Annotated in this window: 106 protein-coding genes and 2 pseudogenes (1 of these 108 cut by a window edge); 54 read left to right on the forward strand and 54 right to left on the reverse strand. The window is 56.9% G+C overall.

Annotation, left to right across the window (positions count from 1 at the left end; genetic code table 11):
• From BLU89_RS14165 to hslO, 7 genes are all read right to left on the reverse strand, one after another.
• Positions 1-153, reverse strand: the start of a protein-coding gene (locus tag BLU89_RS14165; RefSeq protein WP_074737491.1) for an ion transporter. 633 nt of this gene lie to the left of the window's left edge; 153 of the gene's 786 nt are visible here — the first part of the coding sequence; the start codon lies at positions 151-153; the stop codon falls past the left edge of the window.
• Positions 154-169: 16 nt separating this feature from the next.
• Positions 170-1,399 carry a class I SAM-dependent RNA methyltransferase gene (locus tag BLU89_RS14170; protein WP_074737492.1) on the reverse strand — a complete coding sequence of 410 codons (1,230 nt, stop codon included), beginning with the start codon at positions 1,397-1,399 and terminating at the stop codon, positions 170-172.
• Between the two features lie 39 nt (positions 1,400-1,438).
• Complete coding sequence (locus BLU89_RS14175; protein ID WP_074737493.1) at positions 1,439-3,271, reverse strand: ABC transporter ATP-binding protein; 1,833 nt, start codon at positions 3,269-3,271, stop codon at positions 1,439-1,441.
• On the reverse strand, positions 3,268-5,106 hold the full coding sequence (locus tag BLU89_RS14180) for an ABC transporter ATP-binding protein (RefSeq protein ID WP_074737494.1): 1,839 nt from the start codon (positions 5,104-5,106) through the stop codon (positions 3,268-3,270). Before BLU89_RS14180 ends, BLU89_RS14175 begins: the two co-directional genes overlap by 4 nt.
• Positions 5,107-5,300: 194 nt before the next feature.
• Positions 5,301-6,455 carry a CCA tRNA nucleotidyltransferase gene (locus tag BLU89_RS14185; RefSeq protein ID WP_074737495.1) on the reverse strand — a complete coding sequence of 385 codons (1,155 nt, stop codon included), beginning with the start codon at positions 6,453-6,455 and terminating at the stop codon, positions 5,301-5,303.
• Positions 6,452-7,051: a CoA pyrophosphatase gene (locus BLU89_RS14190; protein WP_074737496.1), complete on the reverse strand. Its 600-nt coding sequence runs from the start codon at positions 7,049-7,051 to the stop codon at positions 6,452-6,454. The genes BLU89_RS14185 and BLU89_RS14190 overlap by 4 nt, the downstream gene beginning before the upstream one ends.
• Positions 7,041-8,027 carry an Hsp33 family molecular chaperone HslO gene (gene hslO / locus BLU89_RS14195; RefSeq protein WP_074737497.1) on the reverse strand — a complete coding sequence of 329 codons (987 nt, stop codon included), beginning with the start codon at positions 8,025-8,027 and terminating at the stop codon, positions 7,041-7,043. Before hslO ends, BLU89_RS14190 begins: the two co-directional genes overlap by 11 nt.
• 76 nt (positions 8,028-8,103) lie before the next feature.
• Between hslO and BLU89_RS14200 the strand changes: the two genes are divergently transcribed.
• Positions 8,104-8,547 (forward strand): NUDIX hydrolase, encoded by a 444-nt coding sequence (locus BLU89_RS14200; RefSeq protein WP_074737498.1) that lies wholly within the window; start codon positions 8,104-8,106, stop codon positions 8,545-8,547.
• On the opposite strand, the gene BLU89_RS14205 is transcribed toward BLU89_RS14200, so the two are convergent.
• Positions 8,544-9,818, reverse strand: coding sequence for a PP2C family protein-serine/threonine phosphatase (locus BLU89_RS14205; RefSeq protein WP_074737499.1), 1,275 nt, complete (start codon positions 9,816-9,818; stop codon positions 8,544-8,546). The genes BLU89_RS14200 and BLU89_RS14205 overlap by 4 nt on opposite strands.
• A gap of 142 nt (positions 9,819-9,960) precedes the next feature.
• Between BLU89_RS14205 and BLU89_RS14210 the strand changes: the two genes are divergently transcribed.
• Complete coding sequence (locus BLU89_RS14210; protein ID WP_074737500.1) at positions 9,961-10,290, forward strand: Hpt domain-containing protein; 330 nt, start codon at positions 9,961-9,963, stop codon at positions 10,288-10,290.
• Here the strand turns inward: BLU89_RS14210 and ilvA are convergent.
• Together ilvA and BLU89_RS14220 are read right to left on the reverse strand one after the other, a co-directional pair.
• Complete coding sequence (ilvA, locus tag BLU89_RS14215; protein WP_074737501.1) at positions 10,287-11,513, reverse strand: threonine ammonia-lyase IlvA; 1,227 nt, start codon at positions 11,511-11,513, stop codon at positions 10,287-10,289. The two genes, BLU89_RS14210 and ilvA, sit on opposite strands and share 4 nt — an antisense overlap.
• 58 nt (positions 11,514-11,571) lie before the next feature.
• Positions 11,572-12,339, reverse strand: a complete 768-nt coding sequence (locus BLU89_RS14220) for a hypothetical protein (RefSeq protein ID WP_074737502.1) — start codon at positions 12,337-12,339, stop codon at positions 11,572-11,574.
• A gap of 141 nt (positions 12,340-12,480) precedes the next feature.
• On the opposite strand from BLU89_RS14220, the gene BLU89_RS14225 reads away from it, so the two are divergent.
• The 5 genes from BLU89_RS14225 (at position 12,481) to msrA (ending at position 17,069) form a co-directional block, all read left to right on the forward strand.
• The gene (locus tag BLU89_RS14225; RefSeq protein WP_074737503.1) at positions 12,481-13,707 is read left to right on the forward strand and encodes an argininosuccinate synthase; all 1,227 of its coding nucleotides are present in this window, start codon (positions 12,481-12,483) and stop codon (positions 13,705-13,707) included.
• Positions 13,708-13,837: 130 nt separating this feature from the next.
• On the forward strand, positions 13,838-14,905 hold the full coding sequence (locus BLU89_RS14230) for a YjgN family protein (RefSeq protein ID WP_074737504.1): 1,068 nt from the start codon (positions 13,838-13,840) through the stop codon (positions 14,903-14,905).
• Between the two features lie 4 nt (positions 14,906-14,909).
• Complete coding sequence (locus BLU89_RS14235) at positions 14,910-15,953, forward strand: M48 family metallopeptidase (RefSeq protein ID WP_074737505.1); 1,044 nt, start codon at positions 14,910-14,912, stop codon at positions 15,951-15,953.
• Positions 15,954-16,017: 64 nt separating this feature from the next.
• Positions 16,018-16,302 (forward strand): SCP2 sterol-binding domain-containing protein, encoded by a 285-nt coding sequence (locus BLU89_RS14240; RefSeq protein ID WP_074737506.1) that lies wholly within the window; start codon positions 16,018-16,020, stop codon positions 16,300-16,302.
• A gap of 95 nt (positions 16,303-16,397) precedes the next feature.
• Positions 16,398-17,069, forward strand: a complete 672-nt coding sequence (gene msrA / locus BLU89_RS14245; protein WP_074737507.1) for a peptide-methionine (S)-S-oxide reductase MsrA — start codon at positions 16,398-16,400, stop codon at positions 17,067-17,069.
• On the opposite strand, the gene BLU89_RS14250 is transcribed toward msrA, so the two are convergent.
• A complete protein-coding gene (locus BLU89_RS14250; RefSeq protein ID WP_074737508.1) occupies positions 17,066-17,938 on the reverse strand; it encodes a ribokinase in 873 nt (290 codons plus the stop codon). The genes msrA and BLU89_RS14250 overlap by 4 nt on opposite strands.
• Positions 17,939-17,941: 3 nt before the next feature.
• Positions 17,942-20,197, reverse strand: a complete 2,256-nt coding sequence (locus BLU89_RS14255; RefSeq protein ID WP_074737599.1) for an NADP-dependent malic enzyme — start codon at positions 20,195-20,197, stop codon at positions 17,942-17,944.
• 160 nt (positions 20,198-20,357) lie between these two features.
• Here BLU89_RS14255 and mutS point away from each other — a divergent pair, with 160 nt between their 5' ends.
• Entirely contained in the window at positions 20,358-22,973 is a 2,616-nt protein-coding gene (gene mutS / locus BLU89_RS14260; protein WP_074737509.1) for a DNA mismatch repair protein MutS, read from the forward strand.
• Between the two features lie 58 nt (positions 22,974-23,031).
• Here the strand turns inward: mutS and BLU89_RS14265 are convergent, their stop codons facing one another.
• A complete protein-coding gene (locus BLU89_RS14265; protein ID WP_074737510.1) occupies positions 23,032-23,595 on the reverse strand; it encodes a nucleotide exchange factor GrpE in 564 nt (187 codons plus the stop codon).
• Positions 23,596-23,605: 10 nt separating this feature from the next.
• A complete protein-coding gene (hrcA, locus tag BLU89_RS14270) occupies positions 23,606-24,670 on the reverse strand; it encodes a heat-inducible transcriptional repressor HrcA (RefSeq protein WP_074737511.1) in 1,065 nt (354 codons plus the stop codon).
• A gap of 112 nt (positions 24,671-24,782) precedes the next feature.
• On the opposite strand from hrcA, the gene rph reads away from it, so the two are divergent.
• The 4 genes from rph to BLU89_RS14290 are packed head-to-tail and all read left to right on the forward strand — an operon-like array spanning position 24,783 to position 27,608.
• Positions 24,783-25,496 (forward strand): ribonuclease PH, encoded by a 714-nt coding sequence (rph, locus tag BLU89_RS14275; protein ID WP_074737600.1) that lies wholly within the window; start codon positions 24,783-24,785, stop codon positions 25,494-25,496.
• Positions 25,493-26,107: an RdgB/HAM1 family non-canonical purine NTP pyrophosphatase gene (rdgB, locus tag BLU89_RS14280; protein ID WP_074737512.1), complete on the forward strand. Its 615-nt coding sequence runs from the start codon at positions 25,493-25,495 to the stop codon at positions 26,105-26,107. Before rph ends, rdgB begins: the two co-directional genes overlap by 4 nt.
• Positions 26,100-27,251, forward strand: a complete 1,152-nt coding sequence (gene hemW, locus BLU89_RS14285; protein ID WP_074737513.1) for a radical SAM family heme chaperone HemW — start codon at positions 26,100-26,102, stop codon at positions 27,249-27,251. Before rdgB ends, hemW begins: the two co-directional genes overlap by 8 nt.
• 3 nt (positions 27,252-27,254) lie before the next feature.
• The gene (locus BLU89_RS14290) at positions 27,255-27,608 is read left to right on the forward strand and encodes a YbaN family protein (protein WP_074737514.1); all 354 of its coding nucleotides are present in this window, start codon (positions 27,255-27,257) and stop codon (positions 27,606-27,608) included.
• On the opposite strand, the gene BLU89_RS14295 is transcribed toward BLU89_RS14290, so the two are convergent.
• From BLU89_RS14295 to BLU89_RS14325, 7 genes are all read right to left on the reverse strand, one after another.
• Positions 27,598-28,491, reverse strand: a complete 894-nt coding sequence (locus BLU89_RS14295) for a ParB/RepB/Spo0J family partition protein (protein ID WP_074737515.1) — start codon at positions 28,489-28,491, stop codon at positions 27,598-27,600. The genes BLU89_RS14290 and BLU89_RS14295 overlap by 11 nt on opposite strands.
• Before the next feature lie 20 nt (positions 28,492-28,511).
• A complete protein-coding gene (locus BLU89_RS14300) occupies positions 28,512-29,315 on the reverse strand; it encodes a ParA family protein (RefSeq protein WP_074737516.1) in 804 nt (267 codons plus the stop codon).
• Positions 29,308-29,931, reverse strand: coding sequence for a 16S rRNA (guanine(527)-N(7))-methyltransferase RsmG (gene rsmG, locus BLU89_RS14305; RefSeq protein ID WP_074737517.1), 624 nt, complete (start codon positions 29,929-29,931; stop codon positions 29,308-29,310). Before rsmG ends, BLU89_RS14300 begins: the two co-directional genes overlap by 8 nt.
• Positions 29,928-31,796 carry a tRNA uridine-5-carboxymethylaminomethyl(34) synthesis enzyme MnmG gene (gene mnmG / locus BLU89_RS14310; protein WP_074737601.1) on the reverse strand — a complete coding sequence of 623 codons (1,869 nt, stop codon included), beginning with the start codon at positions 31,794-31,796 and terminating at the stop codon, positions 29,928-29,930. The genes rsmG and mnmG overlap by 4 nt, the downstream gene beginning before the upstream one ends.
• 12 nt (positions 31,797-31,808) lie before the next feature.
• A complete protein-coding gene (gene mnmE / locus BLU89_RS14315; protein ID WP_074737518.1) occupies positions 31,809-33,095 on the reverse strand; it encodes a tRNA uridine-5-carboxymethylaminomethyl(34) synthesis GTPase MnmE in 1,287 nt (428 codons plus the stop codon).
• A 31-nt stretch (positions 33,096-33,126) separates the two neighbouring features.
• Entirely contained in the window at positions 33,127-34,398 is a 1,272-nt protein-coding gene (gene rho, locus BLU89_RS14320; RefSeq protein WP_074737519.1) for a transcription termination factor Rho, read from the reverse strand.
• Between the two features lie 126 nt (positions 34,399-34,524).
• A complete protein-coding gene (locus tag BLU89_RS14325) occupies positions 34,525-34,974 on the reverse strand; it encodes a CopD family protein (RefSeq protein WP_074737520.1) in 450 nt (149 codons plus the stop codon).
• A 404-nt stretch (positions 34,975-35,378) separates the two neighbouring features.
• On the opposite strand from BLU89_RS14325, the gene BLU89_RS14330 reads away from it, so the two are divergent.
• From BLU89_RS14330 to dnaQ, 4 genes are read left to right on the forward strand one after another with little or no spacing between them, the layout of a single operon-like run.
• Positions 35,379-35,978 (forward strand): Maf family protein, encoded by a 600-nt coding sequence (locus tag BLU89_RS14330; protein ID WP_074737521.1) that lies wholly within the window; start codon positions 35,379-35,381, stop codon positions 35,976-35,978.
• The gene (locus tag BLU89_RS14335) at positions 35,975-36,808 is read left to right on the forward strand and encodes a shikimate dehydrogenase (RefSeq protein ID WP_074737522.1); all 834 of its coding nucleotides are present in this window, start codon (positions 35,975-35,977) and stop codon (positions 36,806-36,808) included. Before BLU89_RS14330 ends, BLU89_RS14335 begins: the two co-directional genes overlap by 4 nt.
• Positions 36,805-37,398 (forward strand): dephospho-CoA kinase, encoded by a 594-nt coding sequence (gene coaE / locus BLU89_RS14340; protein WP_074737523.1) that lies wholly within the window; start codon positions 36,805-36,807, stop codon positions 37,396-37,398. The genes BLU89_RS14335 and coaE overlap by 4 nt, the downstream gene beginning before the upstream one ends.
• Positions 37,391-38,113 carry a DNA polymerase III subunit epsilon gene (gene dnaQ / locus BLU89_RS14345; protein ID WP_074737524.1) on the forward strand — a complete coding sequence of 241 codons (723 nt, stop codon included), beginning with the start codon at positions 37,391-37,393 and terminating at the stop codon, positions 38,111-38,113. The genes coaE and dnaQ overlap by 8 nt, the downstream gene beginning before the upstream one ends.
• 25 nt (positions 38,114-38,138) lie before the next feature.
• On the opposite strand, the gene secB is transcribed toward dnaQ, so the two are convergent.
• Complete coding sequence (gene secB, locus BLU89_RS14350) at positions 38,139-38,642, reverse strand: protein-export chaperone SecB (RefSeq protein WP_074737525.1); 504 nt, start codon at positions 38,640-38,642, stop codon at positions 38,139-38,141.
• 54 nt (positions 38,643-38,696) lie between these two features.
• The gene (locus tag BLU89_RS14355) at positions 38,697-39,197 is read right to left on the reverse strand and encodes an FxsA family protein (protein ID WP_074737526.1); all 501 of its coding nucleotides are present in this window, start codon (positions 39,195-39,197) and stop codon (positions 38,697-38,699) included.
• Positions 39,198-39,305: 108 nt separating this feature from the next.
• On the opposite strand from BLU89_RS14355, the gene BLU89_RS14360 reads away from it, so the two are divergent.
• The 3 genes from BLU89_RS14360 to BLU89_RS14370 are packed head-to-tail and all read left to right on the forward strand — an operon-like array spanning position 39,306 to position 41,589.
• Entirely contained in the window at positions 39,306-39,965 is a 660-nt protein-coding gene (locus BLU89_RS14360; RefSeq protein WP_074737527.1) for a Tim44/TimA family putative adaptor protein, read from the forward strand.
• Positions 39,962-41,002, forward strand: coding sequence for a murein transglycosylase A (mltA, locus tag BLU89_RS14365; protein WP_074737528.1), 1,041 nt, complete (start codon positions 39,962-39,964; stop codon positions 41,000-41,002). The genes BLU89_RS14360 and mltA overlap by 4 nt, the downstream gene beginning before the upstream one ends.
• The gene (locus BLU89_RS14370; RefSeq protein WP_074737529.1) at positions 41,002-41,589 is read left to right on the forward strand and encodes a Smr/MutS family protein; all 588 of its coding nucleotides are present in this window, start codon (positions 41,002-41,004) and stop codon (positions 41,587-41,589) included. Before mltA ends, BLU89_RS14370 begins: the two co-directional genes overlap by 1 nt.
• 84 nt (positions 41,590-41,673) lie before the next feature.
• Here BLU89_RS14370 and BLU89_RS14375 read toward each other — a convergent pair whose 3' ends face one another.
• Genes BLU89_RS14375 through BLU89_RS14385 form a run of 3 tightly spaced genes read right to left on the reverse strand, consistent with a single transcriptional unit; the run spans position 41,674 to position 44,351 of the window.
• The gene (locus BLU89_RS14375) at positions 41,674-42,504 is read right to left on the reverse strand and encodes an amidohydrolase family protein (protein ID WP_074737530.1); all 831 of its coding nucleotides are present in this window, start codon (positions 42,502-42,504) and stop codon (positions 41,674-41,676) included.
• A 3-nt stretch (positions 42,505-42,507) separates the two neighbouring features.
• Positions 42,508-43,533 (reverse strand): aldo/keto reductase, encoded by a 1,026-nt coding sequence (locus BLU89_RS14380; protein WP_074737531.1) that lies wholly within the window; start codon positions 43,531-43,533, stop codon positions 42,508-42,510.
• Complete coding sequence (locus tag BLU89_RS14385) at positions 43,530-44,351, reverse strand: IclR family transcriptional regulator (protein WP_074737532.1); 822 nt, start codon at positions 44,349-44,351, stop codon at positions 43,530-43,532. The genes BLU89_RS14380 and BLU89_RS14385 overlap by 4 nt, the downstream gene beginning before the upstream one ends.
• Before the next feature lie 127 nt (positions 44,352-44,478).
• On the opposite strand from BLU89_RS14385, the gene BLU89_RS14390 reads away from it, so the two are divergent.
• From BLU89_RS14390 to BLU89_RS14435, 10 genes are all read left to right on the forward strand, one after another.
• Positions 44,479-45,798, forward strand: coding sequence for a type 2 periplasmic-binding domain-containing protein (locus BLU89_RS14390; RefSeq protein WP_074737533.1), 1,320 nt, complete (start codon positions 44,479-44,481; stop codon positions 45,796-45,798).
• A gap of 77 nt (positions 45,799-45,875) precedes the next feature.
• On the forward strand, positions 45,876-46,766 hold the full coding sequence (locus tag BLU89_RS14395) for a carbohydrate ABC transporter permease (protein WP_074737534.1): 891 nt from the start codon (positions 45,876-45,878) through the stop codon (positions 46,764-46,766).
• A gap of 3 nt (positions 46,767-46,769) precedes the next feature.
• Entirely contained in the window at positions 46,770-47,633 is an 864-nt protein-coding gene (locus BLU89_RS14400) for a carbohydrate ABC transporter permease (protein WP_074737535.1), read from the forward strand.
• Between the two features lie 4 nt (positions 47,634-47,637).
• The gene (locus tag BLU89_RS14405) at positions 47,638-48,735 is read left to right on the forward strand and encodes an ABC transporter ATP-binding protein (protein ID WP_074737536.1); all 1,098 of its coding nucleotides are present in this window, start codon (positions 47,638-47,640) and stop codon (positions 48,733-48,735) included.
• 1 nt (position 48,736) lies between these two features.
• On the forward strand, positions 48,737-49,849 hold the full coding sequence (locus tag BLU89_RS14410) for a mandelate racemase/muconate lactonizing enzyme family protein (RefSeq protein ID WP_074737537.1): 1,113 nt from the start codon (positions 48,737-48,739) through the stop codon (positions 49,847-49,849).
• Between the two features lie 183 nt (positions 49,850-50,032).
• Complete coding sequence (locus BLU89_RS14415; protein ID WP_074737538.1) at positions 50,033-50,362, forward strand: L-rhamnose mutarotase; 330 nt, start codon at positions 50,033-50,035, stop codon at positions 50,360-50,362.
• A gap of 3 nt (positions 50,363-50,365) precedes the next feature.
• Complete coding sequence (locus BLU89_RS14420; protein ID WP_074737539.1) at positions 50,366-51,121, forward strand: SDR family oxidoreductase; 756 nt, start codon at positions 50,366-50,368, stop codon at positions 51,119-51,121.
• Positions 51,122-51,138: 17 nt separating this feature from the next.
• The gene (locus BLU89_RS14425) at positions 51,139-51,981 is read left to right on the forward strand and encodes a fumarylacetoacetate hydrolase family protein (protein WP_074737540.1); all 843 of its coding nucleotides are present in this window, start codon (positions 51,139-51,141) and stop codon (positions 51,979-51,981) included.
• A gap of 18 nt (positions 51,982-51,999) precedes the next feature.
• Positions 52,000-53,154 (forward strand): fumarylacetoacetate hydrolase family protein, encoded by a 1,155-nt coding sequence (locus BLU89_RS14430; RefSeq protein ID WP_074737541.1) that lies wholly within the window; start codon positions 52,000-52,002, stop codon positions 53,152-53,154.
• A gap of 10 nt (positions 53,155-53,164) precedes the next feature.
• Positions 53,165-54,676: an aldehyde dehydrogenase (NADP(+)) gene (locus BLU89_RS14435; RefSeq protein WP_074737542.1), complete on the forward strand. Its 1,512-nt coding sequence runs from the start codon at positions 53,165-53,167 to the stop codon at positions 54,674-54,676.
• A 7-nt stretch (positions 54,677-54,683) separates the two neighbouring features.
• Here the strand turns inward: BLU89_RS14435 and BLU89_RS14440 are convergent, their stop codons facing one another.
• Positions 54,684-56,216, reverse strand: a complete 1,533-nt coding sequence (locus BLU89_RS14440; RefSeq protein WP_074737543.1) for a sulfatase-like hydrolase/transferase — start codon at positions 56,214-56,216, stop codon at positions 54,684-54,686.
• Positions 56,217-56,589: 373 nt separating this feature from the next.
• On the opposite strand from BLU89_RS14440, the gene BLU89_RS14445 reads away from it, so the two are divergent.
• The 10 genes and pseudogenes from BLU89_RS14445 to BLU89_RS14485 all read left to right on the forward strand — a co-directional run.
• Positions 56,590-57,393, forward strand: coding sequence for an inositol monophosphatase family protein (locus BLU89_RS14445; protein ID WP_074737544.1), 804 nt, complete (start codon positions 56,590-56,592; stop codon positions 57,391-57,393).
• 4 nt (positions 57,394-57,397) lie between these two features.
• Positions 57,398-59,098: a Na/Pi cotransporter family protein gene (locus BLU89_RS14450; RefSeq protein ID WP_074737545.1), complete on the forward strand. Its 1,701-nt coding sequence runs from the start codon at positions 57,398-57,400 to the stop codon at positions 59,096-59,098.
• Entirely contained in the window at positions 59,095-59,235 is a 141-nt protein-coding gene (locus tag BLU89_RS21570; RefSeq protein WP_176797710.1) for a hypothetical protein, read from the forward strand. Before BLU89_RS14450 ends, BLU89_RS21570 begins: the two co-directional genes overlap by 4 nt.
• A 2-nt stretch (positions 59,236-59,237) precedes the next feature.
• Positions 59,238-60,077 (forward strand): EamA family transporter, encoded by an 840-nt coding sequence (locus BLU89_RS14455; protein ID WP_074737546.1) that lies wholly within the window; start codon positions 59,238-59,240, stop codon positions 60,075-60,077.
• Positions 60,078-60,255: 178 nt separating this feature from the next.
• Positions 60,256-61,170 carry a DeoR/GlpR family DNA-binding transcription regulator gene (locus BLU89_RS14460; RefSeq protein ID WP_083347764.1) on the forward strand — a complete coding sequence of 305 codons (915 nt, stop codon included), beginning with the start codon at positions 60,256-60,258 and terminating at the stop codon, positions 61,168-61,170.
• Between the two features lie 18 nt (positions 61,171-61,188).
• A complete protein-coding gene (locus BLU89_RS14465; RefSeq protein WP_074737547.1) occupies positions 61,189-63,228 on the forward strand; it encodes an ABC transporter substrate-binding protein in 2,040 nt (679 codons plus the stop codon).
• 61 nt (positions 63,229-63,289) lie between these two features.
• Positions 63,290-64,294 carry an ABC transporter permease gene (locus BLU89_RS14470; protein WP_074737548.1) on the forward strand — a complete coding sequence of 335 codons (1,005 nt, stop codon included), beginning with the start codon at positions 63,290-63,292 and terminating at the stop codon, positions 64,292-64,294.
• Between the two features lie 4 nt (positions 64,295-64,298).
• Positions 64,299-65,429 carry an ABC transporter permease gene (locus tag BLU89_RS14475; protein ID WP_074737549.1) on the forward strand — a complete coding sequence of 377 codons (1,131 nt, stop codon included), beginning with the start codon at positions 64,299-64,301 and terminating at the stop codon, positions 65,427-65,429.
• Positions 65,426-66,424, forward strand: coding sequence for an ABC transporter ATP-binding protein (locus BLU89_RS14480; protein WP_074737550.1), 999 nt, complete (start codon positions 65,426-65,428; stop codon positions 66,422-66,424). The genes BLU89_RS14475 and BLU89_RS14480 overlap by 4 nt, the downstream gene beginning before the upstream one ends.
• Positions 66,421-67,230, forward strand: a pseudogene (locus tag BLU89_RS14485) (ATP-binding cassette domain-containing protein); the annotation flags it as partial. The gene BLU89_RS14480 and the pseudogene BLU89_RS14485, both read left to right, overlap by 4 nt.
• A gap of 66 nt (positions 67,231-67,296) precedes the next feature.
• On the opposite strand, the gene BLU89_RS14490 reads toward BLU89_RS14485, so the two are convergent.
• Both BLU89_RS14490 and hslU read right to left on the reverse strand, forming a co-directional pair.
• Positions 67,297-68,394, reverse strand: a complete 1,098-nt coding sequence (locus tag BLU89_RS14490) for an alpha/beta hydrolase (protein ID WP_074737552.1) — start codon at positions 68,392-68,394, stop codon at positions 67,297-67,299.
• 97 nt (positions 68,395-68,491) lie between these two features.
• A complete protein-coding gene (hslU, locus tag BLU89_RS14495; RefSeq protein ID WP_074737553.1) occupies positions 68,492-69,799 on the reverse strand; it encodes an ATP-dependent protease ATPase subunit HslU in 1,308 nt (435 codons plus the stop codon).
• Between the two features lie 191 nt (positions 69,800-69,990).
• Between hslU and BLU89_RS14500 the strand changes: the two genes are divergently transcribed.
• Positions 69,991-71,232, forward strand: coding sequence for an MFS transporter (locus BLU89_RS14500; protein WP_074737554.1), 1,242 nt, complete (start codon positions 69,991-69,993; stop codon positions 71,230-71,232).
• Between the two features lie 97 nt (positions 71,233-71,329).
• Here BLU89_RS14500 and hslV read toward each other — a convergent pair whose 3' ends face one another.
• On the reverse strand, positions 71,330-71,881 hold the full coding sequence (gene hslV / locus BLU89_RS14505; RefSeq protein ID WP_074737555.1) for an ATP-dependent protease subunit HslV: 552 nt from the start codon (positions 71,879-71,881) through the stop codon (positions 71,330-71,332).
• Between the two features lie 197 nt (positions 71,882-72,078).
• Here hslV and BLU89_RS14510 point away from each other — a divergent pair, with 197 nt between their 5' ends.
• Positions 72,079-72,276, forward strand: coding sequence for a DUF1127 domain-containing protein (locus BLU89_RS14510; protein ID WP_074737602.1), 198 nt, complete (start codon positions 72,079-72,081; stop codon positions 72,274-72,276).
• 56 nt (positions 72,277-72,332) lie between these two features.
• Here BLU89_RS14510 and BLU89_RS14515 read toward each other — a convergent pair whose 3' ends face one another.
• From BLU89_RS14515 to regB, 10 genes and pseudogenes are all read right to left on the reverse strand, one after another.
• Positions 72,333-72,695, reverse strand: coding sequence for a Lin0512 family protein (locus BLU89_RS14515; protein WP_074737556.1), 363 nt, complete (start codon positions 72,693-72,695; stop codon positions 72,333-72,335).
• Positions 72,692-73,042, reverse strand: a pseudogene (locus tag BLU89_RS14520) (Lin0512 family protein). The gene BLU89_RS14515 and the pseudogene BLU89_RS14520 overlap by 4 nt, the downstream one beginning before the upstream one ends.
• Before the next feature lie 83 nt (positions 73,043-73,125).
• Positions 73,126-73,446 carry a thioredoxin gene (trxA, locus tag BLU89_RS14525; RefSeq protein WP_074737557.1) on the reverse strand — a complete coding sequence of 107 codons (321 nt, stop codon included), beginning with the start codon at positions 73,444-73,446 and terminating at the stop codon, positions 73,126-73,128.
• A gap of 59 nt (positions 73,447-73,505) precedes the next feature.
• Positions 73,506-76,865 carry a double-strand break repair helicase AddA gene (addA, locus tag BLU89_RS14530; protein ID WP_074737558.1) on the reverse strand — a complete coding sequence of 1,120 codons (3,360 nt, stop codon included), beginning with the start codon at positions 76,863-76,865 and terminating at the stop codon, positions 73,506-73,508.
• A complete protein-coding gene (gene addB, locus BLU89_RS14535; protein WP_074737559.1) occupies positions 76,862-79,789 on the reverse strand; it encodes a double-strand break repair protein AddB in 2,928 nt (975 codons plus the stop codon). The genes addA and addB overlap by 4 nt, the downstream gene beginning before the upstream one ends.
• Complete coding sequence (locus tag BLU89_RS14540; protein WP_074737560.1) at positions 79,782-80,468, reverse strand: nucleotidyltransferase family protein; 687 nt, start codon at positions 80,466-80,468, stop codon at positions 79,782-79,784. Before BLU89_RS14540 ends, addB begins: the two co-directional genes overlap by 8 nt.
• Positions 80,465-81,469 carry an aminoglycoside phosphotransferase family protein gene (locus tag BLU89_RS14545; RefSeq protein ID WP_074737561.1) on the reverse strand — a complete coding sequence of 335 codons (1,005 nt, stop codon included), beginning with the start codon at positions 81,467-81,469 and terminating at the stop codon, positions 80,465-80,467. Before BLU89_RS14545 ends, BLU89_RS14540 begins: the two co-directional genes overlap by 4 nt.
• Positions 81,466-81,936 carry a tRNA (adenosine(37)-N6)-threonylcarbamoyltransferase complex ATPase subunit type 1 TsaE gene (tsaE, locus tag BLU89_RS14550; protein WP_074737562.1) on the reverse strand — a complete coding sequence of 157 codons (471 nt, stop codon included), beginning with the start codon at positions 81,934-81,936 and terminating at the stop codon, positions 81,466-81,468. Before tsaE ends, BLU89_RS14545 begins: the two co-directional genes overlap by 4 nt.
• A gap of 41 nt (positions 81,937-81,977) precedes the next feature.
• Positions 81,978-83,486 carry a PAS-domain containing protein gene (locus BLU89_RS14555; RefSeq protein ID WP_074737563.1) on the reverse strand — a complete coding sequence of 503 codons (1,509 nt, stop codon included), beginning with the start codon at positions 83,484-83,486 and terminating at the stop codon, positions 81,978-81,980.
• Positions 83,487-83,552: 66 nt separating this feature from the next.
• On the reverse strand, positions 83,553-84,944 hold the full coding sequence (gene regB, locus BLU89_RS14560) for a sensor histidine kinase RegB (protein WP_074737564.1): 1,392 nt from the start codon (positions 84,942-84,944) through the stop codon (positions 83,553-83,555).
• Positions 84,945-85,036: 92 nt separating this feature from the next.
• Between regB and BLU89_RS14565 the strand changes: the two genes are divergently transcribed.
• The 3 genes from BLU89_RS14565 to BLU89_RS14575 all read left to right on the forward strand — a co-directional run bounded on the left by BLU89_RS14565 (position 85,037) and on the right by BLU89_RS14575 (position 87,229).
• Positions 85,037-85,654, forward strand: a complete 618-nt coding sequence (locus BLU89_RS14565; RefSeq protein WP_074737565.1) for an SCO family protein — start codon at positions 85,037-85,039, stop codon at positions 85,652-85,654.
• Between the two features lie 86 nt (positions 85,655-85,740).
• Entirely contained in the window at positions 85,741-86,295 is a 555-nt protein-coding gene (locus tag BLU89_RS14570) for an ActR/PrrA/RegA family redox response regulator transcription factor (protein ID WP_074737566.1), read from the forward strand.
• A 79-nt stretch (positions 86,296-86,374) separates the two neighbouring features.
• Complete coding sequence (locus BLU89_RS14575) at positions 86,375-87,229, forward strand: glycosyltransferase family 32 protein (RefSeq protein WP_143030588.1); 855 nt, start codon at positions 86,375-86,377, stop codon at positions 87,227-87,229.
• 45 nt (positions 87,230-87,274) lie between these two features.
• On the opposite strand, the gene BLU89_RS14580 is transcribed toward BLU89_RS14575, so the two are convergent.
• The 3 genes from BLU89_RS14580 to BLU89_RS14590 all read right to left on the reverse strand — a co-directional run bounded on the left by BLU89_RS14580 (position 87,275) and on the right by BLU89_RS14590 (position 89,759).
• Positions 87,275-88,231, reverse strand: coding sequence for a glycosyltransferase family 2 protein (locus tag BLU89_RS14580; RefSeq protein ID WP_074737568.1), 957 nt, complete (start codon positions 88,229-88,231; stop codon positions 87,275-87,277).
• Positions 88,232-88,266: 35 nt separating this feature from the next.
• Positions 88,267-89,091: an FkbM family methyltransferase gene (locus BLU89_RS14585; RefSeq protein ID WP_074737569.1), complete on the reverse strand. Its 825-nt coding sequence runs from the start codon at positions 89,089-89,091 to the stop codon at positions 88,267-88,269.
• 74 nt (positions 89,092-89,165) lie between these two features.
• Positions 89,166-89,759 carry an HD domain-containing protein gene (locus BLU89_RS14590; protein WP_074737570.1) on the reverse strand — a complete coding sequence of 198 codons (594 nt, stop codon included), beginning with the start codon at positions 89,757-89,759 and terminating at the stop codon, positions 89,166-89,168.
• A gap of 207 nt (positions 89,760-89,966) precedes the next feature.
• On the opposite strand from BLU89_RS14590, the gene BLU89_RS14595 reads away from it, so the two are divergent.
• Entirely contained in the window at positions 89,967-90,281 is a 315-nt protein-coding gene (locus BLU89_RS14595; RefSeq protein WP_074737571.1) for a hypothetical protein, read from the forward strand.
• A gap of 103 nt (positions 90,282-90,384) precedes the next feature.
• Positions 90,385-91,773 carry an adenosylhomocysteinase gene (gene ahcY, locus BLU89_RS14600; protein WP_074737572.1) on the forward strand — a complete coding sequence of 463 codons (1,389 nt, stop codon included), beginning with the start codon at positions 90,385-90,387 and terminating at the stop codon, positions 91,771-91,773.
• 50 nt (positions 91,774-91,823) lie between these two features.
• Here ahcY and BLU89_RS14605 read toward each other — a convergent pair whose 3' ends face one another.
• Entirely contained in the window at positions 91,824-92,471 is a 648-nt protein-coding gene (locus BLU89_RS14605) for a DUF899 family protein (protein ID WP_074737573.1), read from the reverse strand.
• 185 nt (positions 92,472-92,656) lie between these two features.
• Between BLU89_RS14605 and BLU89_RS14610 the strand changes: the two genes are divergently transcribed.
• Positions 92,657-92,998, forward strand: a complete 342-nt coding sequence (locus BLU89_RS14610) for a DUF2853 family protein (protein WP_074737574.1) — start codon at positions 92,657-92,659, stop codon at positions 92,996-92,998.
• Between the two features lie 308 nt (positions 92,999-93,306).
• Positions 93,307-94,164 (forward strand): hypothetical protein, encoded by an 858-nt coding sequence (locus BLU89_RS14615; RefSeq protein ID WP_074737575.1) that lies wholly within the window; start codon positions 93,307-93,309, stop codon positions 94,162-94,164.
• 5 nt (positions 94,165-94,169) lie between these two features.
• Here the strand turns inward: BLU89_RS14615 and BLU89_RS14620 are convergent, their stop codons facing one another.
• From BLU89_RS14620 to tsaD, 4 genes are read right to left on the reverse strand one after another with little or no spacing between them, the layout of a single operon-like run.
• Positions 94,170-94,592, reverse strand: coding sequence for an EVE domain-containing protein (locus BLU89_RS14620; RefSeq protein ID WP_074737576.1), 423 nt, complete (start codon positions 94,590-94,592; stop codon positions 94,170-94,172).
• Positions 94,592-94,861, reverse strand: a complete 270-nt coding sequence (locus tag BLU89_RS14625; protein WP_074737577.1) for a YciI family protein — start codon at positions 94,859-94,861, stop codon at positions 94,592-94,594. The genes BLU89_RS14620 and BLU89_RS14625 overlap by 1 nt, the downstream gene beginning before the upstream one ends.
• 1 nt (position 94,862) lies before the next feature.
• Positions 94,863-95,825, reverse strand: coding sequence for an NAD(P)H-dependent glycerol-3-phosphate dehydrogenase (locus BLU89_RS14630; protein WP_074737578.1), 963 nt, complete (start codon positions 95,823-95,825; stop codon positions 94,863-94,865).
• A complete protein-coding gene (gene tsaD, locus BLU89_RS14635) occupies positions 95,822-96,919 on the reverse strand; it encodes a tRNA (adenosine(37)-N6)-threonylcarbamoyltransferase complex transferase subunit TsaD (protein WP_074737603.1) in 1,098 nt (365 codons plus the stop codon). The genes BLU89_RS14630 and tsaD overlap by 4 nt, the downstream gene beginning before the upstream one ends.
• Before the next feature lie 97 nt (positions 96,920-97,016).
• On the opposite strand from tsaD, the gene BLU89_RS14640 reads away from it, so the two are divergent.
• Genes BLU89_RS14640 through BLU89_RS14650 form a run of 3 tightly spaced genes read left to right on the forward strand, consistent with a single transcriptional unit; the run spans position 97,017 to position 100,572 of the window.
• Positions 97,017-97,730, forward strand: a complete 714-nt coding sequence (locus BLU89_RS14640) for a uroporphyrinogen-III synthase (RefSeq protein ID WP_074737604.1) — start codon at positions 97,017-97,019, stop codon at positions 97,728-97,730.
• Between the two features lie 54 nt (positions 97,731-97,784).
• On the forward strand, positions 97,785-99,062 hold the full coding sequence (locus BLU89_RS21120) for a COG4223 family protein (RefSeq protein ID WP_176797711.1): 1,278 nt from the start codon (positions 97,785-97,787) through the stop codon (positions 99,060-99,062).
• 10 nt (positions 99,063-99,072) lie between these two features.
• A complete protein-coding gene (locus BLU89_RS14650; RefSeq protein ID WP_074737580.1) occupies positions 99,073-100,572 on the forward strand; it encodes a heme biosynthesis protein HemY in 1,500 nt (499 codons plus the stop codon).
• Here the strand turns inward: BLU89_RS14650 and BLU89_RS14655 are convergent.
• From BLU89_RS14655 to BLU89_RS14665, 3 genes are read right to left on the reverse strand one after another with little or no spacing between them, the layout of a single operon-like run.
• Positions 100,569-101,600, reverse strand: coding sequence for an ABC transporter substrate-binding protein (locus tag BLU89_RS14655; RefSeq protein WP_074737581.1), 1,032 nt, complete (start codon positions 101,598-101,600; stop codon positions 100,569-100,571). The genes BLU89_RS14650 and BLU89_RS14655 overlap by 4 nt on opposite strands.
• Positions 101,597-102,994 carry a sensor histidine kinase gene (locus BLU89_RS14660; protein WP_074737582.1) on the reverse strand — a complete coding sequence of 466 codons (1,398 nt, stop codon included), beginning with the start codon at positions 102,992-102,994 and terminating at the stop codon, positions 101,597-101,599. Before BLU89_RS14660 ends, BLU89_RS14655 begins: the two co-directional genes overlap by 4 nt.
• A complete protein-coding gene (locus BLU89_RS14665) occupies positions 102,987-103,658 on the reverse strand; it encodes a response regulator transcription factor (protein ID WP_074737583.1) in 672 nt (223 codons plus the stop codon). Before BLU89_RS14665 ends, BLU89_RS14660 begins: the two co-directional genes overlap by 8 nt.
• 159 nt (positions 103,659-103,817) lie before the next feature.
• On the opposite strand from BLU89_RS14665, the gene BLU89_RS14670 reads away from it, so the two are divergent.
• The 3 genes from BLU89_RS14670 (at position 103,818) to BLU89_RS14680 (ending at position 106,834) form a co-directional block, all read left to right on the forward strand.
• Positions 103,818-104,783 (forward strand): Bug family tripartite tricarboxylate transporter substrate binding protein, encoded by a 966-nt coding sequence (locus BLU89_RS14670; RefSeq protein ID WP_074737584.1) that lies wholly within the window; start codon positions 103,818-103,820, stop codon positions 104,781-104,783.
• Between the two features lie 70 nt (positions 104,784-104,853).
• The gene (locus BLU89_RS14675) at positions 104,854-105,285 is read left to right on the forward strand and encodes a tripartite tricarboxylate transporter TctB family protein (protein WP_074737585.1); all 432 of its coding nucleotides are present in this window, start codon (positions 104,854-104,856) and stop codon (positions 105,283-105,285) included.
• A gap of 10 nt (positions 105,286-105,295) precedes the next feature.
• Positions 105,296-106,834, forward strand: a complete 1,539-nt coding sequence (locus BLU89_RS14680) for a tripartite tricarboxylate transporter permease (protein WP_074737586.1) — start codon at positions 105,296-105,298, stop codon at positions 106,832-106,834.
• Between the two features lie 54 nt (positions 106,835-106,888).
• Here the strand turns inward: BLU89_RS14680 and BLU89_RS14685 are convergent, their stop codons facing one another.
• From BLU89_RS14685 to BLU89_RS14695, 3 genes are read right to left on the reverse strand one after another with little or no spacing between them, the layout of a single operon-like run.
• Positions 106,889-107,638, reverse strand: a complete 750-nt coding sequence (locus tag BLU89_RS14685; protein ID WP_074737587.1) for a phosphate/phosphite/phosphonate ABC transporter substrate-binding protein — start codon at positions 107,636-107,638, stop codon at positions 106,889-106,891.
• Positions 107,635-108,252 (reverse strand): response regulator transcription factor, encoded by a 618-nt coding sequence (locus tag BLU89_RS14690; protein ID WP_074737588.1) that lies wholly within the window; start codon positions 108,250-108,252, stop codon positions 107,635-107,637. Before BLU89_RS14690 ends, BLU89_RS14685 begins: the two co-directional genes overlap by 4 nt.
• A complete protein-coding gene (locus BLU89_RS14695) occupies positions 108,249-110,642 on the reverse strand; it encodes an ATP-binding protein (protein ID WP_083347768.1) in 2,394 nt (797 codons plus the stop codon). The genes BLU89_RS14690 and BLU89_RS14695 overlap by 4 nt, the downstream gene beginning before the upstream one ends.
• Between the last annotated feature and the right edge of the window lie 42 nt (positions 110,643-110,684).

Here is a 110,684-nt window from a genome sequence, read left to right on the forward strand (position 1 = left end):
GTCGAGCGTCACGATCAGCGGACCCGCAGCCTCCATCAGCGTGGGCGAGGTTTCCATCCCCAGCAAAACTGCATTGAAGATAATGACACCGGTTATGAACCGCCCAAAGGCCGGAGCTTCGATCATTGTCAGCAGGCGTTGGGTAATCCCCATGCGGATGGTCCTTGTGTCAGGGCTTTGGGTTCAGGGTGAACCGGGCGGCGAGTTCGGTGTGTGACGACCATCGAAATTGGTCAACCACCTGTACCCATTCAAGGGTGTAGCCCGCATTAACCAGAGTTTTTGCATCGCGGGCGAAGGTGACCGGGTTGCACGAGACATAGGCAATCACCGGGCGCCGGGCCTGCGCCAGCTCGGCCACCTGTGCCTCTGCGCCCGCGCGCGGCGGATCGAGCACGACAGCATCGAACTTGCCAAGCTCGTCTAGCATAAGCGGGCGGCGGAACAGATCGCGCGCTTCGGTGGTGACCTGTTTCAAACCCTGCGCCTTACGCCAACCCTGATCCAAAGCTTTGGTCATCTCGACCTCGCCTTCGACCGCATGCACCTCGGCCGTCTGGGCGATTGGCAGAGAAAGAGTACCGCAGCCCGCAAACAGATCGACAACTCGTTTTGCACCCTGCGTTGCCTGGGAAACGGCCTTTAATAGAGCCTGCTCGCCATCTTTTGTGGCCTGCAGGAAAGCTCCGGGTGGAGGGGTGACTTCGGCTGGGCCGAAACACTGAATCGGAGGAGAGCGCATGGCGATCACCTCGTCATCCCAGCTGAGCCTCGCCAGCCCGTGATGTTCGGTCGCCTGCGCCAGTGCGAGCTCTAGCGAACCATCGAGAGGCTTGCCGCCTTTGACGGCCACATCCAAGCCGCCTTCGGACAGGGTGAGGGTGGCGGCCAGCACACCTTTGCGGCTGCCGCCCAGCAGCGCCAAGGCCCCGGCCACCGGAATGGCGTTAATCAGCGCAGGGTGCAGCAGGTGGCAATCGGGGATCTCGGTGATGGTATCCGAGGCGCGACCATGGAATCCGGCCAATGTGCCTTTTTTGGTACGCCGCACGGCGATGGTAGCCCGGCGGCGCGACCGTTCGGGCGACGTATGGATCGGTCGCATCGAAGCCTCAAGCCCCTGTGCGGATAACGCATTGCGCACCACCTCGACCTTCCAGTCGGCAACGAAGTCATCCGCCGCATGCTGTAATTGGCAACCACCGCAAGCCTTGTAGTGACGACACGGGGCTTTGACCCGATGCTCAGAAGGAGAATCAACGCGAATATCACTCAGGAACTGACCCAGTAGGGTGCCGCTGACCACTTCACCCGGTAAGGTTCGAGGGGCATAGATCGGACCATCGGCGATCCCATCGCCCTGATGGCCAAGGCGGGTTATGGTGTAATGCTGCGTCATGGGGGCCTGATACCGGGGGTTTGCGGGCAACAAAACCCCCTATTCGGCCGCTTCCGCCTGAATGAACCCGCCCGATTGGCGATGCCAGAACCGGGCATAGAGCGCTCCCTGCTCCAACAGCGCCTCATGTGTGCCGCTTTCCACGATATGACCCTGATCCAACACGATGATCCGGTCCATCTCGCTCAGCGTTGACAGGCGATGGGCAATCGCCAGCACGGTTTTGCCTTGCATGACCCGGTGCAGCGCGGTTTGGATCGACGCCTCAACCTCGGAATCAAGCGCTGATGTCGCTTCGTCCAACACAAGAATTGGCGCGTCCTTCAAGATGGCGCGGGCCAGGGCGATCCTTTGCCGTTGCCCGCCGCTGAGTTTCACGCCCCGCTCACCCAGATGCGCATCATAACCCTTGCGCCCCTGCGCATCCTCAAGCCCAAGGATGAAATCATGTGCTTCGGCCTTGGTTGCAGCTTCGATCAACTCGGCTTCGGACGCGTCGGGGCGGCCATAAAGGATATTCTCTCGTGCCGAGCGATTGAACATCGCTGTTTCCTGTGTGACCATCCCGATCTGTTGACGCAGACTGTCCTGCGTCACCCCAGAGACATCCTGCCCGTCAATTGATATGACACCATATTCCCCATCATAGAGCCTAAGTAGCAGCGAAACCAAGGTGGACTTTCCTGCACCTGAGGCCCCAACGATGCCCAACTTCTCACCCGGTTTTGCGGTGAAATGGAGGTCAGATACGCCACCCACATCGCGGCCATAGGCAAAGCTGACATGATCAAAGACGATCCCACCTTCTGAGACCACAAGCGGGGTTGCGTTTGGTTCATCTTCCACCCGGTCGCGCTTGGTCAGGGTATGCATCCCGTTTTCGATCTCACCGACATTGGCGTAAAGACCCATCAGCGTGAAACTGACCCACCCGGTCATCTGAGAAATACGGATCGCAACGGCCCCGGCCGCTACAATATCGCCGGCAGTCGCACCGCCCGCCCGCCAAAGCCACAGCGTTGTACCGATCAGCAGAACAGGCAAAATCCCGGCCAGCGCCATCAGGATGAACCGGAAACTGGCCGATAGCTTCCCGAACTCAAGCGACTGCTCGCGCAGATCGACCATCGCGTTGCGCGCGGCATGATCTTCGAATTCGGAATGGGCAAACAGCTTGACGGTCTTAATATTGGTGATCGTATCGACCACTTGCCCCGACACCATTGCCCGCGCTCCGGCCCGTGCGGCAGAGCGAACTCTGATGCGTGGCAGATACCAGCGAACAAGAAGAAAATAGACGACGAGCCAGGCAACAAATGGGACCACTACAAATGGATGAATAGACCCTAACAAAAGCAAAGACCCCGCAAGTGAGGCCAATGCGAAGACAATCGCACTGATCGTCTCAGACACCACTTGCGTCATCGCATTCGAGGTTTGCATCTGTTTCTGCGCGATCCGCCCAGCGAAATCATCATCGAAATAGGTCACCGATTGACCCAGTGTCCACCGGTTCAGTTTGGCCAGCACCAGTGGTGTGATGTTGGGCATGACGATATAGTTGTTTGCCACAGACGACAGGCCAAACAACGCGGGCCGCAGCAGCATGAAGAATGCCATGGCGCCCAGAATGATCGTGAGATTACCTCCGGTCAAAAACGCTTCGGGCCCGCTGGCGGTAGTCAGATCTATGACGCGGCCCAGAACCCAGGCGGTACCGGCCTCCATCGCACCTGCTGTCGCCGAAAACGCGGCCGCGATGAATAGCATGGGCCAGGCGCCAGACAAGCTCCAGCGGATGAACGCCCCCAGCGTTTGCGGCGGGGGCGTTTCGATGTCTTTGAACGGTTGGATGAGGTCGGCAATCCTCATTCAGCGGCCTCCGGGTTCAGGAAGCCCCCAGATTGCCGCGCCCAGAACTGGGCGTAAAGCCCGCCTTGCGCCAACAGATCGGAATGGCCGCCCTGTTCGACGATCCGGCCGCGATCCATCACCAGAATGCGGTCCATCTGCGCAATCGTGCTGAGTCGGTGCGCAATTGCGATCACGGTCTTGCCTTGCATCATGCCGTAGAGTGTTTCCTGAATCGACGCTTCGACTTCGGAATCTAGGGCGGATGTCGCTTCGTCCAGCAGCAAAACCGGTGCATCTTTCAGGATCACCCGCGCCAGCGTCACTCGCTGCCGCTGACCACCAGACAGTTTCACGCCCCGCTCACCCACATGCGCATCATAGCCAGTGCGTCCTTCCGGGTCCTGCAGGTCGAGGATAAACTCATGCGCCTCAGCCTGTTTTGCAGCGGCGATCATCTGTTCCTCGGTCGCATCAGGACGACCGTACAAAAGGTTGTCTCGTACCGAACGATGCAGCAAAGCACTGTCTTGCTGGACCATTCCGATATGGCTGCGCAGACTGTCCTGCGTGACGCCCGAGATGTCCTGACCATCAATAAGGATCGCCCCCCGTTCGACGTCATAGAACCGCAAAAGTAGCTTTACCAGGGTCGATTTACCGGCGCCGGAACGCCCGATCAGCCCGATCTTTTCACCCGGTTTGATCGTCAGGTTGAGGTGATCCAGACCACCGGTTTCACGGCCATAGTGATGCGACAGGTCGCGAATTTCGATTTGGCCGTCACCCAGACGCAAAGATTGCGCATCCGGTTCATCCAACAAATCGATGGGCTGTGCGATGGTCTGCATACCTTCCGCAACAATACCCAGTTCGCGGAAAAAACTGGTCAGCGCCCACATGATCCATCCAGTCATCGCATTCAGCCGCAGCGTCAGTGCTGTCGCCGCAGCGACCACGCCAACCGAAGCACTACCTTGTGTCCAAAGCAATATCGCCCAGCCGACAACACCCACGATCAGCACACCGTTCAACGCAACAAGAACTGCATCCATGATGGTAAAAATCCGCATCTCGATCTGGAAGGTGCGGCGAGTTTCTGAAATTGCCTCGCGCGCATAGTCCAGCTCTTGGGTGTCATGGGCAAACATCTTGACTGAATGGATGTTGGTATAGCTGTCCACCACCCGGCCCGTCACGGTTGAACGCGCATCCGACGCCGCCTGTGACGCGGGCCCGACCCGTTTGACGGTCCAGCGCACGAGTGCTCCGTAAAACACCAGCCAGAACAGCAGTGGCAGTAACAGGCGCGGATCAGCCGCCATCAGCAAAATTGCCGCACCGATCATGTACGCAATTGAGAACGAAATCGCATCAAAGACCTGAAACACCACTTCGCCCGCGGCGGGCGGAGTCTGAACAATACGGCTTGCAATACGGCCGGCAAAGTCATTCTCGAACCAGCCAACCGATTGACGCAACACATGTTTATGCGCCCGCCAGCGGATCAACGTGCCAAAGTTCGGCAGAATGGTGTTGTTGAGCAATAGCACGTCAAAAAGCTGCAGGATCGGGCGAATGAACAGGATCAGCGCTGCGACCACCATCAACTCGGTCCCATGCACCTGCCAGAACTCGGCAGGCGGGCTTCCCAGCAAATCCACGACGCGGCCCATATAGAAGATCAGCCCGACCTCGACAGCCGCGACGATCACGGACATCAGCGCAGCCCAGGCAAAAATGCGCATGAAGGGCTGCGAATAGCCAAGCATGAAAGGCCATAACCGCGTGGGCGGTGTGTCTACCTGTTCATAGGCAACAAAAGGGTCAACAAGGTTTTCAAAGTAGCGAAACATGGAGAGTGCTCCGATTGAGCAGTAAATAGGTCATGCGAAGAAAGATGGCGCCAGAACACCACCCCTACGGGTCAAAGTGTTCCGGGTTTTAGCCGAACCAGATCCCGTAATACATTCGCATTCCTCCCTCCATTTGAGTCAGGCGCACCCTGCCAAAACAAATCGGGTTTGTCATCCCCTTTTGAGACTTCAGCTTATTCGGCCAGCAATTCTTCGCGGTTGAGCGTGAAATCCGAAGCGATCCAGCGCGCCTCCAGCTCGGCCAGTTTTGCGCCAAGCGCAGGGCCTGAGAATGTGGGAATCAAATCCGTCGCCTTAATCGGAAAACTGGCTGCGGCCCCGTGATCAAGGGCGTCGGACAGATCGCCCGACCAAGGTTGCTCCAGAAACGCGCCGCGCAAAAGTGTCTCGTGCAGCCCGCCTTCGGCGCCATAGCGATAGCCAAGCTCAGCCACACTGATTGATGCCATCGCTTCGTCGCGCATCCGGGTCAGTCGCTGCAGTTGCGCCCGGCTAAGGCGTAGGGTTTTGGCGACGTCAACGGGCGCAATCGCGGCCAGGCGGCGAATCGAATCGGGTCTGGCCCCGGCGTCCTGTTCCAGTTTCACCAGTATCGCCAGCGCCGTATCGTCAACCCCCGGTAGCAATCGGGTCAATACACCCGAACTGCGCATCGCCGCCACTGAAGGCGCAGGGTCCGGGGCGGCCAGCAGCTTTAGCATCTCGGCCCCAACACGTTCGCGGGATAACTGTTCCAGACCATCGAGATTGGCGGCAATTGCCGCCAGCGCGTCTGCGTCAAACCCGGCCTCAGTATCACCATACCACGCGTGAAACCGGAAATAGCGCAGTGAGCGCAGATAGTCTTCGCGGATACGATCGCGCGCCTCACCGATAAATCGGACCCGCCGTGCCTGCAGATCGGGTAAGCCGTCCAGCGGATCAAGGATCGTGCCATCGGGCCGGGCATAGAGCGCGTTCATGGTAAAGTCGCGGCGCGCGGCATCCTCTTCAACCTTGTCGGAAAAGGCCACGACGGCGCGCCGACCATCCGTTTCGACATCTCGGCGAAACGTCGTCACTTCGTGCGGGATACCCTTGCTGACAACCGTCACAGTGCCATGTTCGATCCCTGTAGGTATCGGTTTCAGCCCCGCCTTTTGCGACAATTCCAAAACCCGCTCAGGCCTTGCGTCCGTTGCTATGTCGATGTCCGAGACCGGGGCCTGCAACAGCGCATTGCGCACACAGCCGCCAACAAAAAGCGCCTGCGCCCCGCCGCCGGTCAAGGCAGCGCACACATTCTGAGTGGCTTGTTCAGTTATCCAGTCTTCCGTGATCCGCTTCATTCACTCATCCGCGCCGCTAAACCCCGCAGCATCCGTGCCGTCGCCCCCCAAATGTAATAAGGGCCATAGGGCACAGCGTAATAATGCCGTCTTTGTCCACGCCAACGGCGCGACTCGACGACATAATTCTCTGGGTTCAGGACATGCGCAAGCGGAACCGTGAAGACCTCATCCACTTCGCCGGGTTCGGCGATGGGTTCAAAGCTGGAATCAAGGATCGCAACAACGGGCGTGACCGAAAAGGACGTCACCGTTTCATGGATGGGCAGGTGACCCAGAACACGCGGCATTTCGGGTGGAAGGCCGATCTCTTCCCGCGCTTCACGCAAGGCCGTCGCAGTGACATCGGCGTCGCCTTCATCCTGTTTGCCGCCGGGAAAAGCGATCTGGCCCGGATGGTGTTTCAATGCCGAAGAGCGTTTGGTCAGGATCAACCGCGGCGTGTCTGCGACGACAGAAACAGGCACTAACACACCGGCGGGGCGCAATTTGCGCCCCTCGGGCAGCACCGTCTCCGGGTTCAGGTCAAAGTCACTGGACCCGGCACCATCGCGCTCTAGTGCTACCGTCAGCTTTGAGATTAGATCACGCGCCATCCGAACTTTCGGCCTCGAACCCAACGGTCGTTGGGTCCAGCACGTAATGCGCACCGCAAAACTGACAGTCGGCGGTGACGGTGCCTTCGTCCGTGGTCATTGTCGCAATATCCTGAGCCGAATAGATCGACAGGCTTTGACGCACGCGATCCTCGGAACAGGTACAGCCAAACTGCACCTGTTGCGCGTCATAGACGCGGGGCTGCTCCTCGTGAAACAGGCGCACCAGCAGATCGGTCGGAGCAACCACCGGTCCGATCAATTCCAGATCATCCACCGTGTCGAGCAGGATGTTGACGCGATTCCAGTTCTCACCTTCTTCGCCATCCACCAGATCTGAGGCCGTCAGAATTTCTCCGCTGCCTTCTCCTGAGGCGGCAAAGGGCGAGGCTTTGGGCATATGCTGCAACATGATTCCGCCCGCGCGCCAATGTTCACCAACACCGGGCTCGGTCGACTTTCCAAAGCTGAGCGAAAACCGCGTCGGCAACTGTTCGGACTGCGCAAAGTAAGCCTCGGCACAGGCGCTCAGCGATCCTCCGGCCAACGGGGTGATGCCCTGATAGGGCTGCGTGCCTTCGCCCTGGTCAATCATGATGGCAAAGTACCCCTCACCCACCTGATCGAATGGCGCGGCTTCAGTCAGCCGGTCGCGGTCAAAACTGGCGTAAGCCCGGATTTTTGCAGTTTCGCCTTCCTTCTGCGGAGCATAATAGTCGGTTGCGATCATCCGCACCGCGCCCTTGGACTGTACCTGCAAGGACAGCTTCCAGCGCAGGGATACTGTCTGGCCGATCAATGCGGTCAACAAGGCCATCTCAGCCACCAGCGCTTCGACCACTTCAGGGTAGTCGTGCTGTTTCAGGATGCCATCCAACACGCCGTCCAGCCGCGCCACGCGGCCACGCATGTCCGGTACATCGAGTTGAAAGGGCAGGACCGTGTCGTCCCACGCGATTTTGGTTCCAATAGACATGGGGTTTCCTTAAACGCCACAGGTTGGCATACCGCCACCATATAGGTTGAACAGTTTGGGTTGAAAGGGGCCTTACATGATCAGACGCTTCGGCGAAAGCCCCGAGACCGGTCGTAAATATACACGGCGCGTCGGCGCGTATGCTCTACTGCCTCAGGGTAATCGTCTGCTGTTGACCTGCCAGTTAGATCCCGGACCGGATCTGCAGCTGCCAGGCGGCGGTATCGACCCCGGGGAATCACCCATCACGGCGCTTCACCGTGAGGTTTACGAAGAAACCGGTTGGCTGATTGCTGCGCCCCGTCGTGTTGGTGCGTTCCGCAGATATACCTACATGCCGGAATACGACTTATGGGCCGAGAAAGTCTGCCTGATCTATCGTGCCCGCCCTGTCCGCCGCATGGGGCCCCCAACCGAAGCCGTTCACGAGGCCATGTGGATGGAAATTGCTGACGCTGTACATCTGCTCGGCAACGAGGGCGATGCCCATTTCGCCCAGCGCCACCTGCAAGGGCTTTAGGGTCCGTTATATTCAAAGAACACCGCCGATACGTCATCCGTCATGCCGCTGTCCGGCGACATCACCTGACTGAGGCGCCAGAACAGGTCATCCAGAAACTCCGGCCCGCCATGGTCCTCAGCACATTCAATCGCCATCGCCATGAGCCCGTCATCGTCCAGCAATCCGCCATCGGCAAGTGGGCATTCGGTAAATCCGTCCGAATGCAACAGCAGCTTGTCGCCCGGCTGCAAATAGGTTTCCGTCTGCTGAAACTGCGCATCGGGCAGAAGACCAATTGGCAGCCCGCCTTCACCCAGAAACTCGGTTTGGCCATCATGGCGCAGAAGCAATGGGTGCGGATGTCCGGCCTGGACCATTTTCAGATGTCCATTGCGCAGATCAATGATGGCGTAGGCCATGGTAAAATACTCTTCGATCCCGGTGTCAGCCATCAGGCGAGAGTTCAGCAGCGCTGCAACCTCTTCGGGTGGCAAAAGAGCGAAGAACTTATTGAACCTGCGCTCCATCGCGATGTTCTGATCGAAATGCGTGCTGGACAGATACCCGCCCAGACGGGCAGTCATCATCGCCGAGGTGATCCCGTGACCCGAGACATCAATGCTGTAGAACCCCAGCCGGTTAACGCCAGGTGAGAACATCCCCACCAGATCGCCGCCGATATGCCCGCAAGGTTTCAGCAACAGGCTGACCTGTGATTTCCCGAAGGTCCGCTTCAGCTCAGGCACCAGCGATTCCTGAATTTTGCGCGCCTGCATCAGATCCTTGTCGATCGCTTCATGGGCTAACTTCAGCTCGTTCAGCGCCGTTTCGATCATCTGGTTTTTCCGCGACAGCTCACGCTGCATGTCCAAAATTCGCGCACCGGCAGATATGCGCGCGCGCAGCTCATCCGCTTCCAGCGGTTTGATCAGAAAATCATCCGCCCCGGCGTCCAGGCCACGCGCAACCTCCTGCTTTTCGCTCTTTGATGTCAGCAGGATGAAATAGCTGTATTGCTCACCCCCCAGATTTCGGAAGGCGTGACAGAACTCAAGCCCGCCCATGCCGGGCATGACCCAGTCACTGAGCACCAGATCGGGCGGATCGGTCACGCAAAGCTCAATCGCCGCCTCACCGCTGTCGGCCTCAAGAACTTCAAAACCCCACTTTTTCAGCGAGGCTACCAGGATGCGCCGCTGCAGACGGCTATCGTCCACAACAAGAACCTTGCGGATCGCGCCAAAATCCAGCTCGACCCGGGCCTCTGCTTGACTGGCTTCCGGCACCATGAAATCCCTGTATCTGATCGACACTCCAGTTGCCGTGACGCTACGTGCGTCTGCTTAACATCCCGTGAAAGCCCACGCGGTCCGGGTTTAACGCCGTGTTTACCCCCAGCAAGGTACCAATGTGCAACTACTAGGGGGTTGCATGATTCAGTGGACCAGGGTCAGACAGTTGCGTGATGAGGTCGGCGCCGATGAATTCGACGAAGTGGTCGATATCTTTCTGGAGGAGGTTCAGGAAGTCATCACCAGACTGCGCAATGACACTGCCCTCACCGAGATCGAGCAGAACCTGCATTTCCTTAAGGGCAGCGCGCTGAGCCTCGGCTTCGACAGCTTTTCGAAACTGTGTCAGGATGGCGAACGCCGTGCGGCCTCGGGTGAAAGCGGCGCCGTCGATCTGGATTCGATTTTCTCAGCTTATGACGAATCGAAAGCACTGTTTCAGGCCGGCTTGGCTGAAAACCTGCGCTAGATCACAAACTGCGCCAACGTCTCATCTTCGGTGATGTCGGTATAGGTGAACCCAGCCTCGTCCAGATGCGCAAACAAGCGCATGAAATTCTCGGGCTTGCGGGTTTCGATCCCGATCAGGACTGAACCGAAATTGCGCGCTGATTTCTTCATGTATTCGAACCTGGCGATATCATCCTCGGGGCCGAGTATGCCCAGAAACTCTTTCAGTGCACCGGGGCGCTGCGGCAGGCGCAGGATGAAGTATTTCTTGACGCCGGAATAGCGCTGCGCGCGCTCTTTGACTTCGGGTAAACGCTCAAAATCGAAATTCCCGCCCGAAGTGACGCAGACCACAGTCTTGCCACGCACAAAGCTTTGCACGTCACCTACTGCCTCAACCGCCAATGCGCCGGCCGGTTCAAGAACGATGCCCTCGACATTCAGCATCTCGATCATGGTGACGCAGATGCGGTCTTCGGACAATGTAAGCACGTCCGACAGATGCCGCGATTTCAACAACTCGAACGGTTTCTCGCCGATCCGGCCCACCGCCGCCCCATCCACAAATGTATCGACATGATCCAGCGCCACCGGATGCCCCGCCGCCAGCGCTGCGCGCAAACACGCCCCGCCTGCTGGTTCCACGAACAGGCAATGCGAGCGGCCCCCGAACCAAGTCGCCACACCCGAAGACATGCCGCCGCCGCCAACCGGCAAAACAACATGATCCGGTACGCGGCCCAGTTGCTCTTCAATCTCAACCGCCAGCGAGGCTTGGCCCTCGATCACGTCATCGTCGTCGAACGGGGACAGGAAATGCCCGCCCTGTTCAGCACACCAGCTTTGCGCCGCGGCCAGAGTGTCATCGAAATAGTCTCCGGTCAGGTGAATCTCGATATTGTCGCCGCCGAAGATGCGGGTTTTCTGGATCTTCTGCTGCGGGGTTGTCACCGGCATGAAGATCACGCCCCGCACACCCAGATGCTTGCACATATAAGCCACGCCCTGCGCATGATTGCCCGCGCTGGCGCAGACGAACAGCTCTTGCCCCTGTTGCTTGCGCATGGCGTTGAACGCGCCCCTGATCTTGTAGGATCGCACCGGGCTGAGGTCTTCACGCTTGAGCCAGATATCTGCCCCATAGCGCTCAGACAGATGGGCATTCCGCTGCAACGGGGTTGCCGGGAAAACAGAGCGCATCGCCTGTTCGGCGGCACGGGCACGGGTCATGAAATCACTCATGCCGGCTTCCCTGCCCCATCATCGCTGAAAGGGCAAGGAATACATATGTGTACGTAGCTTAAGTTAGCGCGCGCTTCTCAACGAAGACGCCATACATTGTGGTAAAGATGCTGACACTGATCATCGGCAAAACAAGCGTGCCGAAGAACACAGTCAGCAAGACTCCCAATACTGGTATGATTGCCAGCATTGTGAACACCAGCTGCACCAGAACCTGGAACAGAAATGCCACGACTAGTAGCAGCAGAATTGATCCACCAACACCGGTTGTGTTGTTCCAAGCTTCACTGAGCGAGATAGGATTTCCTATCGCTGCCGCCGGCAAGATAATTGACAGGCGGTAAAAGCATATGACCAGAAAAATAGTGTAGATAATCATCAGAATAACCGAGACCCCTGCGAGACCCTCACCCAATACAGCAAAGACCAAAACCATCGGAATATACGCGATCATCATCAAAATCCCCAGCATAAGAATACGCCCGAAATAAGCGAGGATCCTGTCAAACCGGAATGTCGGAAGAATTCCTGTGGGATACTCCTCTAACAGGATGAAGCGGTGCCACGACACTGCAATCCAGAACATCGTGATGAATATCACCACCAGCAAAACGCATACAAAGATAAAGAATGAGCCCGCGGACACACCCGGTGGTAACCCCTCTACGCTTTCATCAAACGCCTCAAGCGGAATACCAAGTGCCAAAACCAGACCCACGATGACCACTGTCGCTATCAGTGCGGGGCCAACGGTAATCTGCAGGACTTGCTTCAGGTTTCCAAACACCATCCGCACCGAATGCACAAAAATCTGCCATCCCAACATCGTAAAACCGCCCTCTCAACCAATCCTTGTTCTCTATCCGTCCGTTTCACCTCAATTCCTGCCCTGCGTCAATCCTCACAACTTGCCCCCGCGTCCAAAACCCGCTAGGGGCCAATCGTCTTACGAATAAGGGGAAGTCAGATGTCCGCGCCCAAGAAAGTTGTTCTGGCCTATTCCGGTGGCCTTGATACCTCGATCATCCTGAAATGGCTGCAGACCGAGTATGGGTGTGAGGTCGTGACCTTCACCGCCGATCTGGGTCAGGGCGAAGAGCTTGAGCCCGCCCGCAAGAAGGCCGAGCTGCTGGGGATCAAGCCTGAAAACATCTATATCGAGGATATCCGCGAGGAATTCGTCCGCGATTTCGTTTTCCCTATGTTCCGCGCCAATGCGGTCTATGAGGGGCTGTATCTGCTGGGTACATCGATCGCCCGCCCGCTGATCTCGAAGCGTTTGGTTGAGATTGCCGAAGCGACCGGTGCTGATGCTGTCGCCCATGGCGCAACCGGCAAGGGCAACGATCAGGTGCGGTTCGAACTGGCGGCTTACGCGCTGAACCCCGATATCAAGGTGATTGCCCCCTGGCGCGAGTGGGATCTGACCAGCCGAACCCGCCTGTTGGAGTTCGCCGAAACGAACCAGATCCCAATTGCCAAGGACAAGCGCGGCGAGGCGCCTTTCTCGGTCGATGCCAACCTGCTGCACACCTCATCCGAGGGCAAGGTTCTGGAAGACCCCGCCGATATGGCACCCGATTACGTGTACCAGCGCACCGTCCACCCCGAAGACGCGCCAAATGAGCCTGAATTTATCGAAATCGGCTTTGAAAAAGGCGACGCGGTCAGCATCAATGGCGAGGCGATGAGCCCCGCAACCATCCTGACCAAGCTGAACGAATATGGCGGCAAGCATGGCATTGGCCGCCTCGATCTGGTCGAAGGCCGGTTTGTTGGTATGAAATCGCGCGGCATCTATGAGACGCCCGGTGGAACAATCCTGCTGGAAGCGCACCGTGGTATCGAATCCATCACCATGGACCGGGGCGCGATGCACCTGAAAGACCAATTGATGCCGCAATATGCCGAGCTGATCTATAACGGTTTCTGGTACTCGCCCGAACGGGAAATGCTGCAAGCTGCCATCGACAAATCTCAGGAACATGTCACCGGTACCGTGCGCGTGAAATTGTACAAAGGTCTGGCTTCGACCGTGGGCCGCTGGTCGGATCACTCGCTGTACTCTGAGGCACATGTGACCTTCGAGGAAGACGCTGGCGCGTACGACCAGAAGGATGCGGCGGGCTTTATCCAGTTGAACGCGCTGCGCCTGAAACTGTTGGCCGCACGCGACAAACGGCTGAGCAAATAAGCGCACCAAAAAGTTGTATTACACAACGTATTAAGCAACTTTGCCGCAGAAATGCCAATTTGATCGCTGATAATGAGCGGGCTGATCCATTTGACGGATCAGCCCGTTTTTCACTCTGATTGAGGCATTAATGCAAAGCGAAGCAGTACAAGGCACCCCGACCGAATTTGAGTTCCGGGGATCAGCTGGTGAGTATTTTGGCATCTGGATCGTCAATTTGTTGTTGTCGATTGTCACTCTGGGCATCTACAGCGCCTGGGCCAAGGTCCGAACCAAGAAGTATTTCTACCAAAACACCTATGTTGCCGGGCGCAGTTTCGACTATCACGCCACCGGATTGCAGATCCTGCTGGGCCGGATCATCGTGGTTGTCGGGATCATAGCTTACACGATTCTGGCGGCCATTCCGCTGTTGGGCCTGATTCTGCTGCTGGGGCTGCTGTTTCTGATCCCCTTTCTGCTGGTAAGATCGCTGCGGTTCAACGCGCGGGTGTCCAGCTGGTCAAATGTGCGGTTCAATTTTCACGGGACCACCGGGTCGGCTGCGGCCAATTATTTCCTGTATCCGCTCATTTCAGCACTCACGTTGTATACAACATGGCCTTTCGTAACGCGGACTATCCAGCGGTTTCATGTGAATGGCCACACCTTCGGCAAAACACCGATGTATTTCGACAGTCCGATTGCACCGTTCTATAAGGCGTTTCTCGCAGCTGCGGCCTGGGTGATCGGTATGCTGACGCTGGCAATGACGGTGTTTGGCTTCGGCGTTTCAACTCTGAGTGCACTCCAGACACTGCAAAGCGATCCTGAGAATCTTCTAGCCCTGATAACCATTGCCTCGCTCTACGGCTTCTTGCTGTTGGCAGTTGTTCCGGCCACGGTCATCTATCACGCCATGGTACGCAACACGGTTTACAACTACACTGTTTTGGGTGGAAAGCACCGCTTCTACTCCGATATCTCGGCCTTGCGTCTGCTTTGGATCACCGTATCCAACCTGCTGGTTGTTGTGCTGTCTCTGGGGCTGATGCTGCCATGGGCGCATGTCCGCCGGGTGCGGTATCTGGCGAACCACACAACCTTTATTCCCGGTGGGCCGCTGGACGATTTCATTGGTGATGTCACCGCAAATGTAAGCGCCATCGGCGATGCTTATGGTGATATCGAAGGGTTCGATATCGGCCTAGCGGTCTAGAATTGTGGCTGACCAATCAAATGACAACGGCGCATCCGTCACCGGGCGCGCCTATCCGGCACTGAGTTCGCGCGAGATACCTGTCAGGCTGGCGATCGGAACCAACACCGCCTGGCTGATTGATGAACAAGGCCAGGTTTTAACCAGCTGCGACCCGCAAGATTTGCAGATCGAGCCGCGTGTGGGCCAGACCGAGCGCCGGGTCAACTTTCCTGACGGAACTTTGTTTTTGACCCCCAATCACGCAGCATTGGAACATCTGACCGGGGACAGTGGCGGCGCCGTCCTGCATGGGCTGGAACGCTATCATCCCAGACTGATCCTAGTCGCGCTGGCCTGTCTGGCCGGCGCATGGGGCGCGTGGAAATATGGGTTGTCTCTGCTGGTTGCGTTGGCCGTGTGGATAACCCCACCTCCGCTGGTCGAGGCGATTGATAGCGGGGTCATGCAGGTGGTGGACCGGCTGATGGCCAATCCCAGTGAATTGTCCAACGCGAAAAAGGCAGAACTACAGGGCAACTTTGAACGTCTTCTGGCCAGCATGGGCTCCGCCGCTGAGGATCACGCCTATCGGTTAGAGTTTCGTCACATTCCGGGTATGGGTCCCAACGCCTTTGCCCTGCCGAATGGCACAATCGTTGTGACAGACGATCTTGTCAGGATGGCCTCTGCCGACGCTATTGTCGGAGTGATGAGCCACGAGATTGGTCATGTCGCAGAACAGCACGGGTTGCATCAGATGTACCGTTCGGTCGGAGGGTACGTGTTAATCGGATTGCTGGCGGGCGACACCGGGCCGATCCTTGATGAAGTCCTGCTTGAGGGCAACCTGATCCTCTCTTTGTCCTACTCTCGCCAGCATGAATTGTCAGCTGACAGTTTTGGTGTTGATCTGGCCTCAAGGGCGGGGTTCGATCCCGGTGGTCTGGCCGAATTCTTTGAACTGATGGCCGCCCAATACGGGGATCAACAGGACGACTGGTTCAGCACACATCCCGGTTTTGAGGATCGCATTGAAAACCTGAATGTACTGACCCGAGGTCATTGATCCCTCCCCCTTGCCCGGCGCGCACGCGCGCCCTAACGCTATGGCATCACGGGAGGAGATCTCAATGACACTCAGCGCTATGGCCGACGACATCCAGAAAAGCCTTGTTGGCAAATCCTTCGACGGTTCGCTCAAGTTCGACTGTGGTGACGAGGGCGTAATCGTTTTGGCAGATAACACCGCCTCGATTGAGGATCGCGACACCGATTGCACCATCCGCATTTCCCGCGACAACCTGACCAAACTGCTGACTGGCAAACTGAACCCGATGACAGGTGTTGCACTGGGTAAGCTCAGAATCTCGGGCAATATGGGTGTGGCGATGAAGCTGGGGCAGTTGCTGGGCTAGACGATAAACTCGTCTCACCAGCGCGTGACAAATCATGTCAGTGCATTGCATGAGCGTGAAACAGCGGGCAGCTTGGTCCCCGAAGGAGACACGCCATGCCCCGGATCATTTACCACGATTACCTAAAACCTTCATTGTTGTTTGTTCTGATCCTGCTGGCGGCAATGCTGCGCGCCCTGCCAGCCCCGGCGGCTGGAACAGAAACGCTGACAGTTGCTGGTGGATGCTTCTGGTGCGTCGAATCCGATTTCGAATCCGTGCCTGGCGTGATCGGCGCGGTTTCGGGATACACCGGCGGCAAGACCGCAAGTCCGACCTATGATCAGGTGTCCAAAGGCGGCACCGGGCATTACGAGGCTGTACAAATCACCTTCGATCCTGCGCGCGTATCCCGTGAAACGCTGCTGAACATGTTCTTCCGCTCAGTCGATCCAACGGATGCAGACGGCCAGTTCTGTGATCGCGGAGAAAGCTATCGCACAGCTGTGTTTGTCTCTAACACAGGGGAAAAAGCGCTTGTACAGCAGGCCAAGACCGATGCGCAGAATGCCTTGGGGCAAACTGTGGTCACCCCGATCCTGCAGGCCGCAACCTTTTATCTGGCGGAAGCCTATCACCAGGATTACTACAAAGGCGACAAACTGGTTCTGACCCGATTTGGCCCAAAGCGCCAAAAGAACGCCTATAAGGCCTATCGCAAAGCCTGCGGTCGCGATGCCCGTGTCAAGCAGTTGTGGGGCAGTGACGCGCCGTTTGCCGGTTCCTAGTCGAACTGCGCGGCGCGCACTTCTTTCAGATCCGGAATGACATCAGCGGTTCCGTGCCGCGTGACCATCAAAGCCGCGGCGCGGTTTGCTTGTGAGATCGCCTGCGCCATTGGCATTCCCCGATCCATGCCCGCCAGAACATATCCGGTGAACGTGTCGCCCGCCCCGGTGGTATCGACGGCGCTGACCTTGTGGGCCGGAAACACCTGAGGATCACTGCCCCGCTGATAGTACCGCGCACCCTTTGAACCGAAGGTTACGATCACATGCTCGACCGGTAGATGTGATGGCGCGAGACCCGTGGCCTCCTGCAATTGCTCGGCCTCGACCTCGTTGAGGATCAGGAAATCCAGATGGGGCAAAACAACCTGAACCGCCTCGGCCTGAAACGGAGCAGCCGCATAACAGACGGTCAGCCCCATATCTCTGCCCAGAATTGCGGCTTCGATCTGTGCGTTGGTTTCGTTTTGCATCACCAGCAAATCGCCTGAAACGGCCGACGAGAGAGCCTGTCCAATCTGATCACCCGTGATGGCATGGTTCGCCCCTTGAAACAGAATGATCAAGTTTTCGCCCTGTGCATCCACCGCAATGATTGCGTGGCCGGTCGGTACGTCCACTTCGGAGATGTGCCGGGTATCCACGCCGTATTCGATCAACCGATCCCGTGCCCACAAGCCATCCGACCCCACCGCACCGATATGCGAGACCCGCGATCCCGCGCGGGCCGCAGCCACCGACATGTTGGCACCTTTGCCGCCCAGAAATCTTTGCAGCCCGCTTGCTGCCAGCGTTTCTCCGGGTTCCGGCAGATGCGGCAGCGCATAGACCATATCCGCGTTGATCGAGCCGAGGTTCCAGATCGTCATTACTTACTCAATATCGCAAGAGGCCAAGATGGCCATGTTCAGAATGTCATTCGCAGTCGAAACCGTCGAACAGATCTGAATCGGTTTGTCGACACCGGACAGGATCGGGCCAATCACGGTAGCTCCACCCATTTCCTGCATCAGCTTGGTCGAGATCGAGGCCGAGTGTCGGGCCGGGACGATCAGGATGTTCGCCGGGCCGGTCAAGCGCTGGAACGGATAGGCTTCTTGCTGATCCACGTTCAGCGCAACATCAACTGTCATCTCGCCTTCGTATTCAAAGTCAACGCCGCGCGCATCCAAGACCGCAGGCGCACGATGCATTTTTTCGGCACGTTCGGACACCGGATAACCGAACGTTGAGAAGCTGACAAACGCCGCACGAGGTTCCAGCCCCATATGGCGCGCCACGGCAGCGGCGCGTTCGGCGATATTCGCCAGATCGTTCTCGTCAGGCCATTCATGGACCAGCGTATCGCCAATCAGAACGATCCGCCCCTTGTGCAGCAACGCTGTGACGCCCGCCGCGCCATTGGCTGCATCCGCATCAAACACATGGTTGATGCGATCCAGAACATGCGCCGACTTACGCGTGGCGCCTGTCACCAGACCGTCCCCATGACCATGTGCCAACATCAGTGAGGAAAAGACGTGTCGATCCCGCGCAGCGAGACGGTGAATATCTTTGTGGTCGAAGCCCTTGCGCTGCAGGCGCTGATAAAGAAAGTCCTTGTACGTCTCCAGATGTGCGGTGTTGGCGGCATTCACCACCTCAAGCTCGCGCACGGCATCACCCAATCCGGCTTCTTCCAGTCTGGCTTTAACCTCATCCGGGCGCCCAACAACCAAAGCCTTACCAAAGCCCGAGCGTTGATACATGACGGCCGCGCGCAGAACACGGGGATCGTCACCTTCGGCAAAGATCATCCGGCTTTGCGCTGCACGCGCCCGGGCGTTCAGTCCGCGCAGAATACTAGCGGTCGGATCCATGCGGGATTTCAAACTCAGCTCATAGGCTTCCATATCGATGATCGGACGCCGCGCCGCGCCGGTATCCATACCCGCCTTGGCAACCGCCGGCGGAATACGATGGATCAAACGAGGATCGAACGGCGTGGGAATGATATAGTCACGACCAAAGGTCAGCGATTTGCCATAGGCCATGGCAACCTCATCCGGCACATCTTCACGCGCCAGATTGGCCAGTGCGTGAGCACAAGCAATCTTCATCTCGTCATTGATGGCGCGGGCATGAATATCCAGCGCGCCACGGAACAGGTAAGGGAAGCCCAGAACATTGTTGACCTGGTTCGGGTAATCGCTGCGCCCCGTTGCCACGATGGCATCAACACGCACCTCGTGCGCCTCTTCCGGCGTGATCTCGGGATCGGGGTTCGCCATCGCAAAGATCACCGGGTTATCTGCCATGCTGGCAACCATGTCCTGCGTCACCGCCCCTTTGACCGACACACCCAGAAACACGTCCGCGCCCTTCATGGCGTCTTCCAAAGTGCGCAGCTCGGTGGTGATTGCATGAGCCGATTTCCACTGGTTCATGCCTTCGGTCCGGCCTTGATAAATCACACCTTTGGTGTCGCAGACGATGCAATTCTCGTGCTGTGCGCCCATCGATTTGAGCAGTTCGATACAGGCAATCCCCGCCGCGCCCGCACCGTTGAGGACAATTTTTACATCTTCAATCTTCTTGCCCGAAATCTGCAGCGCATTCAGCAGGCCCGCCGCACAGATCACCGCCGTCCCGTGCTGGTCGTCATGGAAGACAGGAATATCCATCTCTTCCTTTAGGCGCTGTTCGATGATGAAACACTCGGGCGCCTTGATGTCTTCGAGGTTGATGCCGCCAAAGGTCGGGCCCATCAGGCGTACCGCGCGGCAGAACTCATCCGGGTCTTCGGTATCCAGTTCGATATCGATCGAGTTCACGTCGGCGAACCGCTTGAACAGGACCGATTTCCCCTCCATCACTGGTTTCGAGCCCAGCGCGCCAAGGTTGCCAAGGCCCAGAACGGCTGTCCCGTTCGAGATCACAGCAACCAGATTGCCCTTGTTGGTATAGTCATACGCAGTCTCGGGCGCAGCAGCGATTGCTTCACATGGAACAGCTACGCCGGGGCTATAGGCCAGCGAAAGATCGCGCTGCGTGGTCATGGGTACAGTGGCCTGCACCTCCCACTTGCCGGGGGTGGGGTCCAGGTGAAAGGCCAGCGCCTCTTCTTTGGTAATCTTCGCTTTGGGCATCTTATCGGTCGTTTCCATGACTTAAGGGCTGATGCCTCATAGCGCAGGCAAGTCCGCGCCTCAACGAGAATACTTTTCACCTTTCGTCGCGGGGACCGGGTTTGTAAGGTCGCCACCGGAATACGCCAGAAGGGGGCCCAATTTGTCCACAGTCACGCCAATGATGGCGCAGTACCTTGAGATTAAGGAAGCCCACCCGGACGCCCTGCTGTTTTATCGCATGGGTGATTTCTACGAGATGTTCTTCGAGGATGCTGTGAATGCGGCCGAGGCGCTGGACATTGCCCTGACCAAACGCGGTAAGCACAATGGTGAAGATATTCCAATGTGTGGCGTACCCGTACATTCTGCCGAAGGGTACCTGCTGACGCTGATCCGCAAAGGCTTTCGTGTCGCCGTCTGCGAACAGATGGAAAGCCCGGCTGAAGCCAAGAAAAGAGGCTCTAAATCGGTGGTAAAGCGCGATGTTGTGCGCTTGGTCACCCCTGGAACCCTGACCGAAGACGCCTTGCTTGAGGCGCGCCGCCACAATTTTCTGGCCGCTTATGCCGAGGTTCGGGATGAGGCTGCACTGGCCTGGGCTGACATCTCGACCGGGGCGTTTCACGTGATGCCCTTGACCTCAGTCCGGTTAAGCCCCGAACTGGCCCGGCTGGCGCCCTCTGAACTGATCGTGGCCGATGGCGTGCAGGACAAGCTGACTGAGCCTGTCATGGATTTAGGTATCTCATTGACTCCGGTTGGGCGCGCCAGTTTTGACAGCACTGCGGCTGAAAAACGCATCTGCGGCCTGTTTCACGTGGGCGCGCTAGACGCCTTTGGCAACTTTGGACGCGCTGAGGTTTCGGCCATGGGTGCGTTGATCGGCTATCTGGAACTAACCCAGAAGGGCAAACTGCCCCTTCTGCAAACGCCGCTGAAGGAATCCGAGGACCGGGTGGTCCAGATCGACGCCGCCACCCGGCGCAATCTGGAACTGACCCGATCCCTTTCCGGTGGGCGCGCTGGCTCGCTGTTGTCTGTTATCGACCGCACTGTGACACCCGGCGGCGCACGCTTGTTAGAGCAACGGCTGTCTAGCCCTTCGCGCAACCTGGATGTGATCCACGCCCGGCTTGATGCGGTGAGCTTTGTTGCCGAGGACAGCTTGATCGCCACAGACCTGCGAGACGCCCTGCGCAAGACCCCGGATCTGGATCGCGCCCTGTCCCGCCTGTCACTGGATCGTGGTGGTCCCCGCGATCTTGCCGCCATTCGTAACGGCCTGACACAGGCCGCCGCAATCGCTGAACTCTGTTCTGATCAAGAATTGCCGGTTCTTTTGGCCACTGCCCTGCAAAACCTGACCGGTTTCGATGACCTGCTGAACCTGCTCAACGAAGCCCTGGTTGCGGAGCCCCCATTGATGGCCCGAGACGGAGGGTTCATTGCCCCGGGCTATGATGGCGAGCTGGACGAAGCTCGCACCCTGCGCGACGAAGGCCGATCAGTCATCGCCGGGTTTCAGCAGAAATACGCGGAAAACACTGGCATCACTTCGCTGAAGATCAAGCACAACAATGTGTTGGGCTATTTCATCGAAACCACGGCAACCCATGCCGAGAAAATGCTGAACCCACCGTTCAGCGAAACCTATATCCATCGACAGACCACCGCCAATCAGGTGCGATTTACCACCGTGGAACTGTCCGAGATCGAAACCCGCATTCTAAACGCTGGGAATTTGGCTTTGGAGGTCGAAAAGCGGCTCTATCAAAGGCTTTCTGGCGCAATTCTTGATCTCGCCGCACGGTTAAATCAAGCCGCCCGCGGACTGGCCGAGCTGGATCTGACCACCGCACTGGCCGATCTGGCGCGGGGTGAAAACTGGTCCCGCCCTCAGGTCGACACCTCACGCGCCTTTGACATTCAGGGCGGGCGCCATCCGGTTGTCGAACACGCCCTGCGTCAACAAAGCGGTGATGCTTTCATCGCCAATGACTGCGAACTGAGCGCTGAAACCGGGGCGGCAATCTGGCTGCTGACCGGTCCCAACATGGCCGGTAAATCAACGTTCCTGCGCCAGAACGCGTTGATCGCGCTACTGGCACAGATGGGCAGCTACGTCCCGGCGGAACAGGCGCATATCGGTCTGGTCAGCCAGTTGTTCAGCCGTGTCGGCGCCTCGGACGATCTGGCCAGGGGTCGATCGACCTTCATGGTTGAAATGGTCGAAACCGCTGCCATCCTAAATCAGGCGGATGACCGCGCGCTGGTCATCCTCGATGAGATTGGGCGGGGCACAGCCACCTATGACGGCCTATCCATTGCGTGGGCCACGTTGGAACATCTGCACGCGGCCAACCAATGCCGCGCCTTGTTTGCCACGCATTACCACGAACTCACAGCCTTAGCCGGGAATCTGGGCGGCGTTGAAAACGCCACCGTTGCTGTGAAAGAGTGGGAAGGCGAGGTCATTTTCCTGCACGAAGTTCACAAAGGCGCGGCCGACCGATCCTATGGTGTGCAAGTCGCGCAATTGGCCGGGTTGCCCGCGTCAGTTGTCGAACGTGCTCGTATCGTCCTGGATCAACTGGAGAAAACAGAACGAGAAGGCGGAAAACAAAAAGCGCTGATTGACGATCTGCCTCTGTTCTCTGCAGCGGCCCCGATGCCTCCACCTGTGGTCAAGGCTTCGCCGGTGACAGACATGTTGGACAATGTGCTTCCAGATGAGCTTACCCCGCGTGAGGCACTGGATCTGATCTATAAATTGAAAGAGGCGGCCAAAACCTGACCGCCCCCTCATCTTTTCAAAAGTACCCTCGCCGAAGGCTTGGCTTCTTTGAAGCCAATCAGTTCGCCGGCGTCGAAGATACACCCACCTGCGCCGGGCGCAGCAGGCGGTCATGCAGCATAAAGCCTTCAGCTGAGACCTGAATGATATCCCCCGCCCGCGTCCCGGGAACAGGTGCCTCGAACATCGCCTCATGCACGTTGGGGTCAAACCGATCCCCAACCTCGGGTGTGATCACTTCAATCCCGTGTCTCTGGAATACGTCCTTCAGCGCCCGCATCGTCAGTTCAATGCCTTCCAGAAGTGGGCCAGCCACCTCTTTTTGCTCATCGGTCGCGGCTTCTAGCGCGCGTTTCATATTGTCGTAAACCGGCAGCATGTCGCGGGCCAGCTTCGATCCGCCATACTGTTCCGCATCCCGGCGCGCCTTGTCGCCGCGCTTGCGCGCATTTTCTGCGTCCGCCAATGCGCGCATGAACTTGTCTTTGTAATCGTCCCGCTCGGCGCGCAACTCATCCAGTTCAAGTGCTTCGTCACTGAATTCCGCGATTTCTTCCGCCAGCTCTTCCGCCTCCGCGGTTGCGATATCGTCCAGAAAATCTTCGTTCTTGGGCTCTGCCATCTCTTACCCTCTAGCTCCGGTCGGAAATCAGCTTGCCGACCAGTTGCGCCGTATAATCCACGATCGGCACGATGCGTCCATAATTCAGACGTGTGGGCCCGATGACCCCAACCGCACCAATTATCCTACGATCAGCGTTCATATATGGAGACACCACCAAAGAGGAACCCGAAAGTGAGAAAAGTTTGTTCTCAGAGCCAATAAAAATGCGCACACCTTCGCCATCTTCGGTCAATTCAAGGAATTCCGCGATATCACGTTTGCGCTCAAGGTCGTCAAACAGGGTGCGGATTCGGTCAAGCTCCTCTGCCTGGCCCGGTTCATTCAACAGATTCGCCCGTCCGCGCACGATCAATCGGGCCGAGTCGCTGCCATCCCCTTCCCACGCTGCAATGCCACTTTCGACCATTTCCCGCGCCAGCACATCGATTTCCTGCTTTCGCGTGTCGATCTGGCTTTGCATCTGGCGGCGCACTTCGCTGAGTGTCCGCCCCTCGATCAGCGCATTCAGAAAATTCGCAGCCTCACGCATCGAGCTGGGCGTCTGACCCGGCGGCGGAGTAAAGAGACGGTTCTCTACGTGGCCGTCGGCGAACACAAGAACAACCAGCGCACGGTCATGGGCCAACGACACAAACTCGATATGCTTGATCTCGGATTCATGCTTGGGCGTCAGTACCAGCGATGCACCATGTGATACATGTGACAGGGCCGAGCCCACGCGATCCAGCATTCCGCCCACATCGCCCGCGTTAGGGCCTAATGTATCATCCAGTTTTTGCCGATCATCCGCACCCAGATCGCCGACTTCCAACAACCCATCCACAAACATCCGCAGCCCCTGCTGCGTCGGAATCCTGCCTGCACTGACATGCGGGCTGTCAAGCAAACCCAGAAACTCCAGATCCTGCATCACATTGCGCACGGTTGCCGCGCTGACCTTTTCTGACAAAGTTCGGGTCAGAGTGCGACTGCCGACCGGCTCACCACTGTCCAGATAGCTTTCGACAATCAGCCGGAACACTTCACGTGACCGGTCGTTCATCTCGCTCAGAATTTTGCTCGCTTCACTCATCAGCGGTCCCCTGCTGGATTGTCATTAAATAGCAGGCGCAAGAAAGGTCAATCGGGGTTGCATCGTAATGCTACGGGGCGTTATCCCCAAAACAGCAAACAAAGGATTTTCCATGCGACCCTCAGGACGTGATCTAAACGAAATGCGCGCCGTTTCAATCGAGACGGGCTTCACCAAACATGCCGAAGGTTCCTGCTTGATCAAGATGGGTGACACCCATGTGCTGTGTACTGCCACGATCGAGGATCGTGTGCCGCCCTTCATCAAGGGTTCAGGCCTTGGCTGGGTGACCGCCGAATACGGGATGCTGCCCCGCGCGACCAATACCCGGATGCGGCGTGAGGCCGCCAGTGGCAAGCAAGGTGGCCGCACCGTGGAAATCCAACGCTTGATCGGTCGCGCCCTGCGGGCTGGTGTAGACCGTGTTGCGTTAGGCGAACGTCAAATCACCGTTGATTGCGACGTGATTCAAGCCGATGGCGGTACCCGCTGCGCCTCGATCACCGGTGGCTGGGTCGCGCTGCGTCTGGCGGTGAACAAGCTGATGAAGACCGGCGATGTGATCACAGACCCCTTGGTAGACCCTGTTGCGGCCGTTTCTTGCGGAATTTATGCGGGACAACCGGTCTTGGATCTTGACTACCCCGAAGACAGCGAAGCCGGCGTGGACGGCAACTTTATCATGACCGGCTCGGGCAAACTGATCGAGGTTCAGATGTCTGCTGAAGGTTCGGTTTTCAGCCGCGCTCAGATGGATCAACTGATGGATCTGGCTGAAAAAGGCGTGGCCGAGCTGGCCGCTGCCCAAAAGGTCGCTACCGCATGACCCGCAAGTTCGACGGGGACAGGCTGCTGGTCGCCACCCATAACAAGGGAAAACTTGAGGAGATGGCGCATCTCCTTGAGCCCTTTGGCGTTGCAGTTGTCGGCGCAGGTGAAATGAACCTGCCCGAACCGGAAGAAACCGAGGATACGTTCGTCGGTAACGCCCGGATCAAAGCCCATGCCGCCGCCAAGGCGACTGACCTGCCTGCCCTGTCGGACGATTCCGGCATTACCATCGATGCGCTTTACGGCGCGCCGGGTGTTTACACCGCTGATTGGGCCGAAACCGACAATGGCCGGGATTTCCTTATGGCCATGACCCGCGCCCATACCGAGCTAGAGGCAAAAAGCGCCCCGCATCCACGTACGGCACAGTTCCGTTGCACTCTGGTGCTGGCTTGGCCTGATGGACATGACGAAGTGTTCGAAGGTATCGCGCCCGGTCATCTGACCTGGCCCATTCGCGGCAAAGACGGGTTCGGCTATGACCCGATGTTTGTCCCCGAGGGGCACGACATTACCTTTGCGGAAATGGATCGCTGGGAAAAGAACAAGATCAGCCATCGCGGCCGCGCGGTGGAAATGTTCGTGAAACGCTGCTTTGGTGGATGATTGGCGCAACGGGGGCTTTGGCCTGTATGTGCATTGGCCCTTTTGCGAGGCCAAGTGTCCCTATTGCGACTTCAACAGCCATGTTTCAAAAAATATAGATCAAAAACAATGGCTTAACTCGTACCTAAGTGAGTTGCATCGCTCGGCCGCGGAAACGCCGGAGCGGGTGTTGAACACGATCTTCTTCGGCGGAGGCACGCCTTCGCTCATGGCTCCTGAAACGGTTGCTGCCGTAATCGATGAAGCCCGTGCCCTTTGGCGCCCGGCCAACGACATGGAAATCACGCTTGAGGCCAATCCCGGTTCAGTTGAGGCTGGTCGCTTCTCAGCCTATCGCGATGCCGGGGTGAACCGCATCTCGATGGGGGTCCAGGCGCTTAACGGCGACGATCTGCGCCGTTTGGGCCGCATTCATACCGTGGCTGAAGCACGCGCCGCCTTCGACATTGCCCGGACTTGTTTCGATCGGGTCAGCTTTGACCTGATCTACGCTCGACAGCACCAAAGTCTGGACGCATGGCGCGCGGAACTGATCGAAGCACTGTCGATGGCTATCGACCACTTGTCTCTCTACCAACTGACCATCGAAGATGGCACAGCCTTTGGCGACCGCTACGCAGTGGGTAAATTGCGCGGCCTGCCTGAAGATGACAATGCCGCGGACATGTATCTGGCCACGCAGGAAATTTGCGAAGCACATGGGTTGCCCGCCTATGAGGTTTCCAACCACGCCCGTCCCGGCGCGGAATCGCGGCATAATTTGGTGTATTGGCGCTATGGTGATTACGTTGGTATCGGACCGGGCGCGCATGGGCGGATCACACAGGCAGGTCGAAAATACGCGACTGAAACCCACCTGTCCCCGGCCAAATGGCTGGCTGCTGTCGCAAACGAAAGTGGTGAAAACTGCCGATCAGAACTAAGCGCTCAGGAACAAGCTTCTGAATACCTTATGATGTGTATCAGGTTGAAAGAAGGCCTATATATAGACAGATACGAAGCATTATCTGGTAAGAAGTTACCCCAGGGAAGGCTCGGCTCATTGATTGAATTAGGCATGATTTCGGTTGATGAAAACAGATTACGCGCCACCGCGGAAGGTCGCGCCGTGCTCAATGCAGTGATCCGAGAGCTATTGGAGTAACAGATGCAATATCTCTGGGCTGGATTGGGGTTGCTATGTGTCGCGCTGGCTATGATCGGGATTGTCTTGCCTCTGCTCCCAACGGTACCATTTCTGCTGTTGGCAGCTTTTTTCTTCGCCCGCTCATCATCCCGATTGCACAATTGGCTGCTGAGCCACCGTACCTTCGGGCCTATGATTGTTAACTGGCAAAGCTCGGGCGCCATAAGCCCGGGTGCAAAAAGGGCAGCCACCCTATCGATCGCCGCCGTGTTTGGCCTGTCGGCTTTGCTTTCTGTGCCATCACATGTCCTGATTATTCAGGCGATTGTGTTAAGCGGGGTCATGACTTTTATTTGGACCCGGCCTAACGGCTGAGTTTGGCGCAGAGATCATCCAGCTGATCAAGATTTTCATATGCCAGCACCACTTGCCCAGCTTCTGACCCAGCCTTGTGATTGATGGTCACCTTCATCGCCAGAATCGCCGACAAATCCTTCTCAAGTGCGCGCGTGTCCGCATCTTTTCCCACATTTAAGTTTCTCGACTTTGGCGCCGCCTTTTCGGGCCCACCTTGTTGCTTCTTAACCAGCGCCTCTGTCGTGCGCACTGACAACCCCTCACGAACAACCTGTTTGGCCAGTTCCGAAGGATCTTCTGCTGTAATCAGCGCCCGTGCATGACCTGCGGATAATTTACCTTCGATCACCAATGTCTGTACGTCCATCGGCAAGGATAACAGCCGCAACAAGTTGGCAATATGACTGCGGCTTTTGCCCAACGCCTCGGCCAGCTTTTCTTGCGTGTGGCCAAAACGATCCATCAATTGCTTGAAACCAGCCGCTTCTTCCACTGCATTCAGATCTGCCCGCTGAATGTTTTCAATAATTGCAATCTCAAGAACTTCTGTATCATCGAATTCCCGAACAATGACTGGAATATCATGCAGTTGCGCCATCTGAGCCGCTCGCCAGCGTCGCTCGCCCGCCACGATTTCATATTGACCACCCGCGATGCTCCGGACGATCAGCGGTTGGATAATGCCCTTTTCCTTAACCGAGGACGCAAGCTCATCCAGTTGCTCCTGCGCGAATCTACGTCGCGGCTGATCGGGGTTTGCCTGCAGCTTTTCGATCGGGACCGTAAGATCCGGACGGCGAGATTCGGATAAAATACGACCTTCCGCTTCGGGGGCTACGTCTGCCATAAGAGCCGATAATCCACGACCCAATCCGCGGGGTTTTCCTTTTCTGGCGTTCATTTTGCCCTCCTCACAGCCACTTAAATGGCGACTTTGTTGTTCTTGTGCATAATCTCCCGGGCCAGATGCCGATATGCCATCGCCCCAAGCGAACCCGAGTCATACTGCAAGACCGGAAGCGCATAAGAAGGCGCCTCGCTGACCCGTACGTTTCTGGGTATTTTGGTTTTAAATACCATCTCGCCCAGATTGTCACGCGCGTCCTTTTCGACCTGCCGGGACAAGTTGTTGCGGTTGTCATACATGGTCAACACAACACCTTCTATTCTGAGGTCAGGATTCGCAGTTTGGCGCACCTCACGGATAGTCAGCATCAGTTGCGACAAACCTTCCAAAGCAAAGAACTCACTCTGCAACGGCACAAGCACGGAATGTGCGGCAACCATGGCGTTTACGGTGAGCAAATTCAAAGATGGCGGGCAATCAATCAGGACAAAATCAAATTCAAACGCATCGATAGCGGTTTGACGCAGCGCATCATGCAACAAATAGCTGCGTTTCTCATTTGAAAACAGCTCAATATCAGCCGAGCTGAGGTCGACGGTGGCCGGAACTACAAAAAGATTACTGATTTCAGTCTCCTGCACCACAGCTTCCAGCGATGCATCGTCCAATATCAGATCGTATGTCGTCCAGTCTCTGTCTTCAACACCCAGCCCAGTTGAAGCATTGCCCTGAGGATCAAGATCAACCACGAGCACTTTACAGCCAGCCTCGGCCAGCCCGGCCGCCAAATTAATTGCTGTAGTGGTTTTTCCAACTCCGCCCTTCTGATTGGCAACCGCGACAATCCGAGGCCCGGTAGGACGAGACAGATCAACCACGTGTAACTCCTTTAATTTTCAGAATAACAGATTGGGGCTCCGTTAAACTTGTAATCGGTTCGACTTCGAAATTCCATTCCTTGCGCGCAGAGGCAAGTTCTTTTTCCCAGCTCGCGCCTTTCGGCAACAATGCAGTACCATTTTTACTTAAGTGTCTGTCACAAAAAGACATTAATGTTGTTAGATCAGCCAGCGCCCGCGCCGAAAGAACATCCGCGCCCAGCGAGTCAAGCATCTCGATCCGTTTTGACATCACGGTGCAGGTAACGCCGCATTCACGGGCAACATTTCTAAGAAAAGCAGATTTTCTTTGGTCACTTTCGATCAGTGTAAAGTGTGTATCTGGCGCAGATTCGACTGCCAGGATGGCACACACCATACCGGGAAAACCGCCTCCACTTCCCAAATCTACCCAATGGCCCACCGGTTCGGCGCAGCGGAAGACTTGAATGGAATCCAGAATATGACGAACCCAAATATCTTTAATGCTGTTACGCGACACCAGATTAATTTTTGGGTTCCAACGCTCAAGCAGTGAAACATATCTGGAAAGCCGCTCGAATGTTTCACGTGAAACATCCAACGCCTCAGTTGTTGCGGCATTCAGGCTATTCATGCCTCACGTGCTTTCACATCGCGTCTGAGCTTTGCCAACACCAAGGTCAGCGCGGCAGGAGTTACACCTTCAACCCGACCCGCCTGCGCAATATTGGCAGGCTTGGCCAGCGATAGCTTTTGCTTCATCTCCGCCGACAGACCATCAAGTGCAAAATAGTTGAAATCGCGGGGAATTTCATGCGCTTCATCACGTTTCATCGCTTCAACATCACGCTGCTGCCGGGCAATGTAGTTGGCATACAACGCATCACGCTCAACCTGACGGCGGATTTCACTATCGACGCCCGCAAGACTGGGCTCGAGTGGGATCAAATCTTCAAATGTCACATTGGGAAACGCCATAATTGCCATTCCGTCGCGCCGGTTTCCATCCTGATTGACGCTGATTCCGGACGCCCGAATTTCCTTCGGAGTATAGGTTCGCGCCGTTAGCTTGCTTTTTGCGGCTTCCAGCTTTTCGATTTTTCTACCAAATACCGCACAGCGACTTTCACTAACACAGCCAAGATTTTTACCCAAAGGTGTCAGTCTCTGATCGGCATTGTCTGCGCGCAATGACAATCTGAACTCTGCTCTGGAGGTAAACATTCTATATGGCTCAGAGACCCCGCGAGTTGTAAGATCATCTATCATAACGCCAATGTAGCTGTCCGAACGCGTGAAGTGTATTGGTTCGCAAGCTTGAACCTCAAGCGCGGCATTCAATCCCGCAACAAGGCCTTGCGCGGCCGCCTCTTCATATCCAGTGGTCCCATTGATTTGGCCCGCAAGATAGAGCCCGGGAACATCAGGCACAGATAAAGATGCTGTCAGGACACGTGGATCAACATAATCATATTCGATGGCATAGCCAGGCTGCATAATCTTGGCGTTCTCCAACCCTAAGATCGATCGGACATATTCAACCTGAACGTCTTCTGGCAGAGATGTTGAGATCCCGTTTGGGTAAACCGTGTGATCCTGTATGCCCTCGGGCTCCAGGAAGATCTGATGGGAGTCCTTATCAGCGAATCGCACGATCTTATCTTCGATCGAAGGGCAATACCTGGGACCGACACCATCGATATGCCCACCGTACATGGCTGATCGTGTTAGGTTTTTCTCAATGATCTCATGCGTCTGTGAATTAGTATGTGTAATGCCGCAGGAGATTTGTGGGGCTATTACTGAAGTGGACATGAACGAAAAAAGGGTGGGCTCAACGTCGCCATCCTGTCGTTCCAGAATATCCCATTTGATAGTCCGCCCATCCAGACGTGGTGGCGTACCAGTTTTCAACCGCGCCATAGGCATTGCAAACTCATCAAGGCGCCCGGCCAATTTGATGGATGGGCGATCCCCCATCCGACCTCCGGGCCTGGAGATGTCTCCGATATGAATTACACCTCGTAGAAACGTACCGGATGTTAAGATTACCGTTCTAGCCGGGATTTCGGATTCATCCGACAACCTGATCCCAGCCACGCGACCCCCGTCCATCAGAAAATCAACTACTTCTCCGGTGATCACCGACAGATTATCTTGTTTCTGAGTCATCTCCGCCATCGCAGCCCGATACAAGGCACGGTCGGCTTGCGCTCTAGGGCCTTGGACAGCAGGGCCTTTACGTCGGTTTAACAAGCGGAACTGGATACCTGCGCGATCCGCCACCCGCCCCATTACGCCATCAAGCGCGTCGATCTCTCGGACCAGGTGCCCTTTACCCAGACCGCCTATGGCGGGATTGCAAGACAGAACTCCGATATCGCGTTCGGATAGTGTGACCAATGCTGTGTTCGCGCCCATACGTGCTGCGGCATGTGCAGCTTCGGTACCTGCGTGTCCGGCACCAATGACAACAACATCAAACTTCGAATGTTTCACGTGAAACACTCCCTACTTTCCCAGGCAGAAACTTGCGAAAATTTCATCCAGAAGGGTTTCGACATCAATCCTACCAACCAGAGACTCAAGTGATCGAATTGCCGAACGCAATTCCTCTGCCGCTATATCATACATATCTGGCCCCGATTCCAGAACCGCTTGTGCAGAAGCAAGGGATTCGACGGCCTTTGTCATTGCAATCCGATGGCGTTCTCGCGTTGCAATACCATGGCTGGTAGCTCTGCTACTTAACACACACGATATGTCGTCTATCAGTCTATCAATACCTTGCCCGGTCTTTCCAGATATTCCGCCGTCAGCGGCAGCCCGCAAATCTGATTTCGGAAGGACATGAATGTCGTCTATCTGCCTGGACACACCCAACAAGCCGGGACTATCCGTCAGAAAAACCCTCAGATCCGCGGCATCCGCACGTTTGCGAGCCAGTTCAATCCCAAGATTCTCGACATGGTCCTCCGTTTCCCGCAAGCCTGCCGTATCCAACAAGGTTACCGGCAATCCGGCCAGATCCATTCGAACTTCAATCACATCGCGGGTGGTGCCGGCATATTCCGATGTAATCGCGGCCTCTCGCCCCGCCAGAGCGTTCAGTAATGTCGACTTTCCCGCATTTGGAAGGCCAACAATAGCCACCTCAAAGCCAGATCGAATCCGCTCTGCAATCCGAACACCAATTGCTTCGCGGGTCAGCTCGTCCATAACACCAGAGGTCAGCATTCGGACCTCGGGCGTTACATCTGTTGGAACTTCTTCATCTGCAAAGTCAATCACGGCTTCCAGCAAAGATGCCGCACGGATCAGATCCCGGCGCCAACCTTCAGCTAACGTACCCAGCGCACCTGCCAAAATAATCTGAGCCTGTTTCCGCTGCGCTTCTGTTTCCGCGTCGATCAAATCGGCAAGACCTTCGACCTGCGCCAGATCCATTTTGCCGTTTTCTAAAGCACGACGTGTGAATTCGCCCGGTTCCGCCAGACGAAGATCATCCATGTCCGATAGACATCCCAACACAGCGTTAACCGACGCCAGACTGCCATGAATCTGCAACTCGGCCACATCTTCGCCAGTAAAGCTAGACGGGGCCTGAAAGGTCAGAACCAAGCCCTCATCCAGCCGTGATCCGTCAGGTGCGCTGAGTGTTCGCACACACATCCCGCGAGGTGGTAAACCACCTCCGGCCAGGGCATTGGCAGCGCAATGCGCTTGCGGACCGGACAGTCGGATGACCGCAACGCCTGCTTTACCCTGGGCGCTGGCCAGGGCGAATATCGTATCCATGAATAGCCCCCGCGTCAGTGCCGGACCTGTGTCAGGTGTTCATTGAATCGAAGAATTCACCGTTCGTCTTGGTCTGTTTCAGCTTCGACAACAGGAACTCGATCGCATCGGTTGTTCCCATCGGATTGAGAATGCGGCGCAGAACGAAGGTTTTTGCCAGATCACCCTTGTCGACAAGCAGATCCTCTTTCCGGGTACCGGATTTGAGGATGTCGATGGCCGGGAACACGCGCTTATCTGCGATCTTACGATCCAGCACGATTTCCGAGTTACCCGTGCCTTTGAATTCTTCAAAGATAACTTCGTCCATCCGGCTGCCGGTATCGATCAGTGCGGTGGCGATGATGGTCAGCGAACCACCCTCTTCAATGTTCCGGGCCGCACCAAAGAACCGCTTGGGGCGTTGCAACGCGTTAGCATCCACACCACCGGTCAGAACTTTACCCGAGGATGGCACCACTGTGTTAAACGCCCTACCAAGTCTTGTGATCGAATCGAGAAGAATAACAACATCTCGTTTATGTTCGACCAATCGCTTGGCTTTTTCGATGACCATTTCCGATACGGCCACGTGGCGCGTAGCGGGTTCGTCGAAGGTCGAAGACACAACCTCACCCTTCACCGAGCGCTGCATGTCTGTCACCTCTTCCGGGCGTTCGTCGATCAGCAGGACGATCAGATAACACTCGGGATGGTTCTGTTCGATCGAATGCGCGATATTCTGCAGGATCACTGTTTTACCAGTCCGCGGCGGCGCAACGATCAGAGAACGCTGGCCTTTACCAATCGGCGATACCAGATCGATTACGCGGGCAGACTTGTCCTTGATGGTGGGATCTTCGATCTCCATCTTCAAACGCTCATCGGGGTACAGCGGTGTCAGGTTATCGAAGGCAACCTTGTGCTTGGCTTTCTCAGGCGCTTCAAAGTTGATCTTGGTGACCTTGGTCAGCGCGAAGTATCGCTCGTTCTCATCGGGGGCTTTGATATCGCCTTCAACCGTATCCCCGGTGCGCAGCGAGTGCTGGCGGATCATATCCGGCGAGACATAGATATCGTCCGGACCGGGCAGATAATTCGCCTCGGGTGAGCGCAAAAAGCCGAAGCCATCCTGCAAAACCTCAAGCACACCGTCGCCGCCAACAACCCAGCCCTCATCCGCGCGTTCACGCAGAATCTGGAACATCATCTCGCCTTTACGCATGGTCGAGGCGTTTTCGATCTCCAGTTCTTCTGCCATCGCCAGAAGGTCTTTGGGGCTTTTGGCTTTCAGATCGGCCAGATTCAGAGTTTCAGTTGTCATGATTATACGAACCTCGGCCGCTTGGATCGCGGCACCAGAGTGGAATTTCAGATCGGAAGATACCTCGCCCGGACGGGCGTGTTGCTTTCTACATAGATGTCTCCATCGGTGGAGTCAAATAGGCCCTCAGAACTTCAGAACGACCGCCAGGACGATGGTAATCATCAAAATAGTGGGAACCTCGTTCATCATGCGAAATTGCCGCCCAGTGAGCGTATTTTGCCCCTCAACGAAGTCTTTGCGCCGTGCCATCAGCCAATGGTGAAACCAGGTCATTCCAATCACAGCAGCGCCTTTGACCCAGGGCCACGTCCAATCCCAGCCCACGATACCGGGGGTGAACACCATGATCAGACCACAGATCCAGGTGACGATCATCGCCGGCCGCATGATAACGCGCAAAAGCTTATCTTCCATTTCAAAGAATATTTGCTCCGCGCCATTCACGGCCTGTGCCTTTTCCACGTGATAGACAAACAGTCTGGGCAGATAGAACAGCCCTGCCATCCATGAGATCACAGCCATGATGTGCAGGGATTTCACCCATGGGTATATTACGTAAAGAATATCGGTCATCGGGCTTTCCGGATTTGCCTGAGACCCTCCCTATTAAAAAAAATAGAAAAGAAAAAGGATGATGGTTTTGTAGGGAAGCCAAAATCCGTGGATTACTTATTTGTCCTGAACTTTTCCCCAAGTGGACAGAAAAACCCGTAGTATACGCTGATCTGCTAATATCAAAAATAATTGTTTAATAACAATATATTAATTACTATCTAGGTTATGGAATCTGTGGATAACCCGTTGAGGAACCCAGAGCAAGTTGGTTATCCGACGCGCCTGACTTATCCTTACCCCGGCTGGACAGTATTGGGGCGACTCGGGGAAGTTTGGCGCAAAATTCCCGGGGTTGCGTGTCAAGCGGAAAGCCATACAAACCGTTCAAGACTGCTCAACGATTTGCACACGGGGTTTTCCACATGACTGTCCCCATACTTCTTGCCTCGGGCTCTTCTATCCGGGCGCAGCTGCTGGAAAATGCAGGTGTGCCGTTTTCGGTTCAGATTGCTAGGGTTGATGAAGAAACCGCCAAACGCGCCTTGCTGGCCGAAGGTGCAACACCCCGTGATATTGCCGATGCGCTGGCTGAGATGAAAGCACGCAAGATCAGCGACAAAGTTTCGGGCGCCATGGTTCTGGGTTGCGATCAGGTGTTGGATCTCGAAGGGCAGTTGCTGTCGAAACCCGAAACGCCGGAAGATGCGCTGGCACAGCTCAAAGCCATGCGAGGCAAGAGACATATGTTGCTGTCTGCCGCGGTGATCTATCAGGATGGCGCGCCGATCTGGCGTCACGTCGGTCAGGTGCGTTTGCGGATGCGGGCCAGTTCGGATGCCTATTTGCGTGACTATGTGGCGCGAAACTGGGACAGCATTCGCCATGCAGTTGGGGCCTACAAGCTGGAAGAAGAAGGAGTGCGCCTGTTTGCCACCATTGACGGCGACTATTTTAACGTCTTGGGTATGCCTTTGCTGGAGCTGCTCAATTTTCTGGCCGTGAAGGGAGTGATCGATCAATGACGGACCATCGTATTCCACTGGCCGGAGTAATCGGGCATCCCATAGCGCATTCCAGGTCACCCAAGCTGCATGGTCATTGGCTGAAAACCTATGGGTTGGCTGGGCATTATGTCCCGATGGATGTGACGCCCGCCGATCTTGAATCTGTTTTGCGCACTTTGCCCAAAGCCGGGTTTGTCGGTGCCAATGTGACCGTGCCGCATAAAGAGGCCGCGTTGCGTCTGGCAGATCACGTCTCGGACCGCGCCTCGGTCATCGGTGCGGCGAACACGCTTGTCTTTCGTGAAGACGGTTCGATTCATGCGGATAACACGGATGGGTACGGGTTCATGGCAAATCTGCGCATCGGTGCGCCGGACTGGAGACCACAGGATGGGCCAGCGGTTGTATTTGGTGCGGGCGGTGCAGCGCGGGCAGTGTTGCAGGCACTGGCAGAGGCCGGAGTGCCCGAAATCTTGTTGTCCAACCGCACCCGTACCCGCGCTGATCATCTGAAAGAAGAGTTCGGGCAACGGATTACGGTTGTTGACTGGGTGCAGGCGGGCAACGTGATTGAGAATGCCGAACTGGTGGTGAACACTACGTCGCTGGGAATGCAGGGACAGCCGGAATTGCGCGTTCCTCTGGATGGGCTGCAGCCCGGAGCTGTGGTCACGGACTTGGTTTACGCGCCGCTTCAAACGCATCTTTTGCAGCAGGCTGAAGAGGCGGGATGTACCACTGTCGACGGTCTGGGGATGTTGCTGCATCAGGCTGTTCCCAGTTTTGAACGTTGGTTTGGCGTCCGCCCCGAAGTGGATGCCGAAACCCGGGCGGCGGCCCTGGCATGAGCTTCTCTCTCGGGCTCACCGGGTCGATTGGGATGGGCAAAAGCACGACTGCTCAGATGTTCGTAGATGAAGGTTGTGCGCTTTGGGATGCGGATGCGGCAGTGCATCGGCTTTATGCTAAGGCCGGAGCAGCGGTTGAGCCCATGCGGAACGCCTTTCCAACCGCCATTGTTGAGTTTTCGGTTAGCCGTGAGGCGTTAAAGCAGATTATTGCGAATGATCCGGGCGCATTGAAAACGATAGAAAATATCGTACACCCTCTTGTTGCGATGGACCGCGCCGCGTTTCAGGATTCATCGTCTGCCGATATTCTGGTTTTCGACATTCCGCTGTTATTTGAAACCGGCGGTGATGCTGCAATGGATGCTGTTGCCTGTGTTTCGATCCCATCTGATGAACAAAAACGCCGAGTCATGGCGCGCGGTACGATGTCCGAGACACAGTTCGAGCAGATCCGGGCCAAACAGATGCCAAACAATGAAAAATGTATGCGGTCGGATTTTGTGATTGTCACAGATACTCTGGACCATGCCCGCGCGCAGGTGCAGGATATCGTCAGGCAGATAAGGGCGGGGATGGCAGATGCGTGAGATTGTACTCGATACCGAAACCACCGGGTTTGATCCCGAAAGCGGCGATCGGATTGTCGAGATTGGGGCGGTTGAGCTGTGGAATCACGTGGCCACGGGTGAGACATATCACGTGTATATCAACCCCGAACGGTTGATGCCGGAAGAGGCGTTTGGTGTGCACGGCATTGGCCCGGATTTGCTGGAAAACCCGCGCCCGCCTGAAAAGGGCGAGGTCACGCTAAAAGATAAACCGGTCTTCGCCAAGGTTGGTCAGGGGTTTCGCGAATTTGTGGGTGACGACAAATTGGTGATCCACAATGCCTCATTCGATATGAAGTTTCTGAACGCCGAACTGAGGTGGATGGGTGTGTCACTGATTCCCATGGATCAGGCGATCGACACGCTGGCCATTGCGCGTAAACGGTTTCCGGGATCCCCGGCTTCGCTGGATGCGTTGTGTCGCAGGTTTGGTATCGACAATTCGAACCGGGTGCTGCACGGCGCGCTTCTCGACTCTGAAATCTTAGCCGAGGTTTATCTGGAACTGATCGGAGGACGTCAGCCTGATTTCGGTCTGTCGGCGACCACAACCGCTGCGTCCGGAGGCGGAGAGGATTGGCGCCCAACGGCACGATCCAGCGCACTGCCACCCGGGATCACCGAGGATGAGCGCGCAGCACATCAAGAATTTGTGGAAAAACTGGGCGAAAACGCCCTGTGGGCCCGCGCCTGACCCAAGCCAGGCACGGGTCGATGTCTCAGGCTTCGGTTTTTTGTGCCTGTGCGGCGGCCTGACGGCGGGCCAGCTCGTTGCGATAAAGCGCCACGAAATCAATGTTGTCCAAGTTAACCGGCGGATAACCACCATCGCGGGTTATGTCGCTGACGATGCGGCGCAGGAACGGGAACAGCATACGCGGGCATTCGATCATCAGGAATGGGTGCATCTGATCTTCGGGTACGCCTTCCACGTGGAACAAGCCACAATAGTCGATCTCGCACAGAAACAGAACGTCTTCCATACCTTTGGCTTTGGAGGTCAGCTTCAGCTTGATCGATACTTCGTACTGATGATCGGTCGCGCGCTTTTTTGCATCCAGATTGACCTGAACCGAAATCTCGGGCTGCACATCACCCGAAACGCTTTTCTGCGCCATGACGTTTTCAAAGGACATATCGCGAATGAACTGTCCCAGAACGCGCATCTGGATCTGTGGGGCAGCCTGTGCGCCAGTGTTTTCTTCGGGGCTTTCGTCAGCCATTAATCTTCTCCGGAAATGAAATTCGCCACTGCTTAGCAAGTTGAGCGGGGTAGCTCAATGCTGGTGCGGGCCTTCTACCCATTTCGAAGGTTTTGCGGGGTCTTGGCGCGGGCGGACTTCGGAAAACTCTCCGTCAATCACATCGTCCTGGTCAAAAGGATTTGGACGTGATCGAAATTGCGCGCCGGTGCCCATCTGGAAATGCGTGATAGTGGCCTTTGATTTGAGATAGCGAAACACCGCAACCCGGATGCCCGGGATCAGCAAGGCAAAACCAACCGCATCGGTAAAGAAGCCCGGGGTCAGCAGCAACACACCAGATAAAAGGATCATCGCGCCATGGGCCAGCGGCTCGGTCGGGTCATCCAGTTCAGCGAAGGATCGCTGTAGATTGGCCAATGCCATGCGACCTTGTGTCCGCACCAAAAAAGTACCTAAAACTGCCGTCAAAACGACAATTGCAAGCGTTGGCCACAGGCCGATCAAACCGCCAACCTGTATGAACAGGGCGATCTCGATGATCGGAACCAGTAAAAAAGCCAGGAACAAGTACATTTGCGGTATCCTTTAGCATGTGCCGGGCTGTGGACTTGCACCCGAGTGTCACCTACATAGTGACAGAGGGCAGCGTATACAAAGCCCGGGTTCTGAAAAGAGGACGAAATGAACTCACCCCTGATCCAGCTTCTGGTGCTGGCCGGAATTGCCGTTTTCCTTATCCTGCGCCTGAAAAACGTGTTGGGTACACGTGAAGGTTTTGAAAAGCCGCCGCTTCAGCAGCAGAATGATACCAATGGCGCGCGCCGTGATTTTGAAGTGATCGACGGCGGGCCGGATCACGACATCACAGACCATGTGGCCGAAGACAGCGAACAGGCGCAGACTTTGGCTGCCATGAAGCGGGTCGAGCCCAGCTTTTCCGTCGGCGAATTCGTTCAGGGTGCGCGCGGTGCTTATGAGATGATCGTAATGGGTTTCGAAAAGGGCAATCTGGATGAGATCCAGCCCTTCTTGTCCGAAGAAGTGTTCGACAGTTTTGTCTCGGTTGTTGCGGATCGTGAAGACAAGGGCCTGACCATTGAGGCTGAATTTGTCGGTGTGCGCGAAACCACTCTGGCCGATGCTTCGTTCGACAAGGACTCCAATCAGGCCGAGATTACCATGCGCTTTATCGGTGAGCTGACCTCGGTCGTGCGTGATCGTGGTGGGGATGTCATCGAAGGCAGTCCCAACACCATCAAACGCCAAAAGGACAGCTGGACCTTCGCCCGTGTCATGGGCGCGGACGATCCGAACTGGCTGCTTGTCGCCACGGACGCATGATTGCAGCGCTCCGGTCGCTTTTACTGGGGGTCGTCATGACCACTGCCAGCGCCGCCGGAGCTGAGGCGACGCGATCCATCCTGTCATTCAATGACCTTGATGGCTGGGCTGCCGACGATCACGAGGCAGCCCTTTCGGTTTTCCTGAACACTTGCGGCGATCTTAAAGACCCGGATTGGCAGGCGTTGTGTGGCGTGGCACGATCATACAAGCCCGAGGCCGCGCGGTCGTTTTTTGAGCTTTTCTTTCGCCCCGTTCTGGTCGAAGACGGCAATGACGCGATGTTCACGGGGTATTTTGAACCGGAACTTGATGGCGCCAAATCACCAACCGGTAAGTACCGCTATCCGCTCTACCGGATACCGCCAGAAGCGCGTGAGGCCGATCAATGGCTCAGCCGTCGTGAATTGCTGACCGGTGATGCGATGACAGGCCGGGGGCTTGAGATCGCCTGGGTCGATGACCCGGTTGAGCTGTTCTTTCTGCAAATTCAAGGCTCTGGTCGTATTCGCCTGCCCGACGGTAGTGCACTGCGGGTGGGTTATGGTGGTGCAAACGGTCACCCCTATCGATCCATTGGTGCGGAACTGGTACGTCGGGGCACGCTCGGCGCGCATGAGGTCAGCGCGCAGATGATCCGCGCCTGGGTGCGCAATAATCCTGAAGCCGGCGCCGAGCTGCTGTTTCACAACCCCTCGTATGTTTTCTTCCGCGAGGTGACACGGGTCGCGCCCGAGTTTGGTCCTTTGGGTGCGATGAACCGTTCGGTCACCACCATGCGCAGTATCGCAGCCGATCCGGCATATACGCCCTTGGGGGCTCCGGTCTGGGTTGAGAAGGATGGCAAAAACCCGTTGCGGCGATTGATGATCGCACAGGATACGGGTTCGGCGATCAAAGGCGCGCAGCGGGCGGATATCTTCTTTGGCACCGGGGATGAGGCCGGGCAGGCCGCCGGTCGCCTGAAAGACCCGGGCCGGATGGTGCTGCTGCTGCCGATCCAGCGGGCTTATGCTCTGTTGCCGGATGAGTTCTGATGACACGGCGCAAACTGACTTCGGACGAGATCGATCTTTGGCGCAAGGTCGCGAAACAGGCCGAGCGGCTTCACCCCGAAATTCCACAGACGGTGCACCCGACCACACTGCCTAAGCCCAAACCGACCAAATCCCCCAAAGCGCGGATCGAAACATTCGAACTGGGTCAGACCGTGCCAGCCAAATCCACGCGACATAGTTTGAAGCCCTCTGTTACCGAAGGTCTGCGGGCGAGCCCGGTGCAGATGGATACTAAGGCTTTTGGTCGCATGAAGCGTGGCAAGCTGAAGCCTGAAGGCAAGCTTGACCTGCACGGGATGCGCATGAACGCAGCCCATCCCGCATTGGTGCGGTTCGTCCTGTCGGCGCAGGCGCAGGGCAAGCGGCTGGTTCTGGTCATCACCGGCAAGGGTAAGGATCGGGATGAGCCCGGCCCAATTCCGACGCCGCGCGGAGTATTGCGGAATCAGGTGCCTCACTGGCTGTCCATTCCACCGCTTGCACAAGCGGTGTTGCAGGTGACACCCGCGCATATAAGCCATGGCGGTGATGGGGCATATTATGTCTATCTCAGGCGCGCCCGCTAGCAAGAGCAAGACCGTCGTTCATTATTTTGAGGAACCGGCTGCATAGTCAGCCGAACATGATGCCCAGGTCAGACTAAAGCGATATCAGATTTTTAGCCGGTAGGCGCGTTTGGCGTTGCCGCCCATGATCGCGCTTATTTCGGAGGCGTCGCACGGGGATAAAAGATCATCTGTCGTTTCACACCATCGCTGATAGCTGCAGGCGAGTGTGCAGACCGGCCAGTCGCTGCCCCAGATCAACCGGGTCGGGCCGAAGGCGCCAAGCAAGTGATCAACATATGGGCGTAAATCATCCACGGACCATTCCGGTATTGCTTCGGTGACAAGCCCGGACAGTTTGCAATAGCAGTTTGTGTCGCGCGCCAATGCGGCCATATCCTCGGCCCAACCCATGAATATACCATCCCGGATATAGGGTTTTGATCCATGATCAATTACCACCCGCATTTCAGAGTGACGCGATAGTAATGTGCTGAGATTTGCCAGGTGCGGTGGCAGCGTCAGGGCATCGAATGTCAGGTCTTCAGATACTATCGCCTCATAGGCCGGGGTCAGTGCTTTGCCGAGCATCCAGTCGGGGTTGGCGATGTTCTGGATCATGGGACGAACCCCCACGAATTTCGGATGCTTAGCCAACCGGCCGAGCGTTGCCGCCGCGTCCTGAGTCTCGAAATCTACCCAGCCCACGACACCCTTGATGAAATCCGTGTTCTCCGCGAGGGTCAGCAGGTATTCGGTTTCGGCCACCGTCGGTGCCGCCTGAACCAGAACTGTGGCATCGATTTGCGCGGCGCTCAGAAGAGGTTCGAGATCCTCGGGCAGAAAATCACGATAGATATCCCCAAGTTCTGGTGTCAGCCAGCCATAGTCGGTTCGAGCCGTGGTCCAGAAATGCTGATGAGCGTCGATACGCATGTTTCATGCATCCTTATATGGGTTGTTCTCAGGGGTGGGCGCGGTTTCGTGCAGCAGACCTAGTTCGCGCAAATCCCGCCAGAACGCGGCGGATATCTTTTCGCTGGTCCACTGCAATGTCTGGGTCAGTTCATTGCTGTCACGCAGCCCGGGGATGACTGAGACCACAGCTTTGTGCGCCAGCGGGAATTGCAGCGCGGCGGCGGGCAAAGACACATCGTGCCTGCGCGCGCAGGCGCGGAGTTGTTGCAGTTTGTCGGCAACTTCGGTGGGAATGGAGGAATAATTCCAGGTGTCACCACCAACAAGGGCGCCCGAGTTATAAGGGCCTCCGATGACGACCGAGGTCTCGGTTGCCAGGCATTCCGGCAACAGATCATCCAGCGCCATCTGTTCCAGCAGCGTATAACGACCCGCCAGCAGGAACATGTCCCAATCGCCAAACTTCAGAGCCTCGCGGCAAACGGCCGTTTCGTTGACGCCGAGACCGATCGCCCTGATCGCTCCGCTTCGACGCAGCTCGTCCAGCGCGCGATAGCCGCCATCCCGTAACACCTTGAGGTGGTTGGCATTGTCCTCGGCGGTATGCGTGAACTCTCCGATGTCGTGAACAAACAGAATGTCGATCCGGTCGAGCCCCAGCCGCTGCAGGCTGTCTTCGTAGGACCGCATGATCGCGTCATATCCATAGTCGTATTCCGGCGTGAACGGCAGGGGGTCAGGCCAGCCCATTGCGCCGGGATCGGTGTGCATTCCGGGCCTCAGCAATCGGCCGACCTTGGTTGAAAGAATGTAGTTCTTGCCGCGCAGCGCATCCCCGACGGCGCGTTCCGACCGGCCAAACCCGTAAAACGGAGCCGTATCATAGTATGTGTAGCCGTGCCCCCAGGTCCTGGCCATCATTTCAGCGGCGGCTGCATTGTCATTTGCCCGCAACAACCCACCGAGGGGTGCTCCGCCAAAGCCAAGTACCGGTAGCTTCATTCGACCGTTGAGCAAGCTGCGCATCGGAATAGCATTTGTAGTCATGCGCCGATATCCTCTGGGATCGCTTTGCCGTGAAAGTAGTTGGTCAGCTGGTTTGCAACATCTGAAAATACTTGTTCTGTTTCGTCGATCGACGCGGTCTTCATGTTGTCCACGCGTTCAAGATACGGGCAGCTAAGAGCGGCGACTATTTCCCCGGACGGGTTAAAGATCGGAAAGCTGAGATTGGTGACCCCGACAAGCGTGTCCGACTGATTGCGATAGAACCCGGCATTTCGGATGTCCTGCAATTCTGATTGGAATATCTGCCTTTCCAACTCAGGTTCACCCAAAGCTGGTTGGTGAAGGCGGATCAGTTCCTCGAGCTCATTTTCGGACCGGAACGCAGCCAGAACCCGACCTGTGCCAGTGTTCCAAAGCCCGATGACAGAGCCGGTGCGAATGGCAAGGCCCCAGTTTCCGGGCGCTTCAATTGAAGACACGATGACAATGCTGCCACTGTTCTCCATCCCAATCTGACAGGATTGCCAAACCTTGTTCGTCGCGCGCCGCATGAGTGGCGTCGCCACTTCCAGAAGGCGAACGATGGGCGAGTATCTTTGCGCGGTCGCGAACAGCTTCAGGCTCAGACTGTACCCCTCACCCGATTGCGTTCTGGAAACGTAACCGTGCTGGACCAGGGTGGCCAGCATCCGGAAGATCTCGTTTTTGGAACGTCCCAAGGCCCGTGCAATCTCGGACTGGGTCATCGGGTCCTGAGTGGTCGACAAAAGCTCCAGTATCTCAAGACCCTTTTCAAGGGCAGGGGCTTTGTACTTTGGGTCGGCCTGCGGAATGGCGGAGTTAGGGTGTTTGTTCATGTTGCAATTCTTTGCGCACCATTTTTGGAAATTCAAGTGTTGATTTCTATGTGAAACTAAGTTTTAAATATGAGCAACGAGTGGCTTCGGCAGGAGCTTTGCTAGAATACTACTGGGAGGATCGAACATGAAACCAAATATTTACAATGGCTTGGCGGTTACTACGGCTTTGGTTGCTGTAATGGACTCAGCGGCAGCCCAGGACTATGGAAGCTATCCGGGCGTCACAATCGAAGCCAAGTTCATCGGCGGTCAGCAGTACGAAGGTCTGTATGGCCGCATCGCTGATTGGGAGGCTCTGACGGGCGCGACCGTCAATATTCTTTCCAAGAAAAGCCACTTTGAAATTGACCGTGAAATCAAGTCGGACATGGCGGCGGGCACCACTGATTGGTGCGTCGGGTCGAACCACATCTCCTTCGCGCCGCAATACGAAGGTCTTTATGTCGATCTGAATTCGCTGGTACCTGCAGAGGTTCTGGCGGAATTCGTTCCCGGCAATATCGATGCCTCCACCGTGGGTGGCGAACTGCTGATGCTGCCGCGTGCGCAATTCGATGTATCCGTGCTTTACTATCTGAAGTCGAACTACACCGATGCCGACAAAGCAGCGGCATTCAAGGCTGAATACGGTTACGATCTGGCCGTGCCGGAAACCTGGAATCAGGTGAAAGATCAGGCAATATTCTTTTCCGATCCGCCGAACTTTTACGGCACGCAATATGCCGGAAAGGATGAGGGCGTTGTTGGTCGCTTTTATGAAATGTTGGTCGCGGAAGGTGGTCAATACCTGAACGATGACTATACCCCGGCATTCAACTCGGAAGCCGGAGTGCGCGCATTGCAGTGGTTCGTTGATCTTTACGAAGCGCAAGCCGTACCAGCCGGTACGACATCCTATGTTTGGGATGATCTGGGTCAGGGCTTTGCGTCCGGCAGCATCGCGCTGAACCTGGATTGGCCGGGCTGGGCGGGCTTTTTCAACGACCCTGAAAAATCGAAAGCCTCAGGAAACGTAGGCGTGGCAGTGCAGCCGATGGGCTCCGCGGCGCGCACGGGCTGGGCAGGACTGCATGGGTTCTCTGTTACAAACGACTGCGCAGACAAAGAGGCCGCCGCCTCTCTGGTCATGTTCCTGACAAGTGAAGAAAGCCAGCTGGCAGAATCTTCGGGTGGATCATTGCCGTCCAGGACGGCCGTTTGGGAGGCTAATCTGGAGGCCGCTTCAAACGGCGATGACCCCTACCGCGCCGAGTCGTTGGCAGCGTTTGCCGAAGGGGCAAAATACGCGTTTGCCGTTCCGGCCATTCCGGAATGGGTGGAAACAACAAACATTGTCTTCCCGGAACTCCAGGCCGCGATTGTTGGCGACAAGACCGCCAAACAAGCGCTGGATGATGCAGCGGCCGCCGTAGATGAGCTGATGCAGGATGCGGGTTATTACTAAAACCCCGTGACCGCAGGCATGGTGGGGAGAAGTCCCCACCTGCCAATCATTGAGTATCAAAAAAACCGAGGGTCGAAATGCGCCGCCGCTTACCCGAGTGGTTTGTCCTGCTGCTGCCTGCATTCGTTGTAGTTGCCGCTGTGGTTCTAATCCCACTCCTGTTTTCACTGTATTCCAGCTTTACACCGTACAAGCTTACGCGGCCATCGACGCTGTGGACCTGGATCGGTGAAAGAAACTATGAACGCATTTTGACAGACTGGAAATTCTGGGCCGCCTTTGGCCGCACGGTTCTGTTCCTGACCATCGCGCTGAATCTGGAATTGCTCTTTGGCCTTGGTATCGCGCTAATGGTCAACAAGGTGACACGGGGCCAGCGCACGTTGCGTACCGTTCTCATGTTTCCAATGATGTTTTCACCCATTCTCGTCGGGTTTCAGTTCAAATTCATCTTCAACGACAACGTTGGGTTGGTGAACAATGTGCTGCAATCACTTGGGTCTGATGCCGCGTTGCCATGGCTGGTGGATGGCAATCTGGCGATGTTCTCGATCTTGTTTGCTGAAATCTGGATGAGCACATCCGTTTTTGCGATCCTGATCCTTGCGGGTCTGTTCGCCATGCCCCGCGACCCGCTCGAGGCTGCCAAGGTCGATGGTTGCACCCCGTGGCAGAGCTTTCGGCACATTACCCTGCCTTTCCTTATGCCGTTTATCTATATCGCGATGACCATTCGCTCGCTGGATGTGGCGCGCGCCTATGACATCGTGCAGATCATGACGGGTGGCGGGCCCGCACGCCGGACCGAACTTCTTTGGACATTGATGAGCCGCACCGGCTATGTGGACGCCAAGATGGGGCTGGCCAATGCGATGGGCTACGTCTCTATCCTGCTTTCGATCGCCTTCACGATCTTCTTTTTTCGCAAGCTCAGCGCCGCGCGTGCTGAATTGGGTATGGGGGGATAACCGATGGATCGCAACAAAACCCACAGAAACCGGCGCCGTGTACTTAAAGGTCTGCATTTCTTTGGCCTCTTTCTGGTGATGTCGATCATCTGCATTCCGGGGCTTTGGATAATCCTGAACAGCTTTCGCCCTACAGTCGAGATTATGGCTAAACCCCCGGTTTGGAGGCCGAGCTTTACGCTGGAACACTACCGCGCCATGTTTGGCGGCGCAGGGCAAGGGGGCGTGCCAGTTTTCTCATACCTCTGGAACTCGATTGTCATTTCGGTGACATCTACCCTGATCGCCGTTCTCATCGGGATGTCTGGTGGCTATGCATTTGCGCGCTACCGCTTCAAGGGTAAATCAGGGTACTTTGTCGGGCTTATGCTGTTTCGCGCGGTCCCCGGCGTGGCGCTGTCGCTGCCCTTGTTCATCGTCTTTGCCAAGGTTGGCATTATCGACACGCATTTTGGGCTGATCCTTGTTTACGTGGCTATGAACGTGCCGTTCACGATATGGCTGACCGACGGGTTCTTCCGCCAGATCCCGAAAGAGCTGCACGAGGCGGCCGAGATCGACGGCTGCACCCGTTGGCAGGCTTTCTGGAAGGTCGAATTTCCGGTGGCTCGTTCGGGCGTGGCCTCGGCAGCGATCTTTGCATTCCTGACATCGTGGAACGAGTTCGCGCTGGCCTCGCAGCTGACACGCTCGGTGGATTCGAAAACCATGCCCGTCGGATTGCTGGATTTCACCGCCGAATTCACCATCAACTGGGGTGGCATGTGCGCTTTGGCGGTTCTGATGATCCTGCCTGCGCTGATCCTGACCTTCATCGTCCAGAAACACCTGATTGCCGGCCTGACATTCGGCGGCGTCAAAGGATAAGAATATGACAGAAGTTACTCTTTCCAATGTCATCAAACGCTATGGAGTACACCAGGCGGTTCACGGCATTGATCTAGATATCGAAGACGGAGAATTTGTTGTGCTGGTCGGCCCTTCGGGTTGCGGCAAGTCGACAACATTGCGGATGATTGCCGGGTTGGAAGACATCTCGGGTGGCGAGGTGTCCATCGGCGGGCGGGTGGTGAATGACCTGCCGCCGCGGGAACGCAATATCTCGATGGTGTTTCAGAACTATGCGCTGTACCCGCACATGAGTGTACGCGAGAACTTGGGTTTCTCGCTGCATATTGCAAAACGACCGGCCGCAGAGATCAAAAAGGCTGTTGATGAGGCTGCGGCCATTCTGGGCCTGCAAGAGCTGATGGACCGCAAGCCCGCTGCTTTGTCGGGTGGCCAGCGGCAGCGTGTTGCCATGGGCCGCGCGATTGTCCGGCACCCGGATGTGTTCCTGTTCGACGAACCCCTGTCCAACCTGGACGCGAAACTGCGCACGCAGATGAGGGTTGAGATCAAGAAGCTGCACCAGAAGGTCGGCAACACGATCATCTATGTGACCCATGATCAGGTCGAGGCGATGACGTTGGCCGATCGTATCGTTCTGATGCGGGATGGTCACATCATTCAGGTTGGCACGCCGCTGGAATTGTTCAACACGCCCGTAAACACCTTTGTCGCAACTTTCATCGGCTCTCCGCCGATGAATCTGCTGGATGGTGTGGTGACCGAGAACGGAAATGTTCGGCTGGGCGATGGGCAAGAGCTTCCCGTTCCTACGGCTGCACGCGCAGGCGTACACGTGGGTCAGCAGGTCAGATACGGGTTTCGCGCAGACAATCTAAGCCCCGTGGGCCACGGGGTCGCTGAGGATGGCGATATCGCCGAGATTGATCTCAGGATCGACCTGTCGGAACCGCTGGGCACCGAAACGCTTTTGTTCGCGGTACTTGCCGGGACCGAAATACAGGGCAAAATGCTGAACCCGCGCCCCGTCACGCCGGGGGAACGCATGACCTGCCGATTGGCGTTGGAAAAGGCCCACATCTTTGATGCCGAAACAACAAACGTGATCCGGAGTAGCTGATATGGCGAAAATTACCCGCGTAGAGATCAAGATGATCGACCTCGTGCCCAAGGTGAAGCGGATCGATGCGATTCAGTCCTTCGTCAGTCAGGAAACCCCGATTGTTATCGTGCATGACAGCGATGGGGCCCGGGGTGTCGGCTATACCTACACTATCGGAACGGGCGGGCCGTCGGTTGTTGCGCTGCTGGAGAAAACTCTGGCGCCCGCCTTGCTGGGCAAAGACCCGGAGCGCATTGAGCAGATCTGGCGGGATCTTCTTTACCTCACACACGCTACGGCGGTTGGTGCGATCACGTCACTGGCGCTGGCCGCAATTGATACCGCACTGTGGGACTTGAATTGCCGCAAAAAGCAGTTGCCTGTGTGGAAGGCTGCAGGCGGCGCGAAGGACAGAATGCGCCTCTACACGACCGAGGGTGGCTGGCTGCATTACTCGACCTCCGAACTGGTCGAGAATGCGCTGGCCGCAAAAGAGGCCGGGTTCAAAGGATCGAAAATCAAGATCGGCTCGGACCTGATCGCACAGGATCAAGCGCGACTGAAGGCTGTTCGTGACGCTGTGGGCGATGCATATGAGATCATGACAGACGGCAATCAAAGTTTCTGCCTTTCCGAAGCAATCCGCTGTGCCCGTATGCTACAAGAGCTGAACATCGCCTGGTTCGAAGAGCCGATCAAAGCAGACGATATTTCCGCGCATGTCGAACTTGCCCGCCACTCGGACGTTCCGATTGCGGTTGGCGAAAGCATGTATTCGATCAGCCAGTTCAAGGATTACATGCAGGCAGGCGCCGCTTCGATCATTCAGGTGGATGTGGCCCGGATTGGTGGGATTACCCCCTGGCTGAAGACCGCCCACATGGCCGAGGCGTTCAATATCGCGGTCTGCCCGCACTTTCTGATGGAGCTTCACCTGCCTTTGGTCTGCGCGGTGCCGAATGCCACCTGGCTTGAGCACATTCCACAACTTGATGGTGTTACCGGCTCTGGAATGAAGGTGGTGGATGGGCACGCTATCCCCTCGCAAGACCCGGGTCTCGGGATTGATTGGGACTGGGAGAAGATCTCGTCAATGGAGATTGTCAGCCATCATGTGAGCGAGGCCGCCTGAGTTTTAGCGTGACCTTGCGTGAAACCAATATCAATATGACCGAGGAAGCATGAACCGGTTTGCGAAATTTGCGACGACCACTGTCCACGCCTTATCTGGCAAGGGCTGTCGCCCGCCGACCGAATTGGGCGGGGTTCAAAACAGACCTGCCCGATTCCTTGTGGGCCGAATATGGAGGCTAGGATGCAACGCATGGGAATGATGATCGGGATCAAGCCCGAAAAAATAGACGAATACAAACGGCTACATGCGAACGCGTGGCCGGAGGTCTTGAAACAGATCCACGACAGCAACATTCGCAACTACTCAATCTTTCTGCGTGAACCTGAAAACCTGTTGTTTGGGTATTGGGAATACCACGGCGATGACTTCCAGGCCGATATGGCGGAGATGGCCAAAGACCCCAAAACTCAGGAGTGGTGGACGTTCACAGACCCGTGCCAGTCACCGCTGGCCTCTCGATCAGACGGTGAGCAATGGTCGATGATGCAGCAAGTATTCTACACGGACTGAACCATGACCGATGCACAGAAACTTAATCGACTTGAGGGGAAAACCGCCCTCATTACAGCCGCTGGTCAAGGCATTGGCCGCGCCACGGCCACGCTGTTTGCGTCAGAAGGCGCCCGGGTTCTTGCCTGTGATATCGACACCGAAGCCCTGACCAAGCTTTCTGAGATCAACGGCATCACCGCGTTCAGGCTTGACGTCACGGATGGGGCAGCAGTCGAACAGGCTGTCGCCGATCTGCCCAAGCTGGATGTGCTGTTCAACTGCGCCGGGTATGTGGCTGCAGGGTCCATACTGGAATGCCCGGAACGGGACTGGGATTTCAGTTTCGATCTGAACGTCAAGGCCATGTACCGCCTGATAAAACTGACACTGCCGGGGATGCTGGAGCTGGGCGGAGGTTCGATCATAAACATGTCCTCGGTTGCGTCTTCCCTGAAAGGTGTGCCGAACCGTTTTGCCTATTGTGCCTCAAAGGCTGCTGTTGTTGGGCTCACGAAATCGATCGCTGCAGATTTTGTCGCGCAGGGAATCCGCTGCAATGCGATTTGCCCCGGCACGGTGGACAGCCCAAGCCTGCACGACCGGCTTCGCGCCACCGGCGACTATGAACAGGCCATGACGGATTTCATAGCGCGCCAGCCAATGGGGCGGATTGGCACCTCGGATGAGATTGCCGAGCTGGCGCTTTATCTGGCGAGCGACGCCAGCAAATATACAACTGGTCAACCATTTGCCATCGACGGTGGCTGGACCATCTGATCTGGGAGAACCAAACAGTGAAACTTCTGCGTTTTGGACCTGTTGGCGCCGAGAAGCCCGGGTTGTTGGACAGCACCGGAACGATCCGGGATTTGTCAGCGGTCATCGGGGATATCGCTGGCGACAGCCTTGGTGATGAAGCCCTTGGGCAGATCCGTGAACTGGATCATGCCACACTACCCGAAGTCGGAGGCAACCCCAGAATTGGCGCCTGCGTAGGCAATGTCGGAAAATTTATCTGCATCGGTCTGAATTACGCTGATCATGCGGCCGAGAGCGGTATGTCCTTACCGGAAGAGCCTGTGGTCTTCTTCAAGGCGACATCCTCGATCATCGGCCCTAATGATACGGTCGAAATTCCGCGCGGTTCGGTCAAGACAGACTGGGAAGTCGAGTTGGGCGTCGTGATCGGAAAGACCGCCAAATATGTCTCTGAGCAAGACGCTTTGGAGTATGTGGCGGGATACTGCGTCGTAAATGACCTGTCAGAGCGAGATTTCCAACTCCACCGTTCAGGACAGTGGGTCAAAGGGAAATCCGCAGACACTTTTGGTCCGATTGGTCCTTGGCTGGTTACACGAGACGAGATCCCTGATCCGCAAAACCTGCCCATGTATCTGGACGTCAATGGCCGACGGTTTCAGGAGGGTTCAACCAACACCATGCACTTCGGTGTCGCAACAATCGTGTCTCACCTTTCGCAGTTCATGTCTCTTCAGCCCGGTGACATCGTTTCCACCGGTACGCCGCCCGGTGTGGGCATGGGTCAAAAACCCGAAGTTTACCTGAGGCCCGGCGACAGGATGGAGCTAGGAATTCAGGGGCTGGGCCTTCAGCGGCAAGACGTCGTGGCAGGATAAGTTAGTGGATCACACGATATGACAACAACCAATCTGCACAAGCTTTCGGGGTCATTTGTCGGCCGCGTGTGGGTGCCTGACATCGGCCCCGTTCTGGTATCGCTGCGCGGCAATTCCCTCTTTGATATTACGTCGCGTGAGGTTCCGACCATGCGCGATCTTTTCGAGATGGAAGACCCTGCGGCCTATGTCACGCAGGTAGATGGGAAAGAGTTTGCCAGCCTGGATCAACTTGAGGCGGAAAGCCTTGCCGCTGAAAGTGATCCGTCCAAACGCCATTTCCTGGCACCGAATGATTTGCAGGCGGTGAAGGCGGCTGGCGTGACTTTCGCCAGATCCATGGTGGAACGTGTGATCGAAGAACGTGCAGCAGGTGACCCCCAAGCTGCCGAAGCGATCCGCGCCCGTATCGGCGATCTCATCGGTGCAAGCCTGTCGAATATCGAGCCGGGTTCCAAACAAGCCGAGCAGGCTAAACAGGCGTTGATCAAGGAAGGTCTCTGGTCGCAGTATCTGGAAGTTGGGATAGGCCCGGATGCCGAGGTGTTTTCCAAGGCACAGGTCCTCTCGGCGGTTGGCTGGGGCGCGCCGGTTGGATTGCATCCGAAATCCGTCTGGAACAACCCGGAACCCGAGATTGTGCTGGCGGTGAACAGCAAGGGTAATATTCAAGGGGCCACCATCGGTAACGACGTGAATCTGCGTGATTTTGAAGGGCGATCTGCCCTGCTCCTCAGCAAAGCCAAGGACAACAATGCCTCGGCTGCGATCGGGCCGTTCATCCGGCTTTTTGATGGCGGCTATTCCATGGATGATATCCGATCTGCAGAACTGACCATGACGGTTACCGGCACCGACGGCTATGTTCTGAACGGTCAGTCCATGATGTCCAAGATCAGCCGTGATCCGGCCGATATCGTGGCGCAGACCATCAACGAGAATCATCAATACCCGGATGGCTTCATGCTGTATCTGGGCACCCTGTTTGCGCCGACGGATGACCGTGACGTGCCCGGGGAAGGATTCACGCACAAGATCGGAGACCGGGTGGATATCACGGCGACCGGTCTTGGGACATTGACGAACGATGTGCGGACAAGTGGCGATTGCCAGCCCTGGGCCTTCGGACCATCCGCATTCATGCGCAACCTTGCTGCGCGTAACCTGATTTGAGGACACCACAATGATAACAGGTAAACACTATATCGCGGGCGAGTGGCTGGAATCCGAAGGGCGGTTCTCGTCCACTCCTGTCACCGGAGGCGCTCAGGAATTCTGTGTAGGTACTCCTGCTTTGGTGGAGCAGGCCGCGGCAGCAGCGGAAGAAGCCTTTGAAGCCTATGGGGCCACATCGCGCGAGGCGCGTGCGACCTTTCTCGAACGGATCGCCGAAGAGATAGACGCGCGCGGCGACCAGATCACCACAACAGGCTGCGCAGAAACCGGCCTGCCCCAGGCGCGTCTGCAGGGCGAACGGGGCCGCACGGTTGGCCAGCTGCGGTTGTTTGCCAGCCATATCCGGGCCGGGGACTATCTGGATCGCCGACATGACGCCGCACTACCTGATCGCGTGCCTTTGCCGCGCCCAGAGCTGCGCATGGTTCAACGCCCGATCGGCCCTGTGGCCGTGTTCGGCGCCTCGAACTTTCCGCTGGCCTTCTCGGTCGCAGGGGGTGACACGGCAAGCGCTTTGGCAGCCGGATGCCCGGTCATTGTTAAAGGTCACTCGGCCCATCCCGGAACGTCCGAGATTGTCGCACAAGCCATTGCCGCTGCTGTTCAAGCCTGCGGCATGCCGAATGGTGTCTTCTCGCTGATCCAGGGAGGTCGCCGCGATGTTGGCGAGGCTTTGGTGCAACATCCCCTGATCAATGCGGTCGGATTTACGGGTTCGCTCGGCGGTGGCCGTGCACTGTTTGACCTCTGCGCTACGCGACCGATGCCTATTCCATTCTTTGGTGAGCTGGGCTCGATCAATCCGGTGTTTGTTTTGCCCAATGCGGCCAGGTCTCGCGCTGCCGAGATCGGCACAGCCTGGGCCGGTTCACTGATTATGGGCGCGGGCCAGTTCTGCACCAATCCCGGCGTTGTTTTCATTGAGGACAGTGCCGCTGACGCCTTCATCAATGCGGCCTCCGAGGCCCTCGCCGCGACGGATGAGCAGGCGATGCTGACCGACGGTATCGCCGAGGCCTATCGTTTGGGCGCCGCACAACTGCAGCAGATTGACAGCCTACGCGAGGTGGTTGGCGCCCCGTGCGATAGCCGCAGCGCGCTGCCCTATCTGTTCGAGACGACCCTCGACACCTGGCAATCCGAGCCTCATTTGGCAGAAGAAGTCTTTGGCCCGCTGGGCATCGTGGTTCGCGTTCCCTCGACCTCCGATTTCGCCGGAATCGCGCGCGGTTTTGCCGGTCAACTGACGGCTACATTGCAGATGGACGCCGCAGACACTGGGCTGGCGGCCAGCCTGCGCCCGATCCTCGAACGCAAGGCGGGTCGTATACTGGCCAATGGTTTCCCGACCGGCGTCGAGGTCAGCGATACCATGGTTCACGGAGGTCCGTACCCCGCTTCGACCAATTTCGGTGCAACGTCGGTGGGCACACTTTCCATCCGGCGCTGGCTGCGTCCGGTGTGTTATCAGGCGATGCCAGAAAGTATCCTGCCAGAGGACGCGATTGGGGCCTTCTGACAGGGAGCTAAGGGCGGCGCGGCCCGTCTGGTGTGATCATCCAGTTTGAAAGGGTTTTGTCCATTTTCCGCATCCGGTGACGCAGCATGTCGCGCGTCATACGTGCCAAAGTGGCCGCATGTTCAGGATGTTCGGCCACATTCTCCAGCTCTCCCTGCCCTTCGCCGTCGAATAATAACGGTGGCAGATCAGCGGCGAATTCGATCAGGGTGAAGCGGTCATCGCGCAGGATGCACAGGCAACTGTCCTCCAGACCTGTTTCAAGATCACGCTGCCAGCGCGTTGGGTTCAGCGGATCGGCGAAGTCCAGTTCCGAGAACGAATAGCGGCGCCAGTCGGTCGGCGGCATTGGAGTGGTGTCCTGAATGAACGGCATCAGCGAACGCCCGTTCATTGAATCTGGTATGACCTGACCAACCCAGTCGAGAATTGTCGGCACGATATCGATGGATTCCGTCGGCGCATTTACGCGCCTGCCCTGCCCTCCGCCGGGCATGTGGATGATCAGAGGGGTATGATATGCGGCATCATAAACCGACATTTTTCCCCAACTATGCCGATCCCCCAACATCTCGCCGTGATCGGCGGTCAGTACCAGCAATGTGTTGTCATACTGCCCGGTCTCTTTCAGGAAAGACACAACGCGGCCAATATGGTGATCCACCTCGGTCGCCAGCCCCAGATAGAGCGCGCGCAGCGTCTGCACCACTTCATCTGTCGGTTCGAGATCAGGGAAACCTTCGACGAACCCGGCAACGGTGCTGTTGGCGCGGGTGGGTGCGAAGAACGGATGCAGCGCTTCTTCGGCCTCGTGTGACGGCAGTCGCAATGGCATCGGCAGCGCAGCGGGGTCATACATCCGATTGTAGGGCGCCGGGGCAACCAACGGCGGATGTGGTCGCAGATAGGTGAGGTGTGCAAACCATCCCCGGTCATCCTGGGCATAGGCCGGCATGGTTTCCAGAAACCGGTCTGTCAGAAAGGCGGTGTCGCTATCCTCGGCCGCGTACATCGCGGGATCATTCAGTGCGGGTTGGCCGCCATCCGGCGCCACTGGTTTGAATACATCGAAATAGTTGTCAAACTCATATCCGCGGTTTTTCAGATGCGACCGCCATGGAAACGACATCTCCATCCGCATTTCCAGCATTTCCTGAAATCCGGCCATGTGGAATTCATAAGACCTGAGGGCTGGGTCATTCGCATCAAAAACACGCGGGTCTTGCGATGTATCGGTATATCCAAACAGCATCGGCAGATATCCGGCTTTGCGCATCTCGCTGGCGATGGTCGGTGTGTCGTAGCGTAAGGGTGTGCCGTTCCGTACGGAACGGTGGTTCATCGCGTATTGTCCGGTCAGTAACGAGGCACGCGATGGGCCGCACGGGTTGGTCACAGAAAAGTGCCGCGCGAAGGACACGCTGTCTGCCATTAATGCGCGCATATGAGGCAAATCAACATGGCCTTCCAGCGCTCCGAACAGGCAATCCGCCCGCATTTGATCGGTTATGATAAACAGAACGTTGCGTTTGGGTGTCATATCCCGGTGCTCCTGATCGCCGGATCGAATCTGGGTATCCGAAAGATTGTTCCTACCCGGATTGCGCTGCGGCACTGCCCGCTTTGCCCCAGTATTGTGGCAATTACCGCTCAAAATCCACAAAAATCGGCGCAATTCAACTAAAAACGGAACATTGTTGTTGAGTAAGTTGGTTTTTGTGGGTTAGTGTTGGTGTGCTGTACGGAGATCTGCGAAATTGATGCCTCAGATGTGCTGCGAAATGCGGCATCTCGCATTGACGATACAATCAAAAATGCCGGACGCAATGACGATCCGTTACACAACCCGTCGGTCCGTATCATGATGGCATCTCGGACCACTGCCCCGGTATCGCGATGAGGGATGAAACCAAATGCTGAATCCGCCCAACGCTGTTGTGCTCCCCGCCACCACTGCAGATATCGCGACCCACGCAACGGAAATCGCCCGTATCGCTGCAGATGCGGCGCGGGGGTATTTTCGTGGGCGGCTGGGGGTCGAGTTCAAGGCAGATGAAAGCCCGGTTACTCAGGCCGATAAGGGTGTAGAAGCTGTAGTGCGACAGTATCTGGCAGATCATTTCCCTGACGATGGCATTTTTGGCGAAGAACAAGGGTTCGAAGGATCGGACCGGCAGAATGTCTGGATCGTCGACCCCATAGATGGGACCCGCTCGTTCCTGTCGGGGCATCCACTGTTTGGCTTTCTGCTGGGATATCTCACCGATGGGGTGCCTCGGTTGGGTGTCATCGGTATGCCCGCGCTGGACGAGGTTCTGCTTGGTATGAAGGATCAGGGCGCATCGCTGAATGGCAAGCCCGTATCTGTCAGTGCAACGCGCCGGCTGAGCGATGCTGTTCTGTTCGTCAACGAAGGCGATAAGATTTACCGGGATCATCCGGCCCTATTCGACCGGCTGATGAAATCAGGCCAAACCCGCCGGTTTGCGTATGACTGTTACCCGCACGCGCTGCTTGCGATGGGCCATGTGGACGCGGTGATCGATTATGACTTGCAACCCTACGATTATCTGCCGGTGACTGCGGTCGTAGAAGCCGCAGGCGGGATCATGAGTGATTGGGACGGCAAGCCGCTGAATCTGAATTCGGATGGCCGAGTTATATCTGCCGCTACACCTCAACTACACGCAGAGCTTCTTGAATTGGTGAACGGATAACGGAATGGCAATTGTCAGTTTCCTCATAAGTCTGGCCGGCGCAACGATGCTGCTGCTTTATGCCGTACGTATGGTGCGCACCGGGATCGAGCGCAGCTATGGCGCGTCATTTCAGCGGGTGATGACGGGGCAGCGCAGTTATGCGCAGGCCTCGATGGTTGGCCTTGCGATGGCGATTGTGCTGCAAAGCTCGGCCGCGGTTGCATTGCTGACCTCCGGATTTGCGTCCGGTGGAATGCTGACCTTTTCAACCGGGCTTGCGATCGTTCTGGGCGGAGATCTGGGCTCGGCGCTGATCATTCAGGTGCTGTCGTTCAGACTGGACTGGCTGGTGCCGATGCTGCTTGCCGTCGGTGGCTACCTTTTCGTCAAAACCGAGGCCAAGAAATCGCGACAGCTGGGCCGTATTCTGATGGGTATCGCGTTCATCCTGATTTCGCTGCGCTTTCTGCGCGAGGCGATGGACCCGATCCGGGACAGCGCCTTTCTGCCCGCCATCGCCGAATATCTGGCACGCGACTACATCACCGCATTTCTGGTCGGCGGGGCACTGGCTTTCGTCATGCATTCTTCGGTTGCGGCAATCTTGATGTGCGTGACGCTGGTGCAGATCGGGGCGATCCCCTTTACCGCCGGCTTGTCGCTGGTGCTGGGCGCGAATTTCGGGTCCGCCTTTATCCCGGTCTGGTTGACCCGTGGCATGACACTTTCGGCCCGCCGCATCCCGTTCGCCAATCTGGCCCTGCGTGGCAGCTGGTCGATTGTGTCGCTGTTTGCCGCAAATCTCGCTTTGCGGGCCGGGGTGCTCGGAGATTTGCAAGGTGGCCAGATGCTGGTGAATGCGCATTTGGTGTTCAACACCTCGCTTCTGCTTTTGGCGTTACCCTTCTGCGGCATGTTGCGCGCTCCGTTCGAGAACTTGTTTCCTGACCCGAAAGGCAACGATAGCAATGCTCAGCCCGGGCAACCGATCAGTGCACTGGACTTCGATACGATCGGCAGGCCCAACCAGGCTCTTTCCAGCCTCAAGCGTGAGTTGTTGAGGATGAGCGACATGGTTGCTTCGATGTTCCGCCCCGCGCTGGAACTTTATCGCAGCGGGGACAAAGAACAGATCCGGGCAATCCGAGAGATGGATGCGGATGTAAACAACTGCCTGTCCGGTATCCGGAAATATGTCGCGGCGATTCCGGCAGATGCATTCGGCAAGGACAATGCCAAGGTCGCGCGGGATCTGATGGAATACGCCATCCGGCTGGAAACCGCAGGCGACGTGGTGGCCAAACGCCTGACCGTGCTGGCGGATGATATGCGCAAAAAAGGGGCCTCGTTCTCGAAAGAAGGCTGGTTGGAACTGGTTGAGATGCACGAGGGCATTCTGGCCAATCTGAAACTAGCCTCGAACGTGCTGATTTCGGATGATCTGGAAAGCGCCCGGCTTCTGAGCCTGGAAAAGACCGAAATTAAGCGGGCCGAGCGCGACAGTCGCAAGCGTCACCTGAAACGCCTGCAGCATGGCAGCGCGGAAAGCTTTGAGACCAGCGATATCCATCTCGAGACGCTGCGCGCCTTTCGCGAATTCAACAGCCATATCGCGGCAGTCGCCTATCCGATCCTGTATCGCAATGGACAATTGCTTGAAACGCGACTGATCGAGGAACTGCCGCAGATGGAACGGGATGCTGAAGCGGAGCTTAAACGGTGATCGGTCTAGTCGATATTGTGAAGGAGCGGGCAGGCCCCGAACCCGACAAAGGTGCGATCATCGATCCGCCCTGCGAAGATAGCCCGATCACATTCACAGAAGAAATCCTGACTGAGCAGTTTTCAAAGGCAATCTGACCGTGAGCATCGGCATCGTTCTCATAATTCTTGCCGCGGCACTGCTACATGCGATCTGGAACACCGTCGTCAAAGCCGCAACGGACCGGACCGTTACGCTGGGACTGGTGGCACTGGGTCATGTGATCCCAGGGGCGCTGATGGTGGTGGTGCTTCCGCTGCCCGAAGTCGAAAGCCTGCCATATCTGGCTGGCTCCACAGTCGTTCACTTCGGATATTTCTATATGCTGAATCAGGCCTATCGGCACGGTGATCTCAGTGTGGTTTATCCGATTGCGCGCGGAGTTGTCCCAGCACTGGTCGCGCTTTGGGCGGTGATCTTTGCGGGTGAGCATTTGCCGACACAGGCCTGGTTCGGGATCGCGGTGATTGCCATAGGAATCCAGATGTCCAGCTGGTCGGTTCTGAGACAGGGGGTCGGTCGGGCGTCGCTGGTTTTCGCGCTGGGGACCGGATTTTGCATCTCTATCTACTCGCTTGTGGATGGTCTGGGCGTACGGGTGTCGGGCAACATCCTGAGCTACTGGGCGTGGCATTCAGTGCTGCATATCTTTCTCGTCGGTTTCGTGGCCCTGCGCCGAGGCACCCAATTGTTGGCGCTGCCGTTGCGAACATGGGTTGTTGGGATTGCAGGCGGCATGGTGTCGATGACGGCATACGGCCTTGTGCTTTATGCCAAGAATTTTGCCCCGCTTGGGGTTGTGTCGGCTCTGCGCGAGACTTCGGTGATCTTTGCGGCCATGATCGGGTTTTTGTTCTTGGGCGAAGGCAACCCCCTGCGCCGGTTGCTTGCCGCAGTAATGATGGCGGTGGGCGTGACGATGATCGCACTGTCGTCGTGAATCTGTGTTGCTCTGCGTTGGTTGATTCTTGGGAAGGTCCATAAACCTGCCCGCCGGATCACAGCAATAAGCCGGTTGATAAGGCTAAATTGACCGAAAAAAGCAAAAAAACAAAAATTGTCGCAAAAGATTTACATTTATTGTGGATTTTTGCGCGGAAATATGACCGAGTTCAGATATGGATGATGACAGCATAACCATCCCACATCGCGGCAGAGAGTTGCTGGATGTACTTGCACGGCTGGGTGGTTCCGCACGCAACACTCAGATTGCTCAGATCATGGATGTCTCTGAGGAAACGGTTCGCCGACTGGTCAAGGCATTGGCGCGGGCGAACAAGGTCGAGCGTGTGCATGGCGGCACCTATCTGTCGCGCGCGCAGGATACGCCGATGTTCTCGGGCGCGCTGGAACACAATGCTGATGAAAAAACCGATATTGCCAAGCGTGTCTGCGGGCTGCTTGAAGATGAGATGGTGCTGTTTATCACCGTTGGGTCGACCATGACTCACGTGGCCGAGCAATTGCGCGAACTGCGTGGTTTGACGGTCGTCAGCAACTCATTGTCTGTTGTCGCGTCCTTGGCCGATCATAATGGCACCAGGGCGATTTTGGCGGGGGGCGAAGTGATCCGGTCCGAGCGGGGCAGCTTTGGTCGAGCAGCCGAAGAGCTGGCGTGCCAATACAGCTATGATGCGGTGATCTGCGGCGCTGATGCGCTGTCTCTGGTTGGTGGTGTATTGGCGTCCAATCCGCTTGAGGCTGATTTGATCCGCGCGTTGCGGCGAAACACGTATCGCATGATCGTAGCAGCGGATCACACGAAATTCGGCGCGAAAGCTGCTAACGTGTCCTGTCCGTTCGATAAGGTGACCGATCTGGTGACAGATGGCGCCCTGCCAGATGCATTTGTTCCGGTTCTCAAAGAGGCCGGGGTCAAAGCGCATATCGTCTCGCAATGCGAAACCGCAGGCAGCAAGATGGCCGCTGAGACCGGACGTGAAAGAGCAGCGCCGCGGAAACGAAAGAAGAACCGGGAAACAACAGATAGCAAAGCCGGAAAATCGGGTTCTCGGAAACGCAAAACGCAATAAAAATCCTAGGGAGGAAACATGAAACAGCTACTTATGTCAGGTGTGGCCCTTGCCACACTCGGAGGGGCCGCATGGGCCAATTGCCCTGCTGCGACCGTGGCCGATATGCAAGGCGTGTCGGCCGGTGCCTATCCGCAGCAGTTTGATCTGTCCGAATTCCAGTCGGCTGCAAACTGTACGCTCAGCATTGCCGAAAACCCTGCCATTGGTGATCTGAACGGGATGATCCGTGGCAACGGCGACTTACCCGCAGTGGCGGATCGTCTGCCTTCTGAACCTCTGGTCATCGTCCCGTATGGTTCGATCGGTCAGTATGGCGGTGTTCTGGACGCGCTGTCCAACGCCACGGAAAGCGGGACATCAGATTTCCTGTCCGTACGCCACGTGAATCTGTTCCGGTATTCTGACGACCTTCAGACCCTGGTGCCCAATGTGGCCAAATCCTGGGAGTGGAATGATGACTTCACCGAGCTGACCGTGAACCTGCGTGAAGGTCACAAATGGTCGGACGGCGCGCCCTTCACCTCGGCTGATGTTGTGTTCTGGTACGACAACCTGATGATGGACACCAACGTCATTGCCGAGGCGAAAGATTATGCGCTTGCAGGCGGCGAACCCATCAAGGTCGAAGCCGTGGACGACACAACCGTCCGCTTCACCCTTGCCGCGCCCAAGCCGGGCCTGACAGAGACGTTCTCGTTCACCTATGTGCAGCCCTATCAGCCCAAGCATTTCTTTGAAAAGTTCCACCCGGCACTGGATGAGAATGCCGACGCCAACGCGCAGGCGCTTGGCTATGAAAACGGGTACGAGCTGATCAAGGCATACTACGGCAACTCAGACTGGATGGACACGCCGTCGCCAATGCTGACCGCGGGTGACAAGCTGGCGGGTCTTCCGACCGACACCATGCCGACCTTGGAAAGCCATATCCTTGTGAAGGAAAGCACCGAGGGCCGTCACTATGTGGCCAACCCCTATTTCTTCCAGGTCGATACGCAGGGTAACCAGCTACCCTACATCTCGGAGATGGATGAAACCTATGTTCCGGATGAAGAAGTCCGCACGCTCAAGCTGCTAAACGGCGAGGTCGATTATAAGTCACAGGGTGTAAACCTGACCTCCGCTCCAGTGCTGCTGGAGGGTCAGGAAAACGGCAATTACACGCTCGAAGTGAAGCCTTCGATTGGGTATCCGGTTCTGACGTTCAACGTGACCGCTGAAGACGAAGCAAAACGGGCAATCTTTAATGACATCCGGTTCAGAACCGCGATGTCTGTAGCAATGGACCGTGACCAATTGAATGAGGTTGTCGCCTTTGGGCTCGGAACGCCGACGCAATACATTGGCTTCTCACCGCGTCCTGATTTCATCGAGGAAAAATGGGCGAACCATGAGATTGCGTTTGACGCAGACCGTGCCAATGCATTGCTGGACGAGATCGGCCTGGTCGACAAGGACGGCGATGGCTTCCGCGATCTGCCGAGCGGCGATCCGTTTGTACTGGACTGGCAATTCTCAACCCAACCCGCGTCGGCGCAGCTGATCGAACTGATCGCCCAGAACTGGAAAGACGTAGGCGTCAACACGGCAATCAAAGAGGTCACCTCGGACGAGTTCCGTGCTGCGCAAACGGCAAACTCGCTTGATATGGGTTTGTGGCTGAAAAGCCAGCCTGCGGGGTCGATCCTTGGCGATGGCGAAATCTGGGTGCCCCCATTCGATGGATATTTCGACGTGCGTACAGGTATGCTGTGGGCTGAATACATCAGCTCGAACGGCGAAAACGGCGTTGAACCTCCGGCTTGGGTTGCTGATCTGAAGGCTGCTTTGGATACATACCAGTCCAGCGCACCGGGCTCTGATGCCTCTGTTTCCGCGGCACAGAAGATGGTCGAGATCATGACCGGAGAGCTGCTGTTTCTGGGCACGGTCAACGCCCCAGCGCCGATCTATCACTCGAACAACCTGCAGAACTTTACCGAGTTCAAAACGCAGTCTTACGAGTTCTATCGGACCTATCCCTACCGCCCTGCTCAGTGGTGGCTGAGCGAGTAAGGTTCAGAAGACAAGAAGGTGGGCGCCCGCGCCCGCCTTCGCGCATCCCGCGGGGACAGATATGTTTCAATTCTGCAGATTTACCGCCACCCGGGCGGTTATGGCGTTGGTCACTCTGGTCATCGTTTCGCTGATCGTTTTTTCGTTGATGGAGCTGGTGCCCGGTGACTGCGCCGAGCGCTATTTGGCGTATAAGAACACCCAAGGTTCTGCGATCACTGTTGCAGATGTTGCAGCAGAACGCGCCCGGCTGGGGCTGGATCAACCATTCCTGACCAGATGGGCCACGTGGTTGTCCGGGGCGTTTCGCGGTGATTTCGGCGAAAGCTGTATTCTACGGGTCAACATCGCGCAGTTGTTGGGTGACAAGTTCTGGCTGTCGCTGTGGATCTGCCTGGGCGCATTGACTCTGGCTTATGCCATTGCGATCCCTGTCGGTATTATTTCAGCCGCCTCACGCAATGCGGCGCTGAACAACTCGCTGCGGATCGTCAGCTATCTGGGTCTGGCGATGCCGAACTTCCTGCTGGCCCTGATGGTGATGCTGGTTTCGACCGTCTATTTCGGCGAAACGCTGACGGGCTTGTTTTCACCCGAATATAAAGAAGCGCCCTGGTCATGGGGCAAATTCGTGGACTTGCTGAAACATGCCTGGCTGCCGATCTTTATTCTGGGATGGTCAGCCACCGCCTTTGCTTTGCAGACCGTCCGCGCGCTGATGTCGGATGAGATCGGCAAGCTTTACGTCACGGCTGCTGCTGCGCGGGGCATCTATGGCCGCCGCCTGCTGTGGCGCTATCCGGCCCGTCACGCACTGGGGCCGATCGTCAACAGCCTTGGCTTTGACCTGAACCGGATTTTCAACGAACTGCCCATCGTGGCGCTGATCTTGACTTTGACTGAAGCCGGGGCGCTGTTGCTTGAAGCGTTGGCGCGATCCAATGACCAGCAACTTGCCGGGGCCATCATATTTCTGCTGACGGCATCGATCGTGACGTTGAATTTCTTCACCGACATTCTGCTTGCGGCCATCGATCCGCGCGTCCGCAATAGTATCCTCAGGTGACCAGATGACCGCGAGCTCCACCAACCAACAGGCAAAAGAAGCCTATTTCACCGCCTCACAGCGACAGCTGATCTGGGCAAGATTCAAGAGACAGCGTGCAGCCATGGTTGCTGCATCGGTTCTGGTCGTGTTGATCCTGTCGGGTATTTTCGCACCATTCCTATCCCCCTACGATCCAACGGCCGCAGGGCGTGACAAAGATTATCTGAACGGCGCACCTCAAATCCCGAAATTCTGCGACAAGAATGGCTGCTCGGTCCGACCGTTCCTGCATGGTGTGACCCGCGAACGCTCGCTGGCGACGAATTTCCGCTGGGTTGAGACGGTTAACGAGGACGAACGCAGATATATCCAGTTCTTTGTGAGGGGCGACAAATACAAGCTGTTCGGCTTCATACCCGGTGACATCCACCTGTTTGGTGCCGATGAGGGGTATGTTCATCTGTTCGGAACCGACAGTGCAGGCAAGGATATCTTCAGTCGAACGCTGCACGCGGTTTGGACGTCGTTGCAGGTCGGAACACTCGGGGTCATGATCTCGTTCGTGCTGGCGCTCGCGATTGGCGGAGTTGCCGGATATTATGGCGGTATGGTGGATAGCGTGATCCAGATGATCACCGATGCGATCCGAACGGTTCCTGCCATCCCCCTATTTATGGCGATTGCGGCCTTCATCCCGCCGGAATGGTCGGCTGAAACCAGGTTCTTTGTCATCACCGCCATTTTGGGACTGGTCGGCTGGCCCACGCTGGCACGACGTGTGCGCACCCATCTGCTGACGGAACGCAATCAGGAATATGTGCTTGCGGCAAAGCTATGTGGTGCATCGCCGGGGCACATCATCCGGCGTCATCTGCTGCCCAGTTTCACCAGCTATATCATCGTCGATCTGGTGATCTCATTTCCCTACATGGTGCTCAGCGAGACCGCGCTCAGCTTTATTGGATTGGGGCTAAAAGATCCGGTCAACTCGTTGGGTGTGATGCTGCAGAATGTGACCAAGGCGGATGTTCTGCTGAACTACCAATGGTATTTCATCCCGGTCATCTTTTTCGTCGTGCTTGTGATGTCTTTTGTGTTCGTCGGCGATGGTCTGCGTGATGCGGCTGACCCCTATTCGGAGACCCGCAAATGAGCTTGATTGACGTCAAGAACCTGTCCGTCCAGTTCAAAACCGATGAAGGGTTGATCACAGCGGTTGAGGACGTCTCGTTCTCATTGGCACCGGGTGAGGTTCTGGGGCTGGTCGGCGAAAGCGGATCAGGGAAATCGGTGACCGCAAAGTCGATGATGAAGCTAAACCCTCCAAACGCGATCTATGCTCCGGAATGCCGGATCGATCTGCATTTGGACAGCGGACCGGTTGATGTGATGGCTCTGAAGCGGCCCCGAGACATGGAGATTGTGCGCGGCGGGGCGATCAGCATGATCTTTCAGGAACCGATGGCCAGCTTTGCCCCGGCCATTACCATCGGCAAGCAGATGGTCGAACAATTGCTGATCCATACGGATTTGAACAAGAAGCAGGCCAAAGACCTGTCCATCGAAATGCTGGATCGGGTAGGCATCCTTGAACCGGCAACCCGGTTCAACCAGTATGCGTTCGAACTGTCGGGCGGGATGCGTCAACGGGCGATGATCGCCATGGCGCTTTCGACCAAGCCTAAGCTGCTGATCGCGGACGAACCGACAACGGCGCTGGACGTGACCATTCAGGCGCAGGTTTTGGATTTGATGAAGGATCTGGTGGCCGAGTTCGGCATGGGTATCGTCTTTATCACCCATGACCTGAGCGTCGTCGCCCAGACCGCCGACCGTGTTGCAGTGATGTATCTGGGGCGGATCATGGAAAGCGGCCCGGTGCGCGAAGTGATCCGTCACCCGGCCCACGCCTATACGCGCGGGCTGCTGAACGCGCTGCCCAAACTCGATGATCTGGACGCACCGCTGACCCCGATCCCCGGCGACATCCCCTCGCCGTTAGAGCGGCCATCAGGTTGCGTGTTCCATCCGCGTAACCCGGAACTAAAACCCGGATCGCGGTATGAGACGGAGCGCCCGCCCCTGACCGAAGTCAGCCCCGGTCATTTCGCAGCCATTTTCCCAGAAGACGTACCCGGCCAGCCATGACAAATGCATTGATCAAAACAGAAAACCTGTCGGTCGAATTTCCCCTTGGTGGTGGGTTGTTCAACAAACGCACGTTGAAGGCGGTCGACAATGTATCGATCGAAATCCCGCAGGGTGCTTTTGTCGGCGTGGTCGGCGAGTCCGGCTCGGGCAAGACAACACTTGGCCGCGCACTGCTGAATGCGGTTCCCATCACCAGCGGTAGCGCAAGCTATGACGATGGAGAAGAGCAGTTCGATCTGACCAAAATGTCAGCCACGGATCTCAAGGCTTATCGCCGCCGGGCTCAGCTGATTTTTCAGGACCCGTACGCTGCGCTGAGCCCCCGGATGACCGTGCGCGACATCATCGCCGAACCGCTGGATGTGATGGGTCTGACCGCATCGCGCGAGGAAACCGATACGCGGGTGCGCGAGATTGCAGCCAAATGCCGTCTGAACCTGGAACATCTGCGCCGCTATCCGCACGCGTTTTCAGGCGGTCAGCGTCAGCGGATTTCAATCGCCCGGGCACTGGCCTGCAACCCGCGTTTCGTGGTTGCTGATGAATGTGTGGCGGCGTTGGATGTATCGATTCAGGCAGATATCCTGAACCTGCTGAAATCGCTCCAGCATGACATGGGCCTGACCTTCATGTTCATCAGTCACGATCTGTCAGTTGTGGCTCATACCTGTGATTTTGTGGTTGTGATGTATCATGGTAAAATCGTCGAAAGCGCCCCAACGCGAGAGCTGTTTGCGGCGCCGAAGCAGGACTATACCAAGCGCTTGCTAGACGCGATCCCATCGCTTGACCCCGATCACCGAATACGCGCCTGACCATCCGCTGCTGCACTGAGAGATGGGTCGCACCAAGGGCAAAAGCCTGCATTATCAGGGTGTACTGACCTGCGCCTGACCAGTTTCGGTCAGAACGATCTCGGTTGCGCCGTCGGTGCTGCGTTCGCTGGGCGGCACGAGAACATCGATGCCGGGCCGGTCGGGTCCAAAGGTGCTGCTGACCCGGCGGACCGAGCTGAGAATGGACAGCAATGCCGGCGAGGTTGCGGCCACAAAGTGCGATGAACCCGCATCGCTGTTGAAAGCGGTCGTGTCGATGACATTGATCGGATATTTGGCCAACGAATCGACCGAACTGATATTACCCAGTCTTTCGCTATCGGCCGTACCACGCAGACGGGCCGAAACATTCAGGATCTTGTCCTTCTTCGATACCATCACCACAAACGGGTCGGGCGGTTCCTTGATGCTGTTCATCTGCGAACGGAACAGATCTACATCCAGATCGGGCGAGATCAGGATAACCCCTTCGATGTTGCGGTTCGACCAGCCGGGTTCGCGCAATTCAGCCTGCCGCATCATCTCCATCGACAGGGCGCCGCCCATCGAATGCGCGATTAGGATGACCCGTTTGACGCCAGATGACCGTAAAAAGCGGATGGTTTGCTCCAGCCCGTCACGTGCGAACAGCATACTGTCCAGATCGTAGGCATATCCGATCCCACGGGCCTGACTGGGCCACGAATAGATCAATATCGTTCCGGGGATACCGATGTCATGGCTCAGTTGTGCCGCCCGAAACGCGGTTTCGGTCTGCGTAGCGTTATAGCCGTGAACAAAGATCACCACATCATCCACACCGTGCAACCGTGACTTCAAATCCTGACGGCCCGAGAATTCGGTGACATCGGCCAAGACAAACTGTTTTTTCGGATTTGGATTTGCGTAAGAGAACTCAAGTGTTCCGGGCGTATGCGTCGGAGGAATCGAAACGGTCAGCTCGAGATATCGCAACGCCTCGGCACGCTTTGACCCGTAAGAGCCATCACCCTCACGCGCACGGGTTGTGGCGGCAAAGACTGTGGCAGGGGTTCCGACCTTCAGAGCTTCGGGTGTGATTTCGGTTATAGTCCGGTCCGCACAGGCGCTCAGCAGACACAGGCTTGCGATAATGATCAGATAACGTAGCACGGTCTGCCTCTATGCAGTTACAGTGCTACGCTACCTTATTTCCCCGCTGCGTCCAGTCTGTGAACGCGATTGATCGGCGATATTCCGGCTGGTTTTGTTACAAAACGTAACGGCTGAGATCTGTTGATTTTGTCAACTCACCCAGATTGTCGTCCACAAAGCCCGCATCAACGGTGATCTCAGAACCCGCCTGGTCGGGTGCGGTGAACGAAAGCTCTTCGAATACGCGCTCCATCACCGTATAGAGCCGCCGCGCACCGATATTTTCAATGCTTTGGTTCACATCCGCCGCAATACGGGCCAGAGCCGCGATACCGTCTTCGGTGAAGCTGACGGTGACCTCTTCGGTGCCCATCAAGGCGGTATACTGGAGAGTCAGCGCGTTGTCGGTCTCAGTCAGGATACGAACGAAATCCTCTTCGGTCAGGGCGCGCAGTTCCACGCGGATCGGCAGACGGCCCTGAAGCTCTGGCAGCAGGTCCGAGGGCTTGGCGATATGAAATGCGCCTGACGCGATGAACAGGATGTGGTCGGTTTTTACCGGACCATGCTTGGTGCTGACGGTGGTGCCTTCGATCAGAGGCAGAAGGTCACGCTGCACCCCTTCCCGGCTGACATCGCCGCCGCGCGCGTCCGAGCGCGCGCATACTTTGTCAATCTCATCCAGAAACACGATGCCGTTCTGTTCGACCGATTCCAACGCGATGCGATTGACAGTCTCATCATCCAACAGCTTATCGGCTTCTTCCCCGATCAGCGCCTCATAGCTCTCGGCGACGGTCACGCGTTTCTTGACGGTGCGCCCGCCGAAGGCTTTGCCGAAGATATCACCCAGGTTCATCATCCCCATCTGGCCGCCGGGTTGGCCTGGAATGTCGAACATCGGCATGGGGTTCGAGGTGTCGGACAGCTCCAGTTCTATCTCGGTATCGTCCAACTCACCGGTTTTGAGCTTCTTGCGGAACATCTCGCGCGTTGCCTCACGGGCGTCAGTCCCTGCGATGGCCTCAATCACGCGATCTTCGGCAGCTTGGTGGGCGCGGGCTTTGACATCCTCGCGCATGAAGTCGCGGGTCTGCAGGATTGCGGCATCAGCCAGATCGCGCACGATCTGTTCCACGTCACGGCCGACATAGCCGACCTCGGTGAACTTGGTGGCTTCGACCTTGATGAACGGTGCGCGGGCGAGCTTGGCCAGACGGCGGCTGATTTCGGTTTTACCAACACCGGTGGGGCCGATCATCAGGATGTTCTTGGGATAAACCTCATCGCGGATATCATCCGGCAGCTGCTTGCGTCGCCAGCGGTTACGCAGGGCGACGGCCACGGCGCGCTTGGCACCCTTCTGACCGATGATGAAACGGTCAAGTTCCGAGACAATCTCGCGCGGGGTCAGGTCGGTCAAGGCGCAGTCCTTTCGGTCGGCATGGCTAAACTTGGGCTTAGGTAGTTATGCAACGGGCGAAAACAACCAAGCTCTTCTCATTGACAGCGTTGGTTAGCAACGCCCCATCCGGTTTGCAAATGCTTTCCATAGGTGAAACGCGCGCCCTCTGATACTGTATTATCAAGGTGTTGCGGGACCGGAGTGTAAAGATGTCGAAAATAGCCAAGATCACCCTGCTGTTTGTTGTCTTTGTCGACCTGATAGGGCAAGGGCTGGTCTTTCCCATCATCAACTCTCTGATCATGGAAACAAAGTCGGGTTTTCTGCCTGAAAGCACGGCCATGGGGACCCGGCATTTCTACTATGGCTTGGTGATTGGGTGTTTTTTCCTGTCGTGGTTTCTGGGGGTGGTCTATGTCTCGAAAGTCTCGGATTCCATCGGGCGTAAGAACGCCCTTCTGGTGTGTTTGACCGGGGCACTTGTTGGCTATGCCCTGACCATTGCTGCGCTTTACCTCAACAGCCTTCTTCTGCTGATTGTTGGCCGATCGATCACCGGGTTTACCGCGGGCAACCAACCTATTGCACAAGCGGCGATGATCGATGGCAGCACCGATGCTGCGGACCGTGACCGGAACATGGGCTACATCGTGACAGGAGTCAGCTTCGGCCTTGTTGGCGGTCCGATTATCGGCGCGGTCCTATCCGATACCGCCTTGCTGGGAAGTGTTGCGACGTTGAAAACGCCCTTTTACGGGGCGTTTGTTCTGGTCCTGATCGCAATCTTCCTTGTGACCACTTTCTTCAAGGACACCAGAACCGAACGCGAACCCTTTGTCTTCCGCCCGCGGGACATTACCGATGGCCTGATTGCGGTGAGAGACCACCCATTGGTTCTGAAAATCATGCCGGTCTATGCGCTGTTCATGATCGCCAACGTTACCTTCTATGTGTTCGTCGACAACTTTCTGACCAGCGCCTGGGGCTACGGCGTGATCGGAGGTAGCATGGCAATGGTGGTGATCGGCATTGCACTGGCCTTTTCCAGCACGTTCCTCGTGAAGCCCGCCCAAGAAAGGTTCAGCAAGCACCAGATCATCTACGTCTCGCTGGTAATAATGGTGATCTGCGGATTTGGTTTCGCCTTCAGCCCCAGCGGTGTATTGAGCTATGTGCCGGTCTTCTTCTTCTATTTCTTCTTTGGCGTGTCCTACCCGACGCTGCTGGGCCTGTTCTCATCCAGCGTCAGCGAGACCGATCAGGGCTGGGTCATGGGCGTAACCACAGCCGTGTTCTGCCTTGCGGGCGGTGTCATGTCCCTGATCGGCGGTGGATTGATGAGCATCGACATCCGCCTGCCCTATTACATCGTCATCGTCACGGCCCTGCTGGGCCTGATTGGGATGCATATGCGCTGGAAAGGGAAAGAGATCAAAACGCTGTTAGCCTGAGGCCGTTATGCGTTCCAATTGAATCGAAATACGCTGCCCATCCCTTTGGTCGAACGCGTATTTCGATGCATTGTATCTGGATAAAACGCAGAACGTCCTAGATCGTCTCGACCGTCAGATTGCCGTTGGTGTAGACGCAGATATCAGCAGCAATCGCCATGGCCTCGCGCGCCACGTCTTCGGCGGGCTTGTCGCCGTCCATCATCGCACGCGCTGCAGCAAGGGCAAAGTTGCCACCCGATCCGATGGCGGCGACGTTGTGTTCAGGCTCAAGCACGTCCCCTGCCCCGGTGATCACGAACAGATCCTTGCCGTCGGTGACGATCAGCATCGCCTCAAGCTTTTGCAGGTATTTGTCAGTGCGCCAATCTTTGGCCAACTCGACCGAGGCGCGGGCCAGCTGGCCTGGTGTGGCCTCAAGCTTTACCTCTAGTCGTTCCAGCAGAGTGAAAGCGTCCGCAGTTGATCCGGCAAACCCGGCGACGATTTCAAACCCACCCGGTGACAGACGGCGCACCTTGCGCGCTGTGCCTTTGATCACAGTCTGGCCCAGGCTGACTTGCCCGTCCCCGGCGACGACAACCTGCCCGCCCTTCTTGACGCCAATGATGGTAGTGCCGTGCCAGCCGGGAAAATCGCTGTCTGCCATGAATGCCTCCGTTATCCGTGTTGCCATATATGGGCTGGGCACGGGTTCTGCGCAACCGGTTCTCAGACCTCTCAAAAGATATGCAGAAAATGCAAACCGGGGCTGTTGAGTCAGCATTTGTGAGACTCAGCCACCGGAGTTACATGAGGCCTACAACCGACAACGGGTCGGCTGTTTCTGTTAAAAGGACTAAGCACATGGCTAACGCAATCGCAAAAAACCATGCGCCGCTCGGAGCAGTCACCATCCTGCACGCAGTGGATGCATTCACCCACGCCTTCGAAAATGTTGTCGAATGGTATCAATCTCGCAAGACCCGCAATGAGCTCGCGCGTCTGAGCGATGAGCAACTTGATGATATCGGCCTGAATCGTGCTGACATCGCCAAGTTCTGATTCAGGATCAGAAAGACACGTAAGATGAGCCGCTCGCCTGGGCGGCTTTTTCTTTTTCAGCTTTCGACGAATTTATCCGCCAGATCAGGCAGATAGGCCTCGATTGCCGCGGTCGCTATGACATGCCGGGTACCAGCCTCGGAATCTCGGACATCCAACCCCCCTTTGATTGCCCGGACCGAGGCGCGCCCCCTTGGAAGATCCGAGGCGACAAGATCACAATCGACTGCTTCGGGCTGCTGCACCCCAATCGTGACCTGAACGCGCATTTCCTCGTGGCTGATGTTCAGTTTGGAGAACAAGGTGATCGATGAATGGTGCAGTGCGTCCTGAACGGCGCGGCGCGCGGCTTTGGTGTAATCCTGACCATACAGGTCGTTCCCGGTGCCCATTTCCAATATGATGCGTTTTTCAGTCATTGGGCGGGCTCCATATCAAATGAGACCACGATGGCGGCGTTGGCGATCACCGTGCGGCCTTCTGTATGGGGTTTGTCGATGTCCAGCCCGCCCTGCGTAACCGAGATGTTGGGTTGACCATATGGGAATACGGCCTTTAACTATTGGGTATCCACGCGGTCCGGTTGTTGTACACCAATCTCGGCATCGATGATCATTGCCTCTTTCGGGAACCCGAACAGTTCGGCCATATTGACCGAGTTATGCCAGAGCGCATCTTTGATCGCGCGCAGCGCTGCCTCGGTATAGTCCTCGCGCCGCAGCGACGTGCCCATCCCGAATTCTACCAGAACCCGTGTTTTTGCCATTTTTGCCCCATGTCAAATAGTGCGTTCAAACAAAAAAAGGCGTCCCGGATGAGACGCCTTTGATGCAATTGGATTACACCAGCTCAGATCGACTCGTCGATCCAGCTTTGCAGTGCCGCTTTGGGCGCAGCGCCTGCGCGGTTTGAAACCACTTCGCCGTCCTTGAAGATGAACAGTGCCGGAATGCCACGAACACCCATGGCAGCGGCCGAGTTCGGGTTGCTGTCGACATCAACCTTGGCAATCTTCACCTTGCCGCCGTATTCACTGGCCAACTCTTCCAGGGCGGGACCAATCTGCTTACAGGGGCCGCACCACTCGGCCCAGAAATCCACCACAACGGGGATATCGGAATTCTTGACTTCGGCGTCAAAGGTGTCGTCGGTTACGGCTACGGTCGACATGTCTGTCTCCTGAATGGGGAATGCTTGGGCACAGAACGTAGGTGCCGTGTGGGGGGAGGTCAAGATATAGGGTTACGCGCTAAGGCGTCTGTCACCATATCGTGTGGCAGCCACATTAGATGTGCGGTCCGTGTCCACAGAATGGCGGTGCGTATTCGGTGGTCAGGATAGATCTGTGTCAGGGCGTGCGCATATGCCCCCATCTGACGCAACAGCCCTTCTGGGCAGGATTCAGGGCTGTCCGGGACAGTCGCATTTGATTTGAAATCAATCACATGAACTTCCTCTCCCGTTATGACCAGCCGGTCGATCACGCCGTGCATTCTTATGCCGCTCAAATCGGCAGTCACCGGAATTTCGGCCAGCGCATCCGGTGCGAATACGGATTTCAGATGAGCGGCGGTCAGGACAGTGGCTGCCTCATTCAGTAACTCCCTGCGTTCAGTATCTTGCATATCCGCCAACAACCGCTTGCAGAGCTGTGGCCATTGATCCTGCGCAACGCCAGGCAGGTGTTCCAACAACAGGTGCAGACAGGTGCCACGGCGTTTTGCTGCCTCTTCATTTTGACCTGCATCCCCGGGCAAGGCCTTGGCGCCCCCCAGATCAGAAGGTTTAAGCGTTTCTGCTGGTGTCTGCGGTTTGCGCGCAGGGGTTTGGAAGAATGCGGGCAGTTTCCGTTCGGTTGCCATAGCGCTGTCACGCTCGACGAAAGGCAACGCGTCCCAATCCCCATGTGCCAGCCGTAGCTTCTGGGATCCGGGTATCTGAGTGGCCCCTGCGCGCGCCATCGCGGCCTCGACCATTTGATACCAGCTGCTGCCATCCTTACCCACATCACCGGCCGCCGCCACAAACAGCCACTTTTCAGCCCTTGTTAGAGCCACATATAGCAAACGCAGCCGTTCGTTTTCCTCGCGCTTTCGCGCCTCTTCACGGGCCTTAGCGATCAGTGTGGGTGACGCATCAGCGGGCACTTTCCACAAAGGGGTATCCCCCGCCATCATGATTTCGGCATCGCGTGGAGGTTGCCGTTTACCGGTATCGGGCAAAATCACGATCGGCGCTTCGAGCCCTTTCGAGCCATGCACGGTCATCACCCGGATCATGTTTCCGACACCGCTCATCTGGCGCTTGATCTCCAGATCGTCGGTCTGCATCCAGACCAGAAAACCGGTAAGGCTGGGAATATCCGTACGCTCATAAGCCAGCGCCTGCGACAACAGCGCATTGATGCCGTCCTCAGCTTCGGCCCCTAGCCGGCCCAACAGTTTGCGACGCCCGTCATGGCGCGTCAGAATGCGTTCGATCAGATCGTAGGGACGCAGAAAATCTGTCTGCCCGCGCAGATCGTTCAGAACCGCCAGTGTTTCCGGGAATTCTTCGGCGCGGTTTCGCAGTGCGGCCCACAGATAGGTTTCTTTTCGACGATGGGCCAGATCGAAAAGCTGCTGTTCCGACCAACCGAACAACGGAGATTTCAGTACTGTTGCCAAGGACAGGCTGTCCTCGGGGGTGGCGAGATAGCTCAGCAAAGCTGCCAGATCTTTGACCGCCAGCTCTGCGCCCACTTTCAGACGGTCTGCGCCAGCGATGGGCAGGCCCTGGCTTTTGCAGGCGCGGATGATCTCGGCAAACAGGTCTGAACGGCGCTGGACGAGGATCAGAAAATCTCCGGGCTGGACCTTGCGCCTGACAAAGCTGCCAGGCGTTTTTCCGTCATCGGGGATCGTTACTTCACCATCGATCATATCTCGGATCGACCGGGCCACCTTTTCGGCCAGAATGACCGTATGGTGCTGCGCATTGGGCCGATCAACCGGATCGGTCCAATCAGCATCCTCATCATCTTCAACCTTTTCGACCACCGGCCACAGGTCCACGCGGCCGGGAAGATCAGCCTTGAACGCGCGATGGAGTGAATCCTTGTGAAACCCGGCTTCCGAGTGGTTTTCGAACAGGATATCCACCAGCCCGAGGATCGCACTGGAGGATCGAAATGAATACTCCAGCGTCCAATCCCACAATTTAGAGCCTGATTCTTGCAGTTTTTGCCCAAATTCAGCCTGCATCCGGTCAAAAGCCTGCGGGTCGGCACCCTGAAAGGAATAGATCGACTGTTTCTTGTCCCCGACCACAAAGATCGTGCGCTCGACCCCGCACCGGGCCCCTTCTCCGCTGGTGAATTCCTGTGCCAGTTTTTCGATCACGTCCCACTGATCCGGGCTCGTGTCCTGTGCCTCGTCCACCAGAATATGATCGATCCCGCCGTCAAGCCGATATAGCACCCACTCCGCCACTGCCGGGTCGTTCAGTACCTGCCGCGCGCGCAGGATCAGATCGTCGAAATCCAGCCAGCCCCGCAATTGCTTGCGCCGCTCATATTCGGGCAGAAAGACCGCAGCAAAGCGATGTAGAACATGGGTTTTCTGTGCTGCAACCAATGCAAGCCGCTGTTCCCGCGCGGCCTCGACCCGCAGCATAAGAGCTTCGAGTTGAGGCATCCGGTCGGCCAGCATTCCTTCGCGCAGCGTCTTGGTCGGGAAACTGTTGATTTTTGCGGTAAATGGTTCTTTCGCCGACTTTCCTGTTAAAAATACGCTTTCGAGTACAGGCAGAACGCCCAGCCGAGGTTCGGTAAATCCAGCAAGCTTGTCGGCCGCTTTCGCGTTATTTCCGCCGCTCTCGGTCAGCGCGGGCAGAATGGATCGAACCAACTCTGTTTCACCGCCCAGAAACACGCTGCCCAGCAATATCTGTTCATCGAAACACGCGGGCAGATCAAAACGCTGCAGCACATCCGGCCAGTGCAGCCCGTGTTCAAAATGATTGCGTCGTTGCGCAACGGCGGCGGTGAGTTTGTCAAATCCTGTATCAGTGACGAACCGGGCCACATCCTCGATCAATGCGGCCTGCGGGCCCTCGGCGAAATCTTCGATGATCTCTTCGCGCAGCAATGTCGCGGCGCGATCCTCCATCTCGGCGAATTGAGGGCTGACCCCGGCTTCAAGCGGAAACCGTCGCAGCAGCGAGGCACAAAAGGAGTGGATCGTCTGGATTTTCAGCCCGCCCGGCGTCTCGATAGCGCGCGCAAACAGAGTCCGCGCCTGTGCCAGCCGATTGGGATCGATCACACCTGGCACGCCAAGCTCGATCAATTCGTCCTGAAGGTCGCTGTTGCCCAGCATCGCCCACTTACCAAGCCGCTTGAACAGCCGGTTCTGCATCTCGCTGGCGGCGGCCTTGGTGTAGGTCAGGCACAGGATGTGTTGTGGCTGAACACCATCCAGCAACAGACGCGCCACCCGATCCGTCAAAACCCGTGTTTTGCCCGAGCCTGCATTGGCTGCCAGCCATGTAGACGCATCCGGACGTGCAGCCTGCACTTGCCGTTCGGTTGCGTCGTTGCACGGGCTCATCTCAGGTCCTCCGGTTGGGTTTCAGCCGAACGATCCCATTCCCCAAACCGAGCGAGGTGATCATAGTCACCGATATCTGTGTCCTTGTGCAGCATCCGGCGCGATGAATACCCCTGATCAGGCTCTAAATATGCTGAAATCAACTCTTTCAGCTCGGCCAGAACCTTGTCTGCGGGCTCTTTTTGCAACGGTGCGGGCACCTCTTTGTACGTCCCGCCCATACCTATGAAGATCGCCTGTGCAACCGGGAGCGGGTCAAATCCGTCGATACCGCCCTGCTCGGCAATCGCAGCCTCGATCAGCAATTGCTTGTCGAACTTTGCTTGCTGGCTTTCCGTCGGTGGGGTGCCCGTCTTGTAGTCGATGATCCGCAACGCCCCCTGCCCGCTTCGGTCGATCCGGTCGGCGCGCCCGGCGATGGTGAAATCGAGCGGCGCCAGCGCAATGTTCATTCCAACCTCAAAGGCCACCGGTCCGCCATCGCTGCGACGCTGGATTTCAGCAGACAGAAAACTGTCGGTGATCCGCTCCAACCGTGCCAGCCACAGTTTTCGCGCCGTGGGCCACGCAACATGATCCATTAACAGAGCTTCAGCTCGTTTCAGGAAGTTGTCACGGCTGAGCAGAGAGGAATCCAGAACGCTGTCGCGAACGAAGTGTTCCATGACTTCGTGGATGACGATGCCGCGCAACAGGGCGTCCGGTGCCTGGACCAGCGAATCCAGTGGTTTTAGCCGTAAGACATGTCGGGCGTAGATCGCATAAGGATCGCGGATCAGACGTTTGATCTCGGTCACCGACAATCGCCGGGGTCGTGCCGAAACAGGAGGCCGTGGAGACGGGCGGTGTGCGGCGTCGATCCGGGGCGCCTGTTCCAGTGTTTCCGCCCAATCCAACCATTGCCGACCCCGCGCGCGCATCGCTGCCAAAGCGTCGGTCCCGCCCTGTTCGGGCAAGCCCTGCAACAGGTTGGTCAAACGGTTCACCCAGCGGGATGGCACGGTTTCCGCGTCATCCGATCGGATGGCGCGCGTCAAAACCACCTCTGGCGCGCCTACCGCTTGCTGGAAGTCATGTGCTGACAGGCCGATCCGGCGTTCTGGCAACAAAAGCCCGGCGGCGTTCCGCATTTGCCGATTGAGCCAGGGATCAGGAGCCGCGGCTTCAGGCCAGCTGCCTTCGTTCAGACCACCCAGGATCAAAAGGTCGGCGCCCTGTACCCGCGCTTCAAGCGTGCCCCAGATCATCAGATGCGGATGAGGTGCATCGCGGTCGCGGATCTCTTCACCTGCCAGCAATGCGCCCAGAAGGTCGGCGAAATCATGGGCTGTCATCGTGCCGCCATGGTGCGCCTCGTCTTCCAGCGCTGTTATGACTGCAAGCGCCTTTTGACCTGCATTCTTGTCCCACAAAGTGCCGGTCTCCCCGGTCGCGCCAGCCGAGATCGTCTCGGCCAAGGTGCGAAGCCGGGAGACCCAATCCGACAGTGATTGCTCGCCCGGGCTGTGCTTATCGCAGAATGACTCTGTCACCCAGTGAACCCATGCCTCGGGTGCTTCAGCGCGAATGGCAAAAGCGGTCAGGCTGGTGTTGTCGGGAAAGGGCGGCCCGTGACGGCGCAGGTCAAGTTCCAGATCGCGGGAGTGCAACAGATGGATGCCCCGGTCGCCGCCATCATGGCATAGCGGATGTTTTAGCAGCGTCAGCAAAGCCTCACCATCCAGGCGTCGGGCAAACAACCCGGCGACATGGCGCAGAAACCGACCCGGTGGAGACAGTTGCAGCGGCAGGCCCGCGCTGTCATCGGGCAGGATATTCCACCGGTCCAGTGCCGCGCTGACTTGACGGGTCAGCATTCGGTCGGGTGTGATCAGCGCTGCGGTCTGCCCGGTTTCAGCCGCCTGGCGCAAGCGCAGCGCAATGGCCAATGCTTCGGCCCGAGGCGAGGAGGCCTCGATCAGCGTGACGTCCTTGGTGGCGCCGTTCAGGACAGGCAGGTGCGGACCTTCGGTCATCCATGCGTCGGTCACTGGGGCGGGACGTAATGCAAGAGAAATCAATTTGTTACGAGAGGGCGAGGGTGCCTGATCTGGCATCCACGGCAGGATCTGATCCGGGTTCAACCCAAGCCCCAGCATCAGCTTACGGAACCGGTATTGGGGATGATCCTCAGAGGACAGCGCGTCATCCAGATTGCGCCAGACGTGTTCGGGTTGATCGAAATCATAGCCCGGCAGCACCAGCGCCCCTTGTGGCAGTCGTGCAACGGCCTGCATTAGCATCAAGGTGGTACCGCGCGACCCGGTGGAGCCCGCCAGTATGATCGGATGCGTGGGTGGAGAGACCTGCCAGCGTGCGATCAGATTCTCGATCACACGCCGTTGCCGGGCCTGCGCATCCATCGCGCCTGCACCGGAATCCATGAACTGATCAGCGATGCCGATAAACGCCTGCGCCCGCGCCCAGTGGCCGGACATGTCGCTGACATCCAGTTGTCTGATCGCGTCAGGCGAGACACCTTCGCCCTGCATCTCGTCAATCAGCGCGGCCAAACTGTCGGACAGATCAAACAAGGATGATCGCGCGGCCAGATCGGGTTGCTGGTCCAGCAGTTTACCGATCAGTTGTGTCAGCTCCAGCCTCCGGCGCAGAGGCGGGATCGCAGGTGGAACCTGTGCCAGATCCGCGCTTTCCCCAAGATCAGTGAGCAGGGACAATCGCGGCAGCAGGCAAGCAGGTCCCTGATCGAACAGATCGCGTACCCTGCGCGCCATGCGACGGGTATTGACCACAAGTTGCACACGGGCCAAAGCGTCAGGGGGCTGTCCCTCAAAGCGCCGATGCAGACCGTTGACCAGAAACTTGGGAAAATCCGCACCCGGTGGCACGGCAAAAACCCGGGGCAGGGTGCCGGGCTCAAACATCGGCGATCATCTCTTCGGCCAGCTCAATGCCTTCGGGCCGACCTACATCGCACCATCGACCCGGATAAACCATTGCAAACAAACGTCTTTGCTCAAGCATCTGATCCCACAGTACATTCAGAGAAAACGCGTCTTCTTCAATTCTATGCAGCCCGTCGGTTTTCAGGATCTGCGCGCCGCCATAAACCAGACCAGTCCCTCGGGAGATCCGTCCGGTGCTGTCCTGGGAAAAGTCGCCCGGGCCGGTGTGGCCAAGGGTTTGCCCGACCGGAACGCACATTAGCAACGCATCCATTTCATCAGGATTCCAATGGTCTCGCAGCAGGTACAGCGGGTTGGGACCGGCCCAGATTGCATCGCTGTTCAGGGTGAAAACCGGTCCGGAACCTAGTAATGGCAGTGCAGCGCGCAACCCACCGCCAGTCTCTAGAATGTGCGGTTCTTCCCGCGACAACGCCACGTCCCGGTCCGCTAGATAAACGGCGAGCTGATCGGCGTGGTAGTGTAGATTGGCGACAACGCGCAATGGCCGTAACGCATCGACCAGATCCAGCGTGTGGTCCATCAAAGGCCGCCCGGAAACCTTGATCAGAGGTTTGGGTCGATCCTTGGTCAGCGCGCCCATGCGGGTGCCAAAACCAGCGGCGAACAGCATTGCAGCTTGGGGTGTACCGGTCATTGCGATCTCAGCTTTGCAAGGTTTTCCGGATTTGGATCGGGCAGGGCGCCGCGTAACAGATCAGCTACCGGCACCAGCGCTGGATGTTCCAGATCGCGCATCAGATGCGCCCAAGCGGCCGGGATCAGATCGACGTAATGCGGCTTCCCGTAATCCGTCGCCAGCCGGGCAAACCCGCCCAGAATACGCAGGTTGCGCTGAGCTCCTAAAACCGAATAAGCGGTGCGGAAATCATGCCCGTCCACGCCGGTTGCGGTGATGTAGCGGTCGATCATCCGCATCTCGATCCCGACAGGCACGGTTCGGCGCACATCCTGCAGCAGCGACATCAGGTCATAAGCGGGATGCCCCAGCATCGCACTTTGGAAGTCCAGCAGACCCACGCGCGCGATGCCGTCGCGCCCGGGCAGCCAGATCAGGTTTTCCGCATGATAGTCGCGCTGCACAACAACCCGGTTTCCGCCGGTTTCGCGATGCAGGATATCGGCAAAACGAAGCTCGAACCGGGCACGGGCTTCTTCGTCATGCGACCCCAGAACACCCTGCGCATATTTTGTAAACGAGAGTGCTGCGAATTCGGTCATCAACGCGGGATCGTAACTGTCGAGCGAAAGTGTTGGCGCTGCGTGCAGATGCACAAGCACATCGGTTGCCGCACTGTAGAGCGTGCGTTCCAGTGCCGGATCATCCCGTAGGACATTAGCAAAAAGCGCGTCTCCCAGATCTTCGAGCAGAAGAAAGCCGTATTCGCTGTCTTCGGCATAAATTTCCGGCGCGCTCAGCCCGATAGAGCGCAGATACTCCGCCATGCGCACGAAAGGTTCGACCGCCTCACCTTTTTCGGGCGGGGCGTCCATCAAAACGGCAGTCCGGCCATTGGCGGGATTGGTCAGACGCTCGTACCGGCGGTTCGAGGCGTCACCGGCCAAAGGCGAATGCTGCGCGCTGTTCCATGGGGTTTGAGCGATCAACGCTTCGGCCAGAATGGCCCGGTTCGTCATTGGATCATCTCCAGCTTGGCGTTCCATTTGGGGTCCGACCACGATAGAGCAAGTTGCCGCATGTCGTGATCGTTGGGGTTGGTGATGAACTGGATCAGTAATGCCGGTTGCGGCGTCAGCGGACCCAGTTTTGCGGGCCATTCAACCAGGCAGATGCCGGTGTCGAAGGCGTCGACCAGCCCCAGTTCTTCAACCTCTTCCACAGTGGTGAGCCGATAGAGATCCGAATGCCAGACCTCTCCGATTCCGGTCTCATAGATCTGAACAAGAGTGAAGGTCGGCGAAGGCACATCCTCGGGGAATTTCAGAACAGATTGAATTAAGGCGCGGGCGAAATGGGTTTTGCCGCTGCCGATTGATCCCTCAAGCAGGATGGTATCGCCCGGCTGCAATACGCCGCCCAGTCGGGCGGCGAGGGCAGCGGTATCCTGAGGGGATTTCAGGGTCAGTTTCAGCGGCGCAATCATGGCGCCACAATGAACCTGCGCTTGGTTGGCTGCAACCCGGTTCAGGCGCTGAATTTTCGCATTTCAGCAATGTCTTCGACTGCGCTGCCGGTGCAGAAACGAACGATGGTCGCCCCATTCTGCATGGGGCTGACAGTGCATGTCATCCTACCGCCGGATTTAAGGATCAATTCACCCGACCAATCGGTGCGATTCTCGCGCGCAGTCACGAATTCGCGGATCTCGCCAAGGATCGGCGTGGCAGTGCAGTGCTCCTGCCATTGGCGGGTAATCTCAAGAACCGTTGCGGGTTCGAACCCGGCCTCGTCGCTGTCGCCCCACAGCATTTGATAGGCGTAGTTCGTAATTGCCAGTGTCCCGTCGTCCGAGAACACGGCAATGGCATCAGCGAGCTTGTCCAGGATTGATTGCATCAGATCCATCTCTGCGCGAAACCGCCGGGTCAGGGTGATTTCGGCTGTGATATCCTCGAACAGGAAGGCCACAGCCCCATCGGGGTGCGGACGACCGCTGACGGAATAGACCGAACCCGAAGGAAGCGACCAGGTTTCCTGGTAGTTCCCGTCCTGTGCGGCCTCAAGTAGATCATTCATCTGTCGCCGCCAGCTACGATAATTCTTAGGCTCAGGCATCATGTGCTGATCGCGCAGCCGGTCAAAAAAGCTGGATAGACTTGGGCGCAGGCTTAGAAAATCCGGCGGTAGCGTGGTCAGGTCGATGAGCGCGGGATTGAACAGGGCCAGTTGCCGATTGCGGTCAAAGATCGCCAGACCGATCGACAGTTGCGCAAAGGTTTTGGTCATGGTTTGCACGAATTTGCGCTGCGCGGTCTCAGCCGCGACAATCGCATTGATATCGACCGCATAACACAGCTGATCCTGATCGCGGGCCACGCGGGTCAGATCGAACCACAGCTTGGCATCGCTGTCCCGGACCGGAAGCGAGATACGGGTTTTTCGGCCCAACAGCGCCTGATCCGTGAGCGATGGAAACAACGGGTCTGTCAGATCCGCATCCGGTCCAACGATTTTGCGCACCAGAGAAACATAGGCCGCATTGCACCACTGTACCTTGTTGTCATTGCCCAGCAGCCAGACGGGGTAGGGTGCCTGCTCCATCGCAAGACGTATCGGATCATTCGGGTCACGACGTGTAGCGGGCGCAACCTCGGTCAGATCGCGCAGCTGAACCCGAATGATGCCGTCGACCCATTCGCACACAACTTCGCGCTCGACCGTGCAGTCAATGGCTGAAACGGCGATGTTCCCCTCAGACCGGACAGCCTCGGGCGTTTCGGGGAAAGCGGGGAAATCACGTTGCAGCAATCGCCGAAGATCAGCCCAGTTGCGGACGGCTTCGTAGCCTGCCAGTGCAATATCGGAGTGGCTGATCAGGCGATCGCCGTCGAACAGAAAGACAACATCAAACAGTGCTCCGGGCGCTGACAGCCCGAAATCTCTTGTTTTGGCCTGATGGCGCGGTAAGAGCCATAATATCGCAAAGCTGGCCGAAACCACGCTGATTGCGGCCAGAACGATCCAGTCGGCCATTGGTCCAACGCCCCTGTCAAAACAACCCGAGCCTGTATGAACAACAATGGTTAACGGGGTCTTAACTCAGATCTGGAAGGGCTGGTTTGCGCCGGACGGGACCGGAGTATCGCCGGTTTGCGCATCAATCAGCTTGCGTGGCCAGATGACATGGACGATCGCCCCCTTGCGGTCCGGCTGATCGGTCAGAGTTTGATATGGGTCGGCGCCGTTGGCAAATTGAAGCTCGGCCCCACTGCGTTCCAGCAGCGTTTTGGCGATGAACAGACCCAGCCCCATACCCTCGTATTCGGGCCGGCTGCTGCGATCGGCACGGCGTCTGCGCATGAACGGGTCACCAATCCGTCCGATGATATGGGAAGGATAGCCGCGCCCATCATCCATGATCGAAACGCTGATCTGGTCCGACGTCCATTCCGCCTCGACCCAGACCGTCGACTTGGCGAAATCCACCCCGTTCTGGATCAGATTGCGTAATCCGTGAATGATCTCGGGCTTGCGCAGGATCGAGGGCTGCTGCACATCCCCATCCGCAACTGGCCCTTCATCGAAATAAACCACCTTGCCGCGATTGATATGCGGTTCTGCCGCTTCGTGTATCACGGTGGACAAAGGTGCCTGACGCAAGTGCAGGTCGTCTTTGCCGGCCCGGCCCATGTCGCGTAGAATATCGCGGCAGCGATCGGCCTGCTCCCGGATCAGGGCGGCGTCTTCTTTCAGTTCCGGGCGATCCTCAAGCTCTTCGATCAGTTCCGAGCTGGCCAGCTTGATCGTGGCCAGCGGTGTACCCAATTCATGGGCTGCGGCTGCAACCACTCCACCAAGATCGGTCAGTTTCTGCTCGCGCGCCAGCGCCATATGCGTGGCCGAGAGCGCTTCGGACATTGATTGCACCTCGGAACTGATGCGGTGAGAATAGGCCCCGATAAAGACGATTGCGATGATGATCGCCGCCCAGTTGCCGAACAGCAGAATGTCGGGGATATCCAGCACCAGCCCCAGTTCGGTGCGCAGGGGCAGATGGAACTGCGCCAGCAACGTGGTCAAGATCACCGCGACGCTACCGATGATCAGGGTCGAACGTGTGCTCATCACATTTGCGGAAATCGTTACCGGACCTAGCAGCAACAACGCAAACGGGTTGTTCAGCCCCCCTGTGAGATACAGCAGGATCGACAGTTGCAGCAGGTCAAACAGTACCATCAGAAAATTTTCGAACTCGGACAGGCGCTTGTTTTCGGGAAACAACAGGATGGCCGTCAGGTTGCCCATCACCGACACGCCGATTGCGAAATAGCACAGGGCCAGTTCAAGCTGGACGTGATAATACTGCTGCGCAACCGTGATAGCGGTGAACTGGCCGATGATGGCAACCCAGCGCAACAGGATCAGCGTGCGCAGCCTGATCCATGTGCTGCGTTCCTGCCCGCGCCAAAGACTGGTATTGGAATCCGTCATCTGTCGATTATGTCCTATTGCGTCGGTCCATCATGTTGATAGGTGTCCCGGCAGAAACGATCAATAACTCCCTTCGTATCAGGATATCCGCCATGGTCCGCCTTTACGCTATTCTTGCAACCGTTGTTCTGTGTATCGGCCTTGGGGCTATGTGGTTGCTGACACGCGGAGGTGCCGACGACAAGTTCGCGCAATGCCGCTCGGCCCAGATCGCGGGTGGGTCGGCTGCCATTGGCGGACCGTTCGAACTGGTCAACGCCAAGGCTGAAACGGTAACCGACAAGGACGTGATCACCGAACCGACGCTTGTCTATTTTGGATATACATTCTGCCCCGATGTCTGCCCGCTTGATATGTCACGCAACGTCGAAGCGGTTGACCTGCTGGCAGAACGCGGACAATCGGTCACCCCGCTGTTCATCTCGATCGATCCGGATCGTGATACGCCAGAGGCCGTAGGCGATTTTGCTTTCAACCTGCATGAGCGGATGATCGCGCTGACTGGATCGCCCGAGCAGGTCAAAGCGGCCAGCAAGGCCTACAAGACCTACTACAAAGCCCATGACAAAAGCGACGAGTATTATCTGGTCGATCACTCCACCTTTACCTATCTAGTCACGCCCGAAGACGGGTTCCTTGAATTCTTCAAGCGTGATGATACCGCCGAGCAGATGGCGGACAAGGTTGGTTGCTTTCTAGATCAAGTCTGACCGCAACAGTCGATTTGACCTTTGGAATGGCGCTGCTATTACTCATGTTTAAGCCAAGAGGCATGAAATAGCGGAAAGACTCACATATGGCAGACAGTTCCCAGCTTGAAATCGGCCCCGATAAATCGCTGCTTCTGGTGGATGACGACGAGCCGTTTCTGAGACGTCTGGCCAAGGCCATGGAAAAGCGCGGCTTCGAGGTTGAAACAGCCGGTTCCGTTGCCGCTGGTCGCGCCATTTCCACGGCACGCCCTCCTGCCTATGCGGTTGTTGATCTGCGCCTTGAAGACGGTAACGGTCTGGATGTGGTTGAAGTGTTGCGTGAAAAGCGCCCCGACAGCCGGGTTGTGGTTCTGACCGGGTACGGAGCCATCGCCACAGCCGTGGCTGCGGTGAAGATCGGCGCGACCGACTATCTGTCAAAACCCGCCGACGCCACCGACATCACCAACGCTCTGCTGGCCAGTGGTGACGAATTGCCGCCGCCACCGGAAAACCCCATGAGCGCCGACCGCGTGCGCTGGGAGCACATCCAGCGTGTCTATGAGCTATGTGACAGGAACGTTTCGGAAACTGCCCGCCGCCTGAACATGCACCGCCGGACGTTGCAGAGGATTTTAGCAAAGCGCAGTCCGAGATAATGCACGCCCATATCGCACTGAACGGGTTCGATAGAAGCCTCAGATCCGAGGCATACGATCCGAATGGTGTTTCATCATAATGAATGAGAATGACGTAACCTCAGATATTGCAGGAAAATCTGATAGTGTAGCGCCACTTCATCGCACGAGAACCGAGCCTGCAACTTTGTGGATTGGAGACCGGCTTGGCCCAATCGAGCAGTTGTCCCTGTTATCTTTGATGAAACATGGGATGAAGCCGGTTCTCTATTCGTATGGCGCGCTTTCCAATGCCCCGGATGGGGTGGTCCTTAGGGACGCTGATGAAATTGTGCCCAAGGCACGCATCTTCAAAAATCTCGAGCGTGACTCTTATGCGCCGTTTTCAGATTTTTTCCGATATGAGCTGCTTTCCAAAACGGATCACTACTGGTTGGACTGCGATGTTTTGGCCCTCAGACCATTCGATTTTGAGACGGATTATTTTGTCGCCAGACATCAGCATATTGTTGCTAACGGAGTATTGAGCTTACCGAAGTCCTCCCCGACTCTATCCGATCTCAGAAAAGCATGTGATGCGCCGACAGTTGATCTTCCATGGCTAAAGAGATTTACAAACACGCTGCGTGCACATCAGAACAAAGATGGCACTATCCCTAAAGAAAAACTGCCGTATAAGGCACTTGGTCCCCTTGCGTTGACTTCACTGATCCATAAACATGGTGAAGACAGCTGGGTGCTGCCTGACAGCAGCCATTACGCGGTGCAACCCCGCATGATCTTGCGTCGAGCACGCCGCATTCGTCGTCTAACGGATTTCAGCAACGCTTATTCCGTGCATCTGTTCAGTTCCGTGCAGTACAGAAAATTGAAATCATGGGGGATGGACGAGATCCCACCTGAAAGTTTTCTAGGTGAAGCGTTGCAAGAATACGGTGTTGATCTGAAAGTCTGAATGTCGTCTCGGGTGCTGGCTTTATCTGTGCGCAGTAACGGGCGATCATAGGCTCATCTTGTATCTCTTGAGGCAGGTCGAGTAAGCGCTGCCAACTTCGGGTAATTCCAGCAGTTCATCTACCTTTGCTTGCAGCCTGTCGGCCATCACCAGCATTCGGTTATCCATGACGCTGTTCTGATTATATTTTTCCCAATACTTTTCACGAAACCGGCTGGACCGGTTGGGTGCATCAATTGTTTTTGTGCCTTGTCCACGCTGTCGTTTGAGCTCGAAACTGTCTCGCGTTTTTACAGGGTAGTGAAATATTGCGGCCCAGTCATGTGACGAGAGTTGCTCTGGCACCGCACCTAGAGCATGTCGCCGTCGCGACCCCGAGCGATACATATGTTCATGCATCGGGACGCCCGATGTGTTTACAAATTGCGATCCGTCGTTCCTAAAGTCCGGATACAGGTGGGGTCTGTGCAGGCCAAATCCGCGTATTTTGTCTGATCTTCGAAAGAGCGTTTTGAAATAGCAATGCAGGTGATGATCTGTTTCGCCGCGCCTCAAGAAGCGCTGTGTAACCAGCCCGGGCTCCCACTTATCGTTGTTCCCATCTCCAAATATCAGCCAGTTCACCGCAACGCCTTCAGAGAGTTCGCTGCAGCGCGCGATCAGATCCGTGATCCGATTGTCGCGACCCGAGCAATAAAGGAATTCGTCGCTGTCGAGCCACATCAGCCAGTCGGCATCGACAAGCGATGGATGCAAAAATGCTTTGTCAGCGGCATTGTACTGTGGAATCTCGCCTGGTTTCAGCTCTTGCAGAACGTGGGACAAAACACGGTTCTTATCGAGCGCATCAAGAAGTTCGGTGGTGCCGTCTGTCGAGTCGTTGCTGTAGATCAGGATCGGATCGAACCCTACCAGCAGGTGGTAAGCGACCCATTCAAGGATAAACGGCCCCTCATTTCTTGCACAAGAAAACAAACCAACTTTCATTTCGGTTTGACCCATGGCTTAACCATGATCATTGGTTCCTGCTGCACGGCTTACCTTCTGAAGATTGTATTGCGTTGCGTCTGAAAGACAGGTTCGTAGCCACGACCAGCTATCGCGGCAAAGAGGCCATCGGCGCCATTCCCGAGATTAACGGTTTCCAGCTGCAGATATTGCGGGAGCGCCTTGTCATCGGCGACCTCAAAGAAGGGCATGAGAATGTTGGCCTCGTGCCCTTCGACATCAAGCTTGGCAAAATCGGCACCATGCAATTCGGAAAGTTCCCAAAGCGTTCTGGTTTGGACTTGGATGCTTTCGAATTTTTCTCTGTCCATGCGCGCCGGATCGCGTGTCAGCTGAGCTTCGCCGAGATTGGTGGCCACGTCGCCCCGCAGTTCTATCGAAAGCGTTGCTTTAGCGGTTTCACCCGAAATGGCGAAGCTGTTCAGAACCACATTGTCAAAATCGTTCAGAGCGCAGTTTTTCCTAAGGCGTTCACAGAGCGTCGGGTTTGGTTCAAAAGCATGGATTCGGGATTCCGGGCTGAGGAAGGAGGCGAAAACCAACGAATAGAGACCAAAATTCGCCCCGATATCCAAGACTTTAAGCGTCTTGCCTTCAAAGGTTTCTTTCAGCCAGTTCAATTCAAGCTCTTCCGGAGACTGGCCCTTTCGCCAAATCACGAACTCGGTGAAATTGTCATAAGGATGCAGATGGATGACCATGTTTCGGTACGCGATCATCTGCGGCAGCAGTGATTTTCGGATCAGATTGCGCATCCGCCCTCGACCTGCCAACTTGTAGGCCTCGCGCAAGCAGGCGTTGGCGTGTTCCATCTGCGCGGTTGTCACCGAAACTTGGTTAGCTGCATCGCTCATTTGAATCCGCGCCTGACTATAGTCTTGTTTTGACCGGAAACTAGCACAGGCCGAACCGCTGATCTATTGGTGATCTAACAAAGACCCAGAAGCCCCTGATGCCGTGCGGTATAGGCCTGCCGTACCTCAACCGGTGGGCGCAGTCTGATCTGCAAACCCTCCAGAATGGCCTTGTCGGGGCGGCCAAAGAACTTGGTGGCCTCGGATTCGGAAAAGCCCGCAATCTGCGTCGCCTCCATCCAGGCGCTTATCTTGTCAGCCTTTTTGATCTGGCGCTTTATCGTTTTGGGCACCGCAGCGGGTAAACCGAAGCGGATATGGATTGCCGCCGCCAACCGGTCATCCAGCGCGCCATAATCCGGGCCAACTGCGGATTTCACCGGTGAAATCATGTCTCCGATCACGTATTCAGGCGCGTCGTGTAACAGTGCCGCCAATCGCCATTTTGCAGGAGATTTTGGTGCGATGCGGCCATATAGCTCTTCAACCAGCAAAGAATGCTCCGCAACAGAATAGGCGAAATCCCCCTTTGTCTGACCGTTCCACCGCGCCACAAAGGCCAGCCCGTGGGCGATATCCTCAATCTCGATATCTACCGGGGTCGGGTCCAGCAAATCCAGTCGGCGGCCCGACAGCATTCTTTGCCACGCTCTGGGTTGTGTTGCCATTCTACCATGCCTTGTGAAGTTGGACACGTTCAATACGCGTTTTTGTGGTATGATGTACCTGTCTGGATCACATGCTGCCAACATTTTCTTGAGCATTCGTGCTTTGAACCGGTGCGATACGATCCCGACATTAAGGACTGAGGGGGGGCAGACTCCTCCCAGTTGCGCCCCCTCTCGAAACGAAACTCGTATCGAAAGGAGCTTGTTATGTTCAAGCGTTTGTTTTCAATTGCCCTGACCTTTGGAATGGCCGCCACCGCGCCGCCTGCTTTTGCCCAGAATTGTGCACAGCGCGATCACGTGATTGCCAAGCTGCAGGATAGCTATGCCGAGGAATTAGCCTTTGGCGGCCTGCAGAAATCACGCGGCACGCATTCGGTCATGGAGGTTTGGACCTCGAAGGAAACGGGAAGTTATACCGTTCTGGTGACCCGGGCGAACGGCATTAGTTGTATTGTCGCCGTTGGCACCGATTTTTTTGAAGCGATTCCGAAGATCAAGGCAGAGGGTACGCCAAGCTGATAATTTAATGTTCAAACTCCCGTTTCCGACCATCTACATTGCCACCTGCCCCAAGGAGTGCTAGGGGCAGCGCGGATCAATATTTACCGGAATGGAGCACCTGATGGCCGGGGACTATATCGTTAAGGACATTTCGCTGGCAGGGTTTGGCCGCAAGGAACTGGATATCGCCGAAACCGAAATGCCGGGCCTGATGGCCCTGCGGGCAGAATACGGTGAAGCAAAGCCTCTGAAAGGCGCCCGGATCGTCGGTTCGCTACACATGACCATTCAGACCGCTGTTCTGATTGAAACGCTGGTTGCGCTGGGCGCGGATGTGCGCTGGGCGTCGTGCAACATCTTCTCGACGCAAGATCACGCAGCGGCGGCGATTGCCGAGGCGGGCATCCCCGTTTTTGCGATCAAAGGCCAGACGTTGGAAGAGCATTGGGATTATCTGGATAAGTCCTTCCTGTTCGAAGATGGCCCGAACATGATCCTGGACGATGGTGGTGACGCGACGCTGTACATCCTGTTGGGAGCTCGCGCCGAAGCAGGTGAAGACATCATTCCTGTGCCGGGTTCGGAAGAGGAAGAGGCCATCAAGGCCCAGATCGCCAAGCGTTTGGCCGCGTCCCCCGGCTGGTTCACCAAGATGCGTGATCAGATTCAAGGTGTTTCGGAAGAGACCACAACTGGTGTCAATCGCCTGTACCAATTGGTTCGGGAAGGCCAGCTTCCTTTCCCGGCGATCAATGTGAACGACTCGGTCACCAAGTCGAAATTCGACAACAAATACGGCTGCAAAGAATCGCTGGTTGACGGTATTCGCCGCGCCACCGATACCATGATGGCTGGTAAAGTCGCTGTCGTGTGTGGTTATGGCGATGTGGGCAAAGGCTCGGCCGCCAGCTTGCGTGGCGCCGGTGCCCGCGTGAAAGTGACCGAAGTAGATCCGATCTGCGCCCTGCAGGCTGCTATGGACGGGTTCGAAGTTACCTTGCTGGAAGACGAAGTTGCCAGCGCGGATATCTTCATCACCACCACCGGCAACAAAGACGTGATCCGCATCGAGCATATGCGCGCGATGAAGGACATGGCTATTGTCGGCAACATTGGGCACTTCGACAACGAGATCCAGGTCGCCAGCCTGAAGAACCACAAGTGGACCAATATCAAGGAACAGGTGGACATGATCGAGATGCCTTCGGGCAACCGTCTCATTCTGCTGTCCGAAGGCCGCCTGCTGAACCTTGGCAATGCCACCGGGCACCCTTCGTTTGTGATGTCGGCCTCGTTCACCAACCAGGTTTTGGCGCAGATCGAGCTGTTCACTAAGGGCGACGAGTACAAAAATGACGTCTACATCTTGCCCAAACATCTGGACGAAAAGGTTGCACGGCTGCACCTGGACCGCATCGGCGTGAAGCTGACCCAAATGGACAGCGAGCAAGCGGCCTATATCGGTGTGAAGCCGGATGGCCCGTACAAGCCGGAACACTACCGGTACTAAGGCTGGATCAGGTTATTCTTAAGCGGCGGCCAGAATTGGTCGCCGTTTTTTTATCGCAGCGGTGGCATGAAATCACCCCGTCCACCAGGTGTGAAGTCCAACAGGTTCCACAAAGGCCATGCGGCATCGATATGCCTGGGATGCCAGTCGCTGGGTGCGAAGAACATCTCGGAACTCCAGAAGTGATGAATGCCTGCAGCGTCTTTCTGAAAGACATTCAGGATCGGCAGCTGGCTGCCATCCTCTGACTCGGCCAGATAGTCGTTTTGATAGGCGGTCCCCAATGCCGAATAGAGCGGCAGCGAATTCCAACCCATCCGGTCTTTCAGGGTCAAGAGCATCTCGGGCGTATTCTGCGCCACAACTGCGAGCGATACCTTCTGCGACAGATGATCGACCTGACTGTTCAATGCGTCCAGAAAGGCAGAGCACATCGGGCACGGCGCGGTTGCATCAGTTCTGTACATCAGGGAATAGATGATCAGCGTGTTTTGCGCACCAAACAGGGATGACATCGGTGCGGCCTCATTCCTGAGGTCCCGAAATACGTAATCTTCGGGAAGCTGACCGCCTGTCGGCAGTGCGCGCCGTAAGGCTGCAACCTCTTCGATCTTTGTTCTCAAGTCGATTTCGGCTGCAAGGAGCGCATTCCGAGCCAAACGGTATTCGGTGGACTCATTCGGCAGTGAAACAGTCATTGGATACCTCCGGGATTCCTAAATTAACCTAAATGTTAAATAATAAACTGCAAAAAATCAAACCCGGGTTTTCCGCGGGCTTTGGCCGAGGGGGAAACCTTGGGATTTTTCCCTTTGTACAAACAAACTGTGCCGCTACCGTGTTGCATGTATGGGGAAAACCAAAAACAAATCAGGAGACGACAATGGGAAAACGCGACGAACTGATCGCCAAATATGCGGAAGATCTGAAAAACAAATGCGGCATGGATGCGGATATGGACCTGCTGACCAAGGTCACGATCGGCTGTGGACCGGCGATCTATGACGCAGATGCATCGACCGTGGCCGCCAGTCAGGAAGGTGAGCTTGAGACGGTCAAGAACAACTTCCTGATCAAAAAGCTGGGCCTGTCTGATGGACCTGAGCTGATGGAGGCGATCAACAAGGCCATGGAAACCTATGGCATGTCCGAGCGTAACAAGTACCGGGCCGTCGTCTATTACATTCTGACCAAGCATTTCGGCAAGGATTCCATCTACGGCTGATTTGCGTTAACAGCGAAGCGCGCTCGCCGTATCCCGGCGGGCGTTTTGCATTTGAGATAGAATTTACGGACTCGGCGTTTGAATTTTTGGCCGTAACGCGGCTAAGGTCGAACAGTGACCAGGACGGTCAGAACCAGCATATTCTATACGCGTGTGGTGAGTTGGGAGCACGTGGGGTAGGGAAGGTTCTGCGCTGTCAGGACCTTCCCTCATTACCGTCAGATAGCCCGTTAAATTTGTGCATATTTGGGGTGTAGCCTAATAAATGCTAGGTTTAACCTGCTATTACTGTGGCGGAGGACGGTGTTATGCTAAGAAAGCCAACTCTATTGCTTGCTTTCGGTATCTTTCTGATAGGAGCCTGCGCCAACCTGATATGGGTTGAGCCAAAGATATACATGCCGGGATCGACCGAAATTGAGGTTGAGGGGCATGGCATCAACGGCCCTGTGGATATTCTTCCGCGTGGCACGACCGCAATTACTATCTCACATGAAATCACCAACGCAGGAAACAGTCCTGTTCCGGCGGGCTATCAGATCACTGAAACCGTCATTCAATGGGTATTCCAGCGCAACATCGCCAGCGTCGGATGGCGCGAAGGTGATCCGGCGACCCATACCATCGTGCAGCTGTCGCAAAGCGGCCCGGCGCTTGACCCTGGCGAATCCGCTGTCATTTCCTTTGGCCCGTTCACGGTGGGCAGTTGTGGTTTGTTTGGCGAAACGCTTGAGCTGGATTCGACCAACATTGTCGTTGAATCCTCGAACCAGGACAATGAGGACAAGCATTTGTTCTTTGTGCCAAGCAATCAAATCATCAACATCACCGCGAACACGATCAACGGAACCCTGTATCACAAGGACGGGCGCACTCTCACCCACCAGTTCAGGATCAACTCGGGTGGGGCTGGGAATCAGTGGCTTTACACCGGTTTTTCATGGATTGCGACCGAAGGGTCGACGGCCGACGCTGTACCAGCCCCTACGGGCCGTGTTCCTCAGGGACCGGCGCCGCAGCTGATTAACATGTTTGTAACACCCAAGGATCACGATCATTCGCCACTGGGTTTTGGGCCTTCGGTGAAAGGAAAGGTTACGGCAATTTCAACGGATGGCTGTGTGGTTAAGCAAAAAGCGGTCGAGGTGTTGGTCGAACATGACTGATATGGTTAGTCAGCCTGCGTCTCACCCAACCCACAGATCACCTGCCATTCCTCGTCGCCCACCGGCTGTACGGACAGACGCGAATTTCTGACCAGAACCATGTTGGCCAACCGTGGGTCGGCTTTGATCTGGTCCAGCGTTACAGATGTGTTGAACGGGCGTATCGCCTTGATATCCACGCATTCCCAACGGTCGTCATCAGTGGTGCTGTCTGGATGTGCCTCGGCGCAGACTTCGACAATGCCGACAATCGCCTTGTCCTTTTGCGAGTGATAGAAGAATCCCCGATCCCCGATCTGCATTTGGCGCATGAAATTGCGGGCCTGATAGTTGCGCACGCCGTCCCATTCTTCACCCGCGTCTCCCTTGGCGACCTGTTGATCCCAGCTCCAGGTCGAGGGTTCGGATTTGAATAGCCAGTTTGCCATCAGCCAATCACCTTCTTCCAGGGGATCAGTTCGACCGAGTCAAACAGCCCGGCCAGCGCATATGGGTCATTGGCGGCCCAGGCCTCAGCGGCGGCCAGATCCTGGACATCCAGAATGACCAGCGATCCGATCATCGCATCACCGTCCAGCAGCGGACCCGCCTGAGCTACCACGCCGGTTTCTTCAATATAGGCCAGATGGGCCGCGCGGTTGTCCAGCCGTGTCTGCAGGGCACCGGATTTGTCCCGGGCGATCAGGGCGATGAGCATACTATTCCTCCTTGAGTGGGCGACCCAGCAGGGCCTGAATCGCGTCGGTCACACTGTAGGCGCCGCTGCTGAGTTTCGCTACTGTAGTGCTAATGGGCATGTCCAGCCCTTCAGTCGCAGCAATCTTGGACACGGCCTGTGCCGTGGCAACACCTTCGACGGTCGTCGCGCTGTCAAAGGGCTTGTTTAGACCCAAAGACAGGCCAAACCGGTAATTTCGTGACAACTCGGACGTGCAGGTCAAAACCAGATCACCCAGTCCCGACAGCCCCATCAAGGTGTCGGGTTGTGCACCACGCAGGGCGGCAAAACGTTGCATCTCAGCGAATCCTCGGGTGATCAGCGCTGCGCGGGCGCTGTCGCCCAGACCAGCACCAATAGCGGCACCGCAGCCAATGGCCATCACGTTCTTCAATGCGCCACCCAGTTCGGCCCCGACCGTATCAGTGGTTCGGTAGAGACGCAGGTTGGCTGTCGTTAGCTCTTGCTGAAGGTCTTCACCCAGCGTGGCATCCGCACAGGCCAGCGTCAGCGCCGTGGGCAACCCGCGCGCGATGTCGTCTGCAAAGCTGGGTCCGGTCAACAGTGCCGGGTGTGCATCCGGAACGGTTTGGGTGATGACGGCAATGGGACCAACACCAGAGGTCATCTCGATCCCTTTGCAACAGGCCACCAGCATCTTGCCGCTCAGTCGCTCAGTGTGAACGCTCAAGGCATCGCGCAACTTTTGCATCGGAACGGCCAATAAAATGACCTCTGCTTGCATTGCATGCTCAAACTCGGCTGTCACGGAAATATTTGCAGGCAGCGTGACGCCCGGCAAACGGCCGGAGTTCTCGCGTGTTTGCTGCATCTGTCGGGCTTGCTCGGCATCTCGTGCCCACAGCGTGACCGGCCCCTGTCCGGCCAAAGAAATGGCCAGAGCGGATCCGAAGGCCCCGGATCCAAGTACCGAAACGCTCATGCCTTCGCCCCTTTCTTGCCACCGCCCAGCATCGAAGGGCTGGTTTGGTCCAGAGGCCATCGCGGACGCGCGGTCAGATCCAGCCCGTCGCGCGCACCGAGGCGGAATCGTTCGAGTCCGGCAAAGGCGATCATGGCGGCATTGTCGGTGCACAAGGCCAGAGGTGGTGCAGTGAACCTCGCTTCCATTTGTGCACAAACAGTCTCTAACGCGGCCCGTATCGCGGTATTTGCCGCGACACCTCCGGCGACCGCGATGACCGGGACCGATGGCGAGGTTTCAAGATATTGCACAATCGCGCGGCGTGTCTTTTCAGCCAATGTGTCAACGATTGCCTGCTGAAAGCCAGCACACAGATCGGCACGATCCTGTCGCGTCAGGCCACCTTTTTCGCTGACGATCTGATCTCGAAGGCGCATCAACGCGGTCTTGAGGCCCGAGAACGACAAGTCGCACCCCGGTCGATCCAGCAGAGGGCGAGGAAAACGAAACCGTTTGGAATCGCCCGCGCGGGCCTCGGCTTCGACCGAGGGGCCGCCGGGTTGTGGCAGGCCCAGCAGGCGGGCGGTCTTGTCAAAGGCTTCGCCAGGCGCATCATCGATGGTGCCGCCGAGACGAGTAAACTGTTCGGGGCCGTGCGCGATCAGGTATTGGCAATGGCCACCCGAAACCAGCAACATGAGATAGGGAAAGGCGATCCCATCCGTCAACCGCGGCGTCAGGGCATGACCGGCGAGGTGGTTCACCCCGATCAGCGGCAGCCCGGTTGCAGCGCTCAGGCCCTTTGCGCACATGACGCCGGACATCACTCCGCCGATCAGACCCGGCCCGGCAGTTACGGCGATCACATCCAGTTCACCAAATGCTACATCTGCCTGTGTTAGAGCCTGTTTCACGCAAATATCCAGCTTTTCCGCATGGGCACGTGCCGCAATCTCGGGAACCACGCCACCATACGCACTGTGTAGCTCGGTCTGACCATGCACCACCGATGACAGGATCTCGGCCTGTACGCCTTCACCCTGACGCACGACAGCGGCGGCGGTATCATCGCAGCTGCTTTCCAATCCGAGGACGGTAAGTGTTTGCACCATAGCCCTGATCCGTTGCATCATGATTGCCAAGCGGGGTATCACCCCGCACGGATGCAAACAATCCCAAGGCCGAAGGCGCCGCCCATTGTATTTGTTGATGACCCGCCCTCGCGCCGCCTCGGACAGGTTCGTCGCGCAACTTCCGGACCGCATCAGGAGTCAGGTCGAAATTGTTCATTCACCACTGCTGGAAATCAAGCCAATGGCGGTCCCGGTTGAGACCGATGATACAGCCGGGTTGATCTTTTCTTCAGCTAATGGCGTGAATTCCGCGGCCATGCTGGATGTAGATCGCACTCTGCCCGCCTATTGTATCGGCCCTGCAACTTCGGATGCAGCAATTGCCGCAGGGTGGAATGCGCAGATGGCAGGTTTAACGGCTGAAGAGTTGATAACAAATCTGACGCACACCCCACCACCGGGCCCCCTGCTGCATCTGCGTGGAGAACACAGTCGCGGCGGCATAGCTGAACACTTGACGCGCTCCGGCCTGTTGACCCGAGAGCAGCCGGTGTATCGACAGCAGTTGTTACCCCTAAGCGATGAGGCATCCCTGGCAGGTGAGTCTGATCGGCCCGTCATCGCCCCACTTTTTTCGCCGCGTACAGCGCGACAATTTGCCGATGTATGGGCTGGAACCGCGCCGTTGTGGTTGATAGCAATCAGCGCGCCCACTGCCGAACCCCTTAATTCCTTGGCCTCTGAGCAGTTGAAGATCGCGAGCGAACCAACACCGGACAAAATGCAGAAAGCCGTGAAAAAACTCGTGAAACACGTGATGCGGGTTGAGGGCAAGTCAGGTGCAGACTAACTTGGGTTAGTCTGTTGTTCATGTGTTATGGGAATCGATAAGGGGATTAGGACGGTGGCCGATAATAAGAAATCCGATCAGGAGCCGGTCGAAGACCCCAATATTGAGGATGTTGCTGAATCCGTCGAGAAGGACGGTACCTCCAACGCGGATGACAAACACATTGACGAGGCAGAGCCTGCGGATGATGTGACTTCCGAAGCCGAAGCCGAAGCCGAAGCCGAAGCCGAAGCCGAAGCCGAAGCCGAAGCCGAAGCCGAAGCCGAAGCCGAAGCCGAAGCCGAAGCCGAAGCCGAAGCCGAAGCCGAAGCCGAAGCCATCGAAGAGCCAGCACCTGCAGAAGAGAAAGTGATCGAACGCACCGTTGAAAAGCGGGGCGGGTTCATTCCGGCGCTGCTTGGTGGGGTTGTTGCCGCCGGGATCGGGTTCGCAGTGGGCAATGGTGGGTTTACCTCGCAAGGAACGGACAGCGCAGATGCGATTGCCGCGCTTGAATCGAAGCTAGCGGAACAATCCGATCAAATATCCAAACTGACCAAATCCCTGACTGACAGCCCGGATGTTTCAGATCAGATCAAGGCGTTGACCGAAAAGCTTTCTCCGGTTGAAAGCGATCTCAGCGTCCTCAAGTCGAGTGTTGATGGTTTGACCGGCAAGGTCGACCCGTTGGAGGAACGGCTGTCGGCGCTTGAGAAAAAGCCGATTGAGGCAAATGTATCCCCCGAGGCGACGGCGGCATTTGAAGCAGAGCTGAAGAAACTGCAGGACTCACTGGCGGCACAACGCAGCGAAGTGGAAAAGATGGTCTCGGATGCACAGGCGCTTGAGGCAAAAGCGTCGGCAGAAGCGCGCGCCGCGACCAACGCAGCAATCCTGTCACGTCTGCATGGTCAGTTGGATGCTGGTCAGCCCTATGAGGATTTGGTCACTGAATTGAAAGCCGGAGGTGTCGACGTGCCTGACGCTCTGACCGCGCCCTCGAAAGACGGGGTTGAGACGCTCTCGACCCTGCGCAGCTCGTTCGCCCCGGCAGCCCGTACCGCGCTGTCCGATGCGCGCGATGCGGACAAAAGTACCGGGCTGGTTGCCTTCTTACAGCGCCAAACGGGTGCCCGATCGGTAACACCGCAAGAGGGCGACGACCCGGACGCGATCCTGTCGCGCGCGCAGGCCGCGTTGGCGGATGGCGATGTCACACAGGCACTAACCGAATTGAAATCACTGCCCGAGGCGGCGCAGACCGCATTGGCGGATTGGGAGCAGGCGGCGCAGACACGGGTCTCTGCCGTTGCGGCCGTAAATACGCTTGCTTCAAGCCTAAACTCGAACTGAAGGACCTGCCATGCTGTGGTCATTGTTAAAGATCCTTGTTTTTGTTGCGATTATCGGTCTGCTGGCCATGGGTGCGGGGTTCCTGATGGAATCTTCCGGCGGCGTGCAGATAACCGTCGCTGGCACTGAATACACATTGGGGCCACTTCAATCGGTGATCGCACTGGGTGTGCTGGTATTCGCGGTCTGGCTGTTCTTCAAACTGCTGACATTGTTGATTGCGACACTGAAGTTCCTCAACGGTGATGAAACTGCCCTGTCTCGCTATTTCGACCGCAGCCGTGAAAAGCGCGGGTATCAGGCATTGGCCGACGGGTTGATGGCGTTGGCCTCAGGTGAGGGGCGCGTGGCGATGACCAAGGCCAGCAAGGCCGAAAAGCTGTTGAACAAGCCCGAACTGACCAATCTGCTGGTGGCGCAGGCCGCTGAGATGACGGGCGATACCAAGAAAGCGTCCGAGACCTACAAGAAACTGGTCACCAACGACGCCACCCGATTTGTCGGTGTGCGCGGGATCATGAAGCAAAAGCTGGCCGAGGGGGATGATGAAACAGCGCGCAAGCTGGCCGAAAAGGCGCTGGTGCTGAAACCCCGGCATGAAGAAACGCAGGATGTGCTTTTGACCCTGCAGACCAAGGCTCAGGATTGGGCCGGGGCGCGGTCCACGCTGACGTCAAAACTGAAGGCCGGATACCTGCCACGCGATGTGTTCAAGCGGCGCGATGCGGTTTTGGCGTTGTCCGAGGCCAAGGTGCTGCTGGATGAAACGGCAACGGTCGAACAGCAGGAACATGCGATCGAGGCCAACCGCCTGTCCCCTGATTTGGTGCCGGCTGCGGCCATGGCCGCGCGAGCCTATATCGAAAAGGGCAAACCGCGTGCGGCGACCAAGATTCTGAAAAAGGCGTGGGAGGTTCAGCCTCATCCCGATCTGGCCCATGCATTTGCCGAGATCGCGCCGGACGAAACGCCCGAGCAGCGGATTAAGCGGTTCACGGCATTGACCCGTATTCACCCCGAGAATATGGAAACTCGCCTGATTCTGGCCGAGCTCAACATCGTCGCCGAAGACTTCCCCGAAGCCCGCCGCGCGCTGGGCGACGTGATCGAAAAGCAGGGGGATGCCAGGGCCTGTACGCTGATGGCCGCGATTGAACGCGGCGAGGGTGCCTCGGATGTGGTAGTTCAGGGCTGGCTGGCCAAGGCGCTGAATGCGCCGCGCGGGCCGCAATGGGTCTGCGACAACTGCCACGACATTCAGCCTGAATGGGCCCCTGTCTGTCAGAACTGCAGCAGCTTTGACACGCTCAGCTGGCAGACGCCGCAGACACCTGAAATCGCCAGCGCAACAGGCGTGCATATGTTGCCGCTGATTGTCGGCACCCTCGAAGACCGATCCGAGTCTGAAGAGGTGGAAGAACCCGAAGAAACAGTTGTAGAGCCGGTCGAAGAGGCCGTGATCGAGGCAAAGGTCGAGCCGATCTCGGATGAGGTCGCACGACAGACTTAACGTGCGGTTTCGATGTTAAACGCATCGTTCCATAGCTTGAACAAGCCTGCCCGCCGGTTCTGATCGAGGGCCACAAGCAGCGCGGGCGACAATGGGATAAAGCGGCGGGCACTGGGTGTAAGGCCGGTTTCGGATTCGTCCAGACGCGTGACGAGACCTGAGGCGGCCAGCAATTCCTGCGCCTCAGGCGACAGCAGGAAATCCAGCAGAAGGATCGCGGCCTGTTTGTTCTGTGCCTGGCGCGGGATCATGTAGGCGCGGGACAGGACCAGCGTGTAATCCTCGGGCAGAATCACACCAACGCCGGGCAGGTTGGCATTGGCCACATAAGATCCAAGCACGTTGTAAGCGATCAGAAATCGCCCTTTCGCAACCTCATCAATAATATGGGCAGAACAGCAGGTCGCCACCGCATCAATGCGGGCAAAGCCTTCGATCAAAGAACCAAAGGTCGTTGCCTCAAGACTATCACCATAGGCGAACAGGTATCCAAGGCCGGATGCAGCAATATCATAGGTCGCCACCCGCCCCCGCAACAGATCAGGCCGGGTCCGCATCGCGTCGAGTAGTGCAAACCGGTCTCGCGGCACATCCTCATTCGTCAGGCCATCCTTGTTATAGACGATAACTGCGGGTTCAGTTGTGATGCCCCACAACTCATCCCGCCAGCGCCGAGCAGGGGGCAGGGCCTGCGTTTCCAGCGAGCTATAGCGATAGCCGCAGGCAGAATTTACCAGCCAGACCATTTGCTGGATTGCAGACGAAAACACAGCATCCGCTGGCGCCTCACCGGTCTTGCAGGCGGATTTGCTGTGCTGAAACAAAGCGTTCGAACCCCATTGCTCATAGGTGATCAGCAAATTGGGATTCAGCGTCGCAAATCGCTCCAGCACGGGTTGGATGATCGCGATATCAGTGGTCGACCGGATCAGCATCGCCTCAGCCCCGTTGCCGAACTGTGTGACGTCCTCTTGCGCGCGCGCCGGAGTGGTTGCGATCAAAGCCAAGCCAAGCAACAATCGGATCATGCGCGCCCTCCTTCTGGTGCCGCCGGGAAATTTAGCGCTGCCCGAAATCCCGTGGTGTCGGCGGTCATTTCAACCTTGCCGTCAAACGCCTCGGCCGTGGATTTCACAATCGAAAGGCCAAGCCCCGTGCTGTCTTCACCGGTTCCAGCCGTGCGGTTAAAGCGGTCGCCCAGTTGTTTGGCGATGTTGGCATCGGGCCCGGAACCGCAGTCACGTACCCAAAGGATTGCCCGGTTGTTTGCGCGTTCTGCCCCGATGATCACGGGTGGCTGGCCATGGCGCAGCGCGTTGCGCAGCAGGTTCTTGGCGGCCTCGCTGATGGAAAAGGCATCTCCTTGTACCAGAACCGGGTCCTCGCCGATCTCCAGTCGCACCTCAATGCCGGGTGCGATCAGTTCATGGTCACGCTCTTCCAGGATTTCCAGCGCGACCTCACGCAGATCAACGGGCAGTCGCGGGGCGCTGTCGATGCGATGGATCACCATCGCGCGCGACAGAAGCTGATCCAGCAGGGTGCCCAGAGACCGCGTGCGCCCCAACAATCGGTCCAGCGCACGTTTGCGCGCGGGCGCGTCGGGGTCGTCCTGTGCGATTTCGGCTTGTACGCGGATTGCTGCAACGGGGGTGCGCAACTGATGCGCCGTATCCGCGATCAGGTTGCGCATAGTGTCCACCTGCCGGTCCAAACGCCCCATGAACCGGTTCATCGCGCCCAGCATCACCTGCAATTCGCGCGGCAAACCATCGCTCGGCATCGGCGTCAGGTCGTAAGGGTCCCGACCGGTCAGGTCATCCGACAGGGCCTCAAGCGGGCGAAGGGCCGAGCGTGTGACAATCCACGACATGATCAACAGCAGAATTCCGGCAACGGCCATGGGCAGCAGGGCATCCCGCATCAAGCTGGCCGTCATGGACTGGCGCGCCTGCAAGGTCTGACCGACAAGGACCTCAACCTCGCCCGAGAAATCCCGTTCTGCGAACAAGCGTGTTACCCGGACAAAGCGGGCGGGTTCATCATTCAGGTCCGCTGCAAAATACCGGGGGCCAGCGCCAATTGAATCGGGCGGGAGGATCATAGTCTCGCGATCTAGCCCGGTAATGAATGGCCCGCCCGGCACCTGCACTGCGTAATAGATTCGATCATCGGGTGCCTGCGCCAGCAACTGAAACGCAGAGACTGGCAAATCGACGACCGGTGCGCCATCCTGAATTCGCACTGATTCCGCGATATCGCTGGCGGCCCCCAACAGCAGCCGATCATAGGCTTCGCGTGCCGCCAGACGTCCATTGACCCAGATTGACAAAGCCACCAGCAAACCGCCAAGCACAAGGATCAGAATAACGGCGCTGAGAACGCGGGCTGTCAGGCTGTGGGGCAAGTGCAATCTAGCCATCCAGACCGATCCGATATCCTACACCGCGCTGTGTGGTGATGCTGACCACGCTACCAGAGAATCTTTTGCGCAGCCGAGCGATGTAAAGCTCGATTGCGTTTTCGCCGACATCGGCGTCCTCAAACCCATAAAGCGAATTATACAGCCGGGATTTCGACATATACTGCCCCTCATGCCGGATCAGCTCATCCAGCACCGCGGCTTCGCGCGCGGTCAGATTCAGGCGTTTACCGTTCAGAGTGGCGCTGCGGTCCTTGGGGGCATAGATCAGTGGGCCCAGTGTGATCTGCTCGCTTTTGCGATCCGCATCGCGGCGCACCAATGCACGCAATCGGGCCTCAAGCTCGCGCTGGTCGAAGGGTTTGCCCAGATAGTCGTCAGCGCCCTTGTCCAGCGCGGCGACGCGATCCTCAACCGATGTCAGCGCCGTCAGCATCAAAACCGGAGTTCGGTCGCCCGAGGCGCGGATTCTGCCCAGAAAGCTGAGACCCGACCCATCGGGAAGATTGATATCCAGCAGCATGGCGTCATAGCTCTGCACCGCGCGAAAATCTTGGGCGGATTCCACGGTGGTCGCCAGATCACACACCACGCCGGACCTGGCCAGATGTGTCACAACCCCCTCGGCCAGATCTTCGGTATCTTCTATCATCAATACACGCATGTTCCCCCGCGAACCGTCCGTCAGTTGCGTGACAGGTTCGTGACAGCATTATTCGCTAAAGAAAATCATCCTGCAAGAAAAGGCCGCGTGGCCCAAAGCTTGCGGGGAATGGTTTTGGCTGTCGTGAACGGCCCAAAAAGACCCTTGGAGGAGGAACGAATGAAACTGTTTGGAACAGGTGGCGCGATTGCCGCTGCTGTCTTTGCCCTGTCTGGCGCCGCCAGCGCTCAGGAATGTATCGCCCCGGCTAATCCGGGCGGCGGTTGGGATTTCACCTGCCGTCAGGTCGGTAAGTCGCTGCAGGATCTGGGTCTGATCGACCAGACCATGCAGGTTGTGAACCTTGCTGGAGGCGGCGGAGGTGTGGCCTTTGCTGAGGTTGTGAACAAGCGGGGCGAAGATAACGAACTGATCGTTGCCGCCAGTGCTGCCACCGCAACCCGTCTGGCGCAGGGTGCCTATCCCGGAAACACCATGGATCAGGTGCGTTGGCTGGCCGCCATCGGGGCCGACTATGGGGTGATCGCCGTGGCTGCTGACAGCCCGGTCAACACGCTGCCGGAACTGCTGGACCAGATCAAAGCCGATCCGACTTCGGTTTCGGTCGCTGGCGGTTCGGCTGTGGGCGGCTGGGATCATCTGAAGGTACTTATCGCGGCAAACGCCTATGGCATCGACGATGTGCGCGCGGTCAAATACATCGCCTTTGATGGCGGTGGCGAGGCCGTGACCCAACTGCTGGCTGGTTCAGTTCAGGCTTTCACCGGTGATATTTCGGAAGCCAAAGGCTTTGTCGATTCAGGCGACATCAGGGTCATCGCAGTGCTTGCGCCCGATCGTCTGCCTGGCGAATTCGCGGAATTCCCGACCGCCAAAGAGCAGGGCATCGATGCGATTGGGGCCAACTGGCGTGGGTTCTACGCTCCGGGCGGCATGACCGATGAGGCCTATGGTGATTGGGTCGGCAAGATCGGCGATCTCTATGCATCGGACGAATGGAAAGAGGTCATGGCCGCCAACGGCTTGGCACCGCTGGACCTGCAGGGTGCGGATTTCCAGAACTTCGTCGCTGAATCTGTGGGCCAGATTCAAACCATCTCGAAAGAGATCGGCATCATTAAGTAACAGGCTCTAACAAAGGGTGTTTCGCATGTGTGAAGCACCCAATAAGAATTCAAACGAATAGGAGACACCGATGAGTGACCGCATCTTCGGAGTCGTCGGACTGCTTCTCGCCATTGGGTTTGCCTTTTCCGCATTGGCGATTGAAGAAAGCTTTCTGTCCGATGCCGTTGGACCCAAAGCTTTCCCGATGATAATCGCCGCCATATTGGGCCTGTCCAGCATCGTGATAGCTGTACGCCCCGACGCTGAACCCGAATGGCCTGCACTGGGCCGATTGGTCGAGGTTGGGGCCGCCGTGGTTGTCATGATCTTTTATGCCGAGCTGTTGCCGGTTGTTGGCTTTGTCATCGCCACCGCCTTCGCCGCCGCCTACTTGGCATGGCGCCTGGGGTCCGGTCCGATCGAAAGCGTTATCGTAGGCATCGGCACATCGTTGGGTATTTATGTCATCTTCCATCTGGTTCTCGGTCTGTCGCTGGCCCGCGGACCACTGGGTTTCTGAGGAGGGGATCATGGAAACTTTCTCATCCCTTGCCGACGGGTTCGCCATCGCTTTGACATGGCAGAACCTGTTGCTTGCCCTGCTGGGCTGTTTTCTGGGTACGATCATGGGCGCGTTGCCCGGTCTTGGCCCTTCCAACGGTGTGGCGATCCTGATCCCGCTGGCGTTCACGCTGGGTTTGGGCGCAACGCCCTCGCTGATCCTGCTGACCAGTGTCTATTACGGAGCAATGTATGGTGGACGGATCTCATCCATCCTGCTGAATATACCCGGCGACGAGCCCGCCATGATGACCTGTCTTGACGGGCATCCCATGGCCAAGAAGGGGTTGGCTGGTGAGGCGTTGTCGCTGTCTGGTATCGCCTCTTTCGTGGGCGCATTTCTGGCGACATGGGGCCTGATCTTTCTGGCGCCGCAGTTGGTAAAGATCGCATTGTTGTTTGGACCGGCCGAATACTTCGCCCTTTTTGCACTGGCCTTCATGACATTGGGAGGCGTGTCGTCGACCAATCAGGCGAAGTCGGCCTTTGCCGCAGCGCTCGGCCTTGGGTTGGCAACAATTGGAGTCGACACCCAGACCGGTGTGCCGCGTTTCACCTTTGGCGAAGTACATCTGTATGACGGTCTCGATTTCCTTGTGGCTATCGTCGGTTTATTCGCGCTGTCCGAAGTATTCATCTTCCTTGAGCGCCGCCACGGAGGTTCAGATGCTGAAGGCCGTCAGCTGAAGATTGGCCGTCTCTACCCACCGATGTCGATGGTCAAACAGTGTACACCCACCATGCTGCGCACGTCCTTTCTTGGCTTCCTGGCGGGTGTCTTGCCGGGGGCGGGGGCTTCTCTGGGCTCGTTCATCTCGTATTCGATGGAGAAACGGCTGGTCGACAAGGAAAACACCTTTGGCACCGGTGATCCGCGTGGCGTGGCGGCCCCCGAAGCCGGAAATAACGCGGCGGCAGGCGGTGCCTTGGTACCGATGCTGGCGCTGGGTGTGCCGGGCTCGGGGACCACGGCGGTTCTGTTGGCGGTTCTGCTGGCGCTGAATATCACACCGGGGCCGTTGTTGTTCACACAGAACCCGGATGTAGTTTGGGGCCTGATTGCGGCTCTATTCATAGCCAATTTCATGCTTTTGGCGATGAACATCCCGATGGTTGGCCTGTTCACGCGGGTGCTGATGGTGCCGTCGCGCATCCTGATGCCTATCGTGGCAATGGTCAGCTTTGTAGGAATCTACGGCATTTCAGGATCCAGTTTCGATCTGGTGGTAATGATCGGGTTCGGCGTTATGGGTTGGGTTCTGCGCAAGCTGGATGTGCCCTTGGTACCAATCATTCTGGGTACGTTGCTGGGCAATTCGATGGAAAACAACCTGCGCCGCGCTGTCACCATCGACAATGGCAACTGGTGGACACTGGTCGACAGCCCTCTGGCGATTGCGCTGTGGTCCATTGCCATCATCGGATTTGTCCTGCCCCTGATCGTGGGCGCACGGGTCAAGGCCAAGATGCACCAGCGTCGTGACGAGGAAGGCGCAATCAGCGATTAAAAAAACCACCGGGCGCGGCCGGCCATTGCCGGTGGCGCCCTTTTTTTGGGGTGACTAAACGGAACCGGGTGGGTTTGTGATGTCGAGATAACACTCCGCCGAAATCCTCACGATACCTTTGATCCCCAGAGCCGTGCGATCCGCAGCATCCAGCTGTTCGATCGCCCGTTCAACCGCGCAAAAGATCGTGTCCGGATCATTGCCCATTGCGGTGATCAAAGGCAGCCCGGGTGTAGGCTCCGTCCAGTCCAACACCCGCAGGGACGTGGCAAGATCCTCATACTCAGCCATCAAGCGCCACGAAACCGCATCAAGCGCGGCAATATCTGCGCGACCGTCGGCCACGGCCTGCGCCGATCTCAGATGTCCTTCGGTTTGTACGCGGTTTTCGAACCAGAACCCGTACGGTCTGAGATGCCAATAAGGCGCGGCATAGCCGGATTGCGAGAATGTCTGGTTATAGGCAAAGACCGCGCCCCGAAATGCAGTCAGATCTGCGCGTTGATCATCGGCGCGAACGATCAGAGCGCTGCGGTAATAGCCGGGTGGGCACCCTGCGAGGCCGTAATCAGGTGTACCAACCAATGCGACCTTTTCATGCAGCCAGATCCGATAGGGCATTCCGCAGGTCTGGCTTAGGACAAGATCGGGATGCTGCCAGACTGCGAACTCTTCGGTGTTCTGTGACAGATGTTCGGGGCTGGTGATTCCGGCGTGGTGCAGGTTTTCCCGGATCAGGTTCCAGTATCGCCGATGCGCCCGGTCAAGCTGTGGGCGGGCGTACATCATCAGGCTTGCGATCATTGCAACTGCCCGAACAATTGGAACAGTTCGATCATGGTTTTCACGCCGATTTTTTGCTGGATGCGCCCGCGATGGATTTCGACAGTGCGGGGGCTGATTCCCAGTTCCGTGGCGATTTCTTTGCTTGAGGTGCGCGCGGGATGGGTCAGGATGTGCTGCAACACCTGTTCTTCGCGCTCGGTCAGAAGGTCGCGCTTGTCCGCGAGCATCTGACGTCGGGTTTTCGCGGTGCGCAGTTGTGCACCAACCTCAAAAGCGGCCTGTATCCGTGTGATCAACACCTTCAGATCAAAGGGTTTTTCCAGAAAATCAATCGCGCCGGCCTTGGTGGCACGTACGGATTCCGGAATGCCGCCATGACCGGAGATAAAGATGATCGGAATGGTCGAGTTTTGCTGAACCAGATGGTCCTGCAGTTCCAGCCCGTCCATGCCCGGCATCCCGTAATCAAGGATCAGGCAGCCCGTTGCGTCCTCGGGCACCTGATCCAGAAAGGCCTGCGCATCTGCAAAGTGGACAACGCTCATGCCGCGTTTTCTGAGCGACCTGGACAGGGCGATGCGCACATCTTCATCATCATCGACGATAAAGACCACCTGCGGTTCAGAGGTCATTCCCGATCTCCCCCAGGCTGGTCGCTGCGGCGCAGGGTGAAACAGAAACGCGCGCCGAATTCACTGGTGGGCTCATACCAAATTGTGCCGTCATTGGCTTTGACGATGGTTCGGCAGATCGACAGGCCCAGCCCCATCCCGTCAGTCTTTTGGGTATCAAACATGTTAAACAGGGTGACATCATTGCTGATGCCCGGCCCGTTATCTTCCACGCGCACCTCGACAATCTCGTCGGTGACCCGTGTCGAGATGGATATCTGGCCTTTTGCGACCGGATCGCGGGCCAGCGCATCGATGGCATTTCGCAACAGGTTGACCAGCACCTGTGCGATCTGAGTCCGGTTTCCGGTAACGGGAGGAAGGTTGGTTTCATCATACTGCAATCTGATCTCGTGGAGTTTTACCTCGGATTCCATCAGGCTTACGGTTTGCCGGATCAAGCCGTTCAAATCAAACGGTGTCTGACGTCCGCGGTCCTTGCGTACCACTTCTCGCAGGGCACGGATGATGTCGCCCGCGCGACGCGACTGGCGATCGATATCCGAGAGGATCTCGGTCAGTTCGGGATCGGGGTTGCCGATCTCATCCAGTGTGATCTTTGCGGCATCAACATTATAGGAAATCGCGCTGAGCGGCTGGTTCAGCTCGTGTGCCAGCCCGGTGGCCATCTCACCCATGAGGTTGACGCGCGACACGTGGGACAGATCGCGGCTGAGGCGGCTTGCCTCGTCCTCGGCCTGCTTCCGGTCGCTCACATTGTCGATAATGGCAACCGCGTGGTCGGGTGTGCCGCTTTCATCGCGGATCAGGATGGCGTTGACCCGCAACCAGATCGGCGATCCGTCTTTCCGTATGAATTGGTTCTCTGCGATGAACTCGGAATCCTCTAGCAGGGTTTGGCGAAACATGGATGCGATCTTCTGTTCGTCTTTTGGCAGAATATCAGTCAGTGTCATCGTCTCCAGCTCATCCGGCTGATATCCCATGATGTCACACAGCTGTTCGTTTGCTCGCAGAAACTGCCCCGTTTCGGGCGCGATCTGCGCCATTCCGCGTGAAGCCAGATCGAAGGTGCGACCATAGGCGGTCTCAAAACGCTGCCGCTGCCGGACCTCTTGTGTCAGTGCGGCTCCGGTGTCTTCCAGCTCACGATAGGGGCTGTGCAGACCTTCTTCGGGTGTTATCTCACCGCTGGAGAGGCGCTGACTCTGACTGGCGAAAGTACGCACCGGAGCGTAGATTCGGTCGGCCATGGCCAGCCCGATCGCTCCGGTCAGAATGGCGATGGCCAGTGCGATCCAGATGCCCTGAACCCGGTTTTTCTTGACCTCGCCGATAAAGTTGTCCTCGGCCGCATAAAGGCCGATCAACCATCGCAGACCGGGTTCCGAGACTTCGATCAGCATCGCGACGTAATCCTGGCCATTCAGCTCAAAGTCGGTGTGAACCGGGCCGGCAACCCCGTCCATCCTGTTCTGCACCGCTGTCCCAAAGGCTTGTAGCGCAAGAGGGTCGTCAATCTGATCCACCCGGGGCAGTTCCGGATTGTCGAAATCCGCGTCCTTCTGGATCAGAACCCTGGTTGGATGCGCCAGCACTGCACCGTCTTTGTTCAGCACCAGTGCGGCCCCGTGCCGGTCCGACCAGATATCCAGCAGGAAGCCTGACAGGGCGTCAATCTGGATATCTACTCCTAGTATGGCGCGAATGTTGCCGTCCTTGTCCAAGATGGGCACACCATAGGTGAGGCCCGGTTGCCGCGTCGTGTAAAAGATATAGGGTTCCGTCCAGATCGGTGCTTTGGTGTCAGAGACCATTCGGAACCAGGGTCTGGTGCGGGCCTCATAGCTGTCGGATTTAGTGGTGGCGGTTTCAAGTAGAGTAAACTGATCGTTGCGCCACTGGAAATCTGCGTGGTGTTCTGTGCGGCCAATTGGGAATGGCGGGATGACCTTGGTGCGATACCGCCCCGGTTCTTCCGTGCGCATGACATAAACGAACCGTCCTGACTCATCCGCCAGATAGATCCCGGCCAGTTGCGGCGCGACCTGCAGCTGCTGGAAAAAATGACTTTCGAGCGCTGCCGGGTTGTTGATGTCCAACACGTCATTTTCGGCCAGCCGCCGTGTGGCATCCAGTGTTTGCCGGGCCGGGTTCAGAAAGCTTTTGACCTGACCAATGACATTGACGCTGACTTCGGTCAGCGAATTGCGCGATTGCCGCAGCAGCGCGTTTTCCGAGCTGACAAAGGTGGACAGGATCACCGAAAGGATGGCCAGGAATTGCAATCCGCCCAGACACAAGGCAAGCGTGGCGCGCAGTGATCTGCGCCTGCGGGCCGGTTCGGAATGTTCTTGGTGTATATTTTGTTGTTTGAGTGTTTTGTTCAAGTTTTGTCCAAAGGGTTTTTTATTGTTTTGATTGTCATGTTT

This window comes from Ruegeria halocynthiae, assembly GCF_900106805.1.
Lineage (GTDB): Bacteria > Pseudomonadota > Alphaproteobacteria > Rhodobacterales > Rhodobacteraceae > Ruegeria > Ruegeria halocynthiae.

What these genes read in the sequence shown, in the direction of transcription:
- BLU89_RS14325 (WP_074737520.1), bottom strand. Translation starts at nt 34,974, where the DNA reads ATGACCGATATTCTTTACGTAATATACCCATGGGTGAAATCCCTGCAC.
- BLU89_RS14660 (WP_074737582.1), bottom strand. Translation starts at nt 102,994, where the DNA reads ATGGCTAGATTGCACTTGCCCCACAGCCTGACAGCCCGCGTTCTCAGC.
- BLU89_RS14555 (WP_074737563.1), bottom strand. Translation starts at nt 83,486, where the DNA reads ATGGCCGACTGGATCGTTCTGGCCGCAATCAGCGTGGTTTCGGCCAGC.
- BLU89_RS14625 (WP_074737577.1), bottom strand. Translation starts at nt 94,861, where the DNA reads ATGCTCATCGCCCTGATCGCCCGGGACAAATCCGGTGCCCTGCAGACA.
- BLU89_RS14185 (WP_074737495.1), bottom strand. Translation starts at nt 6,455, where the DNA reads ATGAAGCGGATCACGGAAGACTGGATAACTGAACAAGCCACTCAGAAT.
- BLU89_RS14640 (WP_074737604.1), top strand. Translation starts at nt 97,017, where the DNA reads ATGACCCGCCCTCGCGCCGCCTCGGACAGGTTCGTCGCGCAACTTCCG.
- BLU89_RS14540 (WP_074737560.1), bottom strand. Translation starts at nt 80,468, where the DNA reads ATGACCGGTACACCCCAAGCTGCAATGCTGTTCGCCGCTGGTTTTGGC.
- hslV (WP_074737555.1), bottom strand. Translation starts at nt 71,881, where the DNA reads ATGGCAGACAGCGATTTTCCCGGCTGGCACGGCACTACCATCATTGGC.
- BLU89_RS14220 (WP_074737502.1), bottom strand. Translation starts at nt 12,339, where the DNA reads ATGTTGGGATGGCAGATTTTTGTGCATTCGGTGCGGATGGTGTTTGGA.
- BLU89_RS14380 (WP_074737531.1), bottom strand. Translation starts at nt 43,533, where the DNA reads ATGACTACAAATGCTATTCCGATGCGCAGCTTGCTCAACGGTCGAATG.
- trxA (WP_074737557.1), bottom strand. Translation starts at nt 73,446, where the DNA reads ATGTCGACCGTAGCCGTAACCGACGACACCTTTGACGCCGAAGTCAAG.
- BLU89_RS14475 (WP_074737549.1), top strand. Translation starts at nt 64,299, where the DNA reads ATGACCGCGAGCTCCACCAACCAACAGGCAAAAGAAGCCTATTTCACC.
- BLU89_RS14510 (WP_074737602.1), top strand. Translation starts at nt 72,079, where the DNA reads ATGGCTAACGCAATCGCAAAAAACCATGCGCCGCTCGGAGCAGTCACC.
- BLU89_RS14465 (WP_074737547.1), top strand. Translation starts at nt 61,189, where the DNA reads ATGAAACAGCTACTTATGTCAGGTGTGGCCCTTGCCACACTCGGAGGG.
- tsaD (WP_074737603.1), bottom strand. Translation starts at nt 96,919, where the DNA reads ATGGTGCAAACACTTACCGTCCTCGGATTGGAAAGCAGCTGCGATGAT.
- BLU89_RS14575 (WP_143030588.1), top strand. Translation starts at nt 86,375, where the DNA reads ATGAATGAGAATGACGTAACCTCAGATATTGCAGGAAAATCTGATAGT.
- BLU89_RS14675 (WP_074737585.1), top strand. Translation starts at nt 104,854, where the DNA reads ATGAGTGACCGCATCTTCGGAGTCGTCGGACTGCTTCTCGCCATTGGG.
- BLU89_RS14395 (WP_074737534.1), top strand. Translation starts at nt 45,876, where the DNA reads ATGCGCCGCCGCTTACCCGAGTGGTTTGTCCTGCTGCTGCCTGCATTC.
- BLU89_RS14615 (WP_074737575.1), top strand. Translation starts at nt 93,307, where the DNA reads ATGCTAAGAAAGCCAACTCTATTGCTTGCTTTCGGTATCTTTCTGATA.
- BLU89_RS14570 (WP_074737566.1), top strand. Translation starts at nt 85,741, where the DNA reads ATGGCAGACAGTTCCCAGCTTGAAATCGGCCCCGATAAATCGCTGCTT.
- ahcY (WP_074737572.1), top strand. Translation starts at nt 90,385, where the DNA reads ATGGCCGGGGACTATATCGTTAAGGACATTTCGCTGGCAGGGTTTGGC.
- BLU89_RS14225 (WP_074737503.1), top strand. Translation starts at nt 12,481, where the DNA reads ATGTCCGCGCCCAAGAAAGTTGTTCTGGCCTATTCCGGTGGCCTTGAT.
- BLU89_RS14410 (WP_074737537.1), top strand. Translation starts at nt 48,737, where the DNA reads ATGGCGAAAATTACCCGCGTAGAGATCAAGATGATCGACCTCGTGCCC.
- BLU89_RS14470 (WP_074737548.1), top strand. Translation starts at nt 63,290, where the DNA reads ATGTTTCAATTCTGCAGATTTACCGCCACCCGGGCGGTTATGGCGTTG.
- BLU89_RS14620 (WP_074737576.1), bottom strand. Translation starts at nt 94,592, where the DNA reads ATGGCAAACTGGCTATTCAAATCCGAACCCTCGACCTGGAGCTGGGAT.
- mutS (WP_074737509.1), top strand. Translation starts at nt 20,358, where the DNA reads ATGATGGCGCAGTACCTTGAGATTAAGGAAGCCCACCCGGACGCCCTG.
- BLU89_RS14630 (WP_074737578.1), bottom strand. Translation starts at nt 95,825, where the DNA reads ATGAGCGTTTCGGTACTTGGATCCGGGGCCTTCGGATCCGCTCTGGCC.
- mltA (WP_074737528.1), top strand. Translation starts at nt 39,962, where the DNA reads ATGATTGCAGCGCTCCGGTCGCTTTTACTGGGGGTCGTCATGACCACT.
- BLU89_RS14420 (WP_074737539.1), top strand. Translation starts at nt 50,366, where the DNA reads ATGACCGATGCACAGAAACTTAATCGACTTGAGGGGAAAACCGCCCTC.
- rsmG (WP_074737517.1), bottom strand. Translation starts at nt 29,931, where the DNA reads ATGAATAGCCTGAATGCCGCAACAACTGAGGCGTTGGATGTTTCACGT.
- BLU89_RS14590 (WP_074737570.1), bottom strand. Translation starts at nt 89,759, where the DNA reads ATGGCAACACAACCCAGAGCGTGGCAAAGAATGCTGTCGGGCCGCCGA.
- BLU89_RS14650 (WP_074737580.1), top strand. Translation starts at nt 99,073, where the DNA reads ATGCTGTGGTCATTGTTAAAGATCCTTGTTTTTGTTGCGATTATCGGT.
- BLU89_RS14375 (WP_074737530.1), bottom strand. Translation starts at nt 42,504, where the DNA reads ATGCGTATCGACGCTCATCAGCATTTCTGGACCACGGCTCGAACCGAC.
- BLU89_RS14685 (WP_074737587.1), bottom strand. Translation starts at nt 107,638, where the DNA reads ATGATCGCAAGCCTGATGATGTACGCCCGCCCACAGCTTGACCGGGCG.
- BLU89_RS14205 (WP_074737499.1), bottom strand. Translation starts at nt 9,818, where the DNA reads ATGGTGCCGGAAGCCAGTCAAGCAGAGGCCCGGGTCGAGCTGGATTTT.
- BLU89_RS14445 (WP_074737544.1), top strand. Translation starts at nt 56,590, where the DNA reads ATGCTGAATCCGCCCAACGCTGTTGTGCTCCCCGCCACCACTGCAGAT.
- BLU89_RS14265 (WP_074737510.1), bottom strand. Translation starts at nt 23,595, where the DNA reads ATGGCAGAGCCCAAGAACGAAGATTTTCTGGACGATATCGCAACCGCG.
- BLU89_RS14460 (WP_083347764.1), top strand. Translation starts at nt 60,256, where the DNA reads ATGGATGATGACAGCATAACCATCCCACATCGCGGCAGAGAGTTGCTG.
- BLU89_RS14385 (WP_074737532.1), bottom strand. Translation starts at nt 44,351, where the DNA reads ATGAACAAACACCCTAACTCCGCCATTCCGCAGGCCGACCCAAAGTAC.
- secB (WP_074737525.1), bottom strand. Translation starts at nt 38,642, where the DNA reads ATGGCTGACGAAAGCCCCGAAGAAAACACTGGCGCACAGGCTGCCCCA.
- BLU89_RS14435 (WP_074737542.1), top strand. Translation starts at nt 53,165, where the DNA reads ATGATAACAGGTAAACACTATATCGCGGGCGAGTGGCTGGAATCCGAA.
- BLU89_RS14670 (WP_074737584.1), top strand. Translation starts at nt 103,818, where the DNA reads ATGAAACTGTTTGGAACAGGTGGCGCGATTGCCGCTGCTGTCTTTGCC.
- BLU89_RS14690 (WP_074737588.1), bottom strand. Translation starts at nt 108,252, where the DNA reads ATGACCTCTGAACCGCAGGTGGTCTTTATCGTCGATGATGATGAAGAT.
- regB (WP_074737564.1), bottom strand. Translation starts at nt 84,944, where the DNA reads ATGACGGATTCCAATACCAGTCTTTGGCGCGGGCAGGAACGCAGCACA.
- BLU89_RS14430 (WP_074737541.1), top strand. Translation starts at nt 52,000, where the DNA reads ATGACAACAACCAATCTGCACAAGCTTTCGGGGTCATTTGTCGGCCGC.
- coaE (WP_074737523.1), top strand. Translation starts at nt 36,805, where the DNA reads ATGAGCTTCTCTCTCGGGCTCACCGGGTCGATTGGGATGGGCAAAAGC.
- mnmE (WP_074737518.1), bottom strand. Translation starts at nt 33,095, where the DNA reads ATGGATACGATATTCGCCCTGGCCAGCGCCCAGGGTAAAGCAGGCGTT.
- BLU89_RS14580 (WP_074737568.1), bottom strand. Translation starts at nt 88,231, where the DNA reads ATGGGTCAAACCGAAATGAAAGTTGGTTTGTTTTCTTGTGCAAGAAAT.
- BLU89_RS14355 (WP_074737526.1), bottom strand. Translation starts at nt 39,197, where the DNA reads ATGTACTTGTTCCTGGCTTTTTTACTGGTTCCGATCATCGAGATCGCC.
- BLU89_RS14480 (WP_074737550.1), top strand. Translation starts at nt 65,426, where the DNA reads ATGAGCTTGATTGACGTCAAGAACCTGTCCGTCCAGTTCAAAACCGAT.
- rdgB (WP_074737512.1), top strand. Translation starts at nt 25,493, where the DNA reads ATGACCCGCAAGTTCGACGGGGACAGGCTGCTGGTCGCCACCCATAAC.
- BLU89_RS14405 (WP_074737536.1), top strand. Translation starts at nt 47,638, where the DNA reads ATGACAGAAGTTACTCTTTCCAATGTCATCAAACGCTATGGAGTACAC.
- BLU89_RS14210 (WP_074737500.1), top strand. Translation starts at nt 9,961, where the DNA reads ATGATTCAGTGGACCAGGGTCAGACAGTTGCGTGATGAGGTCGGCGCC.
- BLU89_RS14515 (WP_074737556.1), bottom strand. Translation starts at nt 72,695, where the DNA reads ATGACTGAAAAACGCATCATATTGGAAATGGGCACCGGGAACGACCTG.
- BLU89_RS14565 (WP_074737565.1), top strand. Translation starts at nt 85,037, where the DNA reads ATGGTCCGCCTTTACGCTATTCTTGCAACCGTTGTTCTGTGTATCGGC.
- rph (WP_074737600.1), top strand. Translation starts at nt 24,783, where the DNA reads ATGCGACCCTCAGGACGTGATCTAAACGAAATGCGCGCCGTTTCAATC.
- hrcA (WP_074737511.1), bottom strand. Translation starts at nt 24,670, where the DNA reads ATGAGTGAAGCGAGCAAAATTCTGAGCGAGATGAACGACCGGTCACGT.
- hslO (WP_074737497.1), bottom strand. Translation starts at nt 8,027, where the DNA reads ATGTCTATTGGAACCAAAATCGCGTGGGACGACACGGTCCTGCCCTTT.
- BLU89_RS14255 (WP_074737599.1), bottom strand. Translation starts at nt 20,197, where the DNA reads ATGCCCAAAGCGAAGATTACCAAAGAAGAGGCGCTGGCCTTTCACCTG.
- BLU89_RS14200 (WP_074737498.1), top strand. Translation starts at nt 8,104, where the DNA reads ATGATCAGACGCTTCGGCGAAAGCCCCGAGACCGGTCGTAAATATACA.
- BLU89_RS14655 (WP_074737581.1), bottom strand. Translation starts at nt 101,600, where the DNA reads ATGATCCGATTGTTGCTTGGCTTGGCTTTGATCGCAACCACTCCGGCG.
- BLU89_RS14290 (WP_074737514.1), top strand. Translation starts at nt 27,255, where the DNA reads ATGCAATATCTCTGGGCTGGATTGGGGTTGCTATGTGTCGCGCTGGCT.
- addB (WP_074737559.1), bottom strand. Translation starts at nt 79,789, where the DNA reads ATGTTTGAGCCCGGCACCCTGCCCCGGGTTTTTGCCGTGCCACCGGGT.
- BLU89_RS14415 (WP_074737538.1), top strand. Translation starts at nt 50,033, where the DNA reads ATGCAACGCATGGGAATGATGATCGGGATCAAGCCCGAAAAAATAGAC.
- BLU89_RS14440 (WP_074737543.1), bottom strand. Translation starts at nt 56,216, where the DNA reads ATGACACCCAAACGCAACGTTCTGTTTATCATAACCGATCAAATGCGG.
- BLU89_RS14330 (WP_074737521.1), top strand. Translation starts at nt 35,379, where the DNA reads ATGACTGTCCCCATACTTCTTGCCTCGGGCTCTTCTATCCGGGCGCAG.
- BLU89_RS14230 (WP_074737504.1), top strand. Translation starts at nt 13,838, where the DNA reads ATGCAAAGCGAAGCAGTACAAGGCACCCCGACCGAATTTGAGTTCCGG.
- BLU89_RS14665 (WP_074737583.1), bottom strand. Translation starts at nt 103,658, where the DNA reads ATGCGTGTATTGATGATAGAAGATACCGAAGATCTGGCCGAGGGGGTT.
- dnaQ (WP_074737524.1), top strand. Translation starts at nt 37,391, where the DNA reads ATGCGTGAGATTGTACTCGATACCGAAACCACCGGGTTTGATCCCGAA.
- tsaE (WP_074737562.1), bottom strand. Translation starts at nt 81,936, where the DNA reads ATGATTGCGCCGCTGAAACTGACCCTGAAATCCCCTCAGGATACCGCT.
- BLU89_RS14360 (WP_074737527.1), top strand. Translation starts at nt 39,306, where the DNA reads ATGAACTCACCCCTGATCCAGCTTCTGGTGCTGGCCGGAATTGCCGTT.
- msrA (WP_074737507.1), top strand. Translation starts at nt 16,398, where the DNA reads ATGCCCCGGATCATTTACCACGATTACCTAAAACCTTCATTGTTGTTT.
- BLU89_RS14175 (WP_074737493.1), bottom strand. Translation starts at nt 3,271, where the DNA reads ATGAGGATTGCCGACCTCATCCAACCGTTCAAAGACATCGAAACGCCC.
- BLU89_RS14605 (WP_074737573.1), bottom strand. Translation starts at nt 92,471, where the DNA reads ATGACTGTTTCACTGCCGAATGAGTCCACCGAATACCGTTTGGCTCGG.
- BLU89_RS14390 (WP_074737533.1), top strand. Translation starts at nt 44,479, where the DNA reads ATGAAACCAAATATTTACAATGGCTTGGCGGTTACTACGGCTTTGGTT.
- ilvA (WP_074737501.1), bottom strand. Translation starts at nt 11,513, where the DNA reads ATGAGTGATTTCATGACCCGTGCCCGTGCCGCCGAACAGGCGATGCGC.
- BLU89_RS14680 (WP_074737586.1), top strand. Translation starts at nt 105,296, where the DNA reads ATGGAAACTTTCTCATCCCTTGCCGACGGGTTCGCCATCGCTTTGACA.
- BLU89_RS14190 (WP_074737496.1), bottom strand. Translation starts at nt 7,051, where the DNA reads ATGGCGCGTGATCTAATCTCAAAGCTGACGGTAGCACTAGAGCGCGAT.
- BLU89_RS14250 (WP_074737508.1), bottom strand. Translation starts at nt 17,938, where the DNA reads ATGACGATCTGGAACCTCGGCTCGATCAACGCGGATATGGTCTATGCG.
- BLU89_RS14610 (WP_074737574.1), top strand. Translation starts at nt 92,657, where the DNA reads ATGGGAAAACGCGACGAACTGATCGCCAAATATGCGGAAGATCTGAAA.
- BLU89_RS14335 (WP_074737522.1), top strand. Translation starts at nt 35,975, where the DNA reads ATGACGGACCATCGTATTCCACTGGCCGGAGTAATCGGGCATCCCATA.
- BLU89_RS14585 (WP_074737569.1), bottom strand. Translation starts at nt 89,091, where the DNA reads ATGAGCGATGCAGCTAACCAAGTTTCGGTGACAACCGCGCAGATGGAA.
- BLU89_RS14450 (WP_074737545.1), top strand. Translation starts at nt 57,398, where the DNA reads ATGGCAATTGTCAGTTTCCTCATAAGTCTGGCCGGCGCAACGATGCTG.
- BLU89_RS14180 (WP_074737494.1), bottom strand. Translation starts at nt 5,106, where the DNA reads ATGTTTCGCTACTTTGAAAACCTTGTTGACCCTTTTGTTGCCTATGAA.
- BLU89_RS14370 (WP_074737529.1), top strand. Translation starts at nt 41,002, where the DNA reads ATGACACGGCGCAAACTGACTTCGGACGAGATCGATCTTTGGCGCAAG.
- BLU89_RS14595 (WP_074737571.1), top strand. Translation starts at nt 89,967, where the DNA reads ATGTTCAAGCGTTTGTTTTCAATTGCCCTGACCTTTGGAATGGCCGCC.
- BLU89_RS14500 (WP_074737554.1), top strand. Translation starts at nt 69,991, where the DNA reads ATGTCGAAAATAGCCAAGATCACCCTGCTGTTTGTTGTCTTTGTCGAC.
- BLU89_RS14240 (WP_074737506.1), top strand. Translation starts at nt 16,018, where the DNA reads ATGACACTCAGCGCTATGGCCGACGACATCCAGAAAAGCCTTGTTGGC.
- BLU89_RS14170 (WP_074737492.1), bottom strand. Translation starts at nt 1,399, where the DNA reads ATGACGCAGCATTACACCATAACCCGCCTTGGCCATCAGGGCGATGGG.
- BLU89_RS14295 (WP_074737515.1), bottom strand. Translation starts at nt 28,491, where the DNA reads ATGAACGCCAGAAAAGGAAAACCCCGCGGATTGGGTCGTGGATTATCG.
- rho (WP_074737519.1), bottom strand. Translation starts at nt 34,398, where the DNA reads ATGACAACTGAAACTCTGAATCTGGCCGATCTGAAAGCCAAAAGCCCC.
- BLU89_RS14545 (WP_074737561.1), bottom strand. Translation starts at nt 81,469, where the DNA reads ATGACGAACCGGGCCATTCTGGCCGAAGCGTTGATCGCTCAAACCCCA.
- BLU89_RS14400 (WP_074737535.1), top strand. Translation starts at nt 46,770, where the DNA reads ATGGATCGCAACAAAACCCACAGAAACCGGCGCCGTGTACTTAAAGGT.
- addA (WP_074737558.1), bottom strand. Translation starts at nt 76,865, where the DNA reads ATGAGCCCGTGCAACGACGCAACCGAACGGCAAGTGCAGGCTGCACGT.